Source organism: Sphingopyxis sp. BE259 (assembly GCF_031457495.1).
In the GTDB taxonomy this organism is placed as follows: domain Bacteria; phylum Pseudomonadota; class Alphaproteobacteria; order Sphingomonadales; family Sphingomonadaceae; genus Sphingopyxis.
Window position 1 is genome coordinate 3340329 of record NZ_JAVDWM010000001.1, and the last position, 115343, is coordinate 3455671.

A 115343-nucleotide genomic window follows, 5' to 3' on the forward strand; every position below is an offset into this window, starting at 1 on the left:
ATCGTATCGGGCGGCCGCGCGCTGGGTTCGAGCGAGAAATATCAGGAAGTGATCGTCCCGCTCGCCGACAAGCTGAACGCCGCGCTCGGTGCCAGCCGCGCCGCGGTCGATGCAGGCTATGTCCCCAACGACTATCAGGTCGGCCAGACCGGCAAGATCGTCGCCCCGCAGGTCTATTTCGCGATCGGCATCTCGGGCGCGATCCAGCATCTTGCGGGCATGAAGGACAGCAAGACGATCGTCGCGATCAACAAGGACGAGGACGCCCCGATCTTCCAGGTCGCCGACTTCGGCCTCGTCGCCGATCTGTTCAGCGCGGTCCCCGACCTGACCGCCAAGATCTGAACCGTCCAAGCGAAGATGACAGGAAAAGGGCGGCGCTGCGGAGCCGCCCTTTTTCGTTGGCGGGCCTTATTCGGCCTCGGTGCTCAGCCCCAGCTCGGGGATACCGATCGAGCGGCGCCCGCCGAAATCGGAGCGCACGACGATTGCGCCCTGTTTTTCCATATACTCGACCAATCGCCTGATGCGCCCCGGCGAGCGGCTGCCATAGGCGCGCCCCAGCACGTCGTCGTCGGGACAGATGTCGCCATCCATCGCAGCGCGCGCGATTTGCAGAAACGGCGCCAGCATGTCGTCGGGCAATCGCTCGCCGACGCGCAGCGCCTCGGCCCAGCGCGGCTCGGACGGATCGAAGACCCCACCTTTGGCCAGCGCAAAGCGGCGGCGGAACGCGGCGAGATCGAGCGGCACCTTTTTCAACTTCGCCATCCGGCACCGCACCGAAAAATCCTGATAAAGAAAGGCTTCGGGCTGAAAGGCGGTGTCGGGGTCGGTCAGCATCTCTTCGAGCATCGCGATCACCACCGCGTCGCTTTGCTCCGCCTCTTCGACCGCGGCGACGATGTCGAGCACCACCGGGGCGTCGCGGTCCTCATGCAGCCCCTCGACCGCCGCGATGCGTTCGAGCACTTCGCTCGCCGCGATCGGCTCGGGTTCGGGGGCAAGGGTGCGCGGCGCCATCGGCGCCTCCATCTCGGTGAACAGCATCGACCGCATGTCGGCCCCGCCCGCCACTGGCAACGGCATCAGGCTGTGCGTCCCCATCCGCGTGGCGGTCTGCGTCGCGCCGATGCGGATCGACAGCGGACGGCGCGAGATTGCCGGGCCGAGTCCCAGGAAATGCCCACGTTCCAGATCGCGGATCGCCTCCGCCTGCCGCCGCTCCATCCCGAGCAGGTCTGCGGCGCGCGCCATGTCGATGTCCAGGAAGGTGCGCCCCATCAGGAAATTGCTCGCCTCGGCCGCGACATTCTTCGCGAGCTTCGCCAGCCGCTGCGTCGCAATCGCGCCGGCGAGGCCGCGCTTGCGCCCGCGGCACATCAGGTTTGTCATCGCCGACAGGCTGGCGCGGCGGACATTGTCGGACACGTCGCCCGCGACGCTCGGCGCGAACATCTGTGCCTCGTCGACCACCACCAGCGCCGGAAACCAATGCTCGCGCGGCGCATCGAATAATGCGTTCAAAAACGCCGCGGCGCAGGTCATTTGCGCCTCAATATCGAGCGATTCCAGGCTGAGGACGATCGACGCGCGATGTTCGCGGATGCGCGCGCCCATCGCCGCGATCTCGCGCTCGTTATAGTCGCCGCCGTTGATCACGACATGGCTGTAGGCATCGGCGAGCGTGACGAAATCACCCTCGGGATCGATGACGATCTGCTGCACCAGTTCGGCGCTTTCCTCGAGGATGCGGCGCAGCAGGTGCGACTTGCCCGACCCTGAATTGCCCTGGACGAGCAGCCGCGTCGCCAGCAGCTCCTGCACGTCGATGCGCACGTTTTGCCCCGCGGCGTCGGTCCCGATGTCGATGCTGGTCTTCACGGACGCCGCCCTATCGGGCGCCCATCCGAATGACAACCGGGCCAGCTTTCGGATCGCCCGATTTTGCCACGCGACCTTGCAAAGCCGCATGAAACCGCGAAAAGGGCGCCATGGATTTCGACGACCAGCTCCGCCGCTATTTCGGCACCGCCGACCTCGCGGCGATCCACCCCGAGGCGCACGCCGCAGGCACCGAACGCATGCGCGTCGACTTCGGCCTGGAGACCAACCCCGGCCGCCGCTTCGCTTTATGGGCGCTGATGTACATGCTCGGCGTCGCGCCCGATCTCGACGTCGCGTTCAAGGATGAGGGCGAGCGCAACACCGCGCGCGATTTCATGGATATGGTCGACCGGGCTGGCGAGGGTTGATCTGGAGTGTCAGGAAAACGACCGGAAGCGGACGTTCCGCATTTCTTGACTTCGTCATCCCCGCGAAAGCGGGGACCCAGAGCGTGCGTCGGCGGGCCTGTCCCTGGGTTCCCGCTTTCGCGGGAATGACGAGGGTGGGGAATAGCAGCTCCCCACCTCCAAGCGGACGCGGCCTTCAAATAGTCCTTTCCTACATTATCCGGCTATGCCAGCCTTCATCCGGCTCTTTCATTTGGTGAACGAAAGCGGTCGCTGCCCGGCTTACGGGTGCGACCACGGCGGAGCGTGCCAGGCGCGTCCAGCACGCCGCGAGTTCCAAATCGGGAGGCGCACAGGGCTGAACTTTACTGAACTTTGAAAAAGCGGACCTTACCCATCGTCATCCCGGACTTGATCCGGGATCCATGGCCACGCTCGCCTTCTGGACCCCGATCAAGTCCGGGAAGACGAGGCGGATTGCGTGGCCTCCTCCAAATTTCAACGCCGTGTTAACCATACAACAACCCCCGTCATCGTAATTTTACAAAGCCATCCGCTTTTCCCTTGCGGTAGGGCGGCGGCATCGCCACGTTGCATTTCTAAGGGGGCCGCTCTCCCCGGCCTGGTCCCCGCAAGGAGATGAAGACCATGCCGTCCTTTTCGGAGAGCCTCGAAAAGACCCTGCACAATGCGCTGAAAGCCGCGTCGGAGCGCCACCACGAATATGCGACGTTGGAGCATCTGCTCTTCGCGCTGATCGACGACGACCATGCCGCCGAAGTCATGCGCGCCTGCGGCGTCGCGATCGACGACCTGCAATCAGCGGTCGTCCATTATCTCGACACCGAACTCGACAGTTTGAAGGTTGAGGGGCACAGCGACCCGTCGCCGACGAGCGGGTTCCAGCGCGTCGTCCAGCGCGCGATCCTGCACGTCCAGTCGTCGGGCAAGGATGAAGTCACCGGCGCCAACGTCCTCGTCGCGCTGTTCTCCGAACGCGAAAGCTACGCGGTTTACTTCCTGCAGCAGCAGGATTTGACGCGCCTCGATGCGGTCTCCTACCTCAGCCACGGCGTCGGCAAGGGCGGCAAACCCTCGCCGCAGGCCGAGCCCGAGGAGAAGGAAGAAACGAAGGACAAGGACAGCAGCGGCAAGAACAAGAAGGAAACCGCGCTCGACCAGTTCACCGTCAACCTCAACGAGAAAGCCAAGATCGGCAAGGTCGATCCGCTGATCGGCCGCGGCGCCGAGGTCGATCGCACGATCCAGATCCTCTGCCGCCGGTCAAAGAACAACCCACTTTATGTCGGCGATCCCGGCGTCGGCAAGACCGCGATCGCCGAGGGCCTCGCGCGCAAGATTATCGAGGGTGACGTGCCCGAGGTGCTGCTGCCCGCGGTCATCTATTCGCTCGACATGGGCGCGCTGCTCGCCGGCACGCGCTATCGCGGCGATTTCGAGGAGCGGCTGAAACAGGTCGTGACCGAACTCGAAGGCTTGCCACACGCGATATTGTTCATCGACGAGATCCATACCGTCATCGGTGCGGGTGCTACTTCGGGTGGCGCGATGGACGCATCGAACCTGCTCAAGCCCGCGCTGTCCGGCGGCGTTATCCGCTGCATCGGCTCGACGACGTACAAGGAGTTCCGCAACCATTTCGAAAAAGACCGCGCGTTGCTGCGCCGGTTCCAGAAGATCGATGTGGTCGAACCGACGCTGGAAGACACCAAGAAGATTCTCGCCGGGCTGCGCAGCGCGTTCGAGAGCCATCATCAGGTGCGCTATACCCCCGATGCGATCAACGCCGCGGTCGAGCTGTCGGCACGCTACATCAACGACCGCAAATTGCCCGACAAGGCGATCGACGTGATCGACGAGGTTGGCGCGATGCAGATGCTCGTCGCCCCGTCGAAGCGCAAGAAGACGATCACCGCGAAAGAGATCGAGGCGGTGATCGCGACGATGGCGCGCATCCCGCCCAAATCGGTGTCGAGCGACGACAAGGCGACCCTCGCCAGCCTCGAAACCGACCTGAAACGCGTCGTGTTCGGGCAGAACACCGCGATCGAGGTGCTGTCGTCGGCGATCAAGCTCTCCCGTGCGGGCCTGCGCGATCCCGAAAAGCCGATCGGCAACTATCTGTTCAGCGGACCTACGGGGGTCGGCAAGACCGAGGTCGCCAAGCAGCTCGCGTCGATCATGGGCATTCCGCTCCAGCGGTTCGACATGAGCGAATATATGGAGCGCCATTCGGTCAGCCGCCTGATCGGTGCACCGCCGGGCTATGTCGGTTACGATCAGGGTGGCCTGCTCACCGATGCGATCGACCAGAATCCGCATTGCGTGCTGCTGCTCGACGAGATCGAAAAGGCGCATCCCGACCTGTTCAACATCCTGCTCCAGGTCATGGACAACGGCCGCCTGACCGATCACCACGGCAAGACCGTCGATTTCCGCAACGTCATCCTGATCATGACGACCAATGCGGGCGCCAGCGACATGGCGCGCGAGTCGATCGGTTTCGGCCAATCGACACGCGAGGATGTCCAGGAAGAGGCGGTAAAGCGCATGTTCACCCCCGAATTCCGCAATCGCCTCGATGCGATCGTCCCCTTCGGCTATCTGCCGCCCGAGGTTGTCGCGCGCGTCGTCGACAAGTTCATCCTCGAACTCGAGCTGCAATTGGCCGACCGCAACGTCCACATCCAGCTCGACGATGCGGCGCGCGAATGGCTGACCGGCAAGGGTTATGACAAGCTGTACGGCGCGCGCCCGATGGGCCGCCTGATCCAGGAAAAGATCAAACAGCCGCTTGCTGAAGAACTGCTGTTCGGCAAGCTGGTCCATGGCGGCGAGGTCAAGGTGAAGATGAAGACCGGCGACGACGCCCATGTCGGCAATCCGCTCGCCTTCGAAATCGTCTCGGCCCCGCCGAAAGCTGGCAAGGGCAAGCCGAAGGCCGACAAGGCGAAGAAGGCGGCGGAGTAAGCTAACCCGTTCCCCTCCCGCAAGCGGGAGGGGTTTACCGCCCTCGCAATTCGGCGCCATATCGCTTATATCACCCCCATGTACGACTATGTTTCCGTAACCACCGCCGATGCCGGCGCCCCCACCCCGGTCCGCGACGGCACCATCAAGCTGCACGACGAGGCAGGCTTTGCCGGCATGCGCAAGGCGGGGCGGCTGTCGGCCGAAATCCTCGACGCACTCGTCCCCTTCGTCCAGCCGGGGGTGACCACCGCGGCGATCGACGATCTGGTCCGCACGATGATGCTCGACGGCGGCGGCATCCCGGCGACGCTCGGCTATCGCGGCTTCACCCATAGCTGCTGCACCAGCATCAACCATGTCGTCTGTCACGGCATCCCCGACGACAAGCCGGTGCGCGAGGGCGACATCGTCAATATCGACGTGACGACGATCATCGACGGTTGGCACGGCGACACCAGTCGCATGTATCTGGTTGGCGACGTCCCGATCAAGGCAAAGCGGCTGGTCGAGGTCACCTATGAATGCCTGATGCTCGGGATCGAGCAGGCCAAGCCCGGCAACCGCATGGGCGACGTCGCGCATGCGATCCAGACCCACGCCGAGCGCCACCGCTATTCGGTCGTCCGCGATTTCTGCGGGCATGGGCTCGGCCAGATGTTCCACGACGCCCCCGAGGTGGTCCACGCCGGCCGCCCCGGCACCGGTCCCGAACTTCGCCCCGGCATGTTCTTCACCATCGAGCCGATGATCAACACCGGCAAATATGCGGTGAAGATGCTCGCCGACGGCTGGACCGCGGTGACCCGCGACCGCTCGTTGTCGGCGCAGTTCGAACATAGCATCGGGATTACCGAAACCGGCTGCGAGATTTTCACCGCGAGTCCCGAGGGTCTGAACGCGCCGCCCTGGAACTGATCAGGACAATGATTTTTCGTCATCCCGGACTTGATCCGGGATCCATGACGTCCACGCAGTGCTGACCTTCGTGGACCCCGGATCAAGTCCGGGGTGACGATGGTGGGAGTCCGCCGCCCTCCCGCACCCCCACTTTCCCCCTTGCACCCCCCGCCCATCCGGCGCAGTCTTGACGTTAACGTCAAGCATAGGCGTCGAAACGGGAGAGCATGGGATGGCGAAACGGGTCTTTTCGGCCGCGCTGCTGGGCGGCGCGCTACTGGCATTGGCGGCGTGCAACGCATCGAAGAATGACAGCGTCACCACCGGCGGATCGCTCGACGCCGCCGAAAAAGCCAGCGAGACCCTGCTCAAGACCGGCGGCAACGGCGACGACTGGGGCGCCATCGGCTTCAGCTATGACGAACAACGGTTCAGCCCGCTGACCGACATCGACGCGAGCAACGTCGGCCAGTTGGGCATCGCCTGGAGCGCCGACCTGGAGGATGCGCGCGGCCAGGAGGCGACCCCCGTGGTCGTCGACGGCGTGATGTATGTCAGCCACGCCTGGTCAAAGGTCAGCGCGTGGGACGCGGCGACCGGCAAATCCCTATGGAAATTCGATCCCAAGGTTCCGGGCGAGAGCGCGGTCAATGCGTGCTGCGACGTCGTCAACCGCGGCGTCGCGGTGTGGGGCGACAAATTGTTCGTTGGCACGATCGACGGCCGCCTGATTGCCCTCGACCGCAAGACCGGCACGGAAGTCTGGTCGACGCAGACGGTCGACGCGGCGAAACCCTACACGATCACCGGCGCCCCGCGCGTCGTGAAGGACATGGTGCTGATCGGCAACGGTGGCGCCGAGTTCGGGGTGCGCGGCTATGTCACCGCCTATGACGCCGACACCGGCAAGGAGCGTTGGCGCTTCTACACCGCGCCCAATCCGACCAAGGCGAAGGATGGCACCGCGTCGGACGACATCTTTGCCAGCAAAGGCAACGCGACCTGGTCCGACAAGGGCGAGTGGCAGACATCGGGCGGCGGCGGGACGGTGTGGGACGCGATCGTTTACGACAAGGATCTCGACCAGGTTTATCTGGGGGTGGGCAACGGCAACCCATGGAACCACGGCACGCGCTCGAACGGCGAGGGCGACAACTGGTTCCTGTCGTCGATTGTCGCGGTCGACGCGACGACTGGCAAGTATAAGTGGCATTATCAGGAAACCCCGGCCGAGACGTGGGACTATACCGCGACCCAGCCGATCATCCTGGCCGAGCAGGCAGTGAACGGCACCCCGACCAAGGTGCTGTACCATGCACCGAAGAACGGCTTCTTCTTCACCCTCGATCGCAGCAACGGCAAACTGATCGACGCCAAGCCGTTTGTCGACGGGATCAACTGGGCCACCGGTTATAACCTCGCCACCGGGCGCCCGATCGAAAATCCCGAGGCGCGCTTCTACAAGACCGGCAAGCCGTTCATCGCCATCCCCGGCGCGCTCGGCGCGCACAACTGGCACCCGATGAGCTACAACCCCAAGACCGGGCTGGTTTACATCCCGGCACAGCAGATCCCGCAGGGCTATCTGACCGACATGAACGAGCTCGACCGCCGCAAGGTGCTCGGCTTCAACGTCGGCACCTCGCTGACCGGCACCGCGCTGCCCGACGACAAGGCGGCGTTCCGCGCCGCGGTTGCCGCGACCACAGGCCGCCTCGTCGCTTTCGACCCCCGCAGCGGCAAGGTCGCTTGGGCGGTCGATCATCCCGCGGCGTGGAACGGCGGCACGATGACGACCGCGGGCAATCTGGTGTTCCAGGGCACCAGCCTTGGCCGCTTCCGCGCCTATACCGCCGACACCGGCAAGCAGCTGCTCGACCTCGACATGCAATCGGGGATCGTCAGCGCGCCGTCGACCTTCCGTGTCGGCGGGGTGCAATATGTGGCGTTCATGACCAGCAAGGGCGGCGCCTTCCCGCTCGTCGCCGGGGTCGCGGGCGGCGCGACGCGCAAAATCCCTAACATCCCGCGCTTGGTCGTGCTCAAGATCGGCGGCACTGCGAAACTCCCCGCCCCGCCCGCGACGACGACGCTGGCGTGGAACCCGCCGCCGATGACCGCGAGCCTAGCGCAGGTCGCCGCGGGCAAGGCGCAGTTCGGGCGCTATTGCATGGTCTGCCACGGTGACAGCGCGATCGGCAACGGCTTCACCCCCGACCTCCGCGTCTCGGGTACGCTGGCCAACGTCGAGGCGTGGAAGTCCGTGGTGATCGACGGCGCCCTGAAAGATCGCGGCATGGTCAGTTTCGCCAAGGTGCTGACCCCGCAGGATGCCGAGGCGATCCGCGCCTATGTCATCGAACGATCGAACTGGACCAAGGCCAATCTGGCCGACAGCGCGGCGCCGATGGGGCGGTAGCGCCGCCGCCTACAACAGACCTCGTCATTGCGAGCGAAGCGAAGCAATCCAGAGCGGTTTACGCCACACTGGATTGCCCGTCGCTTCGCTCCTCGCAATGACGCGGCAGGAATTGCCACTTTTTTAGGCACCCTGCCGCGCCCGATGCACACCCCTTGGGCAACGCCGCAATTTCCCGTTGCAAATCTTACCGAATGCTTGCGATTCGCCAATTGGCACGGCTCTTGATTGGTGCAAGATGACGGGGCCTCGCAGCGACTCACCGATGTGAACCGGACAGGCAGGCCTGGTCCGGCCGTGGTTGCGAGCGACGAGAAATGCCCAAAGGGGGACGAAAAGCGTGAAGAAGATTGAGGCGATCATCAAGCCGTTCAAGCTCGACGAGGTCAAGGAAGCACTGCACGAAGTCGGCGTCAGCGGCATCACCGTGACCGAAGCCAAGGGTTTTGGGCGTCAGAAAGGCCACACCGAACTGTATCGCGGCGCCGAATATGTCGTCGACTTCCTGCCCAAGGTGAAGCTGGAAGTGATCGTCGAAGACAGCATGGCCGAACGCGTGGTCGAGGCGATCGCCGCGGCGGCGCAGACCGGCCGCATCGGCGACGGCAAGATTTTCGTCATCCCGGTCGAGACCGCGCTCCGCATCCGCACCGGCGAGCGCAACGAGGACGCGCTGTAGACCGGCCTCACCCAATCCGTTCAACAAGCCCCGGCGCGCCGGGATCATTTCGCAAGAAGGAAGCATAGACCATGGCTACGAAGCCCAAGGACATTATCGCCCGGATCAAGGAAAACGACATCGAGTGGGTCGATCTGCGCTTCACCGATCCCAAGGGCAAGTGGCAGCACCTGACCATGGTCGCCTCGGTGCTGGGCGAAGACGAACTCGAAGACGGCCTGATGTTCGACGGCTCGTCGATCGAAGGGTGGAAGGCGATCAACGAATCCGACATGATCCTGATGCCCGACCTTGAGGCGGTGTACGACGATCCGTTCTCGGCCACGCCGATGCTCGTGATCTTCTGCGACATCGTCGAGCCCTCCACCGGCGAAGGCTATGCCCGCGACCCGCGCACCACGGCCAAGCGCGCCGAGGCCTATGTCGCCTCGACCGGCATCGGGGACACCGTCTATGTCGGCCCCGAAGCCGAGTTCTTCATGTTCGACGATGTCCGTTTCGAAACCGGATATAACAAGTCGGGGTTCGAGATCGACGATATCGAGCTGCCGACCAACACCGGTCGCAGCTATGAAGGCGGCAATCTCGCCCACCGCCCGCGCGCCAAAGGCGGCTATTTCCCCGTCGCGCCGGTCGACAGCGCCGTCGATATCCGCGCCGAGATGGTCTCGACGATGCTCGAACTCGGCCTGCCGTGCGACAAGCATCACCACGAAGTCGCTGCCGCGCAGCACGAGCTTGGCCTGACCTTCGGCACCCTGACCGAAACCGCCGACCGCATGCAGATCTACAAATATGTCGTGCACCAGGTCGCGCATGCTTACGGCAAGACCGCGACTTTCATGCCGAAGCCGATCAAGGACGACAACGGCAGCGGTATGCACACCCACATCTCGATCTGGGAAAAGGGCAAGCCGCTGTTCGCCGGTAACGGCTATGCGGGCCTGTCCGATATGTGCCTCTATTTCATCGGCGGCGTCGTCAAGCATGCCAAGGCGCTGAACGCCTTCACCAACCCGACGACGAACAGCTACAAGCGCCTGGTTCCCGGTTTCGAAGCGCCGGTGCTGCTGGCTTACTCCAGCCGCAACCGGTCGGCGTCGTGCCGCATCCCCTATGGCACCGGCGCCAAGGCGAAGCGCGTCGAATTCCGCTTCCCCGACGCAATGGCCAACCCCTATCTCTGCTACTCGGCGCTGCTGATGGCGGGTCTCGACGGCATTCAGAACAAGATCCACCCGGGCGATCCGATGGACAAGAATCTGTATGATCTGCCGCCCGAGGAACTGAGCGAAGTGCCGACCGTCTGCGGTTCGCTGCGCGAAGCGCTCGACAGCCTGGCCGCGGACCACGACTTCCTGCTGAAGGGCGACGTGTTCTCGAAAGACCAGATCGAAGCCTATATCGAGCTCAAGTGGGACGAAGTGTATCGCGTCGAACAGACCCCGAGCCCGGTCGAATTCGACATGTACTACAGCGCCTGATCCATAAGGGTCAGCGACGCCAAGAGGGGGCGTCCGGTTCGGGGGAACCGGGCGCCCTTTTTTGCGCGTGAACACGTCGATGATGGTGGGTTTGGGATGGTTTTCAGACCATCCTCAATTTCCGTTCGTGTCGAGCGAACTCGAGACACGTCGAGTTTGTGCTGGCCTTCGTGTGTCTCGACTTCGCTCGACACGAACGGCTTTTGAAGGACGGCTCGCCTGCAACCAATCGCCCCTATCGCGGTGCCATCATCCCGCGGCGGGCGGTAACGACGAAGCACGCAAGCAGCATCGACCCCAAAGACAGCGATACCAGATCGAGCGGCTGAGGTCCGGCGACCAGCTCTGCCGCCGCCGCGCCGCCCCAGACGATGGCGACAATCATCAGAAAATTGCCGGTCATCGCAGTGATTTCGACGGTCAGCTGGCGCCACAGCTCGTCGAAACTTTTCCACATCCACAGCGACAGCAAGGTGAAACCGCCGAGTATTGCCAACAATATCCAAAAGGCGGCGGCCGGGCTGACCAGCGCCGCGGTACCCGCAGCTTCCGCCGACACCGCCTGAGCGAGCAGCATCAGTGCAGCGCCCAGCCCGATGCAGCCGATCGCGCTGAAGCTCATGTTGGCGCGTTCCTCGACGATTTCCTCGGCGTCAGCGACGTTGAGCAGGCGCTGCCCGACCAGCCGCGGCGCCACCGTCCCGACGCCAACAAACGCCCCCATCAACGCATAGATAAATCCGACCCCGAGCAGAATGATCGCCGAGGGTGCCCAGTCGAGACCGCCCTGGGCATCGATCAAGGCCAACATCGCAAACATGCCGCCCGCGCCCGCGATCGCGCCGAACACTGCCTGTATGGCCATCTTGCGCCATCCCGCCGCCTTGCTTGCCTGCGTCGTCATATCCCTACTCCTTCGCCGTCCAATGATCGATAAACAGCTCACGCACTTCGAGCGCGAACAGGCCTGCCATGCGCAGCGCCAGCGGCAGGCTGGGGTCATATTTGTCGGTTTCGACCGCGTTGATCGTCTGGCGCGACACGCCGAGGCGGCGGGCGAGCTCGCCCTGGCTCCACCCCGCCGCTTCCCGATATTCGCGCACCCGGTTTTCCACAGTCGCTCCCTTGCTTGTCAAGAGCTCTTTACATACTTCGCTGAGAGGTGTCAAACACTCTTTACAGGCGGTCGAGGCGTTGACGCTTTGGTAAATCGTCGCGGCTATGACGGCCGGGCTTTTCGGGGGAACCGCCAATGCATCGCACCCTATGCCTGATTGCTGCCCTGCTGCTCACCACCAGCTGCGGCAAAGTCGCCGAACTGGTCAGCCAGACGCGGACCGTCGCGGCGCCGCGCGAGCAGGTGTTCGCCAAGATGTTCGGCGACGGCAGCGATTCGGGCCTGCCCCTGGTCACCAATGGCGGCTCGACGCGGCTCTATGAGCTGGTGGTCGAAAGGGGCGACCCCGATTGGGCGAAGGTGGTGCCCAAGGAACGCCCCGACGCCTATATGGTCAAATTCGCGGTCGCGATGGAAATCCCGCGCGAAATGCACATCATTTATAGCGTCGACGACGGGGCGGTGACGACCGGGCTGAAATTCACCCTCGAAGAACTTGCGCCGGCAAAGACCCGCGTCGTGTTCAACGTCGACAATCTGACCGGTCACGACACCGAAGGACTGACGGTCAACACCGTCAAGATGCACAGCATCGCGCGCAAGGCACTGGACAAGCTCGACGATTTCGAAGCGGTCGAGGACGCCGCCTGACGCCGCGCTGACCATGCCGCACATGGTAAACCGGCGGGGTTGCAGGTGCGGCGGACCGATGGCAGATTGAACCCAAGGGGCGGGGCACGATCACGAAAGGCTGTTTGGCCATGCGGATGCGCGTCTCTGTCGCCCTCACCTCGCTTTTGCTGGTTTCCTGCGGTGGCGGTGGGAGTGGCGGCGACACCCCGCCCGCTGCCAATGCGCCGCCCAGCTTCACTTCGCTGCAAACCGCCAGTGTCGCCGAAAACATCGCCAGCGCTTACCAGGCGACCGCGAGCGACCCCAACAGCAACGCGCTGACCTTCACCATCGACGGCGGTGCCGATGCGGCGCGCTTTGCGATCACTCCGGCCGGTGCGCTCAGTTTTGCCGCCGCGCCTGACTTCGACCTGCCTGGGGATGCCGACAGCGACAATGTCTATGCCGTCGTGCTGCGCGTCAGCGATGGCCAGGCGAGCGTCACGCAGGCGGTCAACATCACCGTCACCAACAGCCGCGAAGGCATATCGGTGACGCGCGTCGGCACCGGGTTCAACCAGCCGCTCTATGTCGCCGCGATCCCCGGCGACAGCCGCGTCTACGTCGTCGAAAAGGGCGGCGACGTGTACCGCTTCGACCCCGCGAACGGCAGCCGTGCACTGGTGCTCGACATCACCGACATTTCGACCAGCGGGGAACGCGGTCTGCTTGGCCTCGCGCCCTATCCCGACCATGCGACGTCGCAGCGGCTGTTCGCGGTCGCCACCGCGACCAATGGCAATGTGCAGGTGCGCCGCTACACTCTGGGCCAACCGAACAGTTCGACCATTTACGACACCGTGCTCGACATCCCGCACCCCGGGTTCGACAACCACAATGGCGGCTGGATAGGCTTCGGCCCCGACGGCCATGTCTATTTCGCGGTGGGCGACGGCGGCGGGGGCGGCGACCCGAACAACAATGCCCAGAACCGCAATGTCCAGCTCGGCAAGATCCTGCGCTTTGCGCTGGGCGCGGGGGGCAGCAGCTATACCCCGGCGCCCGGCAATCCGTTTCTGGCGGGCGGCGGCGATCCCTATGTCTTTGCCTTTGGCCTGCGCAATCCGTTTCGCGCCTCGTTCTCGGGCTCGACCCTGATTATCGGCGACGTCGGCCAGGGCGCGGTCGAGGAGATCGATCTGGTGACCACGACCCAGCCGGGGCTGAACTTCGGCTGGCGCTTTCTGGAGGGCACCCAGCCCTATGCGGGAACCGCGCCCGCCGGGCTGACCCCGCCCGTGGCCGAATATGGCCATGGCAACGGCCCGCGGCAGGGGCGCTCGGTGACCGGCGGCTATGTCTATCGCGGCCCGGTCACCTCGCTCGTCGGCCAATATGTTTTTGCCGATTTCGTGTCGGGCAATATCTGGTCGATACCCTTCGCCAGCCTTGTCGCTGGACAGACGCTCCCCTCGTCGCGCTTCGCGCGGCGCAACGAGGATTTCACCCCCAATGCCGGAACGCTTAGCAATATTGCGTCGTTCGGCGAAGACAGCGCGGGCAATTTGTTCATCGTCAGCATCGGCGGCGATATTTTCATGATCCGCCCCGGCTGAACGCTTGCCCGCGTTCCGCGCAACCGGCACAAGGGTGGCGTCCAGAGGAGTTTCCATGAAATCGCTGCCGCTTGCCGCCTTGCTCGCCGTCCAGCTCGCGCTCGCCCCGGCTGCGCACGCCAAGCTGTCGAAGGCCGAAAGCGGGATGGCCAAGACGGTGGAGGCTGAACAGGCTCGGTCAATCGCCTTGCTCGAAAAACTGGTCAACCAGAACAGCGGTTCGCTCAACCTTGAAGGGGTCGAAAAGGTCGGCCAGATGATGCGCGCAGAACTCGAGCCGCTCGGTTTCAAGGTGGCATGGAAGCCGATGACCGACACCGGGCGCGCCGGACATCTGATCGCCACCCATGTCGGCAAGCCCGACACCAAGCGCCTGCTGCTGATCGCGCATCTCGACACTGTGTTCGAACCCGACTCGCCGTTCCAGACATTCGTTCGCAAGGGCGATTTGGGCGAAGGGCCGGGCGCGGGTGACGACAAGGGCGGCATGGTCGTCATCGTCGCGGCGCTGCGCGCGATGCAGGCGGCGGGCACGCTGAAGGGCGCCAATATCGAAATTCATATGACCGGCGACGAGGAAGATGCGGGCAGCCCGATCGAGAAGGCGCGCGCCGACCTGATCGCCGCGGGCAAGCGCAGCGATGTCGCGCTCGATTTCGAAGGGCTGGTGCGTGATGGAGGCGCTGACATGGGGTCGATCGCGCGGCGCTCGTCGGATAGCTGGACGGTCACCGCGACGGGCAAGAGCGCGCACAGCTCGGGCATCTTCAGCGCCGCGGCGGGCGATGGCGCGATCTATGAACTGACGCGGATCCTCTACCGCTTTCGCACCGAGCTTCCCGAACCGAACCTCACGTTCAACGTCGGGCTGATCGCGGGCGGCCAGCAAGCCGAACTCGACGCGGGCGGCATCCGCGCCACCGCGACCGGCAAGACCAATATCATCGCCCCGATCGCCGTCGCGCGCGGCGACCTGCGCGCGCTGTCGCCCGAGCAGATCGAACGCGTGAAAGCCAAAATGACCGCGATCGTTGCAGGCCACGCCCCCGGCACCGACGCCAAGATCAGCTTCGATCCCGGCGGCTATCCATCAATGGCGCCGACCGACGGCAACCGCGCGCTCCTGGCCAAGCTCAACGGGGTCAACCGCGACCTCGGCCTCGCTGAAATGGCGCCGCTCGACCCGCTGAAGCGCGGCGCGGGCGACATCAGCTTTGTCGCGGCCGACGTCGACGGGCTTGCCGGTCTTGGCCCCTATTCGACCGGCGACCATGCCCTCGGCGAAGCGGTCGACATCCCCAGCATCTCCCGCCAAGCGACGCGCGCTGCCATATTGATGTCACGGCTGAGTGCTGAAAAGCGCTGAACCGTCACCTTTGCCAGTTGGCCTCGCTTGATTCATGCGCCACAGTGATTAGGTAGCAATCCGAGACGTATTCAGACACGCCGATTGGGAGAGAGAAAATGAGCGATACCGCAACGCACCTCAAGCAGAACTATATCGGCGGCCAGTGGGTCGACAGCAAAGGCGGCAAGTCGCACGACGTCATCAACCCGGCGACCGAAGAAGCCGCCTCGACCGTGGTTCTTGGCACCGCCGCCGATGTCGATGACGCGGTCGCGGCGGCAAAGGAGGCCTTCAAAACCTTCTCGCTAACCACCCGTGAAGAGCGCCTCGACCTTTTGAACCGCATCGTCGAGGAATATAAGAAGCGCGCCCCCGATCTTGCCAAATCTATGGCATCTGAAATGGGCGCCCCGGTCAGCTTCGCGGGCACCGCGCAGGTCGGCGCCGGGATCGGCGGCTTTCTTGGCACCATCGCGGCGCTGAAAGACTTCAGCTTCACCGAAAAATATGCCGCGGGCGTCATCGCTTACGAACCGATCGGCGTCGTCGGCATGATCACGCCGTGGAACTGGCCGCTCAACCAGATCGCGCTGAAGGTCGCGCCCGCGCTCGCCGCGGGCAACACGATGGTGCTCAAACCCTCCGAAGAATGCCCCGGCAACGCGACGATATTCGCCGAAATCCTCGACGCCGCGGGCGTCCCGCCGGGCGTATTCAACCTGGTGCAGGGCGATGGCCCGACCGTCGGCAATGCGATCAGCGCGCATCCCGGCATCGAAATGGTGAGCTTCACCGGCTCGACCCGCGCCGGCATCCTGGTCGCCAAGGCGGCCGCCGACACCGTTAAGCGCGTCCATCAGGAACTGGGCGGCAAGTCGCCGAACATCGTCCTGCCCGACGCCGATTTCGCCGCGGTGCTGCCGCCGACGGTGCAGGGCGTGCTGGTCAACACCGGCCAGAGCTGCATCGCGCCGACGCGGATCCTGGTCCAGAAGGAGCGCGAGGCCGAGGCGGTCGGCGTCATCAAGGCGATGTTCGACGGGACGCAGGTCGGCGATCCGATGAGCGAAGGCGGCCATATCGGCCCCGTCGTCAACAAGGCGCAGTTCGACAAGATCCAGGGCCTGATCCAGTCGGCGATCGACGAGGGCGCGACGCTGGAAACCGGCGGCACCGGGCTGCCCAGCAACGTCAACCGCGGCTATTATATCAAGCCGACGGTGTTCTCGGGCGTCACCCGCGACATGCGTATCGCGAACGAGGAAATCTTTGGCCCGGTCGCGACGATCATGGCCTATGGCGACCTCGACGAAGCGGTCGATATCGCCAACGACACCGAATATGGTCTGTCGGCAGTCATATCCGGCGACCCGGCGAAGGCCGCCGCTGTGGCACCGAAGCTGCGTGCCGGCATGGTCGCGGTCAACGCCTGGGGCCCCGGCCCGGGCGCGGCGTTCGGCGGCTACAAGGCGTCGGGCAACGGCCGCGAAGGCGGCGTGTTCGGGTTGAAGGACTTTATGGAAGTGAAGTCGATCAGCGGCATTCCGGCGTAATCTCCAAATCCTCCCTGTGGCGCAGCCATGGGGAGGGGGACCGTTCTCGAAGCGAATGGTGGAGGGGCGGCGACGGTGGCGCCAAAGCCCCTCCGTCAGCGCTACGCGCTGCCACCTCCCCATCGCTTCGCGACAGGTAGGATCAAAGACCCCTTCTGCTTGCGGGAGGGGTTTTGCTTTGGGACGATAGCGATTAAGCGCATCCCCATGACCACCCGCTCCCCCCTCGCCCCCGCCGTCTTCCCCGCGCTCCCCGAAATCGCCGGGGTCACCCGCCGCGTCGCGCGCGCGCAGTACAAGAATTGGGATCGCTGCGACCTCACCTATGTCGAGCTGGCGCCGAGCACGACGATCGCGGGCGTCTTTACCCGCAATGTCTGCTGTTCATCCGAAGTCGAACTCGGCCGCGAGCAGGTCAAGGGCGGCGCCGGCCGCGCGCTGATCGTCAATGCGGGCAACAGCAACGCCTTCACCGGTTATCGCGGGCGCGAGGCGGTCGAGGCGATCATGGCGCAGGTTGCGAATCATCTCGGCTGCGACGCGTCCGAGGTGTTCGTCAGCTCGACCGGCGTGATCGGCGTGCCGCTCCCCAAGGACAAAGCGCGCGCCGGGGTCGAAGCTGCCTTCACCGCGCAGCCCTGCTCATGGGAAGCCGCCGCCGAAACGATCTGCACCACCGACACCTTCGCCAAGGGATCGGCCGCCAGCGCGGTCGTCGGCGGCACCACCGTCCATATAGCAGGGATCGTCAAGGGATCGGGCATGATCGCCCCCGACATGGCGACGATGCTCGGCTATATCTTCACCGACGCCGCGGTCGCCCCCGCGCTGCTGCAGGAGATGTTGAGCGAGGCGACCGGCGGGACGTTTAACAGTATCACGGTCGACAGCGATACCTCGACCAGCGACACCGTGCTGCTGTTCGCGACCGGACAGGCGGGCCACGCTCCGCTGACCACCCGCGACGATCCCGGCGCCGACGCCCTCTACGCCGCGATCCGCCAAGTTGCGCTCGACCTCGCGCAGCAAGTCGTGCGCGACGGCGAAGGCGCCTCAAAGTTCATCGAAATTCAGGTGACCGGCGCCGTCAGCGACGACAGCGCCAAGCGCGTCGCGCTCGCCATCGCCAATTCGCCGCTGGTCAAGACCGCGATCGCGGGCGAGGATGCCAACTGGGGCCGCGTCGTGATGGCGGTCGGCAAGGCCGGCGAACCCGCCGACCGCGACAAGCTCGCAATCCGCTTCGGCGATCATTGGGTGGCGAAGGACGGCCTGCCCGTCGATGGCTATGACGAGGCACCAGTCGCGGCGCATCTCAAAGGCCTCGAAATCCGTGTCGGCGCCGACCTTGGCTTGGGCGAAGGCCGCGCGACCGTCTGGACCTGCGACCTGACGCACGGCTACATAAGCATCAACGCAGACTATCGGAGCTGAGTTTCCGATACGTCGCCCCCGCGAAGGCGGGGGCCGCTATGGGCGTAGCGCAAGGCTGCCTGCGGCCCCCGCCTTCGCGGGGGCGACGTAAATTCTTAAAGCGCGCCTTCCAGCCAACCCTTGAGCGCGCTCTTCGGCGCCGCGCCGACCTTGGTGTCGGCGACTTCGCCGTTCTTGAACAGAATCATCGTCGGAATACCGCGCACACCATATTTGGCGGGGGCGTTCGGATGATCGTCGATGTTCAGCTTCGCGATCACAACCTTCTCGCCCAGCTCATTGGCGATTTCTTCCAGCGACGGGCCGATCATCTTGCACGGGCCGCACCACTCGGCCCAGAAATCGACCAACACCGGAGTGTCGCTGTCGAGGACGTCGGCCTGAAAGCTGTCGTCGCTGATTGCCTTGGTACCCATGATGAAAACTCCTGAAATTCGGTTGCCCTCAAGCTAAGAGGTCGCGGCCTCCGGCTCAAGACCTCAACCGCCCAAATTTGCCTTGGTTGCCGCCAAGCCCGGCTTGTGCGCATCGAGCAGCGCGTCGTCCAGCGCAATCAGCCGCGGCCCGGCAGTGTAGAGCAACGCCGCGTCGACCCGCCGCCCCGGAAAAATCGCCGCCAGCGCCCCGCGATAGGCCGCCATCTGGCGCAGATAGGCGGGCTGCACCGCGGCGGCGCTGTCCGGCAAATGCCGCCCGGTCTTGTAATCGATTACCGTCACCGCGTCGGCGGTGACCAGCAGCCGGTCGACGATCCCGGCGACCACCGTGCCGGCGACCACCGCCGACAGCGGCACTTCGGCGAGCGAGCCTGGCCCGAACAACGCAGCATGCGCCGGGTCGTTCAGCACGCCGAGCACTTCATCGACCATTGCGTCGCGCGCTGCGGTGTCGAAGTCCGCCGCCTGCACCGTCAGCCAGCGCTGCGCCGCCCCGCGCCGCTGTTCGAACGCCACCGGCGGCAGGCGTTCGAACAGCGCGTGGAGCAGCAGCCCGCGGCGCACCGCCGCCGCCCGAACCGCGCCCTGCGGCGCCGCTGCGACATCGTCCGCGCCCAGCGCCGACGGCGCCAGCGGCCGCGGCGGGCGCGCTTCTTCGGGGGCCGCTTCCCGCGCCCAGTCAGGCACCGCGACCACCGGCGACACCTCCCGCACTTTGTCCTTGGCCGCGCGCGCCTTGCCCGTCACCGCATAGACGCGCTTCTGCCCCCAGCGCGGCCCGGCATCCTGCCAGTCGGCGCCCATATCAGCCATCACTGCATCGACTGCGCTGTGCCAATTATTGTCGGGAAGCTCGTCCGCCCTCCGCGTCCCGGTGACGATCAGCAATTCCTCGGCGCGCGTCATCGCCACGTACAACAATCGCCAATGCTCCTCGCGTTCGGCGGCTTCCTTGAGGTCGTGCGCGGCGGCAATCGCGCCATGACGCTCATCCTTGCCGAGCGCGAACACCGGCAATTTGTCCCAGCCTCCCATCGACAGGTCAAAGCTCACCCGCCGCGATTTGGGATCGTCGGTCGCGTCCGCCAGAATCACGATCGGCGCCTGCAAGCCTTTCGACCCATGCACCGTCATCACCCGCACGACATCGCTGCGCGCCTCGCTCTGGCGCTTGATCTCCGCCGTACTCGAGGCGATGTGTGCGAGGAAGCCCAGCAGCGACGGCGCTTCCTGCCGCTCGAACGCCAGCGCTTGCGCGAGCAGTTCGTCGATCGGGTCCCGCGCCTCGCGCCCCAGCCGGTGATACAGCTTGCGCCGCCCGTCGAGCGGCCCCGACAGGATACGCTCCAGAGACCGGAACGGCGTCGTGAAATCGCCCATGCCAAGCAAGCTGCGCAGCGCCGCCATCGTTTCAGGCGGCGCCTCTTCCTCGCGAGCGCGCAATTGCTCCCATAGCGCCCGTTTCTGGCGGCCATGCGCAAAGCCGAACAGCTCGTCCTGGCTCCACCCGAACAGGGGCGACACCAGCAAGCTGGCAAGATTGAGATCGTCGAGCGGCTGCACCGCAAAGCGCATTGCGGCGAGCAGATCCTGCACCGCTAGCGACTGGGTGAGCGAAAAGCGATCGACCCCCGCGACCGGCACGTGCAGCGACTGCAACCGCGCGACGATCCGCGCCGCCAAATCGCGGCGGCGGCGGACGAGGATCAAGATGTCGCCCGGCGCGACCGGACGCCCGTCCTTGCCATGCGCAATCCAGTCCTGCACCTCATCGGCGATCGCGCGCGACAGCCGCAGGCTGGCGGGGTCGCTGGCGGCGGCGGAGGTGTCGCGCGGCCCGGCTCCCTCCTCACCTTCGTCACCTTCGGAACCGCCCTCGTCGTCGGCATCGGCGTCGACCGCCTTGCCGACCGGTAGCGGTTTCCACAGCTCGACCCGCCCGGCACGGTCGCGGTTGAATTCGGCGGGAACGTGTGGCGGCTCGTCGCTTTCCAGACCCATCAATGCGGGCGCGCCCGCCGCGATCCACGCATCGACGACGTCGAGCACCGCGGGGCTCGAACGGTAATTGGTGACAAGATCGACATCCTCGAACGGCTTGTCGCCCTCCGCCGCGCGCTTGGCAAAGCTCAGCCGCGCCGCCTCGAACGCCGCGGGCTCGGTCCCCTGAAAGCCGAAAATCGCCTGCTTGCGGTCGCCGACCGTGAACATCGTGCGGACCCGGTCGTCCTTGGCACCAATCCCGGCAAAAAACTCGCCCGCCAGCGACGCGACAATCGCCCATTGCCGCGCATTGGTGTCCTGCGCCTCGTCGACCAAAATATGGTCGGTGCGCTGGTCGAGCTTGAAGCGCACCCAGTCGCCGAAATCGCCCTGCGCCAGCAGATGCCCCGCGATGCTGATCAGATCGTCGAAATCGGCCAGCCCGCGCTCGCGCTTCGCCAGCGCATAGGCCTCAGCAAACCGGCTGCCCAAATCCCACGCCGCCGCCAGATCGTCGGCGACCCCCATTGCGGTCGCGGTCGCGAGCAGGTTACCCGCCGCCGCGACGATCCGCTCGGCGGCGCCAAGGCAGCTGCGCATACCGCCCTTGTCCTTGGTGTAATCAGCGCGCATGTCGCCGGTGCCGGTCAGGAAGCAGCCGCGCACCGCGGTCAGCATCGCGGCGCGGCCATGGCTATCGGCGCGGAACCAGTCGTCCATGATGTCGGCGCGGCCATCGCCTGTCTTGGTCCCCCAGCCGCGCCCGCTCGCGGCGACCGCGGCGATGTCGGCATCGGCAATTGTGCCGCCACCGAGCGCCGCGGCTTGCCATGCCAGCGGATCGCCCGGGGGTAAATCGAGTGCGGTTCGCAGATCATGGGCTTTGGGAGCGAGGCGCGGGGCCTTGGCGGCGGTAAAGCTGCTCGCGCAGCGCGCCAGGAAAGCGACCGCCGCATCCTGCCCCAACCGCTGCGACAGCATCGCCGCGATCGTTCGCATCGCATCGCCATCGCTATCGGGCCGCGCCAGCAATTGCCCCAGCACCTCGCGCTGCAACGCGCTCGCCTCGCTATCCTCCAGCGCGCGAAACCCCGGCAATATCTTGGCTTCCAGTGGAAAACTGGCGAGCAAGGTTTGGCAGAAACTGTGGATCGTCTGCACCCGCACCGCGCCGCCCGGGCTGTCGATCACGGTGGCGAACAGCGACCGCGCGCGATCGAGTATGCCCGGCTCGGCCCAGTCGGCGCCGAGCGCGGCCAGGTCGAGCCGCAGGTCGCCATCGGCCATCCGAACCCACATCGCCAGCCGTTCGTGGATGCGATGCGCCATTTCGGCGGCGCCCGCCTTGGTAAAGGTGATGCACAATATCGCCTCGGGCGACACGTCTGCGAGCATCAGGCGCAGCACGCGCGCCGACAGCACCTGCGTCTTGCCTGTCCCCGCCGATGCGCCGAGCCAGACATGGTCGTCCGGCTCTGCCGCAGCGCGCTGGCCGCCGTCGAGCGGTTTGAGCAGCTTGTCGGAGTCGATCATGCCGCCGCCTCGTCGGCAGCCGCCGGGTCAGGCTCCCCCCGCCCGAACCATTCGTCGCGGCGCATCAGCTGGTCGAAATCGGTGTACCGCTTGGCAGCATCGCCGGGGACGAACGGCTCCTGCCCCAGCAGGAAACGCGCGCTGAGGTCAGCCAGTGCCTCCCGCGCCCGCTCAACCACCGCCGCGGCGGTCGGGGGCTTCGGCTTTTGCCCCTTGATCGCCTTGACCGTGCCGTCGACGCCCTTTTTGCGGTCGCGCTTCAACTCCCAATATTCGAACGCACCGGCAGGTTCGGGCGCCAGATCGCCCAGCCCCGCTTCCTCGGCGATCAACCCCAGCAACCCCAGTTGGCTGTTCAGCCCCTCGCCCGCCGATTTGGCCGACGGCGCCGCGCCCGTCTTGTAATCGACGATCGCTAGTGTGCCGTCGGCGGCCTGATCGACGCGGTCGGCGGTGCCACGCAGCGTAATGCCGCCGATCAACAGTGTGCCGCTGACCTCGTTGGCGACCGGATAGCGTTCTTCGCGCGACGCCCACACCCGCGCCGCGGCCCAGCGCAGAGACGGTTCGATCCGGGGCAACCAAAAAGCGCGTGCTAGCGAATCGAGCGCCGGGTCGGCGCGCAAAGCGGCGATCTCGGCCTCGAACGCCGCCTCGGTCATCTTGGCCGCTTGCCAGTCCTGCAGGAATTTATGCACCCGCGTCCCGAACCATTTGGCATCGGGACCGCTGCTCAACGGCTCCAGTTCGTTCAGCCGCAGGATCTTCGCGGCGTAAAAGGCAAAGGGATCGCGCGCCAACTGATCGACCCCGGTAACGCTGATCCGGTCGGGCCGCGCATTCAGCGGCGGGGCGGGACGCGGCTTGGCGGCGGGCTGGCTTGCCCCCTCCGGCACGTCGAGCACCGCGGCGAGCGCCGTCACCGGCTGTCCATCGAGCGTCGCGTCGGGCAAGTCGCCCGCCAGTGCCGCCAGCCGCAGCCAGAAACGCGACGCGACCGCCGGGTCGCCGCCGCTGCGCAGCGCGCGCGTCACCACAACCTCGCGCGCCGCAAAGGCACCGGCAAAATCATGCGCTGCCATCCCCTGCTGTCGCTCCGGCGCCGCGAGGCCCAGGATACGGCGGATGCCGGGCGCGAGCCAAGGGTCGGGGCTTTGCTGCGGCGGCCAGCGCCCCTCGTCGAGTCCGCCCAAAATCATCAGGTCGGCGCGCTGCAACCGCGCCTCCAGCAGACCCCAGATGAACAGCCGCGGATGCCCGCCATAGGGTGGCCGGATACTCTCGTTGTTCATCAGATCGGCGAGCATTGCAGGGAAATCGGCGGGCGCGACCAGCGCTGGACCGTCGCCCTTGGCCAGCGTCCAGCGGTCGAACAGGTCGGACAACGCGCGGCCGGCATGACCCGTCCATGCGCCGTCGCCGGTCAGCCAGCCGAGCGCGTCCTGCAACGCGCCGAGCAGCACCGACGGCGGCGCCGGCACCCCCGCCGCAAACGGAGCGAGTGCGCGGCTCAGCCCAGTCGCCACCTCGGCCCACCAATCGGCCATAGCCAGCGCGGCGCCATGCCCGCGCCGATCGCTGTCGGCCGCAATTTCGTCAATCCGCGCCGTCACCCCGACCCAGCCGGGCACCAGTCCCGGACCACGCAGCACCAGATCGAGCCGCCGCACCTGATCGAGCCAGTCGAGCCGCACCTTGGCGTCACCGTTGGCACGTACCAGCGGATGTCCCAACAAGGCGATCAGCCGCACCGAATCGAATGCCGCCGCAAATTCGGCGAGCAGCAACAGCAGCGCGCCCGGCGGCATCTGCCCCAGCGGCTGCCCGGCGCTGTCGTCGACGCGACTGTCGCCTTCCAAGCCCCAGCGCGCCAGCGCTGCGGCGACGCGTTCGGCGAGCAGGCGGTCGGGGGTCACCAGCGCGGCGGTGCGCCCTGCTTCCTCCAGCACGCGCCGCATCATCAGCGCGATCCCCTGCGCCTCCTGCCCATCGTCTGCAAAGGTTGCCGCGCTGACCCCGGTCAAGCCGGGCGCGAGGTTTTCGGCGGCCTGCCAGCGCGCGGTGTAAGCGGCGGGCGCGAACAGCAGCGACAGAAAGGGTGCGCGCGCATCGGGACCGTCGAACGGCGAGGCCGCGGCCCATTCGCCAACCTCTCCACGCGCGATCCCCATTCGGCCGAGCAGCAGCTTCAGATGATATTGCGGATGCGTTTCGAGCGGGCGTTCTCCCGGCTGATCGGGATCGGATTTCACCGGACCCAGCGCATCCCATTCCTCCGCGGCCATGCCAAGATCAAGCCCGGGCAGCACCACCATCCCCTGTGGCAGGTCGGCGACGGTGCGCAGTAGCCGCGCGATCGCCGGCGCCGCGGTGGTCACCCCCGCCGCGACGACAAAGCGTCCCGGCGGCGCGGCGCGCCAGCCGGCGGTCACCCGCGCCAGCAGACGGTTACGGCGGTCGGCGCGGTCTATATGCCCCGTCGTGGCGAGCATAGTAGGCCAGTGATCGACCAGCAGGCGCAGACGCTGCCATGACGCCTGCCAATGCCCCGCAAGGTCGCCGAGTGCAGCTTCGATGTCGCCGAGCCGCGTCGGGGCGAGCTCCTCATAGTGGAGCTGGTCGATCACCCGGCCCAGTCCTTCGGCCAGCTGAAACGCGGCGGCGCCGGTGATCGCGTCTTCGCCAGGCGGATTGTGCCGCTCGATCAGCGACGCCAACATCAACCGCCGCCGCAGCGCATCGATCGCGGGCGGGATCGGGTCGGCATCGTCGATCGCATCGAATGCCAGCGCGACGCTTTCATCCAGATCGGCATCGCCGATCACCGCCAATCGCGGCATGAGCAGCCCCGCGCCGCTGGCGCGCACAAATGCCGCCTGCACCGCGCTGCGCGCGCGGTTGCTGGGTAGCAGGATCAATCCTTCGGCGAGCCCCAATGCGCCTTCGGCAAACCGGTCGGTCACCCCGGCGACCAGCGCGTCGGCAAAGGCCCGCTGGACGGGAATGGAAAAGACGGTGGGCTTGGCGTCAGCCATCAGGTTCACAAATCGTCATTGCGAGCGCAGCGAAGCAATCCAGAGCGGTTTACGCAAGCTCTGGATTGCTTCGCGCAGTTTATCCTGGGCGCCTGCAAGGCAGTCGAAGGGCTCGCAATGACGAAACGACGGGATCAAACCTCACTCAGCGCCGCTTCGGTCGGCGCGATCCGATCCGGGGTGCCGACGTCAAACCATTGCCCCATGTGCGACAGGCCATACAGTCGCCCGTCGGCGATCGCACGGTTCCACAGGATGTTGGTCGAAAACGCCCCCGCGGGCGCGCCGTCGAGGAGCCGCGGCGAGATCAGCTGGATGCCGGTATAGACAAATGGCGCGATGCGGCCGGGTTTGCGCCGCGACAGCTGGCCGTTGGCGTCCATATGGAAATCGCCGCGCCCGCCGTGTCCGGTCGCGCTCGCCTGGCGGATCAGCAGCAGCAGCGCGTCCATCCGGGTGCCGTCCCAATGGCGCGCCAGGTGACGGATGCTGTCCTCGGGTCCGTCGGTCCAGATATTGTCGCTATTGACGATCAGGATCGGGTCGCCGCGAAGCTGCGGCAGCGCCTTGACCATCCCGCCGCCGGTTTCCAGCAGCAGGTCGCGCTCGTCCGAAACAGCAATAGTGAACGACCGTTGCTGCGCCGCCAGATGTGCTTCCAGGGCGTCGGCCAGATAATGGACGTTGACAACGACATGGCCGATCCCCGCCGCCTCGATGCGGTCGAGGCTGTGGTCGATCAATGCCTTGCCCGCGACGCGCACCAGCGGTTTGGGCCGCGTCGCGGTCAGCGGGCGCATCCGCTTGCCCAGCCCCGCCGCCATCACCATCGCGCTGTCGATCTTCACGCTCACAGCCACGCCGCCGCACGCTTGTCGGCGGGGATGTTTTCGTCGAACCAAGCGCGCACCGGCGCCAGCCCCGGATGCGCCAGATCGCGTTCGAGCAGTCCCCACATCCGCGGCTGGAACTGGCGATAGCCCGGCTTGCCGTCGCGCTTCCACAGCCGCACGAAAACCCCCAGGATGCGCGTGTTGCGCTGCGCCGCCAGCGCCCAATAGGCACTCTCGATGTCCTGCCCGGTCGCGCCCTGATAGCGCGCCAGCATCGCCGCCTCAACCGCCGGGGTGACGTCGCGCCGCGCATCCTCCAGCACCGAAGCCAGATCATAGGCGGGGTGACCGATCCGCGCGTCCTGGAAATCGAGCAGTCCGTAATGGGCGACGCCCTTCTTACCCGGCACCAGCATGATATTCTCGGCATGATAATCGCGCAGCACGGTGACGCGCGGCAGGCCGTCATGCTCCACCGGGGTCAGCACCGCTTCCCACGCGCCGCGAAACGCATCACGATCGACGTCGATCCCCAGCGTCGGGCAATACCAGTCGCTGAACAGCATCACCTCGTCGAGCCATTGCTCCAGCCCAAGCACCGGTAATTCGGGCATCGGCGGCCGCGCGTGGAGGTGGACGAGCAGGTCGGTCACCCCGGCATAAAGATCGACCTCGCGGTGCAGCGCGGCATCGACCGTCTCGCGCAGCCGCACATCACCGAAATCCTCGATCAGCAACAAGCCTTGCGTCAGGTCGCGGGCAAAGATCGTCGGCGCGGTCAGCCCCTGGTCGCACAGATATTCGGCGATCGCGATGAACGGGCGCGCATCCTCATGCGGCGGCGGCGCGTCCATCAGCACCGCCTGCCGCGCGCCGTCGACGACGCGGAAATAGCGCCGGAACGATGCATCGCCGGCCAGCGGCAAAATCTGCGCATCGCCCCAGCCATGCGCGGCAAGGAAGGCGGGCGCATGGGGGGGCGGAATCATCGGAGCGGCCATCGGCTCCCCCAAGACGTCGGCACCTCTGCTGTCAAGGCGCGCGCGTCGCCGCTCCCCGAAATCGTGATCGACAGGGCGTCGGGCCAGCCTTGCGATCCGAGCCGTTCGGGCCATTCGATCAGCAGCGCGCCGTCATACAGATAGTCGTCGAGGCCGAGCTCGATCAGCTCGCCCTCATCGTCGATCCGATAGAGATCGACATGCGCGATCGGCAAATCGACTTCGGGCGGCGCATAGGGCTGGACGATCGCAAAGGTCGGGCTCGGCGCCTCGCTTGCCAACCCGCGCGACTTCAGCATCGCGCGCGCCAGTGTCGTCTTGCCCGCGCCCAGTTCGCCCGACAGCAGGACGACGTCGCCGGGAAGCAGCGCCGCGCCGATCGCCGCACCAATCCGCCCGGCGTCGGCGAGCGTGTAGTCGTATCGCTGGCTCATGCGCGGCGCGGCAGGCTGATCCGCACCAGCGTCCCCTGTCCCGCCTCGCTCACCACCTCCATCGTCCCGGCATGCGCGGCGACGAGCTGGCGCGCGAGGGCCAGGCCGATGCCGCCCGACGCGGTTCCCGCCTGCTGCCCCTTGGTCACCGCGGCGACCGCTTCGGGCATCCCCGGGCCATTGTCCGACACGATGATGTCGATCCCGTGCGCGTCGCCTGTGGCATGGAGCAGGACGCGGCCGCCGGACTTGCGCGCCGGGGCGGTATAGCGCACCGCATTGTCGAGCAGCCCCGCGACCAGCCGCGACAGCCGCGGCGCATCGCCGTCGATACGGCCCAGATCGGGCGAAATATTGCCGACCAGTTCCACCTTTTCAGCCGCGGCCAACGCATTCGCATCGGCCAGCGCGCCATCGAGCAACGCCCGGACATCGACCGGCGCTCGCTCAACCGCCAGCGTCCCCGCCTCGCCCTGCGCCAGGTCGAGCACATTGTCGATCTGCCGCCCCAGCACCCCCACCGAATCCATGATCGCGTCGATGTAACCCCGCTGTTGATCGCTGAGCTTGCCCGCATAACCCGCCTGCAACATCTCGCCGAACCCGCCGATCGAGGTCAGCGGCGTGCGCAGTTCATAGCTCATCCGCGACAGGAACGCGGTCTTGACCTGGTCGGCGGCTTCCAGTGCCTCGTTGCGTTCGCGCAGCGCGCCCTCCATTTTCCGGCTGGCGCTGATGTCGAGCATGATCAGCAGCGCATTGCCGTCGGGCAGCGGAATCGATGCGAAGTCGAAATAGCGACCATCGGCAAAACCGATTTCGCCGCCGCGCTGTTGCCGTTCCAAGGTCGCGGCGCGGATAACTTCCTGCACGATGCTGATCTGGTTCGGTTTCACCAGCCGATCGGCGAGCCCGCCCATCAACGCATCGACGCGCGGATGCGCCGCCAGCGTCCCCTCATCGATCCCCCACAGGCGGCGGAACCGCTGGTTCCACAGATGCAGCCGCCCGTCGGGGGCGAACACCGCGATCGCCTCGAACAGATTGTCGAAGGTCGCGGTGCGGACGCGGAGCAAGGTGTCACGCGCGCCCGCGAGTTGCACCTGCTCGGTCTTGTCCTCGGCGATCAGCAGCAGCCCGCCGTCGGGGGTCGGCTGGGCGACGACATGCAAATGGGTGCCGTCGCGCAGCAGCCAATCCTCTTCGCTAGCCCCGGCCTGCGCGAACCAGTCAACATGCGCCTGCCGCCATTGCGGATAGTCACGCACCTCGGGGGTCCGTCCACCCTCGCGCCACGCATCGAGCAGCCGCGCGAACGGCCGCGCCTCGGCGACGTCCTCAGCCTCAAGCGCGAACAGGCGGCGGAACGGCAGATTGGCAAAGGCCAGCCCCTGATCGGGGCCGAACTGGGCGACCGCCGCCGCCAGCCGGTCCAGCAATTCGCGCTGGGTATCGACGAAGCGGCGGTGCGCGCCGCGCTCGCTTTCCAGCTCCTGAATGTCGATCGCATAACCCGCGATGCCGATCACCCGGCCGCCCTGCGGCGCCAGCGGCACATCGACGACCCGCATGATCCGGCGCTCGCCCTCGATCGTCACCGGAATCGTGCGCACCTGCGCCGTGCCCGCGATCCGCGCCTCGTCGGCGGCTTCGGCGGCGCTGACCCCGGCGACGGTTTCGCACAGCTCGACGCCGCCATCGATCACCGCGACGGCGCTTTTCGCCTCGACCGCGCGAACATAGGCGCCGTTGACGAGCGCCAGATGCAGGCCGGTATCGCGGAACCACATCGGAAACGGCGCCGCCTCGATCAGGCCCGACAGCGCCTCGAACGCCGCCATCGCCTCGTCGCGCTCGCTGCGCGCCTGGGCCAGCGCATGCTGGCCGTCGGTCGCATCGCTCAGCCACAGCAGCACGCTGCCCGCCCCGCCTACCGCCTGCGGCGCCGGGACGCCGTGCAGAATGATCGTGCGCTCGCTGCCCTGCGGCTTCAGGCTGAGGGTAAAGGGCTTGCCGCCGCGCTGCGCGCCAAGAATCGCGTGGCGCAGCGCATCATGGCCATCGGCGTCGAGCCCGCTGTCCAGCCCGCGCAACTCATCGAAATTGCGCGGCCCCTGCGCCAGCCCCAGCCACCGCCCCAGCTTCTCGCTTGCCTCGACCCGCCAGTCGGCACGGACGATGACCGGCAGCTGCGGCGAGGCCTCGACCAGGCTGGCGAGCCGTTCGGCCTGTCCCGCGACAAACGCCGCGCGCCGCTGCATCGCGATCCCGCGCCCGACCGCCCACAATCCGGCAAGCAACCACAGCGCGGCGAACAGGCCGAGGGCGAAAACCAGCCCCGGGGAAAGCGAACCGCTCATCCCGCCCTGAATCCTCGCTTGTTGGGATATTCTGCGCACATGACCGCTTGCCCTAAAGGTGATGCTGTCATGTTTCAATCGCATGTCATTGCGGATCGGCGCGCCGCATCATCCGATGGGCGCGCCGTCCGTAATTTCATGCAAAGAAACGACGCGGCGGTCGTGACCTTGACGGTCGGCCGCAGCTCGGGATTACGAGAAATTAGTAGCGATAATGATCGGGCTTGAACGGCCCCGCCACCGGCACGCCGATATAATCGGCCTGCTTCTGGCTCAGCTGGCTCAGCTTAACGCCTAGTTTGTCGAGGTGCAGCGCCGCGACCTTTTCATCGAGATGCTTGGGCAGGACATAGACATCGTTTTTATACTGCTCGCTGCGCGTCCACAGCTCGATCTGCGCCAGCGTCTGGTTGGTGAAGCTCGCCGACATCACGAACGACGGGTGGCCCGTCGCATTGCCGAGGTTCACCAGGCGGCCCTTCGACAGGATGATGATCTGCTTGCCGTCGGGGAATTCGACCAGGTCGACCTGCGGCTTCACTTCGGTCCATTTGTAATTGGCGAGCGCCGCGATCTGGATCTCGCTGTCGAAATGGCCGATGTTGCAGACGATCGCCATATTCTTCATCGCCGCCATATGTTCGGCGGTAATCACGTCGGCATTGCCCGTCGCGGTGACGAAGATGTCCGAGCGCTTGACGGCTTCGTCCATCGTGACGACCTCGAAGCCCTCCATCGCCGCCTGCAGCGCGCAGATCGGGTCGATTTCGGTGACGAGGACGCGCGCGCCGCCGTTGCGGAGCGACTGCGCCGAACCCTTGCCGACATCGCCGAAGCCAGCGACGGTCGCGACCTTGCCCGCCAGCATCACGTCGGTGCCGCGGCGGATCGCGTCGACCAGCGACTCTTTACAGCCATAGAGGTTGTCGAACTTCGACTTGGTGACGCTGTCGTTGACGTTGATCGCGGGGAAGGGCAGCTCGCCCTTCTTGGCGATGTGGTACAGGCGGTGGACGCCCGTCGTCGTTTCTTCGGACACACCCTTGATTGCCTTGACCGTCTTGGTCAGGTAGCCGGGGTTAGCGGCAACGAACGCCTTCAGCGCGCGCTGCATCTCGATCTCTTCTTCATTCTCGGGCGCCGGCATCGTCTCGCCGGCCTCCAGCTTCGCGCCCCACAGCGCGAACATCGTGGCGTCGCCGCCATCGTCGAGGATCAGGTTGCAAGTCGTGCCATCCTCGACGCCCCAGTCAAAGATGCGGCCGACATAGTCCCAATAATCGGCCAGGCTTTCGCCCTTTACCGCGAACACCGGCACGCCGGTCGCGGCGATTGCGGCGGCGGCATGGTCCTGGGTCGAAAAGATGTTGCAGGTTGCCCAGCGGACTTCGGCGCCCAGCGCGGTCAGCGTCTCGATCAGCACCGCGGTCTGGATCGTCATGTGCAGCGAACCGACAATCTTCGCACCCTTCAGCGGCTGCGACGCACCGAATTCGCTGCGCAGCGCCATCAGGCCCGGCATTTCGGTTTCGGCGATGTTGATTTCCTTGCGCCCGAAATCGGCAAGACCGATGTCGGCAATCACATAATCACGAGTGTCGGCGGCGAGAGTGGCCACGATGGAGTCTCCTGTAGGCGAGTTCGGCCGCAGGCGAGCGGCCCCGAAATATGAGGTAATTATGTTGCGCGCCCTAGCTCAAAGCGCGCGGCCGATCAAATATAAACTTTTCTTTATATCGCAATCGGCGCTCGCTCTACCGAGCGCGGCAGACGCGCGAATCGGCGGTGCAAAATACACCGGCGCGGAAATTTATTTTCAGCAGGCGCAATTGTGACGGTCGGTGCCGCCGAATTGTGACACCGAGTCGCAAAGGCCAAGATTCTGAAAATTTTGGTTTATAATGCGCCTTGCGATTAGCATAATTACTGTTTGTGACATCAGTGTTACAAAGTGCCGGAAAGATTGACTTTTCTGATGATGAGGGAGAAAATCGGCCAAAGTTTTCGAGGGGATAGAGAGATGAAAAAAATATTGCTGCCGCTGGTCGCACTGGCCTTGGCGAGTCCGGCTGGCGCGCAATCGATCATCGTGGTGACCGGGCCGCAGGCCGATTCGACGGCACTGCCGGTCGCCTATGCCGAACTGCGCGCCGGTGAAAATCACGCCGCGGTCGCCAAGCTGACCGGCGACACCACCGTCAACGCCCGCGATCCGTCGCGGCTGATCAATCTTGGTACCGCTTATGCTCGTCTGGGTCGCACCAACGAAGCCGCCGCCGCCTATGACGCGGCGCTTGCCAGCCCGATCCGCTACGACCTCGAACTCGCCGACGGGCGTTATGTCGATTCCCGCTGGGCCGCCCGCACCGCGCGGGCCAACCTGGCGGCAGGTCGCCCGCTACTCGCGCTCGCGCGCTAAGCCTCACCGCCCTCGGTTGTCAGCAAGCGGGCGTCCACTCCCGCTTCGGCAAACGCCGCCTGCCAGCGCTTGGCGGGCGGCGTGTCGAATAACAGGGCATCGCTGCCCGGGGTGACGTGCCAGCCGTGGCGCACCATTTCGCCCTCCAACTGCCCCGCCGACCATCCGGCATAGCCCAGCGCCACCAACCATCGGGCGGGACCGCGCCCCTCGCCGATCGCGCGCAAGATGTCGTGCGAGCTCGACACCATCCAGCGATCGCTGACCTGCACCGCTTCCTGCCCGCCCCAGTCCATGCTGTGCAGCACAAACCCGCGCGACGGTTCGACCGGGCCGCCCAGAAACACCGGCTGCTCCAGCGCATCGTCATGCGCGATTTCCAGCTGGTCGAGCACCTCGCCAACCGTCATCCCCGCAATCGGATCGGAAATACCGATCCCCATCGCGCCTTCGTCGTCGTGGCTGATCATCGCGATCACCGAATGTTCAAAGCGGGGATCGCCAATTCCGGGCAGCGCAAGTAGCAGCTGACCAGTGAACCAAATGGGGTCTGTGTCCATCACGCCATCATGCAGCGGCGGGACGGGGTGGTCCAGCACCTTTGGTGGGGCGGCTTTGCGGTGTGGGACGCTGCCTTGTCGTCATTCCCGCGAACGCGGGAGCCCAGAGCGTGCGTAGGCTGATCCCGCCCTGGGTTCCCGCGTTCGCGGGCATGACAAAGTAAAAAACCCATGACGTCGCTGATCGGTCAACCCCACCCTTCTCCACGTATTCGTATACGTAGCCCCAGCATGCTTGCCCTCCCCGACCTGCCCTGCAATCCTTCGCGCCGACAAGAGCCGCCACGCGGCCACGGGGAGAGAGACATGGATAAGCCGCGGCAGGGTTTTGCCGGCCTTTGGAATATCAGCTTCGGCTTTTTCGGCATCCAGATCGGTTTTGCGCTGCAAAACGCCAATATGAGCCGCATCTTTCAGTCACTGGGCGAAGACATCGAAAAATTGCCCGGACTGTGGGTCGCGGCACCGCTGACCGGGTTGCTTGTCCAACCGATCATCGGTCATCTCAGCGACAAGACCTGGTTCGGGCGCCTGGGGCGGCGGCGGCCTTATTTCCTGGCTGGCGCGATCATGGCCGCGATTGCCCTGTTCGTGATGCCCGAGAGTCCGGCGATCTGGTTCGCGGCGATGATGCTGTGGATCCTCGACGCGTCGCTCAATATCTCGATGGAGCCGTTCCGCGCCTTCGTCGGCGACATGCTGCGCCGCGACCAGCACAGCGTCGGCTATGCGGTGCAGACCGCGTTCATCGGCGCGGGCGCGGTCGTCGGGTCGCTGTTTCCCACCCTGATGGAGGCGATGGGGGTCGCCAATGTCGCGCCGCCGGGGCAGATTCCCGATACGGTCAAATATGCCTTCTGGTTTGGCGGCTTGGCGCTGTTCCTGTCGGTGCTGTGGACCGTCGCCACGACGCGCGAATATGACCCGGCCGAGATGGCAGCGTTCGAACCGGCAGAAAAAGCGGGTGACGCGCCCGCGATCCGTGCGCTTGCCTCGCACAGCTATGCAACCAGCCTGCTCTGGATCGCCGCGGGCGGGGCGGTCGTCGCCATCCAGATGCAGTTCGCGCTGCTGCGCGAGGTGCTGCTGCTCGGCGCGCTGCTGGTCGGCTATGGGCTGGCGAGCATGATCGCCATCGCGCTGGCGCGCGGCGGCAATGACAAGAATATGCTGTCGAGCATCGTCGGCGATTTCGCGGGTATGCCCCCGCTGATGAAGCGCCTCGCGCTGGTGCAATTCTTCAGCTGGTCGGCGCTGTTCATCATGTGGATCAACACGACGCCGGTGGTCACGCAATATCATTATGGCACCACCGACCCGGCGTCGGCGGCGTATCAGACGGGCGCAAACTGGGTTGGCGAGCTGTTCGCGATATACAACGGCGTCGCCGCGATCGCGGCGCTCACCTTGCTGCCGTGGCTGTCGGCGCGGATCGGACAGGCGCGCACCCATATTGCCGGGCTGGTCTGCGGCGCGATCGGCTTTGGCAGCTTTTTCCTGCTGCGCGATCCCACCCAGCTGATCGTCAGCGAGATTTTCATCGGCATCTTCTGGGCGTCGGTGCTGGCGATGCCCTATGCGATGCTCGCCTCCAGCCTGCCGCAGGCGAAGCTCGGCATTTACATGGGGCTGTTCAACGTCTTTGTCGTCGTGCCGCAATTGCTGGTGGCGACGATCATGGGATCGATCATGCAGGCGTTTTTCCCCGGCGAGCCGATCTATACCATGGCGTTTGCGGCGGCGACGCTGCTGCTCGCCGCGCTCGCGATGCTGCGCGTCTTGCCGCTGATGCCCGGAACGCCGCGCGCGAACTAGCTCGACCAGCCGCCTGCAAGGGCGCGGAACAGCGCGATCTGGCGCCGCGAAATCTGGCCGTCCTGCGCCGCGAGCACAGCCTCCGCCTCGGCAAAGGTGCGCTCTGCATCGAGCCATTCGAACGAATCCGAAGCGCCCTCCTGCCGCTTGGCGCGCACGATCCGCGCCGCGCGTTCGGCCTGGTCGCGTGCGGCGCGGAGCGCCTGCCGCTGTTCGAGGGCGCGGGCATAGGATGACAGCGCGGTTTCGGTTTCCTCCAGCGCGCGGAGCACGGTGCCGTCGAATTCGGCAAGCGACGCCTGCGTATCGGCCTCGGCCACCGCGATGCGCGCGCGCGCCGGTTCCTGATTGGGGAACGCCCAATTGAGCAACGGCCCAAGCAGCCAGCGGATCGGTCCGCCGCCGAACACATCGCCAAAGCCCGATCCTGTCGAACCCGCCGACCCGCCCAGCGTGATCCGCGGGTAGAGGTCGGCGGTTGCGACGCCGATGCGCGCTGTGTCGGCGGCCAGGCGGCGCTCGGCGGCGCGAATATCGGGACGGCGCTTCAGCAGCGCCGCCCCATCACCGACTGGGATCGGGTCGGTGATTTCGAGGCTGATGTTGCGGTCCGCCGCGATCGCGGGGAGCGCCGCAGGGGCACGACCGGTCAGAGTCGCGAGGCGAAACAACGCCGCCTGCCGTTCAGCTTCGATGGAGGGAATGTCGGCCGACCGCTGGTCGCGCAGCGTCGTGATGCGCGCGAGGTCGAGCCCCGTCGCCATCCCGACATCCTTGCGCCGCTGCGTCAGTTTTACCTGCTGGTCGAGCAGGCCGACGATGCGGCGCGCAACGTCCAGCCGCGCCGCACCCGACGACGCATCGGCATAGGCCTGCGTCGTATCGGCGGCCACGATCACGCGCACCGCGTCGGCATTGGCCTCGGCAGCCGCCGCATCGCCGCGCGCCGCCTCGACCGAGCGGCTGACCCGACCGAACAGGTCGATTTCGTACGAGACGTTGAGCCCGACATCGACCGCCCAATCCTCGCGGTCGGCATTCGGTAAGCGCTGGCCTTCGGGGCTACGACCATAATTGGCGCCGGCGCCGATCTGACCCTGCGGCAGGCGGTCGGCGCGGGCGCCGCGCAGCGATGCGCGGGCGCGGGCAATATTCGCAACCGCGACGCGGACGTCGGTGTTGCTGGCGAGTGCGTCGGCAACGAGACCGTCGAGGACGGGATCGTTATAGAGCCGCCACCAGTCGCCCGCGACCGGCGCGAGCGAGATCGCGGGGCTGTTCGCCGAGACGAACGGCCCGGTTGCAACCGGCGTCGACGCCGATTTGGGCTCGGCATAGTTGGGGCCAACGGCGCAGGCGGCGAGCGCCAACGTCGATGCGGCGGTCAGGATATTGCGGAGGATCATGATCTTGCTCCTAAATTCAATTCTTCAAGGTTCGTCCTGAGGAGGGGCTGAGCGAAGCCGAAGACCCGTCTCGAAGGACCCTGCGCTAGCGGCCCTTCGAGACGCCATTTCGACAAGCTCAATGGTTCCTCAGGGCGGACGGTTTTGGGTTTGGCTGGCTCACTTCTCAAATCTATTCCGCCGGAACCGGCAGCGCGGCCCCGTGATCGTCCGACCCGCGCCGCGCCCGCCGCGCAACCGACCATTGGCTGAGCGAACGGGCGACGACGTAGAAGGTCGGGGTGAAGATGAGGCCGAACGCCGTCACGCCGAGCATACCGAAGAAGACCGCGGTGCCGAGCGCCTGGCGCAGTTCTGCCCCTGCCCCGCTCGCGATCAACAGCGGCACGGCGCCGAGAATGAAGGCAAAGCTGGTCATCAGGATCGGGCGCAGACGGTCGCGCGCCGCGCGCACCGCGGCTTCGACCGGCGACAGGCCGTCCTGTTCCTCGCCCTGCTTGGCGAATTCGACGATCAGGATCGCGTTCTTCGCCGCCAGCGCGATCAGCACGACGAGCCCGATCTGCGTGAGGACATTGTTATCCATGCCGCGCAAATTCACCCCGATCATCGCCGCGAGCAGGCACATCGGCACGATGAAGATGATCGCCAGCGGCAGCATCAGGCTTTCATATTGCGCCGCGAGCACGAGGAAGACGAAAACCACTGCAAGCGCGAAGACGATCCCCGCGGTGTTCGCCGCCGCCTTTTGCTGGAAAGCGATGCCCGTCCATTCGGTGCCGTAGCCCGCAGGCAAAGTATCCGCCGCCAGCTTTTCCATCGTCGTCAGCGCCGCGCCCGACGATGCGCCCGGAGCGGTATCGCCGTCGATCTCGACCGCGGGGAACAGATTGTAGCGCGTGACGCGATACGGCCCGGTGCGATCCTCGAAATTGGCGACCGATCCGATCGGCACCATCGCGCCGCTGTTCGACCGCGTTTGCAGGTTCGCGATGTCGGCGACGGTCTGGCGGTAAGGCGCGTCGGCCTGTGCGGTGACGCGGTATGTGCGGCCGAGCAGGTTGAAATCGTTGACGAAGGCCGAGCCGAGATAGACCTGGAGTGCTTCGAAAACACGTTCGGGGGGGACGCCGAGCATGTTCGCTTTGGCCCGGTCGATGTCGGCAAAGATCCGCGGGTTCGTCGCATCGAAGAAGGTGAAGACGTTCGCAAGCCCCGGAGTCTGGTTGGCCTTGCCGATCAGATTGTTCGTTTCGTTGGCAAGTGCGGCAGCACCGTTGCCGCCGCGATCCTGGACGATCATGCGGTAACCACCCGCCGAGCCGATCCCCTGGATCAGCGGCGGCGGGATGATGACGATCTGCGCCTCGGTAATATCCGCGGTGTTGGCGCGCGCCTGGTTGATGATGTCGTCCAGCTTGACGCCGAGCTTCGCGCGCTCCTCGAAGGATTTGAGCGGGAAGTACGCAGCGGCCGAGTTCGGGGCGAGCGTTTGCGACGGGCCGTCGAAGCCCGCGAGCATCACCGAGCCGAGCACCCCCTCGACCGGCAGCACGCGGCCCGCGACCTTTTTCAGTACCGCATCGGTGCGTTCGACAGAAGCCCCCGCGGGCAGTTTGGCGACGACGAGGAAGTAGCCCTGATCCTGCGCCGGGATGAAGCCGGTCGGGGTCGCCCAGAACAGTGCCGCGGTCGCGGCGATCAGCCCGGCATAGCTGACCATCATCTTCTTCGGCGCGCGCACCAGCCGGTCGGTGAGCCGCGCATAACTATCGCTCATCCGCTCGAAACTGCGGTTGAAGCTGTCGCCAGCCCGGCGCACCAGCCGCATCCCGCGGCCCTCGTTCTGCGGCGCCGCGTGCGGCTTGAGCAGGATCGCCGCGAGCGCGGGCGACAGGGTGAGCGACAGGACCAGCGAGATGATCGTTGCGGTCGAAATCGTCACTGCGAACTGCTGATAGAAGGCGCCCGACAGCCCCGTGAGGAACAAGGTCGGCACGAACACCGCGCACAGCACAAGCACGATCGCGACCAGCGCCCCCGACACCTCGTCCATCGACGTGCGCGCGGCTTCGAGCGCCGACATGCCGCGCTCCAGATTGCGTTCGACATTCTCGACGACGACGATCGCGTCATCGACGACGATGCCGATCGCCAGCACCAGCCCGAACAGCGACAGGTTGTTGAGACTGTAACCGTACGCCGCGAGCACCACGAATGTCCCGATCAGCGACACCGGGATCGCCAGCACCGGAATGATCGCGGCGCGCCATTTCTGCAGGAACACCAGAATGACGATGACCACCAGGAACACCGCCTCGATCAGCGTTTCCATCACCGCGTCGATCGACTGGGCGATGAATTCGGTGGGGTTATAGATGACCCGATATTCGAGTCCCTTGGGGAAATTCTTCGACGAGGATGCCATTTCGGCCTCGACCGCTTCGGCGGCGGCGAGCGCATTCGATCCGGGGCGCTGGAACACCGCCATGATGACGGTCGGGTCGCCCGACAGATAGGTGTTGCTGTTGTAATCCGACGCGCCCAGCTCGACGCGAGCGACATCCGAGACGCGGACCTGCCGTCCATCGGCGTCGCTGCGGATGACGATGTTCGCAAAATCCTTGGGGTCGGTCAGGCGGCCCTGGGTTTCGACATTGAGCTGAAAATCGCCCCCATTGGCAAAAGGCGGCTGGCCAAGGGTGCCTGCGGCGACCTGAACATTCTCACGGCGCAGCGCGGCGACGATCTCGCCCGCAGTCAGGTCGAGCGCGGCGGCGCGGCCCGGGTCGATCCACACCCGCATCGCATAATCGCGCGCCCCGAACAGGCGGACGTCGCCCACGCCATCGATACGGCTGAGCCGATCGCGCAGCTGGGTCAGCGCATAGTTGGAGATATAGGCGCGATCGAGCGACTTGTCGGGCGACACCAGATTGACGACCATCAGAAAGTCGGGCGACGTCTTGCGGGTCACCACCCCCAGCCGCTGCACCGTTTCGGGCAAGCGCGGGGTAGCGATCGCGACGCGGTTCTGCACCAGCACCTGCGCGGCATCAAGGTCGGTGCCGATCTTGAAGGTCACGGTGATCGTCACCGCGCCGTCGCCGGTCGACTGGCTGCTCATATAGAGCATGTTGTCGACGCCGTTGATTTCCTGTTCGATCGGCGCCGCCACCGTATCGGCAACGGTTTCAGCGGAGGCGCCGGGATAGGCCGCGGTCACCGTGACCGTCGGCGGGACGATGTCGGGATATTGCGACACCGGCAGGCCTATGTAGGCGACCGCACCGACGATGGTGATGATGATAGCGAGCACGGCGGCAAAGATTGGCCGGTCGATGAAAAAGCGGGATAGGCGCATGGGATAGCCCCTGTCTGGAAAAATACTCTGGTCACCCCTCCTGCTTGCGGGAGGGGCAGCGAGACTTGCGAGCTTGCTCGCTAGTCACAGCGGGGTGGGCGTTGCGACGTCGCTGGCCCACCCCCGACCCCTCCCGCAAGCGGGAGGGGGGAGAAGCTACCTCGCAAACGTCGCCTGCGCCGACACCGGTTCTACCGAAGCCGCCACGCCCTGCTTTGGCGCCGCAGCGGCGATCTTGCCGGCCTTGGTCACCGCCTTGGTGCCGGGCCGGGCGAACTGGTATCCGGTGATGACGACCTGATCGGTCGGCGTCAGGCCCGAACGGATGACGCGCAGACCATCAACTTCGGGACCGATCTCGACCGGTTTCGCCGCAACCATGCCGTCCTTGCCGACGACATAGACGATCTTGCGCGCCTGATCGGTCTGCACCGCCGCAGCCGGGACCAGCAGCGCGCGGCTCGTCTGGCCGGTCGACAGCCGCATATTGCCGAACATGCCGGGGGTCAGGAACATCTGGGGATTATCGAAGCGGGCGCGGGCGCGGATCGTGCCCGAACGCGGATCAAGGCCATTGTCGGTGAAGTCGAGCTGGCCCTTCCAGCGATAATCGCTTTCGTCCTGCAAGCGGACTTCCACGGTCGCACCCTTTTCGCCGCCTTCGCGCTTGGTCTTGAGGAACAGCGCCTCCGAACCCTGGAAAGTGAAATAGACGGGGTCGAGCGCGTTGATCGTGGTCAGCAACGTGCCGCCGGCGTCGCCTGCCGACACGAGGTTGCCTGCGTCGATCTGACGATCCGAAATACGGCCGCTCATCGGCGCGCGGACGACGGTAAATTCGACGTCGAGCGACCGCGCCGCGATACGGGCGTCGGCCCCGGCCAGCGCCGCACTGGCCGCATTGACGCGTGCGCGCAGCCGGTCGATTTCGCTCTGCGACACCGCCTCGACCTCGACCAGCCGTCCGGCGCGATCGAGTTCGAGCCGCGCAAGCGCCAGATCACTGCGCGCGCTGGCCGCCGAAGCGCGCGCTTCGGCGAGTGCGGCGCGATACGAGCGCGGGTCGATGGTGAACAGCGGCTGGCCCTGGCGGACGATCTGGCCATCGGTGAAGTGAATGGCGGTGATCGCGCCCGAAACGCGCGGCCGCACCTCGACCGCCTTGGACGCCTCGAAGCGGCCGATATATTCATCCCACAGGGTAACGTCGCGCGCGATCGGCGCCGCGACGGTCAGCACCGGCGCGGGCGCGGCGGCGGCTTGCGGCGCGCCCTCGCTGAGCAACCACCAGGCACCGACGATCAGCACCAGAAAGGCGCCGATCCACGCGGCACGGCGACCGCGCGCCGGACGAAGGAGGGTTTTCAGTTCGCGACTGACCTTGGCATCGGCGGGGTCGAGCTTTTCGATCGGGGTGTGGACGGTCATGGGATGCCCTCTTCTCTTTGGTCGGTTCGGCTGCGCGCAGGGCGCAAAGGTCCCAGCCCCAAAAGCGCCTGCTTTCGGTTCGGTGTTGAATCAGCTCATGTTGCTAGACGGCCCTCTGCGAAGAGGACGACCGCCTCCGATCGCGCACATCGCTGATGCGCACGTCGGCTCCCTGTTATATCTTGCGGGCGAGCGTCGACGGACGCCCGACCGGAACAGGACCCGCTCCCGGGATAATTATATCTGGATAGTGAATCCGACCGCCGCATGATCTTTGCCACGCGGCGGCCGGTCTCGGGGGAGAGCCACTCTTTGTATACTGGGTGGTATATAAGTCTTGTTGCGCTGCGTCAAGCGCATTCTGTACCGGTCGGTAAAATTTTTCTACTAGCGCCCCGGCCACAGCTTCAGGCTGGTTTCGACCAACCGTTCCAACTCGGCACGCGATGCGCCCGAACCCGCCTGCACCGCCATGCCCTGGTTCACGGCAATCAGGAACTGCGCCAGTCCATCGGGGTCGGTATCGGCAGGAAAATCACCCTCGGCCTTGGCGCGCGCAAAGCGATCGAGCATCGCTCGCTTGGCCGCGGCGCCGCGTTCGACCACCGCGTCGCGGATGCATTCGGCCTCGGCACCGCAGGCCACCGAACTGATCACGCCCAGACATCCGTTTGGATTGTCAGGGCAAGTGTACATATCGAGCGCGCCATACATCAGCCGTTCGGCGACCCCGCGCGCGGTCGGCGCCTCAAGCGCGGCGCGCATATAATCGGCCTTTTCGCGCTCATACAGGTCGAGCGCCTTGTTAAACAGCGCCTCCTTGTTGCCGAACGCGGCGTAAAGGCTGGGCTTGGTAATTCCCATCGCATCGGTGAGGTCGGCCATCGACGCGCCCTCATAGCCTTTCGACCAGAACACGCGCAGCGCCGCAGCAAGCGCAGCATCGACGCAAAACTCACGCGGCCGACCTTTGGGGGCCAGGGGGGCTTCGATTTCCATAACGTCTGGTATATAAGTGAAGTGTGGCTGAATGTCCAGTAGCGCGCGGCGCGGCGCCGGGGATGCGCTCGCTGGCCGCCCGGACAAAAAAAAGGGAGAGCCGTCATGGCCCTCCCTTTTTTTTGCTCACTCGCGTTGCCTCAGCGCGTCTTGAAACGGACGCCGACGCGGAAACTGCGACCGAGCAGGTCGCTGAAGGTCGAGTTGGCCGACAGGCCGGTTTCCGGCAGCAGAATCGGATCTTTGTCGAACAGGTTGGTGACGTTGAGGAAAAATTGCCCATCAGACTCGCCAACCTTGATCTTCGCAGTGAAGTTGAGGTCGGTGTAGAAGGTGCCATCGACGTCGTTGTTGTCGATCGTCGGGGCCAGCGCCGTGCTGGTCGGGCAGGCCGTTGTACAGACGACATAGGTGTTGCTGTAGGTTCCCGAACTGACGCCGCGGCCGACCGCCGCGATGGAGTAATCCGGCGTGTCGAAGGTCGCCGACAGACGGAAGATCCAGTCGGGCGTGCCGCTGGTCTGGCCGCTGTTCTGGCCCACCGAATCGACCGGGACCGACACACCGTTATCGACCAGATTTTCGAGATAGTTCGTCGCCGTACCGCGCAAGGACAGACTGCTCTCACTACCGATCGGCAGCCGATAGCTCGCTTCATAATCGATACCGCGCACCTTTATCCGGGCAAAGTTGAAGGGGCTGGCGGACACGACAAAATCGCGGGCCCCGCTGGTATCGGGGACGATGGCCGCGCAGAAATCCTGGCGCCCTTCAAAACAGCGCCGTGCAATGTCGTCGGAAAAGAACTGCGCGATCGCGTCCTTTACATTGATGCGGAAATAATCGATCGAAAAGGAAAGGCCGGGCACAAACCGCGGCTGAACGACAGCACCGATGCTGAGCGAGTCGGCCTTCTCCGGGTCAAGATTCAGGTTACCGCGCGTGATTTCCTGGAAATTCTTCCCGGCATAAGTGGGGCCCACGAGCGCCGCGTTAGTGGTGAAGGTGTTGGTGCGCGAGGTCCCCGATTGGAAAAGCTCGTTGAGGTTCGGCGCGCGAATGTCACGGGACAAGGTGCCGCGCAGACGGATGTCATCGATCGGTTGCCAAGTCAGGCCTGCTTTCCAAGTCGTCACATAGCCCGAAGTCGAATAGTCAGTCGCTCGCACCGCGCCGTTGAACTCGGCGCCCAAACCGAGCGGAACAACGGTTTCCAGATAGGCTTCCTTGACATTGTAGCTTCCGAAGGTTGGACGAAAATTGCCAACCGACCAACCCGACTGGAATTCAGTCGGCACAAAGCCCGATACTTCTTCCTTGCGATACTCGCCGCCAATCGCAACGCTGACATCGCCCGCCCAGGTGGCGAACGGCGTTACCGACAAGTTGACGCCAGCGACCGTCTGCTTGAACTTCTGGTCGCGATAAGGATCGCCGAGCACACTTGCGACCGCGGCCGGATTTGCGACGCCGACGCCGAGCCGGTTGAGCGGAATGCAGCCGTTGGTGGGCGCGGTCAGTGACGAACGGCAGACGATCGTGCCCGCGGGAACGCCCAGCGCATTACCGGCCGGCGCGAAAACGGCGTCGGTGGCGTCGGTCATGCGGGCATTGTTCATGATGTCACGGATTTGCTCGTGTGCGTCGGTTTGCCCATATTGGACATAGGCGTCCCACACGGCCTTGTTGCCGAACATTTCGAAATCACCATTTGCGCCGACGGCATAGCGCTGCACCTCGCGCGTGCTGTTGTTCTTGCGGAAAGGCAGATCAGCGGCTGATGTGCCAAGCGTCACCGACGTCACACCCGCCAAACGAGCGGCACCGAGCGACTGGATCAGATAGGCGTTATCCGAACGCAGCGTAAAGGTTGCCGCCTGCGGCCCCGAATTGAACAGCGTCTTGTTCCAATTATAGGATGCTTCGCCAAACAGCGTGATCCCGTCGGCCACCTCAAAACTCAACCGACCGAAAATGCCGCGGCGATCGTCCGTCGCATCAAGGCCGATGCGGCGCGACGTGTCATTTATCTCCCAGTCGCCACCCACCGTTTGCGAGCTGTCGGTAAGCGTACCGAATTGATATTGCTTCGCTACCCCGCCCTGATCGAAATATATGGCGCGAAGACTATTCCCGCCGCCGACCTGCGAACGGATGATGCTGCCGGGCGTTGTGTTCCACGTGCCCGCGCCAAAAACGACCAGGCTTTGCGGCTGGCCATTGGTCGGGGTGTAGTTAGGGTTGGACAGGGTGCGATAGCCGCGCTGGTTCCACTCGCGATCTACCTCAAAGATGCCGTCACGATGCGCATATTCGCCTGCAAGCAGGATATGCCCCCGCCCGCCCGCGAAAGATTTGCCTGCCGCGCCGGAGAAACTGTAGTTAAAGCCATCGCCTTCGTCGGTAATGCCGATATCGGCGTCGAGCTTCAGCCCCTCATACGTCTTGTCGAGCACATAGTTTACGACGCCGGCGACCGCGTCCGAGCCATAGGCTGCCGATGCGCCGCCGGTGGCGATCTCGACGCTTTTCACCAGCGACTGGGGGAAGGTATTGACGTCGACAAGTCCGGTGATGGTCGAGCCGACCGACCGGCGACCGTCGAGCAGTACCAGCGTCCGTACTTCGCCGAGATTGCGAAGGTTCATGGTGTTGACGCCGGCAAGGCCCGAACTAATGGCAAGTCGCGAGTTGGAGGGGCGGGTGCTACCAGCAAGCGCCGGAACCTGATTGACGAAATCGGCCAGATTGTTGGTCGGCGACTGGCCCTCAATGTCCTCTTGGCTCAGCACCGTGAGCGGGGTCGGCGCCTGGAACCCGTCGCGGACGATGCGCGATCCGGTCACGATGATCTGATCGGCGTCGGCAGCCTCGACGGACGTCGCCGCCTCCTGCGCCAGCGCCGGAGCGCTATGAACAAGGGCCAAAGCCGTCATTGCCGCGCCAAAACCGCTTTTGCCACCTAGCGACCGCCGAATTCGTCCAAGATCACGCATGTTAACCGTCCCCTTATGTTACCCAAGGGCCAAGCCGCGCATCGTTCGATGCGTGTTCCGGTGCCGATGCTCCGGTTTGGCTAGCCCCGCTTTGTCCCGCCTGACCGCGCGGCGGGCTCGTGGCACCGCCTGCTTATATTTTATGAAATCCTTCGTCCTGATCCGGCCATCGCCGTGCTCGTGGCGCGGGGACAGCCGGGTCCGTGACGCGAAGGTTACAGGGTGGTTACGGGCGGTCAACCGCTTCGCGCTGACCCTGACGATATGGACCTATAGCCGCAGTGCATGGCACTGCGGTCGCATCGCTCCGCCGCGGATAGCTTGCAGTTATAGGGGGCGGTCCGCTTGCTATGGGAAAGCGGCGCCAGGCTGCGATAGGCTCGTCGTTCGTCATCGATGGTCAGGTTCGGGGAAGTTTTGTTGATCCAGCGCCGCGCGTTTCTTTTGGCTTCGGCTGCGCTTGTCGCGATGCCCGGAGGCCTTCTCGCGAAACCTCGGACGAAGCGCGGGACGCGCACCGCCAACATCGCGGGCGCCCGGGCGGCGGTCGAGATCATCGAGGATGACCTGGGCGTTCCGCATGTGCGTGCGGCGTCCAAGCACGATGCCTTTTTCGGGCAGGGCTATCTGGTCGCGCGCGACCGGTTGTTCCAGATCGACATGGAGCGCCGCCGCGAGATGGGGCGGATGGCCGAAGCCTTTGGCCCGCGCTTCGTCGCCGCCGACCGCGCGGCGCGGCTGTTCCATTATCGCGGCGATATCGAGGCCGAACTGGCGGCGCTGCCGCCCGACGTGCTCGATTGCGCGCGGGGCTATGTCGCCGGGGTCAATGCGCGGATCGACGAGTTGGCGGGCGATCCCGCAGCGCTGCCGCTGGAATATGGCATTTTGGGGATCAACCCGCTGCGCTGGGACGTGCGCGATCTGGTGCGCGGGCGCGGCATCGGGATGGGTGACGCCGACGACGAGGTCCGCCGCGCCCAGCTCCACACCCGCGGCCTGCTCGATGCCGAACAGCTGTTCGCGCCGCTTCGCCCAGCTTGGTCGTTCACCGTCCCCGACGGGCTCGACACCGCCGCGGTCAGCGAAGCCGATCTGGGCGTTCTCGACCCCGCCGCGCGCCCGGTGCCGTTCGACGCTATTCAGGAAGCCTCGCTCGATCCCGAGCAGCGCAGCACCGATCGCTATGCACTGGGCAGCAATGCGTGGACCATTTCGCCCTCGCGCAGCGCGACCGGGCGGCCAATCCTGGCCAACGACCCGCACCTCGGCATCGGCGGCGCCAGCCCGCGGCATATGGTGCATATGACCGCGCCGGGGCTCGACGTCATCGGCGCGGGCGGGCCGGGGCTGCCGGGGATCATGCAAGGGCATACCGATCGCTTTGCGTTCGGGCGCACCAATTTCCACATCGACCAGACCGACCTGTTCGTCCTGCGCACCAACCCCGAAGATCCGAACCAATATTGGCACAAGGACAAATGGCGCACGTTCGAGATTTTCGAGGACGAGATCGCGGTCAAGGGCGCGCCGCCCGAGCGCGTCACCCTGCGCTATGCCGATGGCCGCCCGATCGTATCGCAGGATGCGGCGCGGCAGCGCGCGATCGCCTTTGCCACCGTCACTATGCTGCCGGGCGCCAATATGAAATTCGCGATCATCGCGATCAATCTGGCGACCGATTGGGCGTCGCTGCAAGCGGCGTTCAAGCTGCACGTGTCTCCGACCAACCTCCATTATGCCGACATCGACGGCAATACGGGGTGGCAGACGATCGGCTTCACCCCGCGGCGTCCGAAGCACGACGGGCTGCTGCCCGCGCCCGGCAATGGCGATTATGACTGGACCGGGCTGCTCCCGGTCAAGGATATGCCGCACGTCTATAACCCGCCCGAAGGCTGGTTCGCGTCAGCGAACCAGATGAACCTGCCGGCGGGCTATCCCTATCGCGAGCGGATCATCAGCTTCAACTGGAGCGACCCCTATCGCTACGATCGCTGCGCCGAAGTGCTGCGCAGCCAGCCCAAGCACCGGATCGCCGACAGCATCGCATTGCAGCACGATGTCCAGTCGCTCCCCGCGCGGGCGCTGCTGAGGCTGCTTCCTGCGACAACATCGACCGAAGCGGCGCCCGCCGCGGCGATGCTGCGACGCTGGAATTGCGGGATCGAGGTCGATAGCGATGCGGCGCTGCTGTTCGAGATGGTGATGGTTGCGCTGTCAGCAGACTTCCGCGACCGGGTCGTCCCGGCGGCGGCGAAAGATTTGATCCCGACGGTCAATCTGTCGGAGATGCTGCGTATCCTGGCATCACCCGACAAGCGACTGGGCGACGATCCTGTCAGCGCGCGCGACGCGATGATCGACCGCGCGCTGGTGGCGGGATGGGCAAAGGCGATCGAGTTGGGCGGTGCCGATCCGGCCAAATGGCAGTGGGGCGATCTGCACCGGGTGACGGTCGCGCATCCGCTGGCGTCGTCGATTCCGGCAATCGCAGCGGCTTTCCCGAAGATCGATGGTGGCCGCTCGGGCGGCGACGGCACCACGCCGATGGCGCGCGGCTTTAATTCGCGGCGCGGCTTCAACGTGTCGCACGGCGCCAGCTATTTGTTCGTCGCCGACGTCGGTGCGTGGGATAACAGCCGCTTCCTGTTGCTGCCCGGGCAGTCCGCCGATCCAAGGTCGCCGCGCTACCGCGACTTTTATCCCAAGTGGCTGGCGGGGGCGATGCAGCCGCTCTGGTTCAGCAAGGCGGCGGTGGATCGGCACGCGGTGGAGCGGTTGGTGCTGGCGCCTGCGGGGGGCTGAACACAACCCCGTTCGTCCTGAAGAGGGGCTGAGCGAAGCCGAAGCCTGTCCTGAGCGCCTGCAAGGCAGTCGAAGGGACCCGTCTCGAAGGATGCTGACGCAGCTGTCCTTCGAGACGCCATTTCGACAAGCTCAATGGCTCCTCAGGACGAACGGCGGTGGTTAATCCTAAAGCCCCTCCGCAATCGCCACCAGCGCGCGGTCGACCGCCGCGGTGGCCTGACTGTCGGTTCCCTCGGGCATATCATTGGCCAGCACCGAAAAGATCAATGTCCGCCCGCTGCGCGTCGTCAGATACCCCGACAGCGCGCGCGACGCATTGAGCGATCCGGTCTTGGCGAATAATTTGCCTTCGAGGATCGTCCCTTTGAAGCGGTTCTGCAACGTGCCGTCGCGCCCGGCGATCGGCAGCGTCGCCCGCCAGTCCATCCCCCACGGCTGGCACGCGATCCAGCTAAGCAGGCCGACCGCGGCGCGAGGCGTGATGCGGTTGTAGCTCGACATCCCCGACCCGTCGGCGAAGTGATAGCCGGTGTCGGGCACCCCCGCCGCGGTCATCACCTGCCGCATCACCGCCTGTCCATCGGCGATCGACCCGCTACCCGCATGCCGCGCGACGCGGCGCAGCATCAGTTCGCTATGGAGGTTCTGGCTCTCCTTGTTGATCCGCACCATATTTTCAGCGAGCGGCGGCGCGGGCAGTTCGGCAAGCATTGCGGGCTCGGTCGGCAGCGCGACCGGCGCGTCCTTGCGGAGCTTCGGATCATCAGCGGCGGTCAGCGGGCGGTGGCGGACTTCAACCGCACCATCGACCTTCACCCCGCGCGCTTTCAGCAATTCGCCGAGGCGCCACGCGGCATAATGCGCGGGATCGTCGATGCCATAGCGCAGCGTCAGCGGCGCGGCGGTGGCGCCGACCGTGCCGGTCAGGCGGATCACGCGGCTGTTCGGCATGCGATCGGCTTCGATCTTTTCGTCCTTGCCCGCGACGGTCGTTATGCGATTTTCGATGGCGTAATAACCGGAAGTCTGGATCGTCGGCGCGGCGCCCACCGCGCCCGGCGCCAGCTTCACCACCAGCTCATTGTCATCAAGCGTCAACGCCGAGTTGCCAGTGCCGTAGCGCGAGACGATATTGTTCCAGCTCATCCCCGGGCTCCAGCGCTCGTCGGGCAGCCAGCTGTCGTCGCCGACGATGTTGCGGACGCGGCGCGTCTTCGCCGCCACCGCATCGGCGAGGTTTTGCAGGCAGTCGGTCTTGCAGTCGTCGGCGCTCGACAGCAACGGATCGCCGCGGCCGTGGAGGATGACGTCGGTCGCGCCGCCAGCGCCGGTTTCGAGCCGCACCCCGGTGCCTTTGGCGGTCTGCTGAAGCAAAGGCAGCTGGGCATAGCCGATCGCGGTCGTGAACATCTTGGTGTTCGACGCCGGGATGAAGCGCTGGTCGGGGTCGATCGACAGCAGCACATCGCCCTCCAGCGTCGTGACCAGCAATCCAAACCGCGATCCCGCCGGAGCGGCGGCCAGCGTCTGTTCGACCGTGGTCATAAGCGGCGCGGGCGCGGGATCGGCGGGTGTGCGCGCGTGGACGGGTGCACAGAGTAGCGCCAGAGCAAGGATCGGGGCGAAGGGTTTGAGCGCGGCTTTCATGGTCTCTCCTGAGCATCCCATGCGGCGATAAGCTGGTCGCCGACGGCGGGGCGTAGCGCGGCGATGCCGCTGTCGAAGTGGCGGGTCGGGTGGACCCGGTTGGTGAGGAGCGCCCAGCCAAGGCCGCGCTCGAAATCGATCCACAGGCCGGTGCCGGTGAAGCCGGTATGGCCGATGGTGTCCACCGAGCAGGCGTCGCCGCCGTGCCATCCGGTAAAGGCGCGTTCCCAGCCGCAGGTGCGATGCGCCTCGTTTGCGTTCTTCACCTCTGCCATCATCGTGGGCGACAGCATCGATCCATCGAGCATCGTCTGGGCGAAACCCAGCACTCCGTCGATAGTGCCGAACAGCCCGGCATGACCGGCCACGCCGCCGAGCGCATAGGCGTTTTCGTCGTGGATCTCGCCGCGCAAGACCCGTCCGCGCCAGTGGCAAAATTCGGTCGCAACCGCCGGGCCGGGCGGCGGACCGAAGCTCAGCCCTTCGCCCAGCGGCCAGTCCGACAGCTCCGCCCCGGTCAGCCGCTCGATCGCGATGCCGAGCAGGATGAAATTGATGTCCGAATAGACCGGCGGCCCGTGCCGCCATTCGCGTTGCAGCACGAACGCGCGCAACCGCGCCGGGTCGTCGCCATAGGTATAGATCGGCTCGACCGCGGGCAGGAAGGTGCGGTGCATCAGGCAATCGCGGAAGGTCAGGCGGCGCTCGGCGGCGTTCGCGACGTCATATTGGCGCAGGTCAGGGATCGCATCGGTGAGCGTGCGATCAAGGTCGAGGCGGCCTTGGTCGGCGAGCGTCAGGATCATCGTCGTCGTCGCGATCACCTTGCTCAGCGAAGCGAGGTCGAACCAATGCTCACGGGTTAGCGGCTCGGGGTTTGGAACAAGCGCCGCCATGCCCGCGAACCGCACTGCGCTCTCGCCATCGGCCGAAACGATGCCAAGCGCCGCGCCGGGAATCCGCCCAGCCTCGACCGCTGCCGCCACCGGCGCAAAGGCGGCATCGATCATGGCCGGTCGTCCGCGCGCGGCTTGGCCCGCCCGATCAGCGGCAGGAACAGGATCGCCGCCAGGCTGATCACGCCCGAAGCCAGGAAGAACAGCTCAAAGCCATTATATCCCGCTTCATCGAGCTGCCCGACCACGGTGCCGCCCGCCCCCGCCAGCAGCCGCGGCAAAAGGAAGGCAAAACCCGATAGAAACGCATATTGTGCGCCGGGATAGCGCGGATTCACAAGCATCGACAGATAAACGACAAAGATGGCGCCCGCCATGCCGTTGCCGAACTGGTCGGCGGCGGTCGCGATATAGAGCAGGTTCTGATCATGCGGCTGGTGCGCGAGCCAGACGAAACCGAAATTTCCGAATGCGGCAAACAATGCCCCGATCGTCAGGGTGATGCCGAACCGCCAGCGCGTCGTCATCCATCCGCCCAGACCCACGCCGACGATGCTGGCCGCCAAGGCCACCACGCCGTCCGCCCAGCCAATTTCGGTCTTGGTATAGCCGATCCCCAGGATCATCGGCTTCGACAGGTTGAGCGCCAGCACGTCACCCATGCGGTATATCGACACAAAGGCCATCAACGCGATGGCGAAACCGCCATAGCGCCAGAAGAAGTCGACATAGGGGCCGATTGCCGCCGAGGCACGCAGCGAAGAGTCCGGCGCGGCTTTGCGGATGCGCGGCAGCATCGCGGCCATCGCCACAAACGGCAGCATCGCAATGCCGAGCACCCAAGGGGTGACGTTCGTCTTGGCGCTGATGCCGATCTCCGCAGCCGCGCCGAGCAGCAGCCATCCAACCGCCGCGACCAGAGCCGCCAGCGCGACGAGGATCGCAGCGCTCGTCACCAATCCGCCCCCCAACGCAGCCAAGCGACCGCGCTCGCGGCGCCGTTCGGGCGGCAGCGCCGCAAGGATCGGCAGCGGCACGAACGCCCCGACCGCAATCAATAGATAGGCGGCGGTCCAGCCGGGTGCGATTCCCAAGGATTGCAGGGTCGGCGCCACGCTGCCACCGACGTCGGCGAACAGCAGCGCCCCGCTGCCCGCCGCGACCATCGCGGTGCGATAACCCCACAGATTCGCCGCCGCGAGCGGCCCCTGCAATTCCGGCGTCGGCCCCAGCTCGACTCGCCATGCGTCGGCGGCGACTTCCAGCGTCGTCGTCCAGAAGGCAAGCAGCACCGCGAACAGGGCGGTCAGTGCCAGGCTATCGTCAGCCGACGTGAACGCCATCGCCAGCATCGCGGCGACGATGCCGAGTTGCGACAGCATGATCCAGCCGCGCCTTTTGCCCCAGAAACGGGTAAAGCCCGGCACCGCGTAGCGGTCGAGCAAGGGCGCCCACAGGAATTTGAAGGTCGGCAGCAACTGCACCCAGGCGAAAAAGCCGATGATCGCCAGCGCAACGCCATGATCGGTCAGCCGCACCGCCAGCACGGTCGAAAACATGTAAAAGGGCAGCCCGGCGGAAAAGCCGAGCATCAGATAGAGGATGCGGGCGCGGCGCTGCGCCGATCTGGCGTCACGATCGCTCGCGAACGCCGCCGCCGCGGCGTCGGCATTCAGCGCCGCCGCGGTCACTTGCCCGCCTCGGGCTCGATCGCCTTTTCCCAGCACGCAACGACGCTGGTGACACTCAGGTTGGCGCTGGCGCTGGCCACCGTGCGGGTCATGTCGAGCAAGCGATCAAAGGGCAGCACGAAACCGACCACCAGCGCGGTCTGTTCGGGGGTCACTCCGACCGCCGACAACACCGCGGCGAGCATGAATAGCGACGCCGACGGGATCGGCGCGGTGCCGAACGCCGCGAGCGCGCCGGTGAGCAGGACGATCGCGAGCATCGACAGGTCGGGCTCGATACCGACGGCTTGCAGCGCAAAAATGCTGAGCAGCCCGACATACATTGCGGTGCCGTCCTTGCCGATGCTGGCGCCGATCGGCAGCACGGTCTTGGCGACGCCGGGGGCGATGTGCAGATCGTCGAGCGCGATGCGCAGCGCGACGGGCAGCGTCGCCGCCGACGAAGCGGTTGAGAAAGCGACCGCGAGTGCATCGACGATCGTGCGATAGAAGCCCAGCACAGACCGGCGCACGACGAAGGCGAGAAGCGGGACGTGGACGAGCAGGATCTGGAGGATCACCCCCGCCGCGACCGCAATCGCCAGCCAGCCGATGTTGGCGAACACCGCGACGCCATTGTCGGCGACCGCCTTGGCGATCAGCGCGAGGACGCCGAACGGGGTGATCTCCATGACGATGCGTACCAGATGGAACAGCACCTGTCCCGCCGATTGCAGCAGGTCGGCCATCGGGCGTCCCTGCTCGCCCGCCAGGATCACGCCGAAGCCGAGCAGGATCGAGAAAAAGATGATCGCCAGCATGTCGCCGTCGACCAGCGCCTGGACGATGTTGATCGGCACGATGCCGACGAGTTGGTCGTGGAGCGACTTGGGCTCGCCCAGCGCGTGCGGCGTGGCACCGCCCAGCGCGGCGCCCTGTCCGGGTTCGATGAGCAGACCGACGATGATCCCGATCGACACGGCGCAGAGGGTGGTGAAGGCGAACAGCCCGACGGTGCGCGCCCCGACCGACCCCAGCTTGCGCGGATCAGCGAGCGCGGTGACCCCCGACGCGATGCTGATAAACACGATCGGGACGACCAGCATCCGGATCAGCCGCACGAACAATTCGCCGATGATGGCGATGGCGGATGCCGCCGCGGGCCAGAACAGGCCGAGCAGCACACCGATCACCATGGCCCCCAAGACGCGCTGCCACAGCGGAATTGCAAACCAGCCGCGAAGAAAAACTGTCATCGGCCCTGTTGCCCCGTTCGTGTCAAATCCCGCCCCAAAAACCGGGCTGCGGCGACGACAGCACGCCCATTGCGCCGCTGACCCCGCCGGCGCGATCCTCGGCAAGCCAGAGCGGTCCGTCAAGGTCGGCGAAGGCACTGTTTGCGGCAATCGCCCAAGCGGGGGCGATCGACAGCGACGAGCAGATCATGCAGCCGGTCATCACGCCCAGCCCGCGCGCCCGCGCCGCGTCAGCCAGCTCCAGCGCCGCGGTTAGCCCGCCGGTCTTGTCGAGCTTGATATTCACGACCCCATAGCCATCGGGCAAGGCGTCGAGATCCGCGGCGACATGCACCGATTCATCGGCGGCGATCGGAATCGCCGAGCGGAAACCGATCAGATCGCCGTCGGCATCGGCAGACAGCGGCTGTTCGAGCAGGTCGATCCGCAGGTCGGTCATCAGCCCTTGCAGGCTGCGAACCTCGTCGATTGTCCAGCTTTCGTTGGGGTCGACGATCATCTTCGGTTTCGGGGCCGCGGCGCGGACGGCGGCAAGCAGCGTGGCGGGGTCGCTGCGGTCGACCTTGACCTTCAACAATGGCGCATCGGCGAGCGCAGCAGCTGCTGCTGCCATATTTTCGGAGGTGTCGAGACTGATCGTCATCGCGGTGACAATCGGGCGCAGCGGGTGATCGAGATTGAGCGCCGTGGCCAGATCGCTGCCCGCCAGTTGCAATTCGAGATCCCAGAGCGCGCAGTCGATCGCGTTGCGCGCGGCGCTGGCGGGCATCAGCTGGAGCAGCGCCTGCCGGTCCAGCCCCTGCTCGATCGCGCCGCGCAGGCTTTCGATCGCCGCGATCGCGCTCTCAACGCTCTCGCCATAACGCGGATACGGGACGCCTTCGCCGCGCCCGGTCAGACCGTTATGGCCGATGGTGACCGTGACGACCTCGGCGGCGGTCTTGACCCCGCGCGAGATGCGAAAGGGGGCGTGCAGCTTAAACGTCTCGGCAAAGACGGTCAGGGTGCGGGGCATGGCCGACAAGATCAGGCGGTTGCGGCGACGGCGGCGGGGCCAGCGGCAACGCCGAGCAGCCGGTCGAGGATGGCCTCGACCCCGAAGCGATAGGGATCGCTGGTCGGCAGGCCGAATTCGGCCTCGGTCGCTGCGCACAGCGCGCGCGCCTCTTCCTCGGCCATCGCCGACGTGTTGAGCGCGATCCCGACCACCCGGACATCGGCGTTGGTCAGCCGCGCGACACGCAGATTGGCCTCCAGCGTGTCGGCGATACCGGGTAGCGGATAATGCGGCAGGCCGCGCATATGCGGGCGCACCGGGTCGTGACAGAGCACCAGCGCGTCGGGCTGCGCGCCGTGCAGCAGCCCGGTCGATACCCCCGCGAACGAGGGGTGATAGAGCGAACCCTGACCTTCGATCAGGTCCCAGCCATCGTCGCCGCGGGCGGGCGAAATCTGTTCGATCGCGCCCGAGATGAAATCGGCGACCACGGCGTCGAGGGGAACGCCGTCGCCTGCGATCAGGATGCCGGTCTGGCCGGTCGCGCGGAAATCGGCGGCGACGCCGCGCTTTTCGAGCGCGCTCGCGAGGCACAGCGTCGTGTACATCTTGCCCACCGAACAATCGGTGCCGACGGTCAGCAGCCGCTTGCCCGCGCGCTTCTTTCCATTGCCGATCGGGATGTCGGGCCGCGGGTCGCGCACGTCGTGGAGCTGGCGGCCCAGCCGCGCCGCGGCCGCGACCAGCCGCGGTTCGGCGTTCAGCCGGTGGTGCAGCCCCGACGCGATGTCGAGCCCGACGTCCATCGCCGCCAGCGCATCGAGGATCAGCTGCTCGCCCAGCTTGCCGCCCGCATTGGCAATACCCAACACCAAAGTCCGGGCGCCCGCAGCATGGGCCGCGGCGAAGTCCATGCGCGGCAGATCGAGCGTCAGCGGGCAATCGTCGTGGCGATATTCACCGATGCAGATGTCGGGGCGGAACACCGCAAGGCCGCGCGAGGTCTTGATATCGGCGGGGTCGCTCGAATGACCAAGGTAGAGAAGATAGGGGGTAGCGATCATGGCTCGGGTCAACCTGCGGGACGATGAAGGCCGCGATCTTAGCCCGCCCCACCGCACCGCCCCAATATCCAGCGCCTCATATCCTATAGCCCGGCGCTATAGTCCTTCAATGACGGTGGCGAGCACCGACAGGAAATCGGCGGCGGTTCGCGACAGCGGGCGGTTCTGCAAATAGACCGCGTTGATGTCGAAGGTGATCGCGGGTTGCAGCGGCCGACTCGCGAGGCCGGGGGGCAGCGCGGCGTGGGCGGTGAAATTGTCGACGATCGCCATGCCGACCCCGGCGCTGACGAGCGCCGCCGCGACATAATAGGTGCGCGCCGACACCACTTCGTCGAGTTCGACCTCGAGCCGGCTGAGCTCGCTCGACAGCATCCGGCCGATCGGGCCGCCCTGCACCGGGCTGATGAATTTCTGCCCGCGCAGTTCGTCGAGATGGAGCCGCGGCGGCGCGGCGGGCATATCCTGTTCGCGGTAGATCACTACCAACTCGCCCTCGCCGATCACCTGATGCGCAACGGGAGCGGAAAGCGGCACTTCGAAACTGATCGCGATGTCGGTTTCATGTTCGTACAGCTTGCGCACCATTTCGTCGTGGTGGAGCGTCTGAAGGTCAAACATGATATCTTCATGGTCAGCCAGAAAGCGCGCGACGGCATCGGGGATCGCGCCGAGGCCCAACGAAGGAAGCGCCGAGATGCGCAGCAGCCCGCCGCGTCCGTGGCGCAAATTCTGGCACGCCTGGCGCAGCGAGCGCACCCGGTCCTGAATGTCGGATACCTCGGCAAAAAGCGTGTGGGCGTCCTGCGTCGGGATCAGCCGCCCCTTCGATCGTTCGAACAGGGTCAGCCCGATCGATCGTTCGGCGTGTCGCAGCACCTTCGTCACCGACGGCTGCGACACGTTGAGCGAGCGTGCCGCGGCGCTGACCGTGCCGTGCAGAAACACCGCATGAAAAATTTCGATCTGGCGCAGGTTCATTCGGTGTCGTTCCAGGCTGCGGGTTTCGGCGCGGGCGCGCGATGAAGCTCCGCCTTATGCCATCGGGTTATAGGGGCTGCAACTCCCCCCTCTGGACGCGGGCGGTGGGTTCGGGACATCCTGCCCGCCATGAAAAGTCTGTCGGCGGCGGGCGGGAGCTTCCGTCCGCCAGCGCGCTCAAAAGGATCATGCCGATGCCATCGCCCGTTTCTTTCCCGGTGCGCCGGACCATTGCCGCGCTAACGGCCGGGGCGGCGCTGTTCGGGGTTGTAACCGCCGTGGCGCGGACAGACACGCCGATCGATGTCATCATCCGCGGCGGGACGATTTATGACGGCAGCACCGGCAAGCCGTTCGTTGGCGATGTCGCGATCCGCGGCGACCGGATCGTAGCTGTTGGCCGCGTCGGCCGCACGGCGGCACAGCGGGTGATCGACGCCAAGGGGATGATCGTCGCGCCCGGCTTCATCGATCCGCACACCCACGCCGACAGCTTCCTGCGCTCGCCCGACCCGGCGGTGCGCGTCAATGCGGCGTGGCTGTATCAGGGGGTCAGCACGGTGATGATCGGGGTCGACGGCAACGGCACGCCGGACGTTACGGCGGACAGCGGCAAGCTGGCGGCGTCGGGGATCGGCACCAATATCGTGCCGTTCGTCGGCTTTGGGCCGGTGCGGCAGCGGGTGCTGGGCCAAGATGCCCGCGCGCCCACCGTGACGGAACTGGACGCCATGAAGGCTCTGGTCGCCAAAGGCATGTGCGAAGGCGCTGTAGGGCTGTCGACCGGACTGTTCTATGCCCCGCAAAGTTTCGCGACCACCGGCGAAGTGGTGGCGGTCGCGCGCGAGGCGGCGATCCGCGGCGGGCTGTACGACACGCACCAGCGCGACGAATCGAGCTACAGCATCGGGCTTCGCGGGTCGGTTGAGGAAGCGATCGACATCGGGCGGCGCGCCGGGATGCCAGTGCATTTCGCGCATCTGAAGGCGCTGGGCGTCGACGTCCATGGTCAGGCGGGCGCGGTGATTGCCGCAATCGATGCAGCACGGCGAGCCGGGATGGAGGTGACCGCCGACCAATATCCATGGCTGGCGTCGGGATCGAACCTCGACGCGTCGCTGCTTCCGCGCTGGGCGGTCGATGGCGGCGGCACGGCGCTGCTGACGCGCCTCGATGACCCTGCGACGCTGGCGCGGATACGCGGCGAGATGGAGGACAATCTGCGCCGACGCGGTGGCGCCGGGGCGCTGCTGCTGATCGCACAGGGCTTTCCCTGGACCGGTCAGACGTTGGCGGCGGTCGCGCAGGGATGGAAGCTCGATCCGCGCGACGCCGCGCTCCGCATCATCCGCCAGAGCATCGAGGCGAAACACCGCGGCGAGACTGGCGGCGGCACCGCGGTCGCGTCGTTCAACATGGCGCAGGCCGACGTCGATCTTTTGATGCAGCAGCCATGGATGGTGACCGCATCCGACGGGTCGGACGGCCATCCGCGGATGTTCGCGACCTTCCCCGAAAAATACGCGCGCTATGTGCGCGAACGCAAGGTCATCGACGTCGCGACCTTCATTCGCCAGTCGACCGGCCGCACCGCCGATATCTACAAGCTCGACCGGCGCGGCTATCTGCGCCCCGGCTATTACGCCGACGTCATGGTTTTCGACCCAGCACAATATGCGCCGCGCGCTGACTACATGCGGCCGCGCGAACTGAGCGTCGGGGTGCGGCAGCTGTTCGTCAACGGCACACTGGCGCTCGACAATGGCCGCGCAACGGGGGCCGCAGCAGGACGCGCCCTGCTGCGGCCACGCCCGCCGGGCTGCGCTGGAGCATGATAGGCGGCAAATATGGGACCACCCCCCATCTCGTCCGTCGGCAGCCCTATTTCACCGGGCGGCAATCCTTCAACCACACCAGCGACATGCCATAGTCGAGCCGGTCGAAAGTGCCGGTCAGCTCGACATGCTTGCCGGGCTTGAGCTGGAGCGCGTAGACGCCCTGCCCCTTGGCCAGCACGCAATTGACGCTGAGCCCTGCAGAGGATCGCCCGGGAACGATGTCTGTGAGAACGTTGGACACGAGCTTCCATTCGACCCGGTAGGTGTCGCCAACCGGCCCGATATAGGCAACGGGTCCGTACAGGGTGAACGCCCGGTTGCGGTACCGCTGATCGACGACCGCATTATTCGTGTCGGCCTGTCCGGTAATGTCCTGCGAAAAGCGCAGCACGCTCATGCGGACCGGCGCACCCGGCGCGCTTGCGGCGCCCAGCCCCTTGGCGGCGAGCGCATCGCCCGCCTTGCCACCTTTCAGCTGCGCCAGAATGCCGCACATTTCGGCCTTGGCTCCGGCGTCGGGGATACTCATTCCGGCGCGCAGCTTGGCCTCCATGCGGACGGTGCCCGCGGCATCAGCGGCAATTTCGATCGGGAAAGGGCGCGACTTGCCCGTTGCGGGCGGCTCGATCAGCATCGCGCCGCTGGCAGGCTCGGCGGCCAGGATTGTATAGCCTTTGGCGGCGACGATGCCGTTGAGCTGCCCGACCGCGCTGGCCATGCTCATGTTCGGCACGATGGCGGTCGCAACAAAGCGCAGCCCGGTGACCGGATTGCCTTTTTTGACGAAACTGTCTTCGCAGGTCGCGGCTTGCGCCGTTCCCATCCCCAAAAACAGGCTGGCGATAGACAGAATGAGACGGTTCACGCGGCTTGACCTTCCTGCGGCAGGGACAAGTCTCTTCGCCGCAGCGCGGCATGGATGCTACCGCCAAGATGTACTTGGTATCTCGCGGCGGCGGAGGATCAGGCGGCGCCGAACAGCTGATCATGGCGGTCGGCGGCGCGGTGCCACAGACGGTCGATCTCGGGCAATTCCATCGAAAAAATGTCGCGCCCGACAGCGGCCATCTCGTCGGCGGATCCCAGCAAGCGCGTGGTTTTCCCGATGGACGTCAGCTGGGTGAGGACGCGGCCGCGCAGCGTCCAGTGCGTATCGCCGCGGCGCAACTGGATCACCAGATTCTGGACGAACGGCGACCAGTCCTCAATGGCGAGCGATGATCGCATCGCGGCCAACAGGCTTTCATCGGCGGGCCCGGGAGTGAAGTCGAACCCAAAGGGCGCCCCGTCACCGACCGTTTCGTCAAATGTCCAGCGATCGCCTGCGACATGCGCCAGATGGACCGAATAGGGTCCATCGACAATTGTCGCGGGCTCGATGGCGAGCGGCGCGGTGATCGAGCCGCCGAAACCGACATCGACCAGATAGGGCCGATCCAGATCGACGCGCAGGCACAGATGGTTGCCCGGCCGGTCGGCCAGATCGCCACCGCGCCGCACGTCGGCGCTCAGCCGCGTGACGGAATATCCCAGATCGGTCAGCAAGGCGCCGAACAGCGTGTTGACTTCGTAACACCAGCCGCCGCGCCCGCGCCGCACCACCTTGTCAAAAATATCCTGGACCGCGCCCGGCGGAGCGCGGCCGAGTTGCACCTCAAGATTTTCGAACGGAACATGCTCGAGATGCGCTCGCATCAGGTCGCCAAGCGACGCCAGATCGGGCCGGACCGGGGTCGCGGCGCCGATCCGGCGAAGATAAAGCGCGCGATCGAACCCGGCGGGCGCCGCGCTTACCACCCCTGCGGTTTGCCCTTATTCTGTTCGTCGAGCCATGTTTTCAGCGGCGCGAAATAATCGGCCATCGCCTTGCCCGACATATCGCGGGTGCCGGTGAAGGCCTCGAGCGCGTCGGGCCACGGCTTCGACGCCCCCATCTCCAGCATCGCGTTCAGCTTCGCACCGACCTCCTTGTTGCCATAGAAGGAACAGCGGTGGAGCGGTCCGGTCCAGCCGGCCTGCTTGCACGCCGCTTCGTAGAACTGGAACTGCAGGATGCGCGCCAGGAAATAGCGCGTGTAGGGGGTGTTCCCGGGGATATGGAATTTCGCCCCCGCATCGAACGCATTCGCAGGCCGCTCACCCGGGGGAACGATGCCCTGATATTGGGTCCGCAGCTGGGTCCAGGCACTGTTATAGGCGGCGGGCTTGATCGTGCCGTCGAACACGCCCCAGCGCCAGCGATCGACGAGCAGGCCGAACGGCAGGAAGGCGACCTTGTCCATCGCCTGCCGCAGCAGCAGCCCGATATCCTTGTCGGCGCTCGGCACCTTCGCCTTGTCGAGCAGGCCGATGTCGACGAGATATTGCGGGGTGATCGACAGCGCGACGAAATCGCCGATCGCCTCGTGAAAGCCGTCGTTGGCGCCGTTCAGATAGAGGAACGGCTGCTTGTTATAGGCGCGCTGGTAATAATTATGGCCCAGCTCGTGGTGGATCGTCGTGAAGTCGTCGGCATTCACCTTGATGCACATCTTGATGCGGATATCGTCCTTGTTATCCACATCCCACGCCGACGCGTGGCAGACCACTTCGCGGTCGGCGGGCTTGGTGAACATGCTCCGCTTCCAGAAGGTTTCGGGCAGCGGCGCCATGCCGAGCGACGAATAGAAATTCTCGCCCGCCTTGACCATGTCGAGCGGCGACTTGCCCTGCGCGGTCAGCAGCTCGCCGACGTCATAGCCGAGGTCTCCCGAGCCCGCGGGCGCGACGAGCGGGTAGATATTGCCCCATTCCTGCGCCCACATATTGCCGAGCAGGTCGGCGCGGATCGGCCCGGTCTTGGGCTGCACCGCGTCGCCATATTTTTCATTGAGTTTCCAGCGGGTATAGGTGTGGAGCGCCATGTAGAGCGGCTTCACTTCCTGCCAAAGCCGTTCGGTCGTCTTGGCAAAATCCTCGGGCGACATGTCATAGCCTGACCGCCACATCGCGCCGGTATTGGTAAAGCCGAGTTCCTTGGCACCCTCGTTGGCGATGCCGACCAAGCGGGCATAGTCATCCTTCATCGGCGCCCCGACATTGTCGTGCCAGCTGGTCCACATTTCGGCGAGCTCGGCGGGCGTCCGTTCGACATTGCCCATCTGCTCCTCGATGTCGGAGCCCGAGATTTCCTTGCCGTTCAGCGTGCCGCGGCCCTTGCCATATTGCGATTGCAGGTCGGTCGCGATCTGGTTGAGTTCGGTCGCCGCGCCGGGCTTGGTCGGCGCGGGCAGGACGAGGCCGGTGCGCAGGATATCGAGTTTGCGTTTGGTGTCGGCGCTCAGCCCCGCAACATCCTTATATTTTGCAGCTTCCAGCGCATATTTGACCGCCTTTTCGGTGCCAACGGCGTTGATCCGCGCCGCCATCGCGTCGGTATCTTCGGTGAGGTAGGTGCTGTTGACCCAGTTCACCTGGCTCGCCTCGACGGTATAGTCGAACAGATCCTTTTCCGCCGCAGCGATAAAGGCATCGGCATCGGCGGCGGTGGGTTTCGCAGTCTTGGCTGCGGCGGCGGGCTTCTGCTCCGCGGCGACGGCGGGGCCGACAAGCGCGAGCGACAGGGCCAGCGACAGGGTCGATATCATAGCTTTCATGGGGTGCGATCCTCTGGACGAGTTTGAAGGCGCTCTGCGACGCGATGGCGGAAACTTGGACCGCAGCGGCGGCGCGGTCAAGCGGTCAGGAACGCCGCGATCGCCTCGCCCAGCTCAGGCTGGGTCACGCTTGACATATGGGTGCCGGGAATCGTTGCGAGCTGGGCGTCGGCGAGCGCCGCGACGAGTTCGGGCGCTGAGCCATTGTCCTGATCCTGCTCGCCGCACACCACCAGCACCGGCATCGTCAGCGCCGCCAGGGCTTCAAGCGGGGTGTCGGTAAAGCTGTCGAGCAAATGGCCTGCCGCGATGCGATCGACCTTCATCGTCTTCATGAACTGGATCGACAGCCAGGTGTCGTCGCCGCGCTTGGCAGTATCATATTCTGCGATCGCGCGTTTGAAGAACGCGCCGCGCCGCTGCCAGCCTGCGAGCCCCGCCAATCCCATACCGCCGAGGATCAAGCGGCGCGGCGTCATGCCCGCGACGACCGCGCGAACACTGGTCCGGGCGCCGAGCGAAAAGCCGCCAAGATCGAAATCGGTCAGGCCCAGATGCGCGACCAGATCCTCCAGATCGCGCACCAACACGTCGGGCGGGTAGAGTTCTTCTTCGTGCAGCGCCTCGCTCGATCCGTGAACGCGCAGATCGGGCATGATAACGCGGTAGCCCTCGCTGGCGATGCGCGCCGCGGTGCCGAACTTGATCCAGTTGACCTCGCCGCTCGAAAACAGGCCGTGCAGCAGGATCAGCGGCCGCGCGTCGCCAGCCTCCGGACAGGTTTCACGCCACGCCAGCCGCACGCCGTCGCGCGCGTCGAAATATCGGGGTTCGATCGTCATGTCCGGGCTATGCCCGCGCCGCGGGCGATTGGGCAAGGCCGATCAGCGCGGTCGCAGTCCCTTTTGCTCCATCCGCCATTTTGCCATGTCGATGCGGTCCTGCCCGAAAAAGGGCTCGCCATCGAACACCAAGGTCGGCACCCCCCAATGACCGGCGATTTCCAGCGCGACCTGATTGGCGGCGATCTCGTTATCGAGCAGCGCCGCATCACCTTCAGCCTCGGCGTCGAGGTCGGCAAGGTCGAGTCCCGCCCGCCGTGCCGCACCCGCCAGATGGTCGCCGAGATGCCAATCGACCGCGCCGCCCCAGATCAACTGCGCCGACTCATGCGCGAACGCCAGGCTCTTGCCGCGCCGCGACGCCGCTTGGCCAAGTCGAGTGAGGCGATAGATATAGGGCTGTTCGGCGGCGATTGCGCGTGTGTTGAAATCCTGGACGATCGGGTCAGGACGCGGCGGGCCGAACGGGATGCCGTGAAACTGAGCGACGCGGATCATGTCGCGCATCGTGTAGCTGAGCCAATTGGGATGGGTGCGCTCGAAAAAATCGGGCTGGCGGATCGCCAGCGGATACACCGGGCGCAGATTGATCGCCAAATCATGGCTGGCCGCGAGCGCGCGATAACGGGCGATGGCCAGATAGCTGTACGGCGAGCGGAAGGACCAGAAAAGGTCGGCGGTCAATGTCATCGCCCTATCCTGCCCAAAAAGCCGATCAACGCAAGCAGTGTAAAGAAAATTTACACCATATTCGAGATTGTTGGCAACAGGATCAGGTGGTTGAATATAGTAGCAATTGCTATTATATAGAATGCCATGAGTGAAACGATCGGATTCCTGCTCAACGATTCGGCGCGGCTGTTCCGCCGCGCGTTCAACGCGCGCACCCGCGATACGGGGATCACCGCGCTGCAATGGCGGCTGATAACCTATCTGCGCCGTCACGAGGGGATAAGGCAGGGGCCGCTGGCCGAGCTGATCGAGGTCGAACCGATCACCCTGTCGCGGATGATCGACCGTCTGGTCGAAGCCGATCTGGTCGAGCGCCGCGCCGACCCGACCGACCGTCGCGCTTGGCAACTGTATCTGGCGCCGCGCGCGGCCGAACTGCTCAACGGGATGCGCGATACTATCGACGCCCTGACCGCCGAAGCGACCGAGGGGCTAAGCGCCGCCGAGCGCGACCAGCTGAATGATCTGGTCGAACGTGTCCGCGCCAATCTGTCGCGCCGCATCTGCCAGAAAGAAACAGAAGAGGCCGCCTGATGGACCAGCTCTCCCCCACCCGCCCCGCGTCCGACGACGCCAACGCGACGCCCAAGGCCGACCCGCTGCCGCCCGCCAACCCCGCAACCGCGACCGAGCAAAAGGAGGCGCCGAAATGGCGCACCCGCCTGCTTATGTTCGGCCTGCCGGCCATCCTGATCGCGGCGGGCGGCTGGTACTGGCTGACCAGCGGCGGGTCGGTGTCGACCGACAATGCCTATGTCCAGATGGACAAGGTGTCGGTCGCCGCCGAAGTGGGCGGACGGATCACCGAGGTTGCCGTGCGCGACGGGCAGCAGGTCGCGGCGGGGCAATTGCTGTTCCGCATCGACGGCGAACCCTATGCGCTGAGCGTCGCGCAGGCGAGCGCGGCGATCGACGCGGCCGAGGTCGAGGTCGGCAATCTGTCGGCGAGCGCGAACACGTCGAGCGTCGACATTGCCGCGGCGCGCGAGGATGTGTCGTTCGCCGAGGTCAATTTCGCGCGCCAGGCGGCGCTGATGGAGAAGGGCTTCACCACCAAAGCCGCCTATGACGCATCGCGCCATGCGGTGTCGCAGGCGCGCGAGCGCGTCCGCCAGGCGCAGGCGGCGGCCACCGAAGCGCGCACCAAGCTGGCCGCGGGTCCGGCAAGCGGGGTCAATCCACAGGTCGAAGCGGCGCGCGTCCAGCGCTCGCAGGCGCAAGTGAATTTGGGCCGCACGACGGTCCGTGCCCCGAGCGCCGGGCGCGTCGCGCAGTCCGACCGGTTGCAGATCGGCCAGATGATGGTGGCGGGGCTGCCCGCGGTCACCTTGGTCGATACCGCGCATCCGTGGGTCGAGGCCAATTTCAAGGAAACCGACCTTGCCGACATGCGCGTCGGCCAGCGCGCCGAGGTGAGCTTCGATGCGTATCCGGGACTCAAGGTCCGCGGCCATGTGCTGACGATCGGTGCCGGGACCGGCAGCGAATTTTCGGTGCTGCCGGCGCAGAATGCCACCGGTAACTGGGTCAAGGTCACGCAGCGGGTGCCGGTGCGGATCGCGTTCGACGAAAAGCCGTCGCGCGAGATGATCGCCGGGCTGTCGGCGGAGGTGCGGGTGTTTACCGATGGCGGTGCGGTGGCGGGTAAATAGGGTGCGCGGTACGCTCGAACGTTCGCATCCTGATCGATCCTCCCCATCGACTTGCGATGGGGAGGTGGCAGCCCCGCAGGGGCTGACGGAGGGGCGGCGACCTCACAAGTCAACGCACGACCGCGGCCCCTCCACCACCGCTTCGCGGCGGTCCCCCTCCCCATCGCAAGTCGATGGGGAGGATTTCGAGCCAGCGTATTAATGGCCTCCCGCTCCCTCCCCCGCCGCCCTGCCGCCACCGCGCTGCCCGACGATGACAGCGTCCCGCTACATGCGCGCGTCCGCCATCGCGGCCTGTTGACCGTCGCGGTCATGGGCGCGTCGATCATGCAGATTCTCGACACGACGATCGCCAATGTCGCCATTCCGCACATGCAATCGGCGCTGGGCGCGACGAGCGAGACGGTGACGTGGGTGTTGACCAGCTATATCCTGGCCAGCGCAGTGGCGATGCCGATAACCGGCTGGCTTGCCGACCGCATCGGGCGGCGCGAACTGTTTCTCGCCGCGATCTTTGGCTTCATCCTGGCGTCGATGGCGTGCGGCGCGGCGCAGTCGCTCGAACAGATGGTCGCTTTCCGGTTCCTGCAGGGTGTTTGCGCCGCGTTCATCGCGCCGCTGTCGCAATCGGTGATGCTCGACATCAACCCGCCTGAACGCCATGCGCGCGCGATGTCGATCTGGGGCATGGGGATCATGATCGGGCCGATCCTGGGGCCGGTGCTCGGCGGCTGGCTGACCGAACAGGCGAGCTGGCGTTGGGTTTTTTACGTCAACCTGCCCTTCGGCGTGCTGACGCTGGCGCTGATGTGGGCGCTGCTCCCGGCGACGCGCCGGACCGATCGCCGCTTTGACCTGTTCGGCTTTTCGATGCTCGCGCTGGGGCTGGCGGCGCTGCAATTGATGCTCGACCGCGGCGCGCATGCCGACTGGTTCGACAGCGCCGAAATCTGGATCGAATGCGGCGTCGCCATTGCGTGTCTGTGGATGTTCGTCGTCCATATGTTCACCGCGCGCGCGCCGCTGTTCAGCCGCGCGATGCTGGCTGACCGCAATCTGGTCACCGCAATGGGGTTCATGATCGTGATCGGGGTCGTGATGTTCGCGTCAATGGCGCTGCTGCCGCCAATGCTGCAAAACCTGTTCGGCTGGCCGGTGATCGATACCGGGCTGGTGCTGGCGGTGCGCGGGATCGGCATTTTGATGAGCATGTGGGTCGCGGGGCAATTGCTGGGCAAGATCGACGCGCGCTGGATGGTCGGTACCGGGCTGGCGATCGCCGCTTACTCGCTGTGGCAGATGAGCCACTGGTCGCTGGCGATGGGGATGGAGCCGGTGATCATCAGCGGGCTGGTCCAGGGGCTGGGCATGGGGCTGATCTTCATCCCGCTCAACACCATGGCATTCGCGACGATCGCGCCGCAGTTTCGCACCGACGGATCAAGCCTGCTCAACCTGTTCCGCAGCCTGGGCGCGTCGATCGGCATCTCGATTGTCACCACCTTGCTGGGGTCAAATATCCAGACGAGCCACGCTGATCTGGCGGCGCATGTCACAAGCAGTTCGGTCAGCATCATCGACCCGTCGACCGCCGACCGGTTCGGGATCGCGGGCGAAACCGCGCTGGCGATGGTCAATGCCGAGATCAACCGGCAGGCGGCGATGGTCGCCTATATCGACGATTTCTGGGTGATGATGTGGGTCACGCTGGCGGCGGTGCCGCTGGTGCTGCTGCTGCGGCCGCCGGGGGCGGGTGCGTCCAAGGCGTCAGCGGCGGATATGGGGCATTGATGTCGGGGCGATGTGCCAGCTCCGATTCTTGACTATCGTTTCCCGTTTTCGTCATCCTGGCGAAGGCCGGTATGACGATGAAAATTGCGGTTGCTTTTGGTCGCAACCACGCATCACCGAAAGAAACAATTCACCCCCGCGAACAGCGCATCGATCTTCGCCGCATCGCCCGGCGCCGCGAACATACCGCCGACGGCGGTGTCGCCGGTGCCGATGCTGAATTCCTCGCCCAGCGTGCTGTCCTCGACGGCGACGATCGACGCCGACTCGCCCGCCTTGGCGCGCGTCGTGCCGATGGCGATGCCGCTCATCGTCGAATAGGCGGCCGCGCCCGGTTCGTTGCCGAGGAACCAGCCGACGAATTTGCCGTCCTGAAAATTCAGCGTCATCGCGTCATAGCGGGTGAATTCCATCGCCCCCGCGCCGCATTCGGCGTTGGTGCTGCGGTCGTCCTCCTGGCCCGCGACGTTCGCGAGCGCGGTTTCGGCCTGCGCGCGCGGGACGCCGAAGGCGAGCAGGCTGGCCTTGCCGCTGGCCTTGTCGATGAAGCGCAACCCCTCGCCATCGAGGCTGACCGCGGTGGTCGCGGCGGCGGGACCGTCGGCCTTTGCCTCGGGCGCCGGCTCGGCTTTCGGCAGGCTATCGTCGCCCGGCGCGGCCTTTTGCGGGGCCGGTTTGCACGCAGCGAGCAATCCGATTATCGCGAGGGTTATCAACTTACGCATCGCCTATCTCCTACGCCAAACCACCAGCACCAATATCGCACCCAGCGACGCCAGCGCCATATCCTTTTGCGCGTCCCAGATGTCGCCTTGCTGACCATTATAGCGGTCGGCGGTTTCGCCCGCGGCGACGATGGTCAGCAGCCATTCGAAGATTTCGTAGAGACAGGACGTGGCCAGAACCCAAGCAAGCACGGTTAACGCCGCGCCGCGATGGCTCAGCCCGCCCCAGCGCCGCGCGATTTCGGCTACGGGAATCACCGACAGCGCGCCAAAGGCGAAATGGACGAGGCGGTCATAATGATTGCGGCTCCAGCCAAAAGCGTCGGACAGGCTGGTGCCAGTCAATGCGCCCGACCAGTCGTCATAGGGGACGCTGCTATATGCATAGCGCCCGCCGAGGGTGTGGAGCGCCATGAACGCCACGATGCACGCGACCGCCGGGGTCGAGAGCGGCCAGCGGCGGAGCAGCGCAGGCGCGGCGATAAGCAGCAGCATCGTCGGGATGTGCTGAAGCAATGCGATTTCGGGATAGGGTTGTTCGATCTGGGCGAGCAGCAGCAGGATCAGGAGTGCGCCGAGCAGGCGGCGCTGGGCGGGAGGGGTAGTGGGCGAGGTTTCGATCATCCTCTCCCCCCTACCCGTTCGTGCCGAGCGAAGTCGAGGCACCGGGAAGGCTAGCACGAACGAGGGGCATCTCGACTTCGCTCGATGCGAACGGAATTTGAGAGCGGAGCAAAAGTTTGTGGGCGGTCACCAGCGCAGCGACATGCAGCTGAGGCCTGCGTCGATATGCGCGATCTGGTCGGTCGGCAGCGGACGGCAGTCGATACCGCGCGCGGTGAGCATGGCGCGCGTTGCAAGCCAGCGGTCGCCGACGAGGACAGTGTTGCGGACGCGCAGAATATTGGCGGCGGGGTTTTCGCCGAGCGGGGTCAGCACCACTTCCAGCCCGGCGAATTGCGGACAGTTCGCCAGTTCGGGGACGGCGAGAATGGTGTTTTCGTCGATCAGGCCGCAGCCGGTCTTGAAGTGGAGGACGCCGGGCGGGGTTTCGGCGATTTCGGCGTGGTAGCCGAGCTGACCGAGCAGCGCGGCAAGTTCGGTGGCGCCGGTGCGATCGGTGCGGTCCGACAGGCCGATGATCACCCGGTTGGCGAGGCGCAGCACATCGCCGCCGTCAGCGTAACCGGGGCCGGTCATTTCGAGCAGCCGCGGATGATGCGCGGCGAGCGCGGCGCGGATATGTTGGACCTCGCCCGCTCGACTCGGCGCGCCGGGGCGGAGCAGGATCGCGCCCTCCGGAAAGGTCAGTGCGACATCTTCGGTGAACAGCGCATCGGGGAAGTCGTCGAGCGGCGGAAGGACGTCAACGGTCAGGCCAAAGTCGCGGAGCGTGGCGACATAGGCGTCATGTTCGGCGGCGAGGCCGGTGAAATCGGGATCGGGGCCGCCGTCGGCGCGGATGCCGTGGACAGCCGATGGCGCAGGAGCGCGGCAGAGGGCGCGGGTGAAGTTGTAGGGGGCAGAATTCATCTGCCTCCCTTACCCGTTCGCATCGAGCGAAGTCGAGATGCCGCGAAGGCGCACACCGATGATAGGTGTCTCGACTTCATCCGTAGGATGAAGTTTATCCTGAGCGCCTGCCAAGGCAGTCGAAGGGCTCGACACGAACGGAATTCAGAAAGAGGCGGTTACCCCTTCTTCAGATGCCGCCGCCCGAGCAATTCCGCAATCTGCACGGCGTTCAGCGCCGCGCCCTTGCGAAGATTATCCGACACGCACCAAAGGTTGAGGCCGTTGTCGACCGTCGGATCGTCGCGGACGCGCGATACGAAGGTCGCGAAATCGCCAACGCATTCGACGGGGGTGATGTAGCCGCCATCCTCGCGCTTGTCGTGGAGGACGACGCCGGGGGCTTCGCGCAGGATGCGCTGGGCATCCTCGGCCGACAGTTCCCGCTCCATCTCGATATTGATCGCTTCCGAATGGCCGACGAACACGGGGACGCGGACGCAGGTTGCGGTGACCTTGATCTTGGGATCGAGGATCTTCTTGGTCTCGACGACCATCTTCCACTCTTCCTTGGTCGATCCGTCGTCGAGGAAGCTGTCGATGTGCGGGATGACGTTGAAAGCGATCTGCTTGGTGAATTTCTGCACGTCCTTTTCGTCGCCGACGAAGATCTGGCGCGTCTGGTTCCACAGCTCGTCCATGCCCGCCTTGCCGGCGCCCGACACCGACTGATAGGTCGACACGACGACGCGGGTGATCTTGGCCGCATCATGCAGCGGCTTCAGCGCAACGACCATCTGCGCCGTCGAACAGTTCGGGTTGGCGATGATGTTGCGCTTTTTATAGCCGTCGATCGCGTCGGGGTTCACCTCGGGCACGATCAGCGGCACGTCGGGGTCCATGCGGTACAGCGACGAATTGTCGATGACGACGCAGCCCGCCGCGGCGGCCTTGGGCGCGTGGATCTTCGTCGCTTCGCTGCCGATCGCAAAGATCGCCATGTCCCAGCCGGCCCAGTCGAAATTGTCGATATTCTGGCATTTCAGCGTGCGGCCCGTGTCCCCGATTTCGACGTCGGTCCCCTGGCTGCGCGACGAGGCGACCAGCGCCAGTTCGTCGATGGGAAATTCGCGCTCGGTGAGGATGGCGAGCACTTCACGCCCGACATTGCCCGTCGCACCCGCGACGACGATCCGGTAACCCATGATTTCTTACCTTCTTTCTCTGTCCGTTTGTCCTGAGGAGGGGCTGAGCGAAGTCGAAGACCCGTCTCGAAGGATAGCAGCGCCGCGTCCTTCGAGACGCCATTTCGACAAGCCCAATGGCTCCTCAGGACGAACGGAATTGGGATGCTATAACAAATTCTTCAGCTGAAACGAAAAACGACCGGTTCTGCCTGTTGGCGGAACCGGTCGTTTTGGAAAGCTGTTTCGGCTTTGGGTGAGAGAAGCTCTCCTTAGCCTTCGCCGGCTTCCGACCGGTAATCGCGGCGTTCCGCAATGCGCGCCGATTTACCAGTGCGGCCACGAAGATAGTAGAGCTTCGCACGACGCACCGCACCCTTGCGGATGACGGTAATGCTGTCGATGTTCGGCGAATACAGCGGGAACACGCGCTCGACACCTTCGCCGAACGACATTTTGCGCACGGTGAAGTTGGAGCCCATGCCCTTGTTCGAGCGCGCGATGCACACGCCTTCGAAATTCTGGACGCGGGTGCGTTCGCCTTCGACCACCTTCACGCCGACTTTCAGCGTGTCGCCGGGGCGAAAGGTCGGAACGGTCTTGCCAGCCTTGGCAATTTCTTCGGCTTCGATCGTCTGGATGAGGTTCATGCCTCTAGTCCTTTTCTGTTCGCCGCGCGCCAGAGGCAGGTCGGGCCCGAGCATCGATATGACGCTCCCAAAGGTCCGGCCTGCGTAACCGTGTGTGATCTTCTGCCTGGTGTTTCCGCCAGGCGGCGATCTTCGCATGATCCCCCGATCGCAGCACTTCGGGGATCGTGCGCCCTTCCCATTCTACGGGTCGGGTATAGTGCGGATATTCGAGCAAGCCGTTTTCAAACGACTCATCGTCCCCGCTAGAAGCCGCGCCCATTACGCCGGGAAGCAGCCGAATGCAAGCGTCGAGCAGCAACAGCGCCCCCATCTCGCCGCCCGACAGGATGATGTCGCCCATCGACACTTCTTCGATCGGCCGCGCATCGAAGATGCGTTCGTCGAACCCCTCGAACCGACCGCACAGGATGATCGCGCCGGGACCGGCCGCAAGTTCGCGCACGCGGGCTTGCGTGATCGGCGTCCCGCGCGGGGTCATCGCGAGGATCGGGAGGCCCGGATGCGCCGCCGTCGCATGATCGACCGCCGCCGCCAGCACATCGGCCTTGAGGACCATTCCAGCGCCGCCGCCCGCGGGCGTGTCATCGACGGTGCGATGCTTGTCGGTCGCAAAATCGCGGATCTGCACCGGCGCGCAGGCCCAGGTTCCGCTTTCGAGCGCGCGCCCTGCCATGCTGTGACCGAGCGGGCCGGGGAACATATCGGGGTAGAGAGTCAGGGGGACGGCGGTGAAGGTCATGGCAGCGTCCAATTCTCGACCGTCAGTCCCGGCACGTCTGCAAAGTCAGCTTCATTTGCGGTGACGAGGGCGACGCCTTGGGACAGCGCGTGGGCGGCTATCAACCGGTCATAGCTTCCGCGGCGGAAAGGCAACGCCGCATAGGCCTGCGCAGCCTTGTAGTCGAAATCGAGCACCGGCACCTCTTCGACGAAGGCTTGCAACTGATCAAAGGCGGGCGCCTTACCACGCGTCGAACCATGTGCGACCTCGGCATATGCGATCGCGGAGGTGACCATGTCGCCCTCGTCGCACGCGCCCGCCCGCGCCACCAGCCGGGCGTCGAGGTTCATGACCAGCGCGATGATGGCATTGCTATCCAGCAGATATTTCACGCGCCGTCATGTCCGTCGGCTTTGCCCGTCAACAAAGCCCGATCTTCGAACAGCCGGTCTTCCGGCGCGATCAGCTGCAGGTCGGTGGCCGACCCCGCCACCTTCGCGATGTTGAATTTGCGTTTGGGCTGATTGGCAGGCTCGTAGCAAAGAAACTGCCCGTGCTCGACAACCAGATCCATTTCGGTTCCGGCCACCAATTTGGTGCCCGCAGGGATTCGCACCGCCAGCGAGTTGCCCGACTTGAATACCTTTACCTTGTGGCGGGTTTTGTCTGACGGTTTCAACCAAGGGGCGGAGCCGAACACCCGATTCAAGGCGAACGCGCGCCGGTCTTCGTTGACTTCACTTCGCTTCGTCATGGCCCATCTCCGTATATACATAGTGTATATACGCGATCCATCAAGGTCAACCCAGCCGTTCCCAAAGTTCATCAGGCAACCGGTGGCGATCCTTGACCACCTCGGCGTGCAGCCATTCGCGAAAGCGTTCGATCTTGCGGACGCCGACGCGGTTTTCGCGGTGGATGAGGAAATGGGCGGTGCCCGGCTGGTACAGCGTATCGAAGGGCTGGACCAGTCGCCCGGCGTCGAGCTCGGCGCGCCACAGCAGCGGCGTCATCAGCGCGATGCCATAGCCACTCTGCACCGCGCTCGCCTCCTGCAACTGACTGTCGAGTTCGATCCCGCGGCGCCGCGGCGGCGGCACCGTGTCGACCCCGGCGGCCGCGAACCAGCCCGCCCACCAGGGATCGTTCGGCGCCAGCCGATCGACGCGCAGCAGGTCCTCGGGCGCCGCAATGTGGTTCACATCGAGAAAGCCGGGCGCGCAGATCGGCGTGACATGGCTGCGATAGAGGAAATCGGCGCGCAGGCCGGGCCAACCGCCGCGGCCGACGCGGATCGCAACATCGACATTGGTCGCGTTGAAATCGACCAGATCGTTGTTCATCATCATGCGAACCGCGAGGTGGGGGTAGGCCAGCTGAAACCCGCCGATCCGGGCGCTGAGCCAGGTGCCGCCAAAGGTCGTCATCGCGCTGATCGTCAGCACGTCGGCCTCGTCGTTGCCCAGTGCGGCAAAGGCGTCCCCCATCGTGCCAAAAGCATTGCTGATCGCGGGCAGCAGTCGCTGGCCGGTTTCGGACAAGCGCACCCGCCCCTTTTCGCGCACGAACAACGCGCGACCGAGCCGGTCTTCCAATTGGCGTATCTGATAGCTCACCGCGGCCTGGGTCAGCCCCAGTTCCTCGGCCGCGCGCGAGAAATTTTGCAGTCTGCCGGCGGCTTCAAAGGTTCGTATGGCGGCGAGGGGCGGCAGTTTGGGCATGGCACGACATAAGATGACCTTATGATATAGCGCAAAGCATTTGTTGGCGCGGCGCGCGCCAAAGGGGCAACTTGCAAGCATCGGATCAACAGGAGAAACCCGATGAAGGACGAACTTTGGATGCGGACCTGGAACGACGGCCATCCCCGTTTCAGCGACGATTTGCACCGTGGTCTGCTGTGGCTCGCCGCCCCGTTGCGACGGATCGGTGCTTCGATCAAGCGACCCGCAGCCCCGGCGGAGCCGGTGCCTTTGCCCGCGGCCCAGCGCGATGCTGCCTGATGCCATGGCACAAGGCCGGCTAATAATGGAAACCGTCCGGCCGTAGCCGCGATCTGGGCGAAGGGAGTCCCCGCCCCTTGGCGCCCTTCGCCCCGATCGCGGCTACGGCATCGCGATTCTCAACATCGCATTAACCAAAAATCAGTCGCTGCGCGCCTAGCGTCCCTGGCTTGAAACAAGGGGACCGCATGGTGCGAGGGGCGCGAATAGCGATGGTTGGAGCGGCGCTGCTTGGCGCCGCCGCGCCCGCGCGCGCGCAATCGTCGTTCGCCGACGCGACCAGCATGACCTGGGACGGGGTGCTGACCGGCGTGTTCCTGGGCCTGCTGCTCTTTTCGCTCGCTTATAACGCCGCCTTTTTCGGCTTGCTGCGCGAACGTTTCCTGATCTGGCAAAGCGCCCGCACCTTTTGCTATTTCGCGCTCGCGGTCGCCTTGTCGCCGCTGGCCATGGGACCGTGGTTGACGCCCGACAGCTTTGCGCGCCAAGTCTGGATCACGATATTCTTTGACTTGAGCCTCGTCGTGTCGGGGGTGTTCCTGCGCTCCTATCTCGAACCCGGAATGATTGGCCCGCGGCTCTATCGCTGGCTCGGCTGGCCGCCCGTCCTGATCCTGCTCACCACCCCGGCAACACTGGTCCCCGACGCCTCTGGCTACATGATGCTCCGCAGTATCATGCTGGTCGCCATGCTGGCGCTGGCCGCGACGACGGTGGTGATCGCGCTGAAGCGCGGCAGCCGCACCGCGCGCTATCAGGCGGCAGCGTGGAGCGGCATCGGCGGGGTTTATGGGGTCAGCCTGTTCCACGATCTCGTGCTGGGCGAGCCGTTCGCCAGTTTCCTGTTCCTGCTGTTTCCGGCACTCGGGCTGGAAGTGATGCTCACCGCGTTCGGTATCCTCGATCGCCTGATGCGTCTGCGCCGCGAGCGGCAGGAGGCGCGCGCGCAGGCCGAGGCGATGCGGATCATCGCCCACACCGACCCGCTGACCGGGCTGCCCAACCGCCGCGCGATCGAGGAAAGTTTCAACGACGAACCGCCGGTCGCGATTGCGCTGGTCGACCTCGACCATTTCAAATCGATCAACGATCATCATGGCCATGACGTCGGCGACCGGGTGATCTTTGCCGCCGGGGTCGCGCTGGGGTCAGGATCGGCGCTGGCGGCGCGGGTCGGCGGCGAGGAGTTTGCGTTGCTGTTCCGCGGCGCGCCCGCCGCGGTCGCGATCGAAGCCGATCGACTGCGGCAGCGGATCGGCGCCTATGTCAAACAGATGGTGCCGCTGCTCGAACGCCCGGTGACGGCGAGCATGGGGCTGGTTCATATCGGCCGCAATACAAGTTTCGGCGCGGCGATGAAGTCGGCCGACATCAACCTGTACGCCGCCAAGGAAAGCGGGCGCAATCGGGTGGTGTTTATCGAGGCGGCGTGACGTGCGGCCTCAGGGCTCCACAACGCGAAAGCGCAGCGCCTGCAGCGTGATGGGTTCGGTCGGCGCCAGCAGCAATTGGCCGTCGAGCTGCCCGCGCTCGCAGATCAGGCGAAAATTGGCCGACAAGGCTCCGGTTGGGGTCAGTTTTTCATGCTCCGAACAGCGACCAACGGCAGCCTTCAATCGCGCGAATTCCGCGGCCCAGTTTTCCGCCGACCGATCGAGCAGAAAGTTCATCGCCAGCCCGCCCTGGAAGCGATTCAGATTGCCCTCCGCATAAGCCGCGCGCACCCGGTTGAACATGTCCCAGACGGCGGGCGACGTCGTAATCCGCCGCTCGGGTAGCAACCCCGCCTGGTCCATCGCCACCGCGCTGTCCCACGCGGGCGCCGAGGGTCCGGCGTAGGTCCGGTTCGACAGGGCAAATATGCCGACGCCGTGATCGGGCATCAGCATCACATGGCTGCCGTAGCCGGGATAGCCGCCGCCATGCGCGAGCGTCAGGCCGAGGTCGCAATCCTGCGCGACGCGCCAGCCCATGGCATAGGCCGCTGCCTGTTTGCAGGCCGTCGCGCCGCTGGCACCAATGCGGTTCGCCACCATCACGAAATTGAGCCCCTGCGCCATTTCGCGCACCGTCGCGCGCTTGACCGGGCCGGGGTCGGCGCCGTCGCGCGCCGGCCAGGCCGAAAGCAGGAAGGCGACCCATTTGGCATAGTCATTGGCGCTGACCTGAAGCCCGCCCATCGCGTTGAAGGCGCCGTCGATCATCTCGGGCTCCGGCGCCCAAGCGTCATTTTCCCAGCGATAGCCGCGCGCGTAATGCGCCTGCGGCGTCTTGGTCACGTCAAAGCCGCTGCCCGTCATGCCGAGCGGGGTCAGGATCGTCCGCTGGACATAATCGGTATAGGCCATGCCCGACGCATTGGCGACGATCCGGCCGAGCAAGGCGTAGCCGAAGTTGGAATATTCATGCTGGCCTTGCGGGACGCGGCTGAACGGCACCCCAGCGGCGATCATCTTGGTAAAATCGGCCTGCGGCAAGACTTGTTGCCGGTCGCCCCACGGATCGTCGGTGACAAAACCGCCGACATGGTGGAGGAGATCGCGCACCCGGATGCGCGGGCTGTCGCTGGTCGGATAGGTCCAGCGCTTCATTTCGGGGATATGGTCTTCGGCCAGATCGTCGAGGCGCAGCTTGCCGTCATCGCGCAGCTTGAGGATAGCGAGCGCTGTGAACGCCTTGGTCATCGATGCGATGCGAAAGCGGCTGTCGGCGGTGACCGCGCTATTGTCGCCGAGATTCTGGACGCCAACGCCCTTCACATAAGCGAGCTTGCCGTCGCTGACGATGCCATAGACCATCCCCGGAACATGCGCGTCGGCCTGAAATTTGGCGAACAGCGCGTCGATTTCGGGGGTGAGCTGGTCGAGCGTCTTGGGGGCGGCGTCCTGCGCTAGCGCGGCAGGCGAGGCAGTCAGTACAGCCGCCAGAACAATAGCCAATCTTGCGCGCATTAAACCCTCCGATCGTGCCGAGCTTGTCGAAGCACAGCTCTTTTTTGCACATAGAAAGGAAGAACGGCCCTTCGACAAGCTCAGGGCGAACGGATTCTGTTGGGCCGTCGCTTTATTCGACGAACGCGGCGTCGATCGTCACGCCATCGTCATTCCACGTCGGCACCGCGCGCGCGGTCATCGGGACCATGAAGCGTTTGCCGTCCGGGCGCTGGATTTCGAGGATGTCGCCCGCTCCGAAATTGTCGATCGCGACGATTTCGCCCACCGCGCCGCCGTCGGTCGAAATGCAGGGCAGGCCGAGCAGGTCGTGATGGTAATATTCGCCGTCACCCAGCGGCGGCAGCGCCGAGCGCGGGACGGTCAGCACCGTGCCACGCAGTGCCTCGGCACCCGAGCGGTCGGTCACCTCGGCAAAAGTCGCCACCGCGCCCTGATTGGCGGGGCGCACCGATTTCAGGGTCAGCTTGCGCTCGCCTGCCGCAAACACGGAAAAGGCGCGGAGAGACTCCGCGCCTTCACCAAACAGCTTGAGCCGCACCTCGCCCCGCACCCCATGCGCGCCGGCGATGGCGGCCAAGGTGACGGGACGATCGGCGTTGGCCAAGACTTAGGCCTTGGCTTCTTCGCCAGCTTCTTCAGCAGGCGCGTCTTCGGCGGCGGCTTCTTCAGCAACCGGAGCAGCCGGCGCTTCTTCGGCCGGGCCGCCTTCGGCAGCCTGTTCGGCCATCGCGGTCGCATCTTCGGCGGTCGCGTCGGCCGGGGTTTCGTCGGCGACAGCGTCGGCAACGGCTTCGGCGGTGGCTTCGCTCTTCACCGAACCGGTTGCATCCGATTCAGCGGCTTCGGGAGCAGCAACTTCTTCAGCCGGCGCTTCTTCAGCGGCCACTTCCGGAGCGGCTTCTTCGACCGCTTCGGGTTCGGGCGCCGGAGCGGCAGCAGCAGCGGCTGCGGCTTCTTCGGCGTCAGCGATCTTCTGGGCCTTTTCCTCGGCACGTTCCTTGGCCTTTTCGCCCGGGACCGCCTTGTTCGGGTTGTTGCGCGCGGCGCGTTCCTGGACCCCGGCGGCGTCGAGGAAGCGGGCGACCCGGTCGCTCGGCTGGGCGCCGACGCTCAGCCAATGCTTCGCGCGGTCGGCGTCGAGTTTGATGCGCTCGGGATTGTCCTTGGCGAGCAGCGGGTTGTAGCTGCCGATGCGTTCGATGAAACGGCCATCGCGCGGGCTGCGCGAATCGGCGACGACGATCTTGTAGTAAGGACGCTTTTTAGAACCGCCGCGGGCGAGGCGAATAGCAGTAGCCATGATATTTTCCTTTTGTCTGTAAACTGAAATTGGAAACTGAAAATCGGGTGTAATTACTTCTTTTTATTCATAAAATTTGCGAGTTCCGGCGGGATCGATCCACCACCGCCAAGGCCGGGCATTCCGCCCATGCCACCGCCCATACCGGGAATTCCGCCGCCCTTGCCGAACAGCGCGCCGAGCCCTTTCAGCCCGCCCATCTTGCGGATCTTCTTCATCGCGCCGGCCATTTCCTGATGCATCTTCAGCACCTTGTTGACCTGTTGCACCGTGGTGCCCGACCCGTTGGCGATGCGGATCTTGCGCTTCGCGGTCAGAATTTCGGGCTTGGCGCGTTCCTTGGGGGTCATCGACCCCATGATCGCATCGAAATGGATCAGCATCTTGTCGTCGGCGCCGCCCTGCGCCATCGCGACCTGCGCTTTTTTGATGCCGGGGATCATGCCCGCGAGCGCGCCGAGGCCGCCCATGCGGCGCATCTGGTTGAGCTGCGTTCTGAGGTCGTTGAGGTCGAACTGGCCCTTGGCCATCTTCGCCGCCATCGCCTCGGCCTCATCGGCCTGGATCGTTTCGGCGGCGCGCTCGACCAGGCTGACAACGTCACCCATGCCAAGGATGCGGCCCGCGATGCGCGACGGTTGGAACAGTTCGAGCCCGTCGAGCTTTTCGCCGGTACCCGCAAATTTGATCGGCTTGCCGGTGACGGCGCGCATCGACAGCGCGGCGCCGCCGCGCGCGTCGCCGTCCATGCGGGTGAGCACGACGCCGGTGAGCGGCACCTGATCGCTGAACCGCTGCGCGACCTGCACCGCGTCCTGCCCGGTCAGGCTATCGACGACGAGCAGGGTTTCGGCGGGGTTCGCGGTGCGCGACACGGCCTGCATCTCGTCCATCAGCTGCTGATCGACGTGGAGCCGGCCCGCGGTGTCGAGCATCAGGACGTCATAGCCCTGCAGCTTCGCCGCCTGCATCGCGCGCTGGGCGATTTCGACCGGCTGTTGGCCCGCGACGATCGGCAGCGTCGCGACGTCGATCTGCTGGCCGAGGACGGCGAGTTGTTCCTGCGCGGCGGGGCGATTGACGTCGAGCGACGCCATCAACACCTTCTTGCGCTCTTTTTCCTTGAGCCGCTTCGCGATCTTCGCGGTGGTCGTCGTTTTACCCGAGCCCTGCAGGCCGACCATCATGATCACGGCGGGCGGGGTAACGGCAAGGTCGAGCTCGGCGGTTTCGGAGCCGAGCATTTCGGTCAGCGCGTCGCTGACGATCTTGACGACCTGTTGCCCCGGCGTGACCGAGCGCAGGACATTCTGGCCGATCGCAAGGTCGGTGACCTGATCGACGAAGCTGCGCACCACGGGCAGCGCAACGTCGGCTTCGAGCAGGGCGATTCGCACTTCGCGCATCGCGGCGCGCACGTCGGCCTCGGTCAGCGCGCCGCGACCGCGGAGCTTCCCGAAAACATCGCTCAGCCGATTGCTCAGACTATCGAACACCGCCACAAATCCTTCGTTTCGACGCCCGCAACGCAAAACACGCCGGTGAGCGAAACCTCGCCAACCAGCGGTTATCCGTGGACACAACTTCCGTCGCGGACATCGATATGCCCGGTCGCAAGATGCGGCCGAACGGGGCGCCATTACACCGATCACCCGGCAAAGGCAAGCGAGCGCCGGGGATGGCGACTTAACCCAAATTTCACCGCTTTGCGTGCATTAAGGCGGCGATGGTGGGGAAAATTCATATGATGGCAACGCCGAAGCAACCCGATCGCAGCGAGAGCGCCAAGCGCGACATCGTCGCCGGCGGTATCGTCGTCGCGGCGATCCTGTTGTTCGTCGGCACCGGCAGTACCGTCCTGCAAGCAGTCGTCCACACGCTGATCGGCATCGGCGGCGGCCCAGACCGCGCGCTGGCCGCGGCGATGGTGCTCAACGTCGCGCTGATCCTGTTCGGCTGGCGTCGTTACGAAGACCTGAACCGCGAAATCCGCGAGCGGACCGAGGCCGAGCAGCGCGCCCGCTATCTGGCCGATACCGATCCGCTTACCGGCTTCCTCAATCGCCGGTCCCTGCTGGCCACGGGGCAGCAACAGGTCGCCGATGCGGTCGCCAACCAGCGCCAGGTCGCGCTGTTCCTGCTCGACCTCGACCATTTCAAGACCGTCAACGACATCCATGGCCACGCCGCGGGCGACCGCGTGCTCCAGGTCGCCGCCGAGCGCATTTCGGCGATCCTGCCGCCCAATGCGACCAAAGCGCGGCTGGGCGGCGACGAATTTGTCGCGATGCTGGCGTTCGAGCCCGCAGCGCATGCCGATATCGACGCGCTTGCCGCCGAGCTGGTCGCGGCGCTGGAAAATTCGATCACCCACGACGGCCAGCAAATCCGCATCGGCGCATCGCTGGGCATCGCGCTCGCCGACGATGCCAGCGTGACCATGGAAACGATGGTCCGGCAGGCCGACATCGCGATGTATCATTGCAAGGACGAAGGGCGGAACCGCTTCTGCTGGTTCGAACCCGGCATGGAAATGGCGGTCCAGGTCCGCAACCAGATCGAAACCGGCATTCGGGAAGGCATGCCGCGCGGGGAATTCGTGCCGCATTTCGAACCACAGGTGGACATCGCCACGGGTCGGCTGGTCGGCTTTGAAATGCTGATGCGCTGGGAATCGCCCGAATATGGCATGATCCCGCCCGAACGTTTCATCCCGGTGGCCGAGGAAAGCGGGCTGATCGGCGAATTGTCGTTGCAGGTCATCCGGGCCGCGATGGAGATTGCCAAGCGCTGGGATCCGTCGATCCTGCTCGCGGTGAATATCTCGCCGCAGCAGTTGAAGGACCCGTGGTTCAGCCAGAAGCTGACCAAGCTGCTCGTCGAAGTCGGTTTCCCGGCCAACCAGCTTGAGGTCGAGATTACCGAAAGCTCGTTGTTCGAAAATCTGCCGCTCGTCCGTTCGATCGTCACCAGTTTGAAGAACCAAGGCGTGTCGCTGAGCCTCGACGATTTCGGGACCGGCTATTCCTCGCTGTCGCACCTGCGCGCGTTGCCGTTCGACCGGATCAAGATCGACCGCAGCTTCGTCGCCGCAATGCGCGGCAGCCCCGATGCCCAGGCCATCGTCGTGGCGATCGTGCGACTGGGCGAAAGCCTGGCGATGCCGATCACCGCCGAAGGCGTCGAGGACGAGGCGACCGCGATCGAACTGACCCGGCTGGGCTGTGCCAAGGGTCAGGGCTGGTATTTCGGCCGCGCCGCATCCGCCGCCGACACCGAACGCCTACTCGCCGACCGTGGGTTGCTCCGTGCGCCAATGGTGCCGCCGACAAGTCCGGATACGGGTTCGGACACCGAGGGCGCAGAACCGCTGCGCAAAACGGCGTAAACTTCTTCCCTCCCCCTTGATGGGGGAGGAGCGAGACTTGCCAGCTCGCTGGCTTAGTCGCAGCGGTAGGGGTGCGCTCGCGCCCTGAAACAGCGGTGCAAGAACGCACCATCACCCCCATCCAACTCCGCCTAATCGCTGCGCGATAAGGCTCCATATCCTTCCCCCATCAAGGGGGAAGGTCCATATGGCTCGCTAGACTTCCCCGCCCTGCGCCCTTACATGCGCGGACTATGGCGGACCGCTTCACCAAGATGCATGGGCTGGGCAACGACTTCGTCGTCATCGACGCGCGCACAAACGCAGTCGAGATGACGCCCGCGCGCGCCCACGCCATCGCCGACCGGCGGCATGGCATCGGCTGCGATCAGCTGATCCTGCTCGAGACATCGACCAAGGCGGATGTGCGGATGCGGATTTTCAACGCCGACGGCAGCGAGGTCGAGGCGTGCGGCAATGCGACGCGCTGTGTCGCAACCCTGATCGGGCGGGCCGCGGTGATCGAAACGCTGGGTGGGATGCTGCGCGTCACCCCGGCCGACGGCGGCGCCGAAGTCGTACTGGGCGAGCCGTCGTTCGACTGGGAGCATATTCCGCTGGCGATGCCGATGGACACCCGCGACATGCCGGTCGCGTGGGACGAGCTGGAACATGGCGCGGCCGTCAACGTCGGCAATCCGCACATCGTATTTTTTGTGCCCGAGGCCGATGCGGTCGCGCTTGACGCGCTTGGCCCGCGGATCGAGACCGACCCGCTGTTCCCCGAACGCGTCAACGTCAATGTCGCGAGCCTGGACGGCGACAACCAATTGCAACTGCGCGTGTGGGAGCGCGGCGTCGGATTGACGCAAGCGTGCGGCACCGGCGCCTGCGCGACTGCGGTCGCGGCGATCCGCGCGGGGCTGGTGCAGTCGCCGGTCACCGTCGCGCTGCCCGGCGGCGACCTGATCATCCGCTGGGCGCCGGGCGAGCCGATCGTGATGAGCGGCGCCGCGACGCGGGTGTATGAGGGCGAGACCGACTGGGCACAGTTCGGATGAGCGTCAAAATGATGGACGGCCCCGAAGTCGTCAATTTCGGATGTCGGCTGAATATCGCCGAGGGTGAAGCGATCCGCGCCGCGGCGGTCGAAGCGGGAGCACGCGATACCATCATCTTCAACAGCTGCGCAGTGACCGACGAAGCGGTGCGGCAGGCGCGGCAGGCGGTGCGGCGCGCGCTGCGTGAGCGGCCGGGGGCGGATGTGGTCGTGACCGGGTGCGCGGCGGAGCTCGAGGCCGCGCGGTTTGCAGGCATGGGCGCGCGGGTGGTGCGCAATGATGCAAAGGGGTTGACTGGAAGTTATCAAGACAAGGTCGGTGCTTCGACAAGCTCAGCACGAACGGAATTTGAAGACGGTTCAATCTCTCAACCGTTTGCGCTTAGCTTGCCGGAGTCGAAGAGGGCGCGGGGCGCCAACGGCCGTGCTTCTTCTCCCTATACCCCCGCCCTCTCCGGCGCCGACCACGCGCGCGCCTTTCTGGGTGTGCAGACCGGTTGCTCGCATAGTTGCACCTTCTGCGCGACGGTCATGGCGCGCGGGACGGCGCGGTCGGCGACGGTTGCCGCAGTGGTCGATGCAGCGCGCACCGCGCTCGATCGCGGTCAGCGCGAAATCATCCTGACCGGGGTCGATCTGGCGAGTTATGGCGATGACAGCGGCACCACGCTTGCGACGCTGGTCGAAGCGCTGCTCGCGCTGCCCGACCTTGCCCGACTGCGCCTCTCCTCGCTCGACCCGAACCGCATCGACGACCATCTGTTCGCGCTGCTGACACAGGAAGCGCGCATCATGCCGCATGTTCACCTGTCGTTGCAGGCCGGCGACGACATGGTGCTGACGCGGATGAAGCGCCGCCATCGCCGCGCCGATGTTGTCGCGCTTGTGGCGCGGCTCAAAGCGGCGCGACCCGAGATTGCGATCGGCGCCGACCTGATCGCGGGTTTTCCGACCGAAGATGACGCGATGTTTGCGGGTTCGCTGGCGCTGATCGACGATTGCGACATCGTCTTTGGCCATATCTTTCCTTACAGCCCGCGCGCCGGAACCGCCGCGGCGCGGATGCCGCAGGTCGAGCGCACCATCGCGCGCGAACGCGCCGCAACGCTGCGCGAGGCCAATGCGCGGCGGCGCCACAACTGGCTCGACCGCCAGATCGGTGTCTCCGCATCGATGCTGGTCGAGCGCGACGGGCTGACCGGCCATGCCGAAAATTTTGCCGCCATCCGCCTGACCGCGCCCGCCGCGCCGGGTACCATCATCGCCGCGCGGATGGCCGCGCGCGACGGAGACCGCATGATCGCCACCCCCATGATAGAGGACATCGCCGCATGAGCGGACAAAGCTGGAGCGAACGGCTGCTCGGCGGTTTCAAGCGCACGTCCGAACGGCTGGGCGAGAACCTCGCCGGGCTGACCGGCAAGGCGCGGCTCGACGAAGACGATCTCGACCGGATCGAGGAAGCGCTGATCACCGCCGACTTGGGCCCGGCAATGGCGGGCCGCATCCGCGAACGGCTGGCCTCGCGGCGCGATGCGGTGGCGGGCGGCGTCGAGGAACTGCGCAAGATCGTCGCCGAAGAAATCGCCGCAGTGCTGCGCCCGGTGGCCGAGCCGCTCGACATCGACGCCTTTCCGCGCCCGCAGGTGATTTTGGTGATCGGGGTCAACGGGTCGGGCAAGACCACGACGATCGCCAAGCTGGCGCATCTGTTCCAGGAACAGGATTATGGCGTGATGCTGGTCGCGGGCGATACGTTTCGCGCCGCCGCGATCGGCCAATTGAAGGTCTGGGCCGAACGGCTGGGCGTGCCGATCATGGCCGGACCCGAAGGCGGCGACAGCGCGGGCATCGTGTTCGACGCGGTGAAACAGGCAACCGCGACCGGCATCGACGTGCTGATCGTCGACACCGCCGGGCGGCTGCAGAACAAGCGTGAGTTGATGGACGAACTCGCCAAGATCAAGCGTGTGCTCGGCCGCCTCAATCCCGCCGCACCGCACGACGTCGTGCTGGTGCTCGACGCGACGACGGGGCAAAATGCACTGGCGCAGATCGACGTGTTCCGCGAGGTTGCCGGAGTCACGGGCCTCGTGATGACCAAGCTCGACGGCACCGCCCGCGGCGGGGTGTTGGTCGCCGCGGCCGAACGCCACGCCCTTCCCATCCATGCGATCGGCATCGGTGAAACCATCGAGGATCTTCGTCCATTCGACGCCGACGAGATCGCCGCCATTATCGCAGGGAATATCCGATGACCGCCTCCCCCATCGACGTGCCGCCGACCGGTCCCGAAGCAATTCCGGCCGCGCCGCCCGCCAAACATGGGTGGCTGAACTTCGTGATCGATTTCGGGCCGCTGCTCGTTTTCTTCATCGCCTATAAATTTTTCTCGGGCGGCGAGGGCGCGTTCGCCGCAACCGCCGCCGCGATCAAGGGCACTATCGCCTTCATGGTCGCCATCGTCATCGCGATGGCAGTGTCGAAATGGAAACTCGGCAAGATTTCACCGATGCTGTGGATGTCGAGCATCCTCGTCATCGGCTTCGGCGCGCTGACCATCTGGTTCCACGACGAGCGTTTCATCGTGATGAAGCCGACGATCATCTATGCCGCCTTTTCGGTGCTGCTGCTCGGCGGTTGGTGGTTCGGCAAGCCGATGCTGAAATATCTGTTGCAATCGGCGCTGGAGGGTTTGACCGACCGCGGCTGGCTGCTCTTGTCGCGCAACTGGGGGCTGTTTTTCGGCGCGCTCGGTATCGCCAACCATGTGATGTACGAGATGATCCAGGCGAAACAGATGAGTTTCGACCTGTGGCTGACCATCAAGGTGTGGGGCGTCACCGCCCTGTCGTTCCTGTTTACGTTCAGCCAGGTGCCGGTGATGCTGAAGCACGGCCTCACCGTCCCCGAGGACGCCACCGACAAAAGTTGAGTCCGGCCCCCGACGCTGGCATAGCGATGCCGTTCGGCAGCGGGTCGCGTCCCGTGCCGGTAAAACAGGGGGAAACTGCAATGGACAAATTTTTCGGCAATCTGCACGCCGTGCTGGGTGCGGGGCTGGTGCTCGCGATCATCCTGATGCTGGGCCTGAACGGCCAGAATTTCGAGGACGGCATCGCCGCCACCAACGCGGTCATGCGCTGGCTGCACACCTTTTTCGGCGTGCTGTGGATCGGCCTGCTCTATTATTTCAACTTCGTCCAGATTCCGACGATGCCGAAAATCCCGGCCGAACTGAAACCCGCCGTCGGCAAGCATATCGCCCCCGCCGCGTTGTTCTGGTTCCGCTGGGCGGCGTTGATCACCGTGCTGCTGGGCGTCGCGATCGCCGGCCACGCCAAATATCTGGTCCCCGCGTTGGGCTTGCAGGATCCCTACAAGCTGATCGGCGTCGGCATGTGGCTGGGGCTGATCATGGCGTTCAACGTGTGGTTCGTGATCTGGCCGAACCAGAAAAAGGCGCTGGGTATCGTCGAAGCCGACGATGCGACCAAAGCCAAGGCTGCCAAGACCGCGATGATTTTTTCGCGGACCAACACCCTGCTGTCGATCCCGATGCTGTATGCGATGGTGAACTTCAGCTGAGGTCGTCGTCTCCCCTCCCGCTTGCGGGAGGGGTTTCGTTTCAGTCCTCCAACGCCGCCTTGTGCATCCGGCCGTTCATCACATAGTGCGCGACCCCCATCTGCATGCCCGCGGCCTGCGCGTCGTCGATCTCGCGCACCCGCCGCGCCGGAGCGCCGGCCCACAGCTCACGGTCCGGTATTTCCTTGTTCTCGGTCAAAAGCGCCCCGGCCGCCAGCATCGCGTCGCTGCCGATCCGGCATCCGTTCATCACCGTCGCCTTCAGCCCGACGAACGCGCGGTCGGCGAGGGTGGAGCCGTGGACCATCGCCATATGGCCAATCAGCACATCTTCGCCCACGATCGTCGGAAAGCCGTCGGGGCGATGCGGCATCGGGCCGTCGCAATGGACGATACTGCCGTCCTGGATGTTCGATCGTGCGCCGATAACGATGCAGCTGACGTCGGCGCGCAGCACGCAATTATACCAGATGCTGACGTCGGGCCCGATCGTCACGTCGCCGATGATCCGGCACCCCGGCGCGATGAAGGCGCTCGGGTCGATCTGCGGCGTCTTGCCATTGATGCTGATGATGCTCACGTCGCGGTAGGTCATTCGTCATGTTTCCCGATCAGGCTGCCCCACATGAGTACCGGCAGCGTTGAGGCATAATCGTCGGTCCAGCGTTCGAACCCGGCGCGCGCGGCCAGCGGCACCCAGGCGCCATCCTTTGCCGCGTCGCCGCGCGGACGAAGGCCGCCGGTCAGCTGCTGCATCCGCTGCGGCGTCGCGGTCAGTGCGACCCAGTTCGACCCCGTCAGGTCGCCATATTCGTCGCCCGCCGGGCCGGGATCCATCCGGATCGCGCTGGACCAGCCGCGCGCGCGCGCTTCCTCGGCCAGCACCGGTTCCAGCCCGAAAAAGCGGTTCGAGATATGGATCAGCAGCACGCCGCCCGGTTTCAGAGCGCGTTTGTAGATGCCGATCGCTTCGCTGGTCAGCAGGTGCAGCGGGATCGCGTCGGACGAAAAGGCGTCGATGACCAAGATGTCGAACTGGGCCGCGGGCTGCTCGGCGATTTTCAGTCGCGCATCGCCGATGACGATCGGGCTGTCGCCGGCACAATCGGACAGGAAGGTGAATTTGGTGGGATCGCGGGCAATATCGACCATCACCGGATCGATCTCGAAAATCGTCCATTGCTGGCCCGGCCGCCGATAGCAGGCGAGCGTCCCCGCCCCCAGCCCGACGATGCCGACCGACGCGGCGGGTCCCGCCAGCGCCTCGGCCTGGCTCAGCGTCAGGCCGACCCCCGATTTGGGGCCATAATAGGTCGTCGGTTCGCGGCGATGCGCCGGGTCGGTGCGCTGCAACCCGTGCAGCGTCGTGCCGTGCGCCAGGCGGCGCTGGCGTTGCGCGGGATAGTCGGTGACGGTGTAGACGCCAAAATAGCTGCGGACCCGCGCGCCGGTAAAACTTTCCTGCACGGTGTCCCAGCCGCCGACGCCGATCATCAGCAGGCCCAGCACGGTCACAAAGGCCCAGCGCCAGCCGATCACCAACAGCCCGACGGCAAACAGCGCGACGCCCCAGGCCGCCGTCGATCCTTCGAGCACACCGCCCCAGTCGCGGACCATCCGCCAGCAGGCGAACGCCGCGATCGCGACCAGCGCCGCCGCGACGATCCGCGCGCGCGGCGCGGACAGGCGCAACCACTGGTTCCACGGCAGCAGCGCCGGAAGCGGCAGCAGCGCCGCTGCGGCAAGAATCAGCAACGGATGTTCGTACACCCAGTCGAACAGCAGCGGCGCAAACAGCGCCGCGAACAGTCCGCCGAGCACGCCGCCCGCCGACATCACCAGATAAAACAGCGTCAGATGCTGCGTCGCCGGGCGCAGGTGATACAGATAGCCGTGCAATGCGGTCGCCACGACAAACAGCATCGCCAGGCTGGCCAGCGCGATCATCATCGACCCACCGCCCGAACTGAGCAGGCCGAGCCCGCCAACCGCGAGCAGCACCGCCGGGGCAATGAAGGTGATAATCTCGGTCAGCCGGTCCATCGTCGAAAAGGCGATCACGAAGCTGAGCAGATAGAGCCCGAGCGGTAGCACCCAGAGCAGCGGCATCGCAACAATATCGGTGGTCAGATGCGTGGTCGTCGACAGCATCAGGCCCGATGGCACTGCCGCGATGAACAGCCAGTGGAGCTGGCGCCGCAGCGTGGGCCGCGGCTCCACAGCCCCCGCGGCATCGCCCACCACGTCCGCTCGCCCGTGCCAGCGCGCCGCGGCGCTGGCCGCGACCAGCACGACGAGCAGGGCATATCCCGCGGTCCAGCCCCAGCTTTGCGCCGCCAGCGGCAACGCCGGTTCGACGAGCGCCGGATAGCTGATCAGTCCGGCAAAACTGCCGAGATTCGATGCGGCGTAGAGATAATAGGGGTCACCCGCGCGGGCGTCGGCGGCAAACCAGCGCTGCATCAGCGGCGCCTGCGCCGACACCATGAAGAACACCGGGCCGATCGACGCCAGCAACAACAGCGGCACCCACAACGCCTCTTGCCCCGGCCCGGGCGGCGCGATCTGGGCAATCCCGATCGGCAGCCACAGCGCGGCGACCAGGAACAGCGCGACGTGGATGATCGCCTGGCGCCGCACCGTAAAGCGGCCAAGCCAATGGGCATAGGCATAGCCGCCGAGCAGCAGCGCCTGATAGACCAGCATCGCGCTGTTCCACACCGCCGGAGCGCCGCCGAGCTTCGGCAGCACCATCCGCGCCACCATCGGTTGCACCTGAAAGAGAAGGAAGCTGCCGACCAATATGGTCAGCACGAACAGCCAGCGCCGCGGTAACGCAGTCATAACAAGCCCACCCCTTATTCGATTATTTGTTCAATAGCCGCGCGGCGTCGAGCGCATGATAGGTCAACACCCCTGACGCCCCGGCGCGGCGGAACGCCAGCAGGGTTTCGAGCACCAGCGCGTCACGGTCGCCCGCACCCGCCGCCGCAGCCGCCTCGATCATCGCATATTCGCCCGACACCTGATACGCATAGACCGGCACCGCAAAGTTCGCCTTCACCGCCGCAACGATGTCGAGATAGGGCAGCCCGGGCTTCACCATCACGCTGTCGGCGCCCTCGGCCAGATCCTGCGCGACCTCGCGCAGCGCCTCTTCAGCGTTGGCGGGGTCCATCTGATAGGTTTTCTTGTCGCCCTGAAGCAGCCCGCGCGAGCCCACCGCGTCGCGGAACGGGCCATAAAAGGCCGAGGCATATTTGGCGGCGTAGCTCATGATCTGGACATGGCCGAACCCTTCGGCCTCCAGCGCCTGTCGGATCGCGCCGATGCGCCCGTCCATCATGTCGCTGGGCGCGATGATGTCGGCACCGGCGCGCGCCTGATTCAGCGCCTGTCCGACCAGCACCTCGACCGTTTCGTCATTGAGGACATAGCCTGTGTCGTCGATCAGCCCGTCCTGCCCATGGCTGGTATAGGGGTCGAGCGCCACATCGGTGAGCACCCCGATGTCGTCGCCCAGCGCCTGCTTGATCGCGGCGGTGGCGCGGCACATCAGATTGTCGGGATTGAGCGCCTCACCGCCATCGGCGCTGCGGCGGCCCGGCTGGGTATAGGGGAACAGCGCGAGGCACGGGATACCTGCGGCAACCGCATCGCGGGCGCGATCGACAAGCCGGTCAACCGACCAGCGCGACACCCCCGGCAGGCTGGTGATCGGTTCCTCGCTTTGCGCGCCGTCGCACACGAACAGCGGCCAGATCAGGTTCGACGGCCCCAGCGTCGTTTCGCGCACCATGGCACGGCTCCAGCCGGTGCGACGGGTGCGGCGGAGGCGAAGATCGGGGAAAGCGGCGTGGGTCATGCGGCGTGCATAGCGGGGTGCGGGCGCGGGGCAAATGGATATTGGCGGATTTCAAGGAACGCTAAACACCGTTCGTGTCGAGCGAAGTCGAGACACCCATCAATCTTGCATTGCGTCGATGGGTGTCTCGACTTCGCTCGACACGAACGGAATCAGATGTTGTTTGCTCGAGGGGTTAAATCCCGCCCTCAGCCCGCTTCGACGCCACGTCAGCAAGGCTACCGAGCTTCGGTCCTTCAACCTGCTTTGGTGCGATCGGGGTCAGCGCGGCGCCGGGCGCCACCGCGGTCAACGCCCGAATGCGGGCGCGGAAATCGGCGAGCGCTTTGCCTTCGAGCAAAGCGCGGGTGACGAAGGTCACCGACGACGGATTCACCGCGCGGCCGTTGCGATAGAGTTCGTAATGCAGGTGCGGGCCGGTCGACAGGCCGGTCGAGCCGATATAGCCGATCACCTGGCCGCGACCCACCCGCTGGCCCGGTCGCACCGCGATGCGGCTCATATGGCCATAGCCGGTGCCGAGGCCGTTGCCGTGGTTGAGCTTGACGAAATTGCCATAGCCGCCGTGGCGCCCGGCGATCGTCACGACGCCGTCGGTGACCGCATAGATGGGCGCGCCATAACCGCCGCCGAAATCCATGCCGCTGTGCATCCGTTTATAGCCGAGAATCGGGTGACGGCGCATCCCGAAGGTCGAAGTCACGCGGCCGTTGGTCGGACGCGCCATGCCGCCGCGCTGCTGCCCGACGCCCGACGCCTCGAACCATTGAGCGCGGCCATCGACAGTCCATTCGACCATCGACAGCTTGGCTTTGCCGCCGCGCACCAGCCCGGCGTAGAGCAGCTTGCCGGTCTCGCTTTCACCGGTTTCGGCGCGGCGGTAGTCGACGATGATGTCATATTCGTCGCTGGCGCGAATATCGCTGCCGACCGAAATCTGGCGGCCGATGACGCGCAGATAGGACTGGATCGCCGTCGCGGGCGCCCCGGCGGCACGGGCCGAGCGATACAGGCTGTCGCCGACCCGGCCGCGGATACGCAGCGGGGTGGTGTCGACCGCGATCGGGATGCGCCGCATCACCAGCCGGTCACCCTCGCGCTCCATTTCGATCCGCAGGTCAAAGCGGGCGCGCATCGCCAGCGCCTCGACCGGGCGCGGCATCGTGCGCGCGGCGCGGCGACCGAGAATCAGGTCGATGCGCGTCCCCGGCGCGATGTCGGCCAGCGGCACCGCGGCCGCCACCTGATTCGCCAGCGCCTGCGCCTCGCCGCCGCCGACGCCCGAGCGTTCGAGCAGGCGGGCAAAGCTGTCGCCACTGCCCAGCGTCGCGGTGAGTTCGATCTGCGGCCGTTCGGGGGTCTGGGTGAGCGGGCGGACCGCATCGGTCGCCGCCATATGCCGCCCGGTGTCGCCGCCGAGCGCCAGCGGCACGATCATCTGGGCGCGCGCTTCGTTGAAGTCGGCAGCATCGAGCGCCGGGGCACCCCCGACGGCAAGTGGCTGAATTCCGGGGAAACTGGCGATCGCGGTGCCGCACAGAAGGGTCAAGGTCGCCAGCCCGCGCCACCATTCGGCCGAGCCGATATTGTCGCCAAGGTCGGGGACGAGATCAAGCCCGGCCAGCCGGTCGCGCCAGCCAAGCGCGTCCGAATCGACATCGCGCCGCGGCAGCGGGATCGCTTGCGACATCGTGAGGGCGGCGGCGTTGCCGGACATCCCCGCAATGGGTTCGTGACGCTGAAACAAAGTGCAACCCCCGCTCGACGGACCTCCCTTACCCGGCCATCGAATGATGTTTTCCAAAGCGTGTCTGTAAAGAAAGGTCGTTAAAGTCAATTTAATGGCGGTTTTGCCGCAGCCGGTTGCGGCCAATCGTGGCGGGGGCGGGACATGATGCAACACCGACGGAAAAATCGGCCGCGGCGGCGCGGTTCGACGATCGCCTGTTGCGCGGCGACCGCGGCCATGCCAGCTTGGACCCCAAGAAAATGACGTCATCCTCTTCCCAGCCGGTCAAGGCTGTCCTTGGCCCCACCAACACCGGCAAAACCCATTTGGCGGTCGAGCGCCTGACCGCCCATTCGAGCGGCATGATCGGCTTTCCGCTGCGGCTTCTGGCGCGCGAAGTGTATGACCGGGTCGTGGCGATCAAGGGCGCCGCGCAGGTTGCGCTGGTGACCGGCGAGGAGCGGATCATCCCGCCCGACGCCCGCTATCTGCTCGGCACGATGGAAGCGCTGCCGATCGAGCGCGACGTTGCCTTTGTCGGCATCGACGAAGCGCAGCTCGGCGCCGATCCCGAACGCGGCCATGTCTTTACCGACCGCCTGCTCCGCGCGCGCGGCCGCGACGAGACGATGATCCTGGGGTCGGCGAGCATCCGCGGGCTGGTGAAAAATCTCGTTCCCGAAGCGGACATCATCACCCGGCCGCGCTTTTCGACCCTGAGCTATGCCGGGACGTCGAAACTTTCGCGCTTGCCCAAACGCTCGGCAATCGTCGCCTTTTCGGCCGAGGAAGTTTATGCGATCGCCGAAATGCTGCGTCGCTTTTCGGGCGGCGCTGCGGTGGTGATGGGCGCGCTCAGCCCCAAGACGCGCAACTCGCAGGTCGCGATGTTCGAGGCGGGCGAGGTCGATTATCTCGTCGCCACCGACGCGATCGGCATGGGATTGAACCTCGACGTCCAGCATGTCGCCTTTGCCAGCTTGCAGAAATTCGACGGGCGCCGCCTCCGCCGCCTGACGATCGCCGAAATGGCGCAGATCGCCGGGCGGGCCGGGCGGCACCAGCAGGACGGCAGTTTCGGCACCATCGGCCTGCCGCAGGGCGGTTTTACCCCCGAGGAAGTGGCGGCGATCGAGGGGCATCATTTCCCGCCGCTGCCCAGCCTGTTCTGGCGCAATCCAATCCCCGGCTTCGGCTCGCTCGACCAGCTGCTGTCCGATCTGGCGCAGCCGCCGACCCAGCCGGTGCTGCGCCCCGCCCCCGAAGCGGTCGACATCGCAGTGCTCAAGCATCTGGCCGGTGACATGGAGGTGCGCGCGCGCGGCGGCGATTTCGACGCCGTGCAGCGATTGTGGGACATTTGCGGCCTGCCCGATTTCGAACAATTGGGCGCCGAACATCACAGCCGGACAATCTTCAAATTGTGGCAATGGCGGACCAGCGGCGACGGGATGATCGACCCCGACTGGTTCGCGCGGCGGCTGGCGAAACTGAACGATGTCGAGGGCGACATCGACCAGCTGGCGAGCCGGATCGCGGCGGTGCGCACCCTGTGCTTCATCGCCCAGCGCGGTGACTGGATCGCGGGCGCGGCGGGGTGGACCGAGCAGACGCAGGCGCTCGAATCCCGACTGTCCGACGCGCTCCACGCGGCGCTGGCGCAGCGGTTCGTCGACCGGCGGCTGGCGTTGCTGCTGCGCGATGCGGGGCAGCGCGGCGCCGCTCTGCCGGTGGCGGTCGGTCCCGACGGCACCGTTGCGGTCGATGGCGAGGCGATCGGCACCCTCAAAGGCTTTCAGTTCAAGGTCGATCCCGTGGCCAGAGCGAGCGATCACCGGATGCTGCTTGCCGCTGCCGAAAAACATCTGCGTGCCGAGTTGGCGCGCCGCGCGACCACTTTGGCCGAGGGGGACGACAGCGCCCTGTCGCTGGTCGCGGAACCGGGCGCCGCGCCGCGGTTGGCGTGGCATGGCCACCCCATTGCGACGCTCGCCAAGGGGCCGACGCTGGTCCAGCCATCGATTCTGGTCGATCCGTCGCTGCGGCGGCTGGAACCCCATCAGGTGCAAGCGATTGCCGAACGGCTGCAACGCTTTGTCGCGCAGCAGCTGGCGCGCCATGCCGCACCGCTCGCCGCCATGGGCGAAGCCGCGGGCGACCTGTTCACCCCGCCGCGCGTCCGCGCCCTGTTGGCGGCGCTGACCGACAACAGCGGCACGATCGGCCGCGCCGCTGTCGAGGATCAGTTGAACGCACTCGCGCCCGACGAGCGGCCGCAACTGCGCAAGCTGGGCCTGACGATCGGGTCGCTGGACATTTTTCATCCGGTGTTGCTGAAGCCCGAGGCGGTGCGCTGGCGCGCCGCGCTGACCGCGGCGCAGCAAGGGACGCCGATCCCGGCGCTGCCGCCGCACGGCGCGGTGTTGCAGAAAACCGGCAGTCACATCGGTCTGACGATCGCTGGCTTTCGCCGCTGTGCGTCGGGTTGGCTGCGGATCGACATGGCCGAGAAGCTGGCACGCCAGGCGCATGCGGCGCGGATGCAGGCATCGGCGCCGCCGACCGCGCCGATCGCGGGCAGCGGCGATCATCACCACGATGGTGCAAGCGACGAAGGCGCCAGTGATGATCATGGGGGTGTCGCCGCCGCGCCGCCGCCGGGCTTTGTGATCGACCCGGCGCTCGCCACGTCGCTCGGGCTGGACGACGAAACACGGCGCGGGCTGCTGGGCAGTTTCGGGTTCCGCAGCGTCGGCGAACCGGGGCTGCAACGCTGGCGCTGGTCAGGACTGCGCAAGGCCGACAAGCGGCCGCGCCGCAAGCCGCCGGTCAAACGCGCCGACGCCCCGACGCGCACTCCGGCCAACGGCGACGTCCGGCGCTCGCCGGTCATCGCCGCGGCAAAGGGCAAGCGCCGCCCGCCGGACAAACCGCGTGCCGATGCGCCGCGCCCGCCGCGCCCCGATCGCCCGGCGCGGCGCAGCCCGTCGCCGAACAGCCCGTTTGCGGGCCTCGCCGCCTTGCTCGCCGAGAGCCGCAAGGACTGATGGCCAGCCCCGGCGCCGCGGGCAGCATCCGGCTCGACAAGCTGCTCTGGTTCCTGCGCTTTGCCCGCTCGCGCAGCCTGGCGCAGGCGATGGTCGCGGCGGGGCATATCCGGCTCGACGGGCGGCGGGTGACCCGGTCGTCATGCGCGGTGCATGTCGGACAAACGCTGGTGCTGCCGGTCGGCGAGCGCATCGAGGTGGTGCGGCTGCTGGCGCTGCCGGGGCGCCGCGGCCCGTCGGGCGAAGCGCAGGCCTGCTACCAGAGCCTCCACCCCGCGCCGTCCGCCGCCAGTCCGGCTATCAGCGGCGATGGAAAAGCTGTGCAGGCAAATCGCGCGCCGCCCCCTAACCAGTGAGAGTGATTCGCAACTGCTTGCTAGGCGTTGACGCACCGCCGCCGCGCGGCATAGAGGCGAGCCAAGCAAGAGCCTGACGGCCCGATTGCCGTCATCTGAGGGAGCCTGAAACCATGACCTATGTCGTCACCGATGCCTGCGTCCGGTGCAAATATATGGACTGCGTCGAGGTGTGCCCCGTCGACTGTTTCTATGAGGGCGAGAATATGCTCGTCATCAACCCCAATGAGTGCATCGATTGCGGCGTGTGCGAGCCCGAATGCCCCGCCGAAGCGATCCTGCCCGACACCGAAAGCGGCCTCGAAAAATGGCTGGAAGTGAACACCAAGTTCAGCGCCGAATGGCCGAACATCACGGTGAAGAAGGACAGTCCCGCCGACGCCGACGAATATAAGGGTGTCGAGGGCAAGTTCGAGACGCTGTTTTCGCCTGAGCCGGGTAGCGGCGACTGATCCGAATCGGAAAAATAATTCGATCGGGGCGGGACTTTCCCGCCCCTTTTCGTTTGAACGCCGACGGCATCGCAGCATGAAGAGGCGGTGTCGATTGCGCGCCTCCGCCACTGCGATATCGAACTTACCCGCCGGCGCGTCGGCGAACAGCCTTTGGACGCGAGGCCGCAGCATTCGGTTGGTCGGGGAAATTGCGGGGTAGGCGGCGTTATCGACTTCGTCGCAGTCTTTCAAACGACCTTAAGGCAACTCGGAAAGCGACAGTGCCGCCATCAGGCTTGCTGCAAACTCACGGGCAGCCTGCGCGATCGCCTGACGATCCGTCTCGTCGCCAACCTCGTAGGTATAGGCGGGGATGGCATGCATGGCGTGGAACCAGTTCTTTGCGGTTCCGGAACCCGGATTGGCGTTGCGACGCTCAATGGCAAACGGGTAGCCGGCGATCAGATGTTCCTTGCCGCCCAGCCAGCGCGCCAGGAACCGCGCCTGATCCGCGCTCGCTTCGTCGCCTTGCACGTAGAACAGGTTGCGCGCGGTGGAGTGGAAATCGACCATCGCGACGGGGCGAACCTGGTCTGGCAACCGATCGAGCCACTGCGCGACGGAGCGGGTCTCGGGCTGGGCAAAGGTTCCCCAGTCGCGATTAAGATCCTCGCCGCCCAGATTGGCCCGCCAATGGCCGCGCGCGACGCCATCGGGATTGAGTAGCGGAACGGCGAGGACTTGCAGATCCTGCGCGTCGAATTTTCCGGCGTCGGCCAGCGCGACCAGCGTTTCGAGGAAATGTTCCATCGCGATCGCACCGCTGACTTCGGGCGGATGCTGCCGCCCGAGCAGGATCACCAGCCGCGACGCGGTAGGCTCGCCGATCCGGAGCGCGTCGATGGGCCGCCCGCCGTGCGAACGGCCCAGCGTTTCCCGCGTGACTGCGGCGCTGCGATCGAGCCGCGCCATCAGCGAAGCATATTCCTGTGTGCCGATCAGTTCCTGACCGCTGACGACAGCCTCACCCGGTGGCAGGACGAGGGTCGCGGTTCTGCCGTCATCGCGCAGCGAAGCGTCCAGCAGCTTCGTGTGGGTCTGGCTTTGCCATTTGGGACGATAGCGGTGCTTCGCCGCGAGATAGCGAAGATGAACGATGACATTATCGGACCCATTCGCCTGATAGCGAAAAGCATACCATGGGCTGGGATTGATCGGCGGGGCATGCTCGGGCGCGACCAGCACCGAGAACTCGCGTTCGCCCTCGATCGTGCAGCGCGAGGGCGGTGCCCCGTCAAGATCGAATCTGATGCTCGCGCTCCGGGTGGAACAGCCCGACAAAGCTGCCCCGACCCCGGTGTCGAGCGGAGGTAGCTGCGCGCATGCTCCGAGGAGAAGCAGCGCGCCCCCAAACGACAACCGGACCCGATGCATTCTCACAGCGTCAGAACTTCTTCCTGATTTCGATAGCGAACTGGCGACCGCGCGGGCTGTGCAGATCGCTGTAGTAGCCATAGGTCTCGTCGGCGAGCGGCGGATCGGTATCGAACAAATTGTTGATCGCGAACCGTAGCCGGGTGCCGTCGAGCGGAGTGTCGTTGGTGATCGTATAGGCGACCGACACGTTCATCGTGAAGACGTCATCGACGGGGAAGAAGTTGGCGTTGGGATCGTCCGATACGACGAGGACGTCGCGAACCACGCTGCTATCGTAGAATTTGCCAACGTAGCTGCCGAACAGGCCCACAGCGACCGGGCCTTTTTCCCAGTTGATCGAGCCGCTGGCGCGCCATTTGGGCCGTCCGTCGACCTCCATAAGCTCGCCAAGGCCTCCGACGGTGACGTCGAGCGGCAGCGTTCCGGCGGCGATCGCATCGACGATTTCCTGTCCGTCGGAACCCGCGCTCTGGACGAAGCTGTCGAGCCGTGCGGCGTTCAGCCGGATCCGGAAGTCGCCGGCCCCGAAGTCGGGCACGCGATAGACAAGCCCGAAATCCCATCCCTTCGAAACGCGGCTGTCGAGATTGACATAGGGGTCGATCACCCGCTCGATCCTGCCCGCCGGGGCCAGACCCGTTCCGGCGAACAGCGCAATGTCGTCCGCTGTCGGCGCCTGGCGGATCACGTTGGGGTTGGTGCTCCCCGACAGGCGGCGCAACAGGTCGAGCGCAATGGCGTTGTCATCGCCGAACGTGCCGACGAGGCCGGTCTGCTTGACCCGCCAATAGTCCGCCGTGACCGTCAGGCCGGGCAGGAAACCAGGCTCCAGCACGATGCCAAGATTGATGCTTTCGCTGTCTTCCGGCCGCAGGTTGCGGGCGCCCGAGCGGAAGCTGATCACGCCGGCGCCGGGGCAGGCGGCGAGGCTGGCGATGATACCCTTTTCGACCTGCGCCTGGCAGATCACGAAGTCGTCGCGGGTGTTCGACCGCGTGGTGCCGTCGTCGTTCACCTGCACCAGGTTCGGGGCGCGGAAACCCTGCGACCAGGCGCCGCGGACCGTGACGCCAGGGATGGTCGTCCATGATGCTGCGATGCGCGGGACCTTGGCGGTTGCGCTGATGTCGGCGAAGCGTTCGATCCGGCCCGCAAGCTGGACGTTGAGCGCCTCGACCAGCGGAATGTCCATCTCTGGGCTGACCAAGGGAACGAACAGCTCGGTGAATGCCGAATAGACGTTGCGGACGCCGTCCGAATCGGGCGATTCGCTGGTGCCGGCGACGTCGCTGCCGTTGAACACGCCGGTTACGCTGTCCGTGAAGGTGATGGTCCCGTCGAGCCGCGGATCGCGGTCGTCGTAGAAGGTCTCACGCCGCCACTCCACGCCGGCGGCAATGCCGACATTGCCGCCCGGAAGGGTGAACAGGTCATCGCGGCTGATCTTGAAGTCGGCGAGCGCCAGGCTCGTGCCGCCCTTGCGGAACACGTCGATCCGGAACGGTTCGATCGAAGCGGCCGGGTTGGGCGTGCAATCGCCAAGGCCGGGATCGTCGAGGCAGCCGCCGTTGAACGGGTTATAGGCATCGGGCGTGGTCAGGTTGATCTGGCGCTGCATGGCCGTGAGCGAAACCCGGTTGCGCTCCAGGTCGACTGTATCCGCTTCCGAATAGACGAAGCCCGTGTCGAAGTCCCAGGCACCGAAGTTGCCGCGCAATCCCGCCACGAGCCGATAGCTTTCCTTCTCGACGTCAATGATCCGGTTGCCGACATCGACGAAGCGGTAGCGTTCCATGATCAGGTCGGCGCCATCGGCCGCAATCGTGGTGCCCGGCAGGCGCTGCGGATTGGGCTGTCCGTTGCGCGTGGTAGGGCCGAACGGGTTGTAATAGGCGTTGCGGGAGATGCCGACGGGGACCGCACTGAGGATGGCCGACGCATCGAAGTTCCGCACGCTCTCCGACCGATAATAGCTCCCCTCGAAATAGGCCTCGATATCGTCGCTCAGCTCGTAGCTGAGCAGCGCCAGCGCGTTGTAGCGATCCTTTTTGCTGATCAGGCTGTTGCCGAATATCGTGTTGTAACGAACGCCAGCGACCGGCGTCTCGCCGTTGCGGGCACAGATGCCGCCGCCGAACTGGAGACGACAGCCGGTGAACGTGCTCGGCTGGAGGTAGAAGTCGTCGTCGGCGATCGGCGTGCGGTTGGAAGGCGCCTGGATATCGAACTGCCCGAACGGGCCGAATGTATTGCGGTTGTTGAACGAAGCATCGCCCGCGAAATCCGTCCCCTCGACCAAGGGAAGGCGATTGTCGTCCCGCGCATAATCCCGCTTCGTGACGGGAAGGCCGTTCTCGTGGAAGTAGCTGCCGTATATGGTCACATTGCCGCGGCCGCCGCCGAAGTCGAACCCATAGCCGCCGGTCAACGTATAGCTGTACAGACTCGTCCCGTCGGACATGCGGTAGTCGCCTTCGATGAAGCCGCCCTTCATGCCGCCCTTCAGGACCGTATTGACGACACCCGCAACGGCGTCGGCGCCATAAAGCGCCGATGCGCCGTCACGCAGGACTTCAATGCGCCTGACGCTCCCCGGCGCGATCTCGTTGGTGTCGGGAGAGACAACCGGCACCAGCAGTTCGGTTTGGAAACCGGGGTGCAGGTTCATGCGGCGGCCATTGATCAGCAACAGCGTGTTGCCGGTGCCCAAGTCGCGCAGATTGATGGAGCCGACATCGCCGCGCACATTGTTTTGGGTCGTTGCGTTCTGCTCGTTAAAGGCCACTGTCCCTGCCTGCGGGATGGCGCGGAACATCTCGTCGCCCGACGATGCGCCGCTGTTCTCGATCGACTGTTCGTCGATCACGGTCACGGGCAGCACGTCGTTGATCTGCGCGCCCTGGATTTGCGTGCCGGTAACGACGATCTCGGGTTCTGCGACCGGGGTTGAAGCGGTCACGTCCGCAGCACCGGGCTGCGGCCCGGCCGCGGTTTGGTCCTGAGCCGAAGCGAGGGTTGTCGCGAGCAGGCTGGTGCCGCCCAGAAGCGCCAGTCTGGCAAGGGTTGCGGTGATGCGCATGTTGGTGATCCTCCCGATCATTTATTTTGGGTCATTGGCTGGGTGATTTGCGTATCGAGCCAAGCGGTGAACAGCGTCGGCCACTGGCTCAGGGTCTGGTCGGGCGTGCCGAGCCCCCACCCGTGACCTCCGGCCGAAAAGATGTGCATCTCGACACTCGCGCCCACCCGGTTGAGCGCCTCGAACAGTGCGACGTTGTGGCCGGGGGGCGTCGTCCGGTCGTCGGCAGAGGAAAACAGGATCATCGGCGGCGCGTCCTTCGACGCATGCGTATCGAGCGACCATAGTTCCTGTGCGGCGAGGCTTGGCTCGCGGCCGACGATCTCGCGCCTGGTGCGGGTCGTGTCGTAGGGCTTGCGCAGCGTCACCACGGGGAACAACAACACGGCGAAGTCGGGTCGCGCGGACGCCGTTTCAAACTTGTCGTTCCCCGCGTAGAACGGCTGGTCGGGCTTCAGCGCGGTATAGCCAGCCAGATGCCCGCCAGCCGAGAACCCCAATATGCCGATGCGGTCGGGGCGGACGCCAAACTCGTCGGCACGATGGCGAACGATCTTCATCGCGCGCTGCGCATCCATGAACGGGGAGGCGGCTTCCCACCCATCGCCCGGCAGCCGGTGGATCAGCTCGAAGACGGTGTAGCCGTTGCGCTGCAGCCATCGCGCCGCGGGGGTGCTTTCCTTCCAGAGCTGGATGCGGAAATACCCGCCCCCACCGATGACCAGCACCGCCCGGCCATTGGGATGGTCGGGGCGATAGACCCGCAGGCGCGGGTTGGAGACATTGGACACCGCGCCAAAGCCGGCGCCCTTATCCCCGATCAGCTCCGGTCCGCTGACGTCACCTTTGCCTGGCGGCTTGCCGGGCCACAGCGGGATTTCCTCGAAATCCTGCGCCTTCAGCGCAGCACTGCCCAGCACGGTCGATGCCGCGACCAACGTGGCAGCGCCCGAGATCAGGGTGCGGCGGGCAATCATGGCGTCTCTCCGATCGCCGCCGCGATGCCTTCGCTATACGGCCCGGTGCGTTCGTGATGTTCGATGTCGGCTTCGGGAAGCGGCATCGGGCTGCCCGCCATCGCGGCGGCGAGGCGCTGGGTATCGAGCGCGTTCTCCCACTTGGCGACCACGATCGTGGCGACTGCATTGCCGATAAAATTGGTGAGCGCGCGGCACTCGCTCATGAACCGGTCGATACCCAGGATCAGGGCCATGCCGGCCACCGGAACCGACGGCACGACCGACAGCGTTGCAGCGAGGATGACGAAGCCCGCCCCGGTGACGCCTGCCGCACCTTTTGAACTGACCATCGCGACCAGCACCAAGGTCAATTGCTCGCCCAGGGACAGATCAATGCCCACGGCCTGGGCAATGAACAGTGCGGCGAGCGTCATGTAGATGTTTGTGCCATCCAGATTGAAGGAATAGCCGGTCGGTACCACCAGTCCGACCACCGTCTTGCGACAGCCAGCAATCTCCATTTTTTCCATCAGGCTGGGCAGCGCGGCCTCGGACGAGGAGGTGCCGAGAACGAGCAGAAGCTCCTCGCGCAGATATTTGATCAGACCAATGATCGTGAAACCGGCCAACCTTGCGACGAGACCGAGCACGACGAGCACGAACAGCAGCGACGTGAGGTAGAAGGTCGCAATCAGCGCGGCGAGGCTGGCCAGCGACCCGATCCCGAATTCGCCGATGGTGAAGGCGATCGCGCCGAATGCGCCGATCGGGGCAAACTTCATCAGCATGTGGACGAGCTTGAAGATGACCTTGTTAAAGGACCCCATCACGTCGAGCACGAGGTCGCTATGCGGTCTCGTCGTGGCGATTGCGACACCGGTCAGGATCGCGACGAGCAGCACCTGGAGGATCGATCCGCTGGTCAGGGCGCTGAACAGCGTGGTGGGAATCATGCCCAGCAGAAAGGCCGCAATGGTCTGTTTTTCGGCGGTCTCTGCATAGGCCGCGACGGCCGTGGTATCGAGCGAGGCGGGATCGATGTTCAGGCCCGCACCCGGCTGCACGACGTTGGCGACGACCAGCCCGATGACCAGTGCGAGGGTGGAGAAGAACAGGAAATAGACGAACGCCTTGCCGGCGACACTGCCGACCGCCGCCATGTCCTTCATGCCGGCGATGCCCGTCGCAACCGTCAGGAAGATCACCGGGGCGATGATCATCTTGACCAGCGCGATGAAGCCGTCGCCGAGGGGCTTGAGCGAGGCGCCGAATGCGGGAAACAGATGCCCCACCAGCGCCCCGAGCGCGATCGCGCTCAACACCTGGACATAGAGATGCCGGTAAAATGGCAACTTGCGAGCGGGCATGCTCATATCGTCAGTGGCCGCTGCCAAACCCATCGCTGATCCTCTCCCTCGGCAGTTTTGCCTTACGGGAACCATAAATCGTGAGAGACCGGCGTGAAACGTCGGAGCGCCAATTTCAATAATTATTTATTTTCAATGCTTTAATCTAAGCGACCAATCAGATTCGTGCGGTTTTCCACACGTTTTGGTTGCAAATTGTGCGGAAAATCGCACAATGTCCGGATGGCTGGCTGGGCAGACATCATGGTTCGGGATCGCCGCCGCCTGATTGTGCCAGCGGTGGTGGCCATCCTTCTGTTGGCCGGACTAATTCTCTCCGTCGACCGGGTGATGTACGCGCGCGCCCTCATCCAGGAAAAAGAGGTCGCGCGCGACGATGCCGCAATTCTCGCCGACGGTCTCAGAAGCGAACTCGACAAGGTGAGCCTGCTGCCGATCACGCTGGCAGGCGACCTGCAAGTGCGCCAGCTGCTCGAGGGCGATGCCAGCCAGACCGGGCAGCTTGATATCCGGCTGGAGAACCTCGCCCGCCAATCGGGTGCCGCGGCCATCTATGTCATGGACAAGGACGGCCTCACCCTTGCGGCGAGTAACTGGAGACAGCCTGCCACTTTTGTGGGGTCGAACTACGCCTTCCGCCGCTATTTCCGGCAGGCCCTGAACGCAGGAACCTCGACCGAGTTTGCGCTTGGCACAGTCAGTCGCAGGCCGGGGTTGTATATCGCGCACAGGGCCGGTTCGGCGGCCAGCCCGCAAGGCGTGGTAGCCGTCAAGATCGAGTTCGACGCGCTCGAAGCAAGCTGGCGCAAGACAACCGACGGCGTCTACGTCACCGATGCGACCGGCGTTGTGCTGTTGGCAACCGACGCAGCGTGGCGGTTCCGGCTGACCGGAGAAGGCGTCGCCCGCGCGCGCGACGCGGTGCAGGACGAGCAACGCTTCGGCTTGGCCAGACTGGAGCCGCTGGCGATCATGCGGGCTCGCGGCGGAGGAGAGCCGGCGATCGTCGAAGCGCCGCTGTTCGACACCTCGCAGCCGATCTCGCCCGATGGATGGATGCTGTACCTGCTGGTCGATCCGGGACCGCGCGCAGCAGCGGCGATCGCTAGCGGCAGGTTGGCCGTGGCGCTTGCACTGGCCAGCACGATCGCGATCGCGTTCGCCCTGTTCTTTGTGCGCCGGCGACGACAGGCTTTGCAGGAGGAGATGGTCGCCCAGCGCACGCGCACCCTGCGCGACCAACTGTCTCAGGCAAACCGCCTTGCAACGCTGGGTCAGATCTCGGCGGGCGTGGGCCACGAGATCGGGCAACCCGTTGCGGCCATGCGGGTGTTTGCCGAGAACGGCGAAAAGCTCATTGCGCGCGGACGCGCACAAGACGCGTCGGCAAACTTTCGCGAGATTGTGGGGCTGGCGGACCGGCTCGGCCTGATTACGGGGGAGCTGCGGCGCTTCAGTCGCCGCCAGCCTGGCCCCCGGCGTCTGGTTAGGATCGGCGAGATCGTAGATGGGGCAAGTCTTCTGCTCCGCGATCGCATCGTGTCGATGGGCGTGGCGCTGCAGATGCCCTCGGCGGATGATCTCGATATAGCAGTCGCCGCTGAGCACGTGCGTCTGGAACAGGTGCTGGTCAATCTGCTCCAAAACGCACTGGACGCCGTCGGCGAGGCTGGCGCGGTTGCGATCGAGGTTGTCCGCAACGAAAACGATATCCGCGTGCGCGTATGCGATAGCGGACCCGGTATCGGCGCCGACGTGGTCGCCCAACTATTTCAGCCCTTTGCCACCACGAAGCCGGACGGGCTCGGGCTCGGTTTGGTCATTTCGCGCGACATCATGCGCGATCTGGGCGGCGATCTCGTTTTCGAACCCGACGACAGGCGGACGCGTTTCACCATGATCATTCCCCGAACAAAATGATCGAAGACAGCATATCGGTTATCTTCGTCGAGGATGACGAAAGTCTGCGGGCGGGTACGGTCCAGGCATTGCAGATGGAAGGATTTGCCGTGGCGGCGTTTCCGGCCGCGACGGCCGCCTTGCGCGAGGTCAATGCCGACTTTGATGGCGTGGTGGTCAGCGACGTTCGCCTGCCCGTTCTGGACGGGATCGAGTTCTTTGCCCGGATTCGCCAAATCGACCCGGATATCCCGGTGATCTTCACCACCGCACACGGCGACGTGTCGATGGCCGTCAATTCCATGAAGGACGGCGCGGCCGACTTCTTCACCAAACCCTATTCGATCGAGCGGCTCGCCCGGTCGGTGCGCCAGGCCGCCGACCGGCGCAGGCTGTTGCTGGAAAATCGCCGATTGCGTTCGCAACTCGAAGGCAGCACACGCGCGGGCTGGATGGGGTCGTCGGCTGTCGCGCGCCGGACGGAACGGATGCTGCAGGACGTGGCGCAGACCGATGCCGACCTGCTGATCAGCGGTGCGCCGGGCATCGGCAAGAGCCATGTCGCACGCTTGGTACATGATCTCAGCCCCCGCCGGAATCGTCCGTTTGTCATCCTCGATCCGGGCGTGTTCGCTAACGAGGAAGCCAATGTTCTGGTCTATGGCCGCGATCCGTCGGTCGCGCTGTCGAGATCGGGAATGATCGAGCGGGCAGCTGGCGGGACGCTGGTCATCGAGGCAGTAGAGAGTATCACCGCACGCGACCGGCCGCGTCTCGTCAACCTTGTGGATCACCGGAATTTCATCGCCCTTGGCGCCGAGCGCCCCAAGAATGTCGACATCCGGATAATCGGGACCACCACGACACTTCGTCCGGAAGGCGAAGATCTTGCGAGCCGCGACCGCGGTTTGGAAGACCGGCTCAGCGGCATAACCGTCACATTGCCCCGCCTCGTCGAGAGGCGTGACGACATACCGGAACTGTTCCACATGTTCGTGGCAGAATTCGAACGCAGTCTCGAGCGAACAGCAGCAGATCTCACCGAGATCGAGTGGCACCATCTCGTCAGCCACGACTGGCCCGGCAATCTGCGCGAATTGCGAACATTTGCGCAGAATTTCGTGCTGGGACTTACGCGCCTGGCCCAACCCGCAGTGCAGGGGGCGATGGGCGCAAGTCTGCATTCTCTGGTAGCAAACTTCGAACGAACGCTTCTCGAAGATGCGATGAAACGTGCGGGCGGAAGCGTTACCGAAGTTCAGCGAAATCTGAAGATTCCTCGCAAAACCTTGTACGACAAACTGGCCAAACACGGGCTTCAGGCCCGCAAGTTTCGCGCGTGAACGATCGACCGGCCGGCGACGAGCGAGGCCGTCGTCGACAGCGCAACCAAGGCATCACTGGTTCGCGAACATAAATGGGCGAAATGCTCGGCAACCTATGTCTGCCGTCGCGGTGATGCGGCACGAAAACAAGGAAGAAATTGGCGGGTGCGAGCCGGCGGCGCGCAGCGCGAACATGCCGGCGCGTTGCACGATCAGGGTCAGACATTGGCCTAGACCAATGCTTTCAGCTATTGTATACCAATTAAATACCAATATTGGACGGGCGTGTGTGCAATGCGATTTGTTGTGGGACTTATGTCGGGAACCTCGCGCGACGGGGTTGACGCTGCGCTGATCAAAACCGACGGGCTCAATGCGGTCGAAGCGGTGGCGTTTCACTTTGAATCCTACCCCGATGATCTGAAAGCCGTCATTGCAGATGCCTGCGACCTGGCCATGGCCCATCCGCAACCTGTGCCCAGCCAGACCATCGACGATTGCGAAAATTTGCTGGATCAGCGCCATTTTTCTGCCGTGGCAACTTTGCTTGGAACGGCCGATGTACCAGTCAATGAGGTCGCAGTGATCGGGCTTCACGGCCATACGATCGCGCATCGCGCCGATCTGGGCTGGACCTGGCAAATCGGCAAGCCGGAGTTTTTGGCGAACCGGCTGAACATCCCGGTAATGTCGAACATGCGCCATTTCGATGTCATGTTCGGCGGTCAGGGCGCGCCTCTTATTCCCGTATTTCACCGCGCGCTGTTTTCAGATGCTTCGCAGCCCGTGGCGGTGCTGAATCTTGGCGGCGTCGCAAACCTCACCTTCATCGGCACCGACGGCGCGCTGGTTGCATTTGATTGCGGAATGGCGAACGCGTTGATCGATGACTGGATGGGTCAAAAGACAAACTATCCGTTCGACGCGGGTGGTGAATTCGCAGCCAATGGCACGGTCGACCAAGGTGTGTTGCAGGCCATGTTGGATCATCCGTTCTTTTCTGCCCCGGCGCCCAAATCGCTGGACCGTAAAGACTTCAACCTGAACCCGGTAGCAGACCTGTCGGCGCCCGACGGCGCTGCCACCTTGACCGCATTTTCTGCCAAAGCCGTCGCCTTGGGCTTCCAGCAATTTCCTGTCCGACCACAGCGCTTGATTGTCTGTGGCGGAGGACGCAAGAATGACACGATGCTCAAGATGATCGAGAAATATTCCGGAATTCCAACGGTGCTTACCGACGATCTGGGCTGGGACGGCGACGCGATCGAAGCGCAGGGATTTGCCTATCTGGCGTATCGCTGTCTCCACGGCCTGCCGATAACATATCCCGGCACCACCGGCGTTGCCGAACCCATGTCGGGAGGCGTTTTGACGAGGCCAAACTGGATCGCTGCGGAAATGATGCCAGCATGACCTTGTTTCTGGGAATCGATGCTGGGGGCACCTCGAGCAAAGCAAGGCTGACCGACGAGCACGGCAAGATTCTGGGTTCGGGTCATGCAGGACCGGCCAACACCCGCATCGGGCTGGATGCTCTCCACGCCACATTGCTCGACGTATCGATGCAGGCCATCCAGGCTGCCGGGTTGAGCAGCGAAGATGCAGGCAAAATCCGCTGCGGGATGGGCATCGCCGGGATTACACGCATGGGCATGAAGCCGAAGATTCAGGCGCTGACCTTTCCTTTTGCCAACGTCCAATTCACCAGCGACGCCATGATTGCCAATTTTGGCGCCCATATGGGCGGTGATGGCGCGATTTTGATTATCGGCACCGGCAGCGTCGGGCTGGTCAAGCGGGGCGAAGACAGCTTCAGCATCGGCGGCTACGGCTTTCCGATATCCGACGAAGGCAGCGGCGCGGCGCTTGGCCTGAGCGCCATCCGCCATGCCTTGCGGGCGCTCGACGGACGGACCAGGCCATCGCCGTTAAGCCAGGCGGTCACCAAGCAGTTCGACCATGCGATTCCACGCGTAATCGCCTGGATGGATGACGCCGCGCCAGGCGATTACGCCAGCTTTGCGCCACTGGTCATGGACTATGCGGATCTTGGCGATGAAATCGCCCTGTCGATCGTCCGCGACGCGGCACTGCACGTCGAGCGATTTATCGAAACCATCCTGTCGCGTGGAGCGCCGCGATGCGTGCTGATGGGCGGGCTGGCCGAGCGAATGAAGCCGTGGCTGCGCGTACGGATCGTCGCGCAATTGCAGGACGCCTTGGGCGATGCACTCGACGGCGCCCTGATCCTGGCAGGTCGCCCTATTGGGTCCGGAGCATCTCGCCGGTGATGACATAACCGCCCGTCAACCAGTCGACAATTTCGCGGGCGGCGGGGTGGTCGATGTCGCCATATTTCCGGCAGAAATCCATAACCTCATCGGCGATCGCCAACCGGCCACGATCCTCCAGCGCGTTGAGGTCGCGCTGAAGCATGAGCGCGAGTTCGGCGCCGCAGATGCGGGTTGCCGCGTCCAGAAATTCGGATGCGTAGCGGTAAGCGTCGCCCTTGGCATAGCATGACGGCAAGGTCAGCGCCGGGATGCAGCTCAGGATCGGCTGCGAGGCCGGATTGATCGCATGATGCGCCAGATAGGGCCCCATGGCTGCTGGACGACCTGTGAATGACCGCAAATGCAGATGGTTCGACATCCGTGGCCCGTCGTTGACCGGATAATTGTCCCAGAGGGACGGTTTGCGGCCGAGGCGTTCGGCGACGCTGGCCAAGTGGCCGATGCTGAATTCGCGCGCGCATATTTCCTCGCCGGTCCAATAGACCGAAATCGCCGGGTCCAGCAGCTTGCCTAGCTTTTCCAGATAGGATTCGGGTCGCTGACCGAACACGCGATCGAGCAGCGGGTCGTCCGAATAATAGCTCGGACACATGAAAAAGCGCGATGCTTTGCTGGACCCTATGGCGCAATCGACGATTTCGGCCTGTCGCTCTGCCAAGTCGGAAAAATCGCCGCGCATGTCATCGAACAGAATAACCAGATCGTTGACACCGATCGTATCGAGATGGGCGATCTTGGCTTTCAATGCTTGCCGCGTGTTGCGGTCAAAATCGAGATGCGCGCCATATGGCGTCAGCCCGATACCCGATCGCATGTCGCGGTCTGCACAATGCCGGGCAAATTGCCGCAGATTTTGCGTCTCTGCGTCATCATGCAATTGGCACCAGTCACGGCGCAATTTGCCGTCGATCTTGGGTGCGTAATGGAAGAAGGCATAGCCAGCCGGTGCCAGCCGGTCGATCACGTCGCGACGCTCGTCCCAGCTCCAGGCCCGGCCGAAATAGCCCTCGATAATGCCGAGTTCCGGCATCATGCCACTTCGCCAGCGATCCAGACGTTCCGGATGTTCAGCGTGTCGTCCAGATGGACCAGATCGGCCCGATAGCCTTCCGATATCCGGCCATATGCGTTCCCGATACCGATGAACGTCGCCGGCGTCATACTCGCCATTTGCGAAGCCGAACCCAGGTCCGCCCGCATCAACTCGACGCAGTTTCTGAGCGCCCTGGTCATATCGAGATCCGAACCCGCGAGCGTGCCGTCATTCGATCGCAGCATTCCCTCGCTTGCCGTCACGTCGGTGCCCCCGACCGTGAAGTGCGTAACATCGGACCCCACTGTCGGCATGGCGTCGGTGACGAGCATCAGCCCCCTGCTGCCCCTTGCGCGATACGCCGCGCGGAGCGATGCCGGATGGACATGATGTCCGTCGGCAATGATGCCGCAGACCAGATCGCTGTCCATGCTCGCCCCCACAACACCCGGCGCCCGGCTCTCCATCTGCGTCATTGCGTTGAACAAATGCGTGACGCCCGACAGGCCCTCGCCGATCGCCCGCTGCATGTCATCATAGGTCGCCAGTGTATGCCCTGCAGCGACGACGACCCCACCCTTCACCAGCGCGGCGATGGCGCCTTCAGGCGCGAGTTCGGGCGCCAGCGTGACAAGGGTTCTGCCATGTTTCAGCGACGACAAAAGCGCGACGGTTTCGGCATCCAGGGACCTGAATTTCCCGGCGTCGTGAATGCCATGTTTGCCGGGATTGAGAAACGGCCCTTCGATATGAATGCCGACGATCCCCGGAACGCCGGCGCGAATGGCATCATCGACCGCACGAATGGCCTGCGCGACAACCTCAAGATCGTCGCTGATCAAAGTCGGCAGCATCGCAGTCGTACCGAATTTTCGGTGCGCCTCGGCGATCGCGATTATGCCGTCCACAGTTGGCGCGTCGTTGAACAGGACACCGCCGCCGCCATTCACCTGCGTATCGACAAAGCCGGGCAGCAGAATGCCGCCATCCAGCGTCTGTACCGGCATATTGTCCGGCAAGGCCTTTGCGAGCAGCAACGTTTTGATCCGGCCATTGCTCAGGACAAGCGCGTGCTCGTCATGCCATGCGTCGCCCGCAAATATGCGAGCGCCTACCAAAGCCGTCTCGGTCATATTGTCTCGGTTACCTTTTGCAGCAGCGGCGGGCGATCCGGATCATAGCCTCGCTGCACCGATATTGCATTCACCATCGCGTAAAAGCTCTGTACCATCGCGATCGGGGTGGTGACACTATCGCCCTCCTCGGGAAGCCCGAGCGATACAGCCCCGTCAAATTGCCGACCCGCAACCGCTATTCGGGCATCGCGACCAAGAAACTGTTGAACAATGGGCTCCAATCCAGCGGCGGCCTGATCCGCCGGCGGGAATATGAGCAGCGGAAAGCCCGACTTTACGAGCGCCATTGGTCCGTGCACGACCTCGGCCATACTGAACGCTTCGGCGTGAACCCCGCTGGTCTCCTTGAATTTAAGCGCCGCCTCCTGCGCGATGCCGAGCGTCAGGCCACGGCCGAGGACGAACATGCTCTCAGCATCCCGCAGCATCTCGGCCGCGGCACACCAGTCATCGGCCCAGGCCGCGTTCAACAGCTGGGGAAGCATTTTTACGGCTTCCTGTGTTTCACTGGCCCGCGTCCATTCACTGACGAGGTGCGCCAATGCGCAGAGGGTCGCGATATAGCTTTTGGTTGCGGCAACGCTGTTCTCCAGTCCCGCATGCAAGGGCACGACGATTTCGGCCAGGCCGGCCAGCGGCGAGTCCCTATCGTTCACAAACGCGATAACCAGCGCCCCCGCTTTTCGCGCTGCCTCAGCCGATAACAGCAGATCGGGGCTCTTGCCGGATTGCGATATGAGGATGAACGGCTGATTTTTCATATGGAGCAGCGGGGCACCATAAATGGAACTGATCGACGGGGCCTGCGACACGACGGGAATCCGAAGCCGCGTTTCGATCAGATATTTGGCGTAGGTCGCTGCATGATCGGAACTTCCGCGCGCGCATGTGAAAATGATCTGTGGGTCGAGCAGGCGCAGCCTTTGCGCAAGATCGGCAATCAGCGCCGCATTCACGGCATATTGCAGGGCCGCTACGTCACTGGCTTGCGACGCTTCGTGGTACATCAAGGTCCGGCTCGGGTCTTTCATATAATACCTATATAATACCAATTTACGTGCGGGCGCAAGGGTGCTATCCGGTTCAGGGAGACTATATGGACGGCCTTGTAAACTCACTTGCCGACCGGTTCGGTTCGCGCCTTATCACGGCGCCCTCGGCGCGAGCGCAATATGCCCAGAGCGAAGGTCATCACGCCCATCAGACGCCTTCACTGGTCGTTCAGCCCGCAACGGTCGAAGAGGTTCAGCTGCTGGTGAAAAGAGCGGCAGAGGACCATTGGTCAATCGTCGCCTATGGTGCAGGAACGTCGCTGGAGGGCAATGCGGCGATAACCCATGCCGACAGTGTTTGCGTCGATTTCAGCCGAATGAACCGCATCCTGGAGGTCAGTGCAGCCGATCTTTTGTGTGTCGTCGAGCCCGGTGTGACCCGCGAACAGCTGAACGACGATGTCCGGGCCACCGGCCTGTTTTTTCCCGTCGATCCGGGCGCCAATGCGTCGTTCGGCGGCATGATCTCGACCCGTGCATCGGGGACGACCACCGTCCGCTACGGCAGCATGCGCGAGAATATCCTGGGGCTGAAGGTGGTGACAGCCGATGGCAGCCTGGTTTCGACGGGAACGCGCGCGCGCAAGTCTGCCTCGGGATATGACCTCACCCATCTGTTCACCGGTTCCGAGGGGACGCTCGGTCTGATTGTCGAGGCCAGCTTGCGGTTGCATGGCCAACCGGAAAAAATCCTCGCCGCAACATGGGACTTTGGGAGTGTCAAGGGGGCCGTCGATACGGTCATCGCGACCATCCAGTCGGGCGTGCCGATTGCCCGGATGGAGTTGCTCGACGAGGCCGCAATCCGGGCCTGCAACCGGCAAAGCGCTTTGGGGCTCCCGGAAAAACCGATGCTGTTTCTGGAATTTCACGGTTCGGAGGCCGGGGTGGCCGATCAGTTGTCGCTCGTTCGGCTTTTGGGCGAAGCGAATGGCGGCGGCCAGCTTCGATTTGCAACCGCGACCGAAGATCGGAATGTCTTATGGAAGGCGCGCCATCAGGCGCTGTGGGCTGCCAAAAATATGGTGCCCGGTGCCGTCGCGTGGATTACCGATGTCTGCGTGCCGATCAGCCAGCTGAGCGATGCTATCATCGGCGCCAAAAACGCGATCGACGCATCAGGGCTCTTTGCACCGATCCTTGGTCATGTCGGCGACGGCAATTTCCACATTTTCTTCATCTTGCGGACCGACGATACCGCCAGCTGGGACAAGGCGCGCATCATCAATGAGGCCATCATCGATCACGCGCTGTCGGTAGGCGGCACCTGTACGGGTGAGCATGGCATCGGGCTGGGTAAACGGCAGGCGATGCAGCGCGAGCACGGCGCCGACAGCGTTGCGACGATGCGGCGGATCAAGGATGCGCTGGACCCGACAGGCCTGTTCAACCCCGGCAAGATATTTCTGGATTAAACCTTGAGCACCCATCCGCGCCGCCTGAGCCACGGAAGAATGGCGCAGGAAATAGCCGCCGCAAGGATGGCGTAGAGAAGGGATGTCACCGGCGCCGACAATCCGGCGCGCGCAAGCCCTTGGTATGTCGCCTGCCATATCGTCGCGCCGCCGGGCAGTTCGCGGACGATGATCGCGATCAGCAAGGTGTGGACGACATAGAGCGTCAGTGCGGCCTGGCCGAGAGTTGCGGTCCATAGCGCAATCTTGTTCCCGCCGATGTTGGACCATATCGATTTAAGACATGCCCAGAACAGAATCCCGATGCCGCAAGTGACCAGCGAAAAACTGGCGGTCCCAAGATTCTTGTTCAGCGGCAATACCGGCGTCAGTGCTATTCCTGCGGCCAGCAGAACCAAACCCGCCAGCGCGAGGCGCGCGTCGGAAACCGCATGGTGCTTGATCCATCGCATGACCGCGACGCCGATCAAACCATTGGCCGCCGCAGTCAACGTGGACAACACACCTTCGGGATCCCAGCTTTGTCTTAACACCCGGCCCGGGATAAGGTTTTGGTCGAGCCACCCGCTGATCCCCTTGCCGGGTTCCATGCCGGGCGGCCCTCCCGCCGGTGTTCCGACCGTCAGCAGCATCCACGAGTGAAACAAGAGCAGCAGCCCGGCGATCAGCAGGGGCAGCACCGCGTCGCGCCTGATGGCGATGACCGCAGCGCAGATCAGATAGACAATTGCGATACGTTGCAGCACGCCCGTCCACCGGATCAGTTCAGGATCAAGTGTCGGCCTGATGAGCCAGCTCAATAGGACGCCGATCAGGAAGAGAAGAAATGCGCGCCGCCCAATCGCCGTCCAGCTAACCGCATGGCCGGGCTTGTCGAGCGCCAGCGGCGCCGACAGCCCGACGATCAACAGAAATATCGGAAATACCAAGTCGGCAAATGTCAGACCGTTCCATTCGGCGTGCCGGAGCATCGCAAATGCGGCCGCGCCATCCCCTTGTATGTTCACCAAGATCATCAACAACACGTCGACGCCCCGAAAGCTGTCGAGCGATGGGTCGCGATCGGTGGCAAAGGTCCTCACAAGACCACAAATGGCCCGCGCAGTTCGCTCACAAATTCATACCGTTCGCCGCGATAAGCCGAACGGGTGAGTTCTACCGGCCGTCCGTCAGCCCGGCGGGTAAGCCGTTCGATCCGCAGGATTTCGCTATTCTCCGGGATGGACAACAGGCTGGCTTCGGTTGAACCCGCCAGCGCCGCGCGGATTTTCTGCTGGCCGGTCACCGGCCGGTTGCCGCGCTGGTCGAGCGCCTGGTAAAGCGAACTGCCCAAATGCGTAATGTCGGGCAACATGTCCGCCGGAACAACCGCATTCTCGATGGCCAACGGCTCGCCGTTCGCCATCCGAACGCGGCTCAGTCGCGCCACTTCGACACCGTTCGGCAACTCCAGAATTCGCGTTTCCTCTTCGGTCGGCGAGCCGACCACTTTCATGATCCAGATCGTGTCCGTCGCTTCGCCGCGGGCTTCGGCGTCTTCGCTGAAACTGCTGAGAAACGAGCCTGGAGCCTGAATGCGCGGCGTCACATAGGTTCCCGACCCCTGACGCCTCGACAACAAACCTTCTTCGATCAGCAGTTCGGTCGCCTTGCGCACGGTAACCCGCGATGCGCCCATGATCTTGCAAAGATCACGTTCGGAGGGAAGCGCCTCGCCTGCGCTGATCGCGCCATCCTCGATCTGCTGCCGCAAGCGATGGGCGAGCTTGATATAGATCGGCGAATTGCTGTGCTCGCTGCTATGGGCCGGAACAAATTTCACGGTGCGTTTCCGTTGATGGTCTCGACCGCATCGCGCAATATGCCGCCATGTTCGCGCAGCAATGCTGCCGCTTCGGCTGGGTCTTTCCCGAGGGCGATCAGCACGGCCGTCTTGATGTCATTTCCGGCAAGATGCACGGCCTCGATCGCCACAGCCTCGCTGCAATCGCTCAAAGCCCTGACGATCCCAAATGCCCGGTTGAGCAGCTTGTCATTGGAAATGACCATATCCACCATCAGCCCGCGATACACGCGGCCAAGCCGCAGCATGATCGCAGTGGAGAGAAGATTGAGGATGGCCTTTTGCGCGGTTCCTGCCTTCATCCGCGTCGATCCGGCGATGGCTTCACTGCCCGTTGCGGCCAATAAACCATGGTCTGCCGCGTGAAGCAGTTCGGTTCCGGCGTTATTGGCGATGGCAATCGTCAGCGCGCCGGCTTCCTTCGCTGCGCTCAACGCCGCAATGGTAAACGGCGTGCGACCGCTGGCCGCAACACCAATGACGACATCGTCCGCGTTCACGCCGGATTTGCTGATCCTTGACATGGCATCGTCCGCGTCGTCTTCCGCGCCCTCGGCACTGTGGACCAGCGCGTCGATGCCGCCTGCCATCAAATAGGCCAAGCGCCCGGCTGGCCATCCGAAGGTCGGCCCCAGCTCGACGCCGTCCTGAACCGCAACCCGTCCCGACGTTCCGGCGCCGACATAGACAAGCCGACCGCTCTTGCGCAGCCGCGCCGCGGCAGCCTCTGCGGCGGCGGCAATATGCTGGGTCTGGCTCTTTAACGAAGCGATGGCAGACATCTGGCCCTCGAGCATAGCTTCAACGGCTTCTATGGTCGGCCAGCTGTCGATGTCGGCAAATCGCGGATTGAGGCTTTCGGTATTAGGCATTTGCAATACTCGGCGTAACGGATTTCGATTGAGAGCCCATCAGGCACACGACCGTTGCGACGGCCGTCCCCACGCACAGCTGCCACGGAAATGCGATCGTTTTCATTGCGGCGGGCAGGCCCAGCATATCGACGACATATCCCTGAAAGGCGACGATGGTAAGGAAGCCTGCGATCAGCGCCGCGATAACGGAAGCCGACGATCCGCGCTTTGTGAACAGAGCCGTGAAATAGACCCCGAGCAATCCCGAATAAGCAAAAGCCATGACCCCCAGCACGAATTCCAACAGCGGCAGACTGCTGTAACGTTGCCAATAGTAGCACAGGATCGAC

General features: G+C 65.0%; 91 protein-coding genes and 1 pseudogene (2 of these 92 cut by a window edge). 35 read left to right on the forward strand and 57 right to left on the reverse strand.

Annotated elements, in window-relative coordinates; translation table 11 throughout:
* Positions 1 to 345, forward strand: partial view of an electron transfer flavoprotein subunit alpha/FixB family protein gene (locus J2X44_RS16085; RefSeq protein WP_310086256.1) — the 3' portion only. 585 nt of this gene lie to the left of the window's left edge; the window shows 345 of its 930 coding nt (coding positions 586-930); the start codon falls outside the window, past its left edge; the stop codon is at positions 343 to 345.
* A 66-nt stretch (positions 346 to 411) separates the two neighbouring features.
* Here the strand turns inward: J2X44_RS16085 and J2X44_RS16090 are convergent, their stop codons facing one another.
* On the reverse strand, positions 412 to 1884 hold the full coding sequence (locus J2X44_RS16090; RefSeq protein WP_310086259.1) for an ATP-binding protein: 1473 nt from the start codon (positions 1882 to 1884) through the stop codon (positions 412 to 414).
* Between the two features lie 110 nt (positions 1885 to 1994).
* On the opposite strand from J2X44_RS16090, the gene J2X44_RS16095 reads away from it, so the two are divergent.
* From J2X44_RS16095 to glnA, 6 genes are all read left to right on the forward strand, one after another.
* The gene (locus J2X44_RS16095) at positions 1995 to 2255 is read left to right on the forward strand and encodes a hypothetical protein (protein WP_310086262.1); all 261 of its coding nucleotides are present in this window, start codon (positions 1995 to 1997) and stop codon (positions 2253 to 2255) included.
* A gap of 627 nt (positions 2256 to 2882) precedes the next feature.
* Complete coding sequence (gene clpA, locus J2X44_RS16100; RefSeq protein ID WP_310086265.1) at positions 2883 to 5225, forward strand: ATP-dependent Clp protease ATP-binding subunit ClpA; 2343 nt, start codon at positions 2883 to 2885, stop codon at positions 5223 to 5225.
* Positions 5226 to 5303: 78 nt separating this feature from the next.
* Complete coding sequence (map, locus tag J2X44_RS16105) at positions 5304 to 6143, forward strand: type I methionyl aminopeptidase (protein WP_310086267.1); 840 nt, start codon at positions 5304 to 5306, stop codon at positions 6141 to 6143.
* A 214-nt stretch (positions 6144 to 6357) separates the two neighbouring features.
* Positions 6358 to 8544 (forward strand): PQQ-dependent dehydrogenase, methanol/ethanol family, encoded by a 2187-nt coding sequence (locus tag J2X44_RS16110; protein ID WP_310086270.1) that lies wholly within the window; start codon positions 6358 to 6360, stop codon positions 8542 to 8544.
* A gap of 340 nt (positions 8545 to 8884) precedes the next feature.
* Positions 8885 to 9223, forward strand: coding sequence for a P-II family nitrogen regulator (locus J2X44_RS16115; RefSeq protein WP_037518110.1), 339 nt, complete (start codon positions 8885 to 8887; stop codon positions 9221 to 9223).
* Between the two features lie 71 nt (positions 9224 to 9294).
* Positions 9295 to 10707 (forward strand): type I glutamate--ammonia ligase, encoded by a 1413-nt coding sequence (gene glnA / locus J2X44_RS16120; RefSeq protein ID WP_310086300.1) that lies wholly within the window; start codon positions 9295 to 9297, stop codon positions 10705 to 10707.
* A 235-nt stretch (positions 10708 to 10942) separates the two neighbouring features.
* Here glnA and J2X44_RS16125 read toward each other — a convergent pair whose 3' ends face one another.
* Together J2X44_RS16125 and J2X44_RS16130 are read right to left on the reverse strand one after the other, a co-directional pair.
* Positions 10943 to 11611 (reverse strand): hypothetical protein, encoded by a 669-nt coding sequence (locus J2X44_RS16125; RefSeq protein WP_310086303.1) that lies wholly within the window; start codon positions 11609 to 11611, stop codon positions 10943 to 10945.
* Between the two features lie 4 nt (positions 11612 to 11615).
* The gene (locus tag J2X44_RS16130; protein WP_088442821.1) at positions 11616 to 11822 is read right to left on the reverse strand and encodes a helix-turn-helix transcriptional regulator; all 207 of its coding nucleotides are present in this window, start codon (positions 11820 to 11822) and stop codon (positions 11616 to 11618) included.
* Between the two features lie 137 nt (positions 11823 to 11959).
* On the opposite strand from J2X44_RS16130, the gene J2X44_RS16135 reads away from it, so the two are divergent.
* From J2X44_RS16135 to argJ, 5 genes are all read left to right on the forward strand, one after another.
* A complete protein-coding gene (locus J2X44_RS16135; RefSeq protein WP_310086307.1) occupies positions 11960 to 12475 on the forward strand; it encodes a hypothetical protein in 516 nt (171 codons plus the stop codon).
* 110 nt (positions 12476 to 12585) lie between these two features.
* Entirely contained in the window at positions 12586 to 14052 is a 1467-nt protein-coding gene (locus J2X44_RS16140; protein ID WP_310086310.1) for a PQQ-dependent sugar dehydrogenase, read from the forward strand.
* A gap of 55 nt (positions 14053 to 14107) precedes the next feature.
* The gene (locus J2X44_RS16145) at positions 14108 to 15418 is read left to right on the forward strand and encodes a M20/M25/M40 family metallo-hydrolase (protein ID WP_310086313.1); all 1311 of its coding nucleotides are present in this window, start codon (positions 14108 to 14110) and stop codon (positions 15416 to 15418) included.
* Positions 15419 to 15516: 98 nt separating this feature from the next.
* Positions 15517 to 16953, forward strand: a complete 1437-nt coding sequence (locus J2X44_RS16150; protein WP_310086315.1) for an aldehyde dehydrogenase family protein — start codon at positions 15517 to 15519, stop codon at positions 16951 to 16953.
* A gap of 207 nt (positions 16954 to 17160) precedes the next feature.
* Positions 17161 to 18387 (forward strand): bifunctional glutamate N-acetyltransferase/amino-acid acetyltransferase ArgJ, encoded by a 1227-nt coding sequence (gene argJ / locus J2X44_RS16155; RefSeq protein WP_310086318.1) that lies wholly within the window; start codon positions 17161 to 17163, stop codon positions 18385 to 18387.
* Between the two features lie 95 nt (positions 18388 to 18482).
* On the opposite strand, the gene trxA is transcribed toward argJ, so the two are convergent.
* From trxA to ahcY, 8 genes are all read right to left on the reverse strand, one after another.
* Positions 18483 to 18803, reverse strand: coding sequence for a thioredoxin TrxA (trxA, locus tag J2X44_RS16160; protein ID WP_293701859.1), 321 nt, complete (start codon positions 18801 to 18803; stop codon positions 18483 to 18485).
* A 63-nt stretch (positions 18804 to 18866) separates the two neighbouring features.
* On the reverse strand, positions 18867 to 22340 hold the full coding sequence (addA, locus tag J2X44_RS16165) for a double-strand break repair helicase AddA (RefSeq protein ID WP_310086323.1): 3474 nt from the start codon (positions 22338 to 22340) through the stop codon (positions 18867 to 18869).
* On the reverse strand, positions 22337 to 25375 hold the full coding sequence (addB, locus tag J2X44_RS16170) for a double-strand break repair protein AddB (RefSeq protein WP_310249344.1): 3039 nt from the start codon (positions 25373 to 25375) through the stop codon (positions 22337 to 22339). The genes addA and addB overlap by 4 nt, the downstream gene beginning before the upstream one ends.
* 134 nt (positions 25376 to 25509) lie before the next feature.
* Positions 25510 to 26205, reverse strand: a complete 696-nt coding sequence (locus J2X44_RS16175) for a nucleotidyltransferase family protein (RefSeq protein WP_405053406.1) — start codon at positions 26203 to 26205, stop codon at positions 25510 to 25512.
* 20 nt (positions 26206 to 26225) lie between these two features.
* Positions 26226 to 27209: an aminoglycoside phosphotransferase family protein gene (locus J2X44_RS16180; RefSeq protein WP_405053379.1), complete on the reverse strand. Its 984-nt coding sequence runs from the start codon at positions 27207 to 27209 to the stop codon at positions 26226 to 26228.
* Entirely contained in the window at positions 27194 to 27643 is a 450-nt protein-coding gene (tsaE, locus tag J2X44_RS16185) for a tRNA (adenosine(37)-N6)-threonylcarbamoyltransferase complex ATPase subunit type 1 TsaE (protein ID WP_310086329.1), read from the reverse strand. The genes J2X44_RS16180 and tsaE overlap by 16 nt, the downstream gene beginning before the upstream one ends.
* Entirely contained in the window at positions 27640 to 30003 is a 2364-nt protein-coding gene (locus J2X44_RS16190; RefSeq protein WP_310086332.1) for a PAS-domain containing protein, read from the reverse strand. The genes tsaE and J2X44_RS16190 overlap by 4 nt, the downstream gene beginning before the upstream one ends.
* 202 nt (positions 30004 to 30205) lie before the next feature.
* Complete coding sequence (gene ahcY / locus J2X44_RS16195) at positions 30206 to 31621, reverse strand: adenosylhomocysteinase (RefSeq protein ID WP_310086334.1); 1416 nt, start codon at positions 31619 to 31621, stop codon at positions 30206 to 30208.
* Positions 31622 to 32023: 402 nt separating this feature from the next.
* Between ahcY and J2X44_RS16200 the strand changes: the two genes are divergently transcribed.
* On the forward strand, positions 32024 to 32422 hold the full coding sequence (locus J2X44_RS16200; RefSeq protein WP_310086337.1) for a hypothetical protein: 399 nt from the start codon (positions 32024 to 32026) through the stop codon (positions 32420 to 32422).
* On the opposite strand, the gene J2X44_RS16205 is transcribed toward J2X44_RS16200, so the two are convergent.
* On the reverse strand, positions 32419 to 32982 hold the full coding sequence (locus J2X44_RS16205) for a YqgE/AlgH family protein (protein WP_310086340.1): 564 nt from the start codon (positions 32980 to 32982) through the stop codon (positions 32419 to 32421). The two genes, J2X44_RS16200 and J2X44_RS16205, sit on opposite strands and share 4 nt — an antisense overlap.
* 306 nt (positions 32983 to 33288) lie before the next feature.
* Here J2X44_RS16205 and J2X44_RS16210 point away from each other — a divergent pair, with 306 nt between their 5' ends.
* Positions 33289 to 34797: an MFS transporter gene (locus J2X44_RS16210; protein WP_310086341.1), complete on the forward strand. Its 1509-nt coding sequence runs from the start codon at positions 33289 to 33291 to the stop codon at positions 34795 to 34797.
* Here J2X44_RS16210 and J2X44_RS16215 read toward each other — a convergent pair.
* From J2X44_RS16215 to J2X44_RS16235, 5 genes are all read right to left on the reverse strand, one after another.
* Positions 34794 to 36203: a TolC family protein gene (locus J2X44_RS16215; RefSeq protein WP_310086344.1), complete on the reverse strand. Its 1410-nt coding sequence runs from the start codon at positions 36201 to 36203 to the stop codon at positions 34794 to 34796. The two genes, J2X44_RS16210 and J2X44_RS16215, sit on opposite strands and share 4 nt — an antisense overlap.
* Before the next feature lie 172 nt (positions 36204 to 36375).
* Positions 36376 to 39567 (reverse strand): multidrug efflux RND transporter permease subunit, encoded by a 3192-nt coding sequence (locus tag J2X44_RS16220; protein WP_310086346.1) that lies wholly within the window; start codon positions 39565 to 39567, stop codon positions 36376 to 36378.
* Positions 39568 to 39723: 156 nt separating this feature from the next.
* Positions 39724 to 40995 carry an efflux RND transporter periplasmic adaptor subunit gene (locus tag J2X44_RS16225; RefSeq protein ID WP_310086347.1) on the reverse strand — a complete coding sequence of 424 codons (1272 nt, stop codon included), beginning with the start codon at positions 40993 to 40995 and terminating at the stop codon, positions 39724 to 39726.
* A 387-nt stretch (positions 40996 to 41382) separates the two neighbouring features.
* The gene (locus J2X44_RS16230; protein WP_310086349.1) at positions 41383 to 41994 is read right to left on the reverse strand and encodes a TetR/AcrR family transcriptional regulator; all 612 of its coding nucleotides are present in this window, start codon (positions 41992 to 41994) and stop codon (positions 41383 to 41385) included.
* A gap of 140 nt (positions 41995 to 42134) precedes the next feature.
* Positions 42135 to 44930, reverse strand: coding sequence for a TonB-dependent receptor domain-containing protein (locus tag J2X44_RS16235; protein WP_310086352.1), 2796 nt, complete (start codon positions 44928 to 44930; stop codon positions 42135 to 42137).
* Positions 44931 to 45458: 528 nt separating this feature from the next.
* On the opposite strand from J2X44_RS16235, the gene J2X44_RS16240 reads away from it, so the two are divergent.
* Complete coding sequence (locus J2X44_RS16240) at positions 45459 to 47798, forward strand: penicillin acylase family protein (RefSeq protein WP_310086355.1); 2340 nt, start codon at positions 45459 to 45461, stop codon at positions 47796 to 47798.
* A gap of 168 nt (positions 47799 to 47966) precedes the next feature.
* Here the strand turns inward: J2X44_RS16240 and dacB are convergent, their stop codons facing one another.
* The 7 genes from dacB to J2X44_RS16275 all read right to left on the reverse strand — a co-directional run bounded on the left by dacB (position 47967) and on the right by J2X44_RS16275 (position 56312).
* The gene (gene dacB, locus J2X44_RS16245; RefSeq protein WP_310086361.1) at positions 47967 to 49448 is read right to left on the reverse strand and encodes a D-alanyl-D-alanine carboxypeptidase/D-alanyl-D-alanine-endopeptidase; all 1482 of its coding nucleotides are present in this window, start codon (positions 49446 to 49448) and stop codon (positions 47967 to 47969) included.
* Positions 49445 to 50458, reverse strand: a complete 1014-nt coding sequence (locus J2X44_RS16250; protein WP_310086362.1) for a serine hydrolase — start codon at positions 50456 to 50458, stop codon at positions 49445 to 49447. The genes dacB and J2X44_RS16250 overlap by 4 nt, the downstream gene beginning before the upstream one ends.
* A complete protein-coding gene (locus J2X44_RS16255) occupies positions 50455 to 52035 on the reverse strand; it encodes a permease (RefSeq protein WP_310086365.1) in 1581 nt (526 codons plus the stop codon). Before J2X44_RS16255 ends, J2X44_RS16250 begins: the two co-directional genes overlap by 4 nt.
* Entirely contained in the window at positions 52032 to 53270 is a 1239-nt protein-coding gene (locus tag J2X44_RS16260) for a dicarboxylate/amino acid:cation symporter (RefSeq protein ID WP_310086368.1), read from the reverse strand. The genes J2X44_RS16255 and J2X44_RS16260 overlap by 4 nt, the downstream gene beginning before the upstream one ends.
* A 22-nt stretch (positions 53271 to 53292) precedes the next feature.
* Complete coding sequence (gene dgcA / locus J2X44_RS16265) at positions 53293 to 54285, reverse strand: N-acetyl-D-Glu racemase DgcA (protein WP_310086371.1); 993 nt, start codon at positions 54283 to 54285, stop codon at positions 53293 to 53295.
* A gap of 11 nt (positions 54286 to 54296) precedes the next feature.
* Positions 54297 to 55331 (reverse strand): N-acetyltransferase DgcN, encoded by a 1035-nt coding sequence (gene dgcN, locus J2X44_RS16270; RefSeq protein WP_310086374.1) that lies wholly within the window; start codon positions 55329 to 55331, stop codon positions 54297 to 54299.
* A gap of 96 nt (positions 55332 to 55427) precedes the next feature.
* On the reverse strand, positions 55428 to 56312 hold the full coding sequence (locus J2X44_RS16275; protein ID WP_310086376.1) for a LysR family transcriptional regulator: 885 nt from the start codon (positions 56310 to 56312) through the stop codon (positions 55428 to 55430).
* A gap of 194 nt (positions 56313 to 56506) precedes the next feature.
* Here J2X44_RS16275 and J2X44_RS16280 point away from each other — a divergent pair, with 194 nt between their 5' ends.
* A complete protein-coding gene (locus tag J2X44_RS16280; protein ID WP_310086378.1) occupies positions 56507 to 58147 on the forward strand; it encodes an amidohydrolase family protein in 1641 nt (546 codons plus the stop codon).
* Between the two features lie 46 nt (positions 58148 to 58193).
* On the opposite strand, the gene J2X44_RS16285 is transcribed toward J2X44_RS16280, so the two are convergent.
* From J2X44_RS16285 to J2X44_RS16305, 5 genes are all read right to left on the reverse strand, one after another.
* Positions 58194 to 59015, reverse strand: coding sequence for a hypothetical protein (locus J2X44_RS16285; RefSeq protein WP_310086381.1), 822 nt, complete (start codon positions 59013 to 59015; stop codon positions 58194 to 58196).
* 98 nt (positions 59016 to 59113) lie between these two features.
* Positions 59114 to 59947, reverse strand: a complete 834-nt coding sequence (locus tag J2X44_RS16290; protein WP_310086383.1) for an arylamine N-acetyltransferase — start codon at positions 59945 to 59947, stop codon at positions 59114 to 59116.
* The gene (locus tag J2X44_RS16295) at positions 59941 to 61785 is read right to left on the reverse strand and encodes a M2 family metallopeptidase (protein ID WP_310086384.1); all 1845 of its coding nucleotides are present in this window, start codon (positions 61783 to 61785) and stop codon (positions 59941 to 59943) included. The genes J2X44_RS16290 and J2X44_RS16295 overlap by 7 nt, the downstream gene beginning before the upstream one ends.
* 77 nt (positions 61786 to 61862) lie before the next feature.
* Complete coding sequence (locus tag J2X44_RS16300) at positions 61863 to 62627, reverse strand: alpha/beta hydrolase (RefSeq protein ID WP_310086387.1); 765 nt, start codon at positions 62625 to 62627, stop codon at positions 61863 to 61865.
* Between the two features lie 42 nt (positions 62628 to 62669).
* On the reverse strand, positions 62670 to 63317 hold the full coding sequence (locus J2X44_RS16305) for a 2-hydroxychromene-2-carboxylate isomerase (protein ID WP_310086389.1): 648 nt from the start codon (positions 63315 to 63317) through the stop codon (positions 62670 to 62672).
* 126 nt (positions 63318 to 63443) lie between these two features.
* Between J2X44_RS16305 and J2X44_RS16310 the strand changes: the two genes are divergently transcribed.
* The 3 genes from J2X44_RS16310 (at position 63444) to J2X44_RS16320 (ending at position 66802) form a co-directional block, all read left to right on the forward strand.
* On the forward strand, positions 63444 to 63893 hold the full coding sequence (locus J2X44_RS16310; RefSeq protein ID WP_310086392.1) for a MarR family transcriptional regulator: 450 nt from the start codon (positions 63444 to 63446) through the stop codon (positions 63891 to 63893).
* Positions 63893 to 65011 carry an HlyD family secretion protein gene (locus J2X44_RS16315; protein WP_310086394.1) on the forward strand — a complete coding sequence of 373 codons (1119 nt, stop codon included), beginning with the start codon at positions 63893 to 63895 and terminating at the stop codon, positions 65009 to 65011. Before J2X44_RS16310 ends, J2X44_RS16315 begins: the two co-directional genes overlap by 1 nt.
* Before the next feature lie 201 nt (positions 65012 to 65212).
* Positions 65213 to 66802 (forward strand): MDR family MFS transporter, encoded by a 1590-nt coding sequence (locus J2X44_RS16320; protein WP_310086397.1) that lies wholly within the window; start codon positions 65213 to 65215, stop codon positions 66800 to 66802.
* A 113-nt stretch (positions 66803 to 66915) separates the two neighbouring features.
* Here the strand turns inward: J2X44_RS16320 and J2X44_RS16325 are convergent, their stop codons facing one another.
* The 9 genes from J2X44_RS16325 to J2X44_RS16365 all read right to left on the reverse strand — a co-directional run bounded on the left by J2X44_RS16325 (position 66916) and on the right by J2X44_RS16365 (position 73318).
* On the reverse strand, positions 66916 to 67527 hold the full coding sequence (locus J2X44_RS16325; protein WP_310086400.1) for a hypothetical protein: 612 nt from the start codon (positions 67525 to 67527) through the stop codon (positions 66916 to 66918).
* A 3-nt stretch (positions 67528 to 67530) separates the two neighbouring features.
* Complete coding sequence (locus J2X44_RS16330) at positions 67531 to 68151, reverse strand: DUF2238 domain-containing protein (protein WP_310086403.1); 621 nt, start codon at positions 68149 to 68151, stop codon at positions 67531 to 67533.
* 126 nt (positions 68152 to 68277) lie between these two features.
* On the reverse strand, positions 68278 to 69060 hold the full coding sequence (locus J2X44_RS16335) for an arginine deiminase family protein (protein ID WP_310086405.1): 783 nt from the start codon (positions 69058 to 69060) through the stop codon (positions 68278 to 68280).
* A gap of 158 nt (positions 69061 to 69218) precedes the next feature.
* Positions 69219 to 70244, reverse strand: coding sequence for an aspartate-semialdehyde dehydrogenase (locus J2X44_RS16340; protein WP_310086408.1), 1026 nt, complete (start codon positions 70242 to 70244; stop codon positions 69219 to 69221).
* Positions 70245 to 70495: 251 nt separating this feature from the next.
* Positions 70496 to 70873 (reverse strand): 50S ribosomal protein L19, encoded by a 378-nt coding sequence (gene rplS / locus J2X44_RS16345; RefSeq protein WP_137754311.1) that lies wholly within the window; start codon positions 70871 to 70873, stop codon positions 70496 to 70498.
* A gap of 4 nt (positions 70874 to 70877) precedes the next feature.
* Complete coding sequence (trmD, locus tag J2X44_RS16350) at positions 70878 to 71615, reverse strand: tRNA (guanosine(37)-N1)-methyltransferase TrmD (RefSeq protein ID WP_310086410.1); 738 nt, start codon at positions 71613 to 71615, stop codon at positions 70878 to 70880.
* Complete coding sequence (locus J2X44_RS16355; protein WP_310086412.1) at positions 71612 to 71989, reverse strand: type II toxin-antitoxin system VapC family toxin; 378 nt, start codon at positions 71987 to 71989, stop codon at positions 71612 to 71614. The genes trmD and J2X44_RS16355 overlap by 4 nt, the downstream gene beginning before the upstream one ends.
* Positions 71986 to 72351 carry a hypothetical protein gene (locus J2X44_RS16360; protein WP_310086417.1) on the reverse strand — a complete coding sequence of 122 codons (366 nt, stop codon included), beginning with the start codon at positions 72349 to 72351 and terminating at the stop codon, positions 71986 to 71988. The genes J2X44_RS16355 and J2X44_RS16360 overlap by 4 nt, the downstream gene beginning before the upstream one ends.
* A 46-nt stretch (positions 72352 to 72397) precedes the next feature.
* Positions 72398 to 73318 carry a LysR substrate-binding domain-containing protein gene (locus J2X44_RS16365; RefSeq protein ID WP_310086420.1) on the reverse strand — a complete coding sequence of 307 codons (921 nt, stop codon included), beginning with the start codon at positions 73316 to 73318 and terminating at the stop codon, positions 72398 to 72400.
* A gap of 102 nt (positions 73319 to 73420) precedes the next feature.
* On the opposite strand from J2X44_RS16365, the gene J2X44_RS16370 reads away from it, so the two are divergent.
* Both J2X44_RS16370 and J2X44_RS16375 read left to right on the forward strand, forming a co-directional pair.
* Positions 73421 to 73600 (forward strand): hypothetical protein, encoded by a 180-nt coding sequence (locus tag J2X44_RS16370; protein ID WP_310086422.1) that lies wholly within the window; start codon positions 73421 to 73423, stop codon positions 73598 to 73600.
* 188 nt (positions 73601 to 73788) lie between these two features.
* The gene (locus tag J2X44_RS16375) at positions 73789 to 75033 is read left to right on the forward strand and encodes a diguanylate cyclase (protein WP_310249347.1); all 1245 of its coding nucleotides are present in this window, start codon (positions 73789 to 73791) and stop codon (positions 75031 to 75033) included.
* A 9-nt stretch (positions 75034 to 75042) separates the two neighbouring features.
* On the opposite strand, the gene J2X44_RS16380 is transcribed toward J2X44_RS16375, so the two are convergent.
* From J2X44_RS16380 to ffh, 4 genes and pseudogenes are all read right to left on the reverse strand, one after another.
* Positions 75043 to 76551: a serine hydrolase domain-containing protein gene (locus tag J2X44_RS16380; RefSeq protein ID WP_310086426.1), complete on the reverse strand. Its 1509-nt coding sequence runs from the start codon at positions 76549 to 76551 to the stop codon at positions 75043 to 75045.
* 112 nt (positions 76552 to 76663) lie between these two features.
* A complete protein-coding gene (gene rimM, locus J2X44_RS16385) occupies positions 76664 to 77158 on the reverse strand; it encodes a ribosome maturation factor RimM (RefSeq protein ID WP_310086427.1) in 495 nt (164 codons plus the stop codon).
* A 225-nt stretch (positions 77159 to 77383) separates the two neighbouring features.
* Positions 77384 to 77854 (reverse strand): annotated as a pseudogene (rpsP, locus tag J2X44_RS16390) (30S ribosomal protein S16); the annotation flags it as partial.
* Between the two features lie 53 nt (positions 77855 to 77907).
* Positions 77908 to 79350: a signal recognition particle protein gene (gene ffh / locus J2X44_RS16395; protein ID WP_310086429.1), complete on the reverse strand. Its 1443-nt coding sequence runs from the start codon at positions 79348 to 79350 to the stop codon at positions 77908 to 77910.
* A gap of 248 nt (positions 79351 to 79598) precedes the next feature.
* Here ffh and J2X44_RS16400 point away from each other — a divergent pair, with 248 nt between their 5' ends.
* The 6 genes from J2X44_RS16400 to J2X44_RS16425 all read left to right on the forward strand — a co-directional run bounded on the left by J2X44_RS16400 (position 79599) and on the right by J2X44_RS16425 (position 85869).
* Complete coding sequence (locus J2X44_RS16400) at positions 79599 to 81242, forward strand: EAL domain-containing protein (protein ID WP_310086432.1); 1644 nt, start codon at positions 79599 to 79601, stop codon at positions 81240 to 81242.
* A gap of 233 nt (positions 81243 to 81475) precedes the next feature.
* The gene (gene dapF / locus J2X44_RS16405) at positions 81476 to 82282 is read left to right on the forward strand and encodes a diaminopimelate epimerase (RefSeq protein WP_310086434.1); all 807 of its coding nucleotides are present in this window, start codon (positions 81476 to 81478) and stop codon (positions 82280 to 82282) included.
* Positions 82279 to 83616, forward strand: coding sequence for a tRNA (N(6)-L-threonylcarbamoyladenosine(37)-C(2))-methylthiotransferase MtaB (gene mtaB, locus J2X44_RS16410; RefSeq protein ID WP_310086437.1), 1338 nt, complete (start codon positions 82279 to 82281; stop codon positions 83614 to 83616). Before dapF ends, mtaB begins: the two co-directional genes overlap by 4 nt.
* Positions 83613 to 84539, forward strand: a complete 927-nt coding sequence (gene ftsY, locus J2X44_RS16415) for a signal recognition particle-docking protein FtsY (RefSeq protein WP_310086440.1) — start codon at positions 83613 to 83615, stop codon at positions 84537 to 84539. Before mtaB ends, ftsY begins: the two co-directional genes overlap by 4 nt.
* Positions 84536 to 85216: an inner membrane-spanning protein YciB gene (locus J2X44_RS16420; RefSeq protein ID WP_310086442.1), complete on the forward strand. Its 681-nt coding sequence runs from the start codon at positions 84536 to 84538 to the stop codon at positions 85214 to 85216. Before ftsY ends, J2X44_RS16420 begins: the two co-directional genes overlap by 4 nt.
* Positions 85217 to 85296: 80 nt before the next feature.
* A complete protein-coding gene (locus J2X44_RS16425; RefSeq protein ID WP_310086446.1) occupies positions 85297 to 85869 on the forward strand; it encodes a urate hydroxylase PuuD in 573 nt (190 codons plus the stop codon).
* Between the two features lie 40 nt (positions 85870 to 85909).
* Here J2X44_RS16425 and J2X44_RS16430 read toward each other — a convergent pair whose 3' ends face one another.
* The 4 genes from J2X44_RS16430 to J2X44_RS16445 form a co-directional block, all read right to left on the reverse strand.
* Positions 85910 to 86464 carry a gamma carbonic anhydrase family protein gene (locus J2X44_RS16430; RefSeq protein ID WP_310086449.1) on the reverse strand — a complete coding sequence of 185 codons (555 nt, stop codon included), beginning with the start codon at positions 86462 to 86464 and terminating at the stop codon, positions 85910 to 85912.
* Positions 86461 to 88713 carry a fused MFS/spermidine synthase gene (locus J2X44_RS16435; protein ID WP_310086451.1) on the reverse strand — a complete coding sequence of 751 codons (2253 nt, stop codon included), beginning with the start codon at positions 88711 to 88713 and terminating at the stop codon, positions 86461 to 86463. The genes J2X44_RS16430 and J2X44_RS16435 overlap by 4 nt, the downstream gene beginning before the upstream one ends.
* A 22-nt stretch (positions 88714 to 88735) precedes the next feature.
* On the reverse strand, positions 88736 to 89734 hold the full coding sequence (gene hemB, locus J2X44_RS16440; RefSeq protein ID WP_310086453.1) for a porphobilinogen synthase: 999 nt from the start codon (positions 89732 to 89734) through the stop codon (positions 88736 to 88738).
* Positions 89735 to 89909: 175 nt separating this feature from the next.
* Positions 89910 to 91424 (reverse strand): M23 family metallopeptidase, encoded by a 1515-nt coding sequence (locus J2X44_RS16445; RefSeq protein ID WP_310086455.1) that lies wholly within the window; start codon positions 91422 to 91424, stop codon positions 89910 to 89912.
* Between the two features lie 299 nt (positions 91425 to 91723).
* Between J2X44_RS16445 and J2X44_RS16450 the strand changes: the two genes are divergently transcribed.
* The 3 genes from J2X44_RS16450 to fdxA all read left to right on the forward strand — a co-directional run bounded on the left by J2X44_RS16450 (position 91724) and on the right by fdxA (position 95318).
* Entirely contained in the window at positions 91724 to 94510 is a 2787-nt protein-coding gene (locus J2X44_RS16450) for a helicase-related protein (RefSeq protein WP_310087099.1), read from the forward strand.
* Positions 94510 to 94866, forward strand: a complete 357-nt coding sequence (locus J2X44_RS16455) for an RNA-binding S4 domain-containing protein (protein ID WP_310086457.1) — start codon at positions 94510 to 94512, stop codon at positions 94864 to 94866. The genes J2X44_RS16450 and J2X44_RS16455 overlap by 1 nt, the downstream gene beginning before the upstream one ends.
* A 113-nt stretch (positions 94867 to 94979) precedes the next feature.
* Positions 94980 to 95318 (forward strand): ferredoxin FdxA, encoded by a 339-nt coding sequence (gene fdxA, locus J2X44_RS16460; RefSeq protein ID WP_310086460.1) that lies wholly within the window; start codon positions 94980 to 94982, stop codon positions 95316 to 95318.
* A gap of 240 nt (positions 95319 to 95558) precedes the next feature.
* Here fdxA and J2X44_RS16465 read toward each other — a convergent pair whose 3' ends face one another.
* From J2X44_RS16465 to J2X44_RS16480, 4 genes are all read right to left on the reverse strand, one after another.
* Complete coding sequence (locus J2X44_RS16465) at positions 95559 to 96545, reverse strand: M14 family metallopeptidase (protein ID WP_310086463.1); 987 nt, start codon at positions 96543 to 96545, stop codon at positions 95559 to 95561.
* A 199-nt stretch (positions 96546 to 96744) separates the two neighbouring features.
* Positions 96745 to 99816, reverse strand: a complete 3072-nt coding sequence (locus tag J2X44_RS16470) for a TonB-dependent receptor domain-containing protein (RefSeq protein WP_310086466.1) — start codon at positions 99814 to 99816, stop codon at positions 96745 to 96747.
* Positions 99817 to 99833: 17 nt separating this feature from the next.
* Positions 99834 to 100793 carry an alpha/beta hydrolase gene (locus J2X44_RS16475; protein ID WP_310086469.1) on the reverse strand — a complete coding sequence of 320 codons (960 nt, stop codon included), beginning with the start codon at positions 100791 to 100793 and terminating at the stop codon, positions 99834 to 99836.
* Positions 100790 to 102148 carry a dicarboxylate/amino acid:cation symporter gene (locus J2X44_RS16480; protein WP_310086472.1) on the reverse strand — a complete coding sequence of 453 codons (1359 nt, stop codon included), beginning with the start codon at positions 102146 to 102148 and terminating at the stop codon, positions 100790 to 100792. The genes J2X44_RS16475 and J2X44_RS16480 overlap by 4 nt, the downstream gene beginning before the upstream one ends.
* 216 nt (positions 102149 to 102364) lie before the next feature.
* Here J2X44_RS16480 and J2X44_RS16485 point away from each other — a divergent pair, with 216 nt between their 5' ends.
* The 4 genes from J2X44_RS16485 to J2X44_RS16500 all read left to right on the forward strand — a co-directional run bounded on the left by J2X44_RS16485 (position 102365) and on the right by J2X44_RS16500 (position 107657).
* Positions 102365 to 104062 carry an ATP-binding protein gene (locus tag J2X44_RS16485; RefSeq protein WP_310086475.1) on the forward strand — a complete coding sequence of 566 codons (1698 nt, stop codon included), beginning with the start codon at positions 102365 to 102367 and terminating at the stop codon, positions 104060 to 104062.
* On the forward strand, positions 104059 to 105384 hold the full coding sequence (locus J2X44_RS16490) for a response regulator (protein ID WP_310086479.1): 1326 nt from the start codon (positions 104059 to 104061) through the stop codon (positions 105382 to 105384). The genes J2X44_RS16485 and J2X44_RS16490 overlap by 4 nt, the downstream gene beginning before the upstream one ends.
* A 276-nt stretch (positions 105385 to 105660) precedes the next feature.
* Positions 105661 to 106779 carry an anhydro-N-acetylmuramic acid kinase gene (locus tag J2X44_RS16495; RefSeq protein WP_310086480.1) on the forward strand — a complete coding sequence of 373 codons (1119 nt, stop codon included), beginning with the start codon at positions 105661 to 105663 and terminating at the stop codon, positions 106777 to 106779.
* Positions 106776 to 107657 (forward strand): BadF/BadG/BcrA/BcrD ATPase family protein, encoded by an 882-nt coding sequence (locus J2X44_RS16500; protein WP_310086483.1) that lies wholly within the window; start codon positions 106776 to 106778, stop codon positions 107655 to 107657. The genes J2X44_RS16495 and J2X44_RS16500 overlap by 4 nt, the downstream gene beginning before the upstream one ends.
* Here J2X44_RS16500 and J2X44_RS16505 read toward each other — a convergent pair.
* From J2X44_RS16505 to J2X44_RS16515, 3 genes are read right to left on the reverse strand one after another with little or no spacing between them, the layout of a single operon-like run.
* Entirely contained in the window at positions 107629 to 108693 is a 1065-nt protein-coding gene (locus J2X44_RS16505; RefSeq protein ID WP_310086486.1) for a beta-N-acetylglucosaminidase domain-containing protein, read from the reverse strand. The two genes, J2X44_RS16500 and J2X44_RS16505, sit on opposite strands and share 29 nt — an antisense overlap.
* A complete protein-coding gene (gene nagA / locus J2X44_RS16510) occupies positions 108690 to 109826 on the reverse strand; it encodes an N-acetylglucosamine-6-phosphate deacetylase (RefSeq protein ID WP_310086489.1) in 1137 nt (378 codons plus the stop codon). The genes J2X44_RS16505 and nagA overlap by 4 nt, the downstream gene beginning before the upstream one ends.
* Positions 109823 to 110860 carry an SIS domain-containing protein gene (locus J2X44_RS16515; protein ID WP_310086491.1) on the reverse strand — a complete coding sequence of 346 codons (1038 nt, stop codon included), beginning with the start codon at positions 110858 to 110860 and terminating at the stop codon, positions 109823 to 109825. Before J2X44_RS16515 ends, nagA begins: the two co-directional genes overlap by 4 nt.
* 65 nt (positions 110861 to 110925) lie before the next feature.
* Here J2X44_RS16515 and J2X44_RS16520 point away from each other — a divergent pair, with 65 nt between their 5' ends.
* Positions 110926 to 112296 (forward strand): FAD-linked oxidase C-terminal domain-containing protein, encoded by a 1371-nt coding sequence (locus J2X44_RS16520; protein ID WP_310086493.1) that lies wholly within the window; start codon positions 110926 to 110928, stop codon positions 112294 to 112296.
* Here J2X44_RS16520 and J2X44_RS16525 read toward each other — a convergent pair.
* The 4 genes in view from J2X44_RS16525 to J2X44_RS16540 are tightly spaced (each overlapping or abutting the next) and all read right to left on the reverse strand, a layout consistent with a single transcriptional unit that may run on beyond the window.
* Positions 112293 to 113378 (reverse strand): acyltransferase family protein, encoded by a 1086-nt coding sequence (locus tag J2X44_RS16525; RefSeq protein WP_405053380.1) that lies wholly within the window; start codon positions 113376 to 113378, stop codon positions 112293 to 112295. The two genes, J2X44_RS16520 and J2X44_RS16525, sit on opposite strands and share 4 nt — an antisense overlap.
* Positions 113375 to 114118, reverse strand: coding sequence for a GntR family transcriptional regulator (locus tag J2X44_RS16530; RefSeq protein WP_310086497.1), 744 nt, complete (start codon positions 114116 to 114118; stop codon positions 113375 to 113377). Before J2X44_RS16530 ends, J2X44_RS16525 begins: the two co-directional genes overlap by 4 nt.
* Positions 114115 to 115011: an N-acetylmuramic acid 6-phosphate etherase gene (locus J2X44_RS16535; RefSeq protein ID WP_310086499.1), complete on the reverse strand. Its 897-nt coding sequence runs from the start codon at positions 115009 to 115011 to the stop codon at positions 114115 to 114117. Before J2X44_RS16535 ends, J2X44_RS16530 begins: the two co-directional genes overlap by 4 nt.
* Positions 115004 to 115343: the 3' portion of a sodium:solute symporter gene (locus J2X44_RS16540; RefSeq protein WP_310086501.1), read on the reverse strand. 1223 nt of this gene lie beyond the right edge of the window; 340 of the gene's 1563 nt are visible here — the last part of the coding sequence; its start codon lies off the right edge, out of view; its stop codon occupies positions 115004 to 115006. Before J2X44_RS16540 ends, J2X44_RS16535 begins: the two co-directional genes overlap by 8 nt.

What these genes read in the sequence shown, in the direction of transcription:
- J2X44_RS16095 (WP_310086262.1), top strand. Translation starts at nt 1,995, where the DNA reads ATGGATTTCGACGACCAGCTCCGCCGCTATTTCGGCACCGCCGACCTC.
- clpA (WP_310086265.1), top strand. Translation starts at nt 2,883, where the DNA reads ATGCCGTCCTTTTCGGAGAGCCTCGAAAAGACCCTGCACAATGCGCTG.
- map (WP_310086267.1), top strand. Translation starts at nt 5,304, where the DNA reads ATGTACGACTATGTTTCCGTAACCACCGCCGATGCCGGCGCCCCCACC.
- J2X44_RS16110 (WP_310086270.1), top strand. Translation starts at nt 6,358, where the DNA reads ATGGCGAAACGGGTCTTTTCGGCCGCGCTGCTGGGCGGCGCGCTACTG.
- glnA (WP_310086300.1), top strand. Translation starts at nt 9,295, where the DNA reads ATGGCTACGAAGCCCAAGGACATTATCGCCCGGATCAAGGAAAACGAC.
- J2X44_RS16125 (WP_310086303.1), bottom strand. Translation starts at nt 11,611, where the DNA reads ATGACGACGCAGGCAAGCAAGGCGGCGGGATGGCGCAAGATGGCCATA.
- J2X44_RS16135 (WP_310086307.1), top strand. Translation starts at nt 11,960, where the DNA reads ATGCATCGCACCCTATGCCTGATTGCTGCCCTGCTGCTCACCACCAGC.
- J2X44_RS16140 (WP_310086310.1), top strand. Translation starts at nt 12,586, where the DNA reads ATGCGGATGCGCGTCTCTGTCGCCCTCACCTCGCTTTTGCTGGTTTCC.
- J2X44_RS16145 (WP_310086313.1), top strand. Translation starts at nt 14,108, where the DNA reads ATGAAATCGCTGCCGCTTGCCGCCTTGCTCGCCGTCCAGCTCGCGCTC.
- J2X44_RS16150 (WP_310086315.1), top strand. Translation starts at nt 15,517, where the DNA reads ATGAGCGATACCGCAACGCACCTCAAGCAGAACTATATCGGCGGCCAG.
- argJ (WP_310086318.1), top strand. Translation starts at nt 17,161, where the DNA reads ATGACCACCCGCTCCCCCCTCGCCCCCGCCGTCTTCCCCGCGCTCCCC.
- trxA (WP_293701859.1), bottom strand. Translation starts at nt 18,803, where the DNA reads ATGGGTACCAAGGCAATCAGCGACGACAGCTTTCAGGCCGACGTCCTC.
- addA (WP_310086323.1), bottom strand. Translation starts at nt 22,340, where the DNA reads ATGATCGACTCCGACAAGCTGCTCAAACCGCTCGACGGCGGCCAGCGC.
- addB (WP_310249344.1), bottom strand. Translation starts at nt 25,375, where the DNA reads ATGGCTGACGCCAAGCCCACCGTCTTTTCCATTCCCGTCCAGCGGGCC.
- J2X44_RS16175 (WP_405053406.1), bottom strand. Translation starts at nt 26,205, where the DNA reads ATGGTGATGGCGGCGGGGCTGGGCAAGCGGATGCGCCCGCTGACCGCG.
- J2X44_RS16180 (WP_405053379.1), bottom strand. Translation starts at nt 27,209, where the DNA reads ATGGCCGCTCCGATGATTCCGCCCCCCCATGCGCCCGCCTTCCTTGCC.
- tsaE (WP_310086329.1), bottom strand. Translation starts at nt 27,643, where the DNA reads ATGAGCCAGCGATACGACTACACGCTCGCCGACGCCGGGCGGATTGGT.
- J2X44_RS16190 (WP_310086332.1), bottom strand. Translation starts at nt 30,003, where the DNA reads ATGAGCGGTTCGCTTTCCCCGGGGCTGGTTTTCGCCCTCGGCCTGTTC.
- J2X44_RS16200 (WP_310086337.1), top strand. Translation starts at nt 32,024, where the DNA reads ATGAAAAAAATATTGCTGCCGCTGGTCGCACTGGCCTTGGCGAGTCCG.
- J2X44_RS16205 (WP_310086340.1), bottom strand. Translation starts at nt 32,982, where the DNA reads ATGGACACAGACCCCATTTGGTTCACTGGTCAGCTGCTACTTGCGCTG.
- J2X44_RS16210 (WP_310086341.1), top strand. Translation starts at nt 33,289, where the DNA reads ATGGATAAGCCGCGGCAGGGTTTTGCCGGCCTTTGGAATATCAGCTTC.
- J2X44_RS16215 (WP_310086344.1), bottom strand. Translation starts at nt 36,203, where the DNA reads ATGATCCTCCGCAATATCCTGACCGCCGCATCGACGTTGGCGCTCGCC.
- J2X44_RS16220 (WP_310086346.1), bottom strand. Translation starts at nt 39,567, where the DNA reads ATGCGCCTATCCCGCTTTTTCATCGACCGGCCAATCTTTGCCGCCGTG.
- J2X44_RS16225 (WP_310086347.1), bottom strand. Translation starts at nt 40,995, where the DNA reads ATGACCGTCCACACCCCGATCGAAAAGCTCGACCCCGCCGATGCCAAG.
- J2X44_RS16230 (WP_310086349.1), bottom strand. Translation starts at nt 41,994, where the DNA reads ATGGAAATCGAAGCCCCCCTGGCCCCCAAAGGTCGGCCGCGTGAGTTT.
- J2X44_RS16235 (WP_310086352.1), bottom strand. Translation starts at nt 44,930, where the DNA reads ATGACGGCTTTGGCCCTTGTTCATAGCGCTCCGGCGCTGGCGCAGGAG.
- J2X44_RS16240 (WP_310086355.1), top strand. Translation starts at nt 45,459, where the DNA reads ATGCCCGGAGGCCTTCTCGCGAAACCTCGGACGAAGCGCGGGACGCGC.
- dacB (WP_310086361.1), bottom strand. Translation starts at nt 49,448, where the DNA reads ATGAAAGCCGCGCTCAAACCCTTCGCCCCGATCCTTGCTCTGGCGCTA.
- J2X44_RS16250 (WP_310086362.1), bottom strand. Translation starts at nt 50,458, where the DNA reads ATGATCGATGCCGCCTTTGCGCCGGTGGCGGCAGCGGTCGAGGCTGGG.
- J2X44_RS16260 (WP_310086368.1), bottom strand. Translation starts at nt 53,270, where the DNA reads ATGACAGTTTTTCTTCGCGGCTGGTTTGCAATTCCGCTGTGGCAGCGC.
- dgcA (WP_310086371.1), bottom strand. Translation starts at nt 54,285, where the DNA reads ATGCCCCGCACCCTGACCGTCTTTGCCGAGACGTTTAAGCTGCACGCC.
- dgcN (WP_310086374.1), bottom strand. Translation starts at nt 55,331, where the DNA reads ATGATCGCTACCCCCTATCTTCTCTACCTTGGTCATTCGAGCGACCCC.
- J2X44_RS16275 (WP_310086376.1), bottom strand. Translation starts at nt 56,312, where the DNA reads ATGAACCTGCGCCAGATCGAAATTTTTCATGCGGTGTTTCTGCACGGC.
- J2X44_RS16280 (WP_310086378.1), top strand. Translation starts at nt 56,507, where the DNA reads ATGCCATCGCCCGTTTCTTTCCCGGTGCGCCGGACCATTGCCGCGCTA.
- J2X44_RS16295 (WP_310086384.1), bottom strand. Translation starts at nt 61,785, where the DNA reads ATGAAAGCTATGATATCGACCCTGTCGCTGGCCCTGTCGCTCGCGCTT.
- J2X44_RS16300 (WP_310086387.1), bottom strand. Translation starts at nt 62,627, where the DNA reads ATGACGATCGAACCCCGATATTTCGACGCGCGCGACGGCGTGCGGCTG.
- J2X44_RS16305 (WP_310086389.1), bottom strand. Translation starts at nt 63,317, where the DNA reads ATGACATTGACCGCCGACCTTTTCTGGTCCTTCCGCTCGCCGTACAGC.
- J2X44_RS16310 (WP_310086392.1), top strand. Translation starts at nt 63,444, where the DNA reads ATGAGTGAAACGATCGGATTCCTGCTCAACGATTCGGCGCGGCTGTTC.
- J2X44_RS16315 (WP_310086394.1), top strand. Translation starts at nt 63,893, where the DNA reads ATGGACCAGCTCTCCCCCACCCGCCCCGCGTCCGACGACGCCAACGCG.
- J2X44_RS16320 (WP_310086397.1), top strand. Translation starts at nt 65,213, where the DNA reads ATGGCCTCCCGCTCCCTCCCCCGCCGCCCTGCCGCCACCGCGCTGCCC.
- J2X44_RS16325 (WP_310086400.1), bottom strand. Translation starts at nt 67,527, where the DNA reads ATGCGTAAGTTGATAACCCTCGCGATAATCGGATTGCTCGCTGCGTGC.
- J2X44_RS16330 (WP_310086403.1), bottom strand. Translation starts at nt 68,151, where the DNA reads ATGATCGAAACCTCGCCCACTACCCCTCCCGCCCAGCGCCGCCTGCTC.
- J2X44_RS16335 (WP_310086405.1), bottom strand. Translation starts at nt 69,060, where the DNA reads ATGAATTCTGCCCCCTACAACTTCACCCGCGCCCTCTGCCGCGCTCCT.
- J2X44_RS16340 (WP_310086408.1), bottom strand. Translation starts at nt 70,244, where the DNA reads ATGGGTTACCGGATCGTCGTCGCGGGTGCGACGGGCAATGTCGGGCGT.
- rplS (WP_137754311.1), bottom strand. Translation starts at nt 70,873, where the DNA reads ATGAACCTCATCCAGACGATCGAAGCCGAAGAAATTGCCAAGGCTGGC.
- trmD (WP_310086410.1), bottom strand. Translation starts at nt 71,615, where the DNA reads ATGACCTTCACCGCCGTCCCCCTGACTCTCTACCCCGATATGTTCCCC.
- J2X44_RS16360 (WP_310086417.1), bottom strand. Translation starts at nt 72,351, where the DNA reads ATGACGAAGCGAAGTGAAGTCAACGAAGACCGGCGCGCGTTCGCCTTG.
- J2X44_RS16365 (WP_310086420.1), bottom strand. Translation starts at nt 73,318, where the DNA reads ATGCCCAAACTGCCGCCCCTCGCCGCCATACGAACCTTTGAAGCCGCC.
- J2X44_RS16370 (WP_310086422.1), top strand. Translation starts at nt 73,421, where the DNA reads ATGAAGGACGAACTTTGGATGCGGACCTGGAACGACGGCCATCCCCGT.
- J2X44_RS16375 (WP_310249347.1), top strand. Translation starts at nt 73,789, where the DNA reads ATGGTGCGAGGGGCGCGAATAGCGATGGTTGGAGCGGCGCTGCTTGGC.
- J2X44_RS16380 (WP_310086426.1), bottom strand. Translation starts at nt 76,551, where the DNA reads ATGCGCGCAAGATTGGCTATTGTTCTGGCGGCTGTACTGACTGCCTCG.
- J2X44_RS16400 (WP_310086432.1), top strand. Translation starts at nt 79,599, where the DNA reads ATGATGGCAACGCCGAAGCAACCCGATCGCAGCGAGAGCGCCAAGCGC.
- dapF (WP_310086434.1), top strand. Translation starts at nt 81,476, where the DNA reads ATGGCGGACCGCTTCACCAAGATGCATGGGCTGGGCAACGACTTCGTC.
- mtaB (WP_310086437.1), top strand. Translation starts at nt 82,279, where the DNA reads ATGAGCGTCAAAATGATGGACGGCCCCGAAGTCGTCAATTTCGGATGT.
- ftsY (WP_310086440.1), top strand. Translation starts at nt 83,613, where the DNA reads ATGAGCGGACAAAGCTGGAGCGAACGGCTGCTCGGCGGTTTCAAGCGC.
- J2X44_RS16420 (WP_310086442.1), top strand. Translation starts at nt 84,536, where the DNA reads ATGACCGCCTCCCCCATCGACGTGCCGCCGACCGGTCCCGAAGCAATT.
- J2X44_RS16425 (WP_310086446.1), top strand. Translation starts at nt 85,297, where the DNA reads ATGGACAAATTTTTCGGCAATCTGCACGCCGTGCTGGGTGCGGGGCTG.
- J2X44_RS16430 (WP_310086449.1), bottom strand. Translation starts at nt 86,464, where the DNA reads ATGACCTACCGCGACGTGAGCATCATCAGCATCAATGGCAAGACGCCG.
- J2X44_RS16435 (WP_310086451.1), bottom strand. Translation starts at nt 88,713, where the DNA reads ATGACTGCGTTACCGCGGCGCTGGCTGTTCGTGCTGACCATATTGGTC.
- hemB (WP_310086453.1), bottom strand. Translation starts at nt 89,734, where the DNA reads ATGACCCACGCCGCTTTCCCCGATCTTCGCCTCCGCCGCACCCGTCGC.
- J2X44_RS16445 (WP_310086455.1), bottom strand. Translation starts at nt 91,424, where the DNA reads ATGTCGCAAGCGATCCCGCTGCCGCGGCGCGATGTCGATTCGGACGCG.
- J2X44_RS16450 (WP_310087099.1), top strand. Translation starts at nt 91,724, where the DNA reads ATGACGTCATCCTCTTCCCAGCCGGTCAAGGCTGTCCTTGGCCCCACC.
- J2X44_RS16455 (WP_310086457.1), top strand. Translation starts at nt 94,510, where the DNA reads ATGGCCAGCCCCGGCGCCGCGGGCAGCATCCGGCTCGACAAGCTGCTC.
- fdxA (WP_310086460.1), top strand. Translation starts at nt 94,980, where the DNA reads ATGACCTATGTCGTCACCGATGCCTGCGTCCGGTGCAAATATATGGAC.
- J2X44_RS16470 (WP_310086466.1), bottom strand. Translation starts at nt 99,816, where the DNA reads ATGCGCATCACCGCAACCCTTGCCAGACTGGCGCTTCTGGGCGGCACC.
- J2X44_RS16475 (WP_310086469.1), bottom strand. Translation starts at nt 100,793, where the DNA reads ATGATTGCCCGCCGCACCCTGATCTCGGGCGCTGCCACGTTGGTCGCG.
- J2X44_RS16480 (WP_310086472.1), bottom strand. Translation starts at nt 102,148, where the DNA reads ATGAGCATGCCCGCTCGCAAGTTGCCATTTTACCGGCATCTCTATGTC.
- J2X44_RS16485 (WP_310086475.1), top strand. Translation starts at nt 102,365, where the DNA reads ATGGCTGGCTGGGCAGACATCATGGTTCGGGATCGCCGCCGCCTGATT.
- J2X44_RS16490 (WP_310086479.1), top strand. Translation starts at nt 104,059, where the DNA reads ATGATCGAAGACAGCATATCGGTTATCTTCGTCGAGGATGACGAAAGT.
- J2X44_RS16495 (WP_310086480.1), top strand. Translation starts at nt 105,661, where the DNA reads ATGCGATTTGTTGTGGGACTTATGTCGGGAACCTCGCGCGACGGGGTT.
- J2X44_RS16500 (WP_310086483.1), top strand. Translation starts at nt 106,776, where the DNA reads ATGACCTTGTTTCTGGGAATCGATGCTGGGGGCACCTCGAGCAAAGCA.
- J2X44_RS16505 (WP_310086486.1), bottom strand. Translation starts at nt 108,693, where the DNA reads ATGATGCCGGAACTCGGCATTATCGAGGGCTATTTCGGCCGGGCCTGG.
- nagA (WP_310086489.1), bottom strand. Translation starts at nt 109,826, where the DNA reads ATGACCGAGACGGCTTTGGTAGGCGCTCGCATATTTGCGGGCGACGCA.
- J2X44_RS16515 (WP_310086491.1), bottom strand. Translation starts at nt 110,860, where the DNA reads ATGAAAGACCCGAGCCGGACCTTGATGTACCACGAAGCGTCGCAAGCC.
- J2X44_RS16520 (WP_310086493.1), top strand. Translation starts at nt 110,926, where the DNA reads ATGGACGGCCTTGTAAACTCACTTGCCGACCGGTTCGGTTCGCGCCTT.
- J2X44_RS16535 (WP_310086499.1), bottom strand. Translation starts at nt 115,011, where the DNA reads ATGCCTAATACCGAAAGCCTCAATCCGCGATTTGCCGACATCGACAGC.